A 115,343-nucleotide genomic window follows, 5' to 3' on the forward strand; every position below is an offset into this window, starting at 1 on the left:
GGTGAAAGCCCGGAATAAGCGAAGATATTGAAGATCACCCTTGAGTTCTGAGTTGAACCTGCTTTTGCAGTAAGTAAATGAAGCGTTTCATTCACGTTACGAATGCTCGAGAGGTTGGATTCACTTTGTGGATCTTTCTAGCCAGGGTGGTACCGCGGGAAGCTAAGCTTTCTCGTCCCTTTTTTTAGGGATGAGAAGGCTTTTTATTTTGGCCGGATATCAAGTCATTGGTTCGAATGAATTTTTGTAAAGACGGATGGAGGATTTTATGATGGAATACAAAGATACCTTATTGATGCCTAAAACTGAATTTCCAATGCGGGGGAATTTGCCGAAACGTGAGCCGGAAATTCAAGAAAAATGGAAAGAAATGAACATCTATAAAAAAGTGCAGGAACAAACGGAAGGACGCCCTTTATTCATTTTGCATGATGGACCTCCATATGCTAACGGCGATATCCATATGGGCCATGCAATGAATAAGGTTTTAAAGGATTTCATTGTCCGATTTAAATCGATGAGCGGTTTTCAAGCACCGTATGTACCTGGCTGGGATACGCATGGGCTTCCAATCGAAACGGCATTGACAAAAAAAGGCGTGAAACGGAAAGAAATGAGCGTTGCCGAGTTCAGGAAGCTTTGTGAAGAGTATGCTTATGTTCAGATTGACAATCAACGTGAGCAGTTTAAGAGAATAGGGGTCCGTGGTGATTGGGATAATCCTTATATCACATTAAAGCCTGAATATGAAGCACAGCAAATCAAGGTCTTCGGTGAAATGGCGAAAAAAGGCTATATCTATAAAGGGAAAAAACCTGTTTACTGGTCTCCATCAAGTGAATCAGCCCTAGCCGAAGCTGAAATTGAATATCAAGACAAACGTTCTGCGTCAATCTATGTTGCTTTTGAAGTCACGGATGGCAAAGGTGTAATCGAAGAAGGCGTAAAAATCATCATCTGGACGACAACTCCATGGACGATTCCTGCTAACCTTGGTATCTCATTACATCCGCAATTAAATTACGTAGTAGTGGCTGTCGAAAATGACAAATTCTTAATTGCTGAAGCACTCCTTGAATCGGTTACAGAAACTTTAGGCTGGGATAACCCGTCTATCCTGAAAACGGTAAAAGGGAGCGAGTTGGACCGTGCTGTTGCCAAACACCCTCTTTATGACCGCGAATCTTTAATCATGTTGGGTGAGCACGTAACAACTGAAGCAGGTACGGGGTGTGTTCATACTGCACCTGGACATGGTGAAGATGACTTTATCATTGGGCAAAAATACGGCTTGGACGTACTTTGTCCTGTAGATGAAAAAGGAGTCATGACGGAAGAGGCAGGGGAATTTGCTGGGTTATTTTATGATCAAGCGAATAAACCAATTACTGAAAAATTAACAGAAGCAGGCGCGTTATTGAACTTGACGTTCATTACACACTCTTACCCACATGACTGGCGGACTAAGAAACCAACGATTTTCCGTGCAACAGCACAATGGTTTGCGTCAATCAAAGACTTCCGAAGTGAACTTCTGGAAGCGATTGAAGAAACCAAATGGGTACCCGCTTGGGGCGAAACTCGCTTATTCAATATGGTCCGTGACCGCGGGGATTGGTGTATTTCCCGCCAACGTGCATGGGGCGTGCCAATTCCAGTCATTTATGCAGAAAATGGCGAGCCGATCATTACAGATGAAACCATCAACCATATTTCAAATCTATTCCGCGAACACGGTTCGAACATCTGGTTTGAGCGTGAAGCGAAAGACATTCTGCCTGAAGGCTATACACATGAAGGCAGCCCGAATGGCATCTTCACGAAAGAAACGGATATCATGGACGTATGGTTTGACTCAGGTTCTTCTCATCAAGCGGTACTTGAAGAAAGAGACGACCTGCAGCGCCCTGCTGACCTTTATTTAGAAGGTTCCGATCAGTACCGCGGCTGGTTTAACTCGTCACTTTCAACAAGTGTTGCGGTTACGGGCAAAGCACCATATAAAGGTGTGTTGAGCCACGGGTTCGCATTGGATGGCGAAGGCCGTAAAATGAGTAAGTCAATTGGGAACGTTGTCCTGCCATCCAAGGTCATGAACCAACTTGGTGCAGATATTTTACGCCTTTGGGTTGCTTCGGTGGATTACCAATCGGATGTCAGGGTTTCCGATCCTATTTTAAAACAAGTTTCGGAAGTGTACCGTAAAATCCGTAATACATTCCGCTTCCTGTTAGGGAACTTGGATGGATTTAATCCAGAAACCGATAAAGTGGCAGTCCAGGAGTTACCTGAAGTCGATCGGTACATGCTAGTTAAATTGAATAAGCTGATCACCCAGTCGAAGCTAAGTTATGAAAATTATGAGTTTGCTACAATTTATAATATGGTCAATAATTTCTGCACTCAGGATTTAAGTTCGTTCTACCTGGATTATGCAAAAGACATTCTTTATTGTGAAGCACCAATTGGTAAAGAGCGGTTAGCCATTCAGACTGTCCTTTACGAATCATTGATCAGCTTAACGAAATTGGTGTCACCGATCCTTTCGCATACAGCTGATGAAGTATGGGCGTTCATTCCGGGTGTAACGGAAGAAAGTGTACAGTTGACATTGATGCCTGAAGCAATTTCCATTGATGGTGCTGACGTCATTGAAGAAAAATGGACGGCGTTCATGAACGTCCGTGATAATGTACTAAAAGCATTAGAAGAAGCCCGTAACCAGAAGGTCATCGGAAAATCACTGAACGCAAAAGTGATGGTATATGTTAATGAAGAAACGAAGAATCTGCTGGATAGCATCAAGGAAAGCTTTGAACAGTTATTCATTGTATCCGAATTTGAAATCGCTGGCGATGTGGCAAGTGCCCCAACAGAAGCGGTGAAGCTTGAGGATATAGCGATTCTTGTTACCAAAGCAGAAGGTGAAACGTGTGAACGTTGCTGGAATGTTTCGAAAGAAGTAGGTCACGTGGAAGAGCATCCAACACTTTGCCCGCGTTGTGCAACAGTCGTTAAAGAGCATTATGTGAATCAATAATTCCAAAAGGTAAGCCGGTCCCTTTATGAAGGGACCGGCTTTTTGGTGGAAATGATAGAAGCAAAGGCTAAAAACTTTTTTGATAGTATAACAACCTCCATAAGGAATGTTGCCTTTTTTCAATCGGCCCTTTATTCTTCAGGTACAGATAACTGACTTCTGTTTTTCGGATTAGTCATTATTTCTAGTTTATGCTACAATTCAAAAGTGAAGATTTGATTAGTTTGGGGGAAAAAATGTGTTTTATTATTTGATTGCCCTTTTGGTCATAGCTCTCGATCAGCTGACAAAATGGATGATTGTGAAAAAAATGGAGTACGGAGAAAGCATTGAAATTATTGAAAACCTTCTATATATCACCTCGCATCGTAATCGTGGGGCAGCATGGGGAATTCTACAAGGTCAAATGTGGTTTTTCTACATCATCACCATCGCTGTCATTATTGGACTTGTCTATTATATTCAGAAAATGGCGAAGGACAGCCGTTTGCTTGGAGTTGCACTTGCTCTCATGCTAGGCGGTGCGATTGGTAATTTCATCGATCGTGTTGCTCGTCAGGAAGTAGTGGATTTCGTTCATACCTATATTTTCAGCTACAGTTTCCCGGTATTTAATGTTGCTGATGCTGCGCTTTCAATTGGTGTCGGTCTGCTCGTGATTCATATGTTTTTAGAAGAAAAAAACGCTAAGGAGAAAGATAATGGATAAAAGGTTATACAGCATCGATGAAACACTAAAAGGAGTCAGGATTGATAAAGCTCTTTCCACTTTGAATGAGGAATGGTCACGTACTCAAGTCCAGCAATGGATTAAGGATGACCATGTTTTAGTAAATGGCTCGGCTATAAAGACGAATTACAAAGCTATCCCTGGCGATACAATCGAAGTAACCATTCCTGAACTTGAGGAATTGGATGCGGTAGCAGAGGAAATGGATTTGGATATCTATTATGAAGATGCAGATGTACTCGTTGTTAATAAACCAAGCGGTATGGTCGTCCACCCGGCACCGGGACATGTATCTGGCACGCTTGTAAATGGATTGATGGCTCACTGCAAGGATCTTTCTGGAATCAACGGAGTCATGCGGCCTGGAATCGTCCATCGAATCGACAAAGATACATCAGGTCTACTGATGGTTGCAAAAAATGATATGGCACATGAAAAACTTGTACAGCAGCTGGTTGACAAAACGGTTACACGTAAGTATCAAGCTGTAGTTCATGGTGTGATCCCTCATGACTTCGGAACGATTGATGCACCGATCGGCCGGGATAAAAAAGATCGCCAAAGCATGACTGTCACAGATTCAAATTCCAAAAATGCTGTCACACATTTCCGGGTCATCGAACGTTTCAATGGTTTCACTTTGGTGGAATGCCAGCTTGAAACAGGCAGAACACATCAAATCCGTGTTCACATGAAATACATTGGCTTCCCACTAGCGGGAGATCCGAAATATGGTCCGAAAAAGACCCTGAAATTAGATGGACAAGCATTGCACGCGGGACTTCTTGGTTTCATTCATCCGCGTACGAATGAGTATATGGAATTCGAAGCTCCGATTCCGGAAGAGTTTGAAAATCTAATTAATCAATTACGTAGAAGTAAGGATTGACAAATACGTTTTTCTGATATATTATAATAACAACTTAATAAGAACCTTTAACACAGTTCAGAGAGACTGAGAAGGAAACGGATACGCAATGTGGGATAATTATACCCATGGCGATAAAATCCTCATGCCTTCTTGGCATGAGGATTTTTTGTTGAAACAGACCTATCAGAAAAAAGGAATCGGGGTGGCCGACATGTTGAATGAGAAAGCCATAGTACTTGATGAGCAGGCCATTAGCAGAGCCTTGACGAGAATTGCCCATGAAATTATTGAGAAGAATAAGGGGATTGAAGATTGCGTCTTAATCGGGATACGCACACGCGGGATTTTCCTTGCTGACCGACTCGCAAAGCGCATCAATCAAATAGAAGGTAAGGAAATAGAGCTGGGTGAACTGGATATTACACTTTATCGCGATGACCTCTCAAAAAAGACCAATGATGGGGAACCCATCGTAAAAGGTTCAGACATCCCGGTCAATATCAGCGACAAGAAAGTGATTTTAGTGGATGATGTCCTTTTCACCGGCAGGACCGTTAGAGCGGCAATGGATGCTCTGGTGGATTTGGGAAGACCTTCGCAAATCCAGCTTGCCGTATTAGTGGATAGGGGACATAGGGAACTGCCTATACGTGCAGATTTCGTCGGGAAAAACGTTCCGACTTCCCAATCTGAAAAAATTACCGTTACTTTAACAGAAGTAGATGAAGTAGATCAAGTTACTATATTAGAAAACTAAACAACATGAAAATTTCATATCACCCTTTTAAAGACAGTCCAGAGAGGCTGGCAAAGGGGAGTCAATCGGGAGAGTTGTGCCATGCATAGGCATTCACCTTCTGAGAAACCCTCTTTGTATATACTGCAAAGAGGGTTTTTGCAGTTTTGATGCAATTTTCATGAGGGGGATACGAAAATGGAAGAAACAAAAAGGGACATCGTACTGGATGTCGAGGACGTGCCAAAGGTTGGCCAGTGGATTACGTTAAGCATCCAGCATTTGTTCGCCATGTTCGGTGCAACGGTGCTAGTGCCATTCCTGGTAGGGTTAAGTCCGGCGGTAGCACTGGTTTCAAGCGGATTAGGCACACTTTCTTACTTATTGATTACCAAAGGGCAGATACCTGCTTATCTCGGTTCATCTTTCGCCTTCATTACGCCAATCATCGCGGCAAAGGCTTTAGGAGGTCCGGAGGCGGCCATGATCGGCTGTTTTGCAGCAGGATTCATATATGGGATAGTAGCTTTGATCATCCAAAAAGTCGGGTTGCGCTGGTTAATGAATTTACTTCCTCCGGTTGTGGTGGGTCCGGTCATTATCGTAATCGGATTAAGCCTTGCCGGAACGGCCGTGGAAATGGCAATGTATGATCCACAAGATAAATACAGCGTCACATATATAGTTATAGCGCTGATCACTTTAGCGGTAACCATTATCTGCAACGTGTTCTTTAAGGGATTCATCAACTTGATTCCCATCTTAATGGGAATCATAGTGGGCTACAGCTGTTCGGCAGTTGCAGGAATAATAGATTATGAACCAATCAAGTCAGCACAATGGTGGGAAATGCCTGACTTCATGTTTCCATATGTAACCTATACACCGACCTTCTCATGGGAGGTCATTGCCATCATGGTACCCGTTGCCATCGTGACTTTATCAGAACATATCGGGCACCAGATGGTACTGAGCAAAGTAGTTGGCAGAAACTTTTTGGAAAAGCCCGGTTTGCATCGTTCGATTTTAGGAGATGGAGCAGGAATCATGATTGGTTCGTTCATCGGTGGTCCACCGCTGACATCATATGGTGAAAATATTGGGGTCCTTACGATGACAAAGGCATTTAGTGTGTATATCATCGGAGGGGCAGCGTTAACTGCGATCATCTTTGGCTTTAACGGTAAGATATCAGCAGTCATCAGCTCGATACCTACAGCTGTAATGGGCGGCATTTCCATCTTACTCTTCGGTATCATCGCATCAAGTGGATTAAGGATGCTGATTGATAATAAGGTTGATTTTGACAAGAAAAGAAACCTGATGATAGCTTCAGTCATCCTGGTGTTAGGAATCGGGGGAGCGTTCGTACAACTATCGGACACGGTATCGCTTTCCGGAATGGCACTTTCAGCCATCGTCGGAATCCTTCTTAACTTGATTCTTCCTGACAGGGAAAAAATATCAGGAGACATCTTTGAAAAATAAGTGAAACTGCATTAAACAATAGATCACCTTTTAAAAGAAGTCCAGAGAGGCTTAAAAGGGTGTTGCTGTAAAGATGAATGAGAACGGGATAGGTTGTTATAACCATTCCGTGACCTCACGCTTCTTTATGACCTACACCCTGTCCTTAATGGCGGGGTGTTTTTTTATGCCCCGCATCACAAATGTGAAAGGAGCAGGATCGATGAAAAAATTATTGACGATGAATGAATTGACTATACCTGAAATTGAAAGAATTCTAGACGAGGCTGAGGGATTTGCCAATGGCTCGGGATGGAATCCTAAACAGCAGACCACAGTTGCCAATCTCTTCTTTGAACCAAGCACACGTACAAAATCAAGCTTTGAAATGGCTGAAAGAAAACTGGGCCTTGAGGTCATTCCTTTTGATGCGGGTACATCATCCGTGTTAAAAGGCGAAACCTTATATGACACTGTTAAAACGTTAGAAGCGATAGGCATCAATGCCTTGATCATCCGTCATGAGCAGGATAATTATTTTGACGAATTGAAAGGGAGGATAAGGATCCCGATAATCAATGCAGGGGATGGATGCGGGAATCATCCAACCCAGTCATTACTGGACTTATTGACGATAAAACAAGAGTTTAAAAGTTTCGAAGGTCTGAAAATTGCGATAATCGGGGATGTCAGGCATAGTCGGGTTGCGAAATCGAATGCAGAAGCATTAACTCGATTAGGAGCGAATGTCGTATTTTCAGGTCCGCCTGAATGGTTTGACAGAACAAACAGTTTAGGAAGGTATGAAGACATCGATCAAGCGGTAGCTACTTCGGATGTGGTCATGCTGCTCAGAATCCAGCATGAAAGGCATAATGAAAAATACGATCAGGCAAACGGAAATTATCTCGAAAGTTTCGGCCTGACCAAACAACGTGAAAAAAATATGAAACCGGATGCGATCATCATGCATCCTGCACCAATAAACCGCGGTGTTGAAATAGACAGTGATTTAGTCGAATGCAGCCGCTCAAGAATTTTCAAACAAATGGAAAATGGTGTGTTCATCAGAATGGCCGTATTAAAAAATGTGCTTGAACAATCTGAAGGGGGAATCATCCATGAAAACCGTAATCAAAAATGGAGTATTGCTAGATAATCAAAACTCATTCAAAAAAGCGGACATCGAAATAGAAGGAAAGGTCATCACAAAAATCGGCGAGAACCTGGCTACGGAAAATTGTAAGGTAGTTGACGCTGAAGGGTTACTCATTACATCGGGATTTATTGACCTGCATGTCCATTTACGCGAACCGGGCGGTGAACACAAGGAAACAATCGCAAGTGGAACGCTTGCAGCGGCAAGAGGCGGTTTCACTACTGTAGCGGCGATGCCTAATACTCGGCCCGTTCCTGATACAGTGGAAAACCTTGAAGCGCTTAACCGGAAAATTGAAGAAACGGCGCATGTCCGGGTACTCCCTTATGCATCCATAACGATTAGGGAAGCTGGCAAGGAATTGACCGACTTTTCTTCATTAAAACAAACGGGTGCTTTCGCCTTTACGGACGATGGCGTAGGAATTCAAGAAGCTGGGATGATGCTGGAGGCCATGAAGCGGGCAGCCGCTCAGGATATGGCCATAGTTGCTCATTGTGAAGATAATAGCTTAATCAATAAAGGCTCCGTCCATGAAGGAAGATTCTCAAAGGAACAGGGGATCAATGGAATTCCGTCGGTATGTGAAGCTGTACATATTGCCCGGGATATCCTCCTTGCGGAAGCGGCGGATTGCCATTATCACGTTTGTCATATATCCACGAAGGAATCGGTTAGAACGGTAAGGGATGCCAAACGCGCCGGTATCCGGGTCACAGCCGAAGTTACACCGCATCACTTATTATTGTGTGAAGATGATATACCGGGACTTGATACGAATTATAAAATGAACCCGCCTTTAAGGGGCCGTGAAGATCGGGACGCGTTGATAGAAGGACTGCTTGACGGAACCATCGATTTTATAGCAACAGACCATGCCCCGCATGCGGCTGAGGAAAAGGCGCAGGGAATGCAGCTAGCACCTTTCGGAATAGTAGGATTGGAAACGGCCTTCCCGCTGCTTTATACCGAATTGGTCAAAAAGGGCGTCTTAACATTAAAGCAATTAGTCGATTTCCTGACAATCAAACCGTCTGAATGTTTCTCCCTTCCATATGGAGAGCTTAAAGAAGGTGCTACTGCCGATATCGTGCTCATCGATTTGGAAACGGAAAAAGAAATCAATAATGAAGAGTTTGCTTCAAAAGGGAAAAATACACCTTTTAATGAAAAGAAATGTTATGGATGGCCAGTCATGACGATTGCAGAAGGAAAAACAGCTTGGGAAAAAGGACGTGTTCAAGGATGAAAAGACAGCTTATTTTAGAAGATGGAACGGTTTTCCTTGGGGAAGCATTCGGAGGGGACGTAGAAAAAATAGGTGAAGTCGTTTTTAACACAGGAATGACAGGATACCAGGAGATTCTATCCGATCCATCTTATTGCGGTCAAATCGTTACACTTACGTATCCATTGATCGGGAACTACGGGATAAACCGGGATGACTTTGAATCCATCAATCCAGCGATAGCAGGATTCGTCGTTAAGGAAACAGCAGAACTTCCTTCTAACTGGCGAAGCCAAACATCCCTAGATGAATATCTGAAAATGAAGAACATACCTGGAATAAGCGGAATCGATACGAGAAAGCTGACAAGGATCATCAGGAAATCAGGTGCACTTAAAGGAGCGCTCTGCAATATCAATAAAGATGCAAAAGAGGTTGTTTCCCAGTTGAAAGCAACGGTGATTCCTTCTAATCAAGTGAAACAGGTTTCAACAAAATCACCTTATTCTAGCCCGGGCAGAGGCCCGCGGGTAGTTCTTGTAGACTATGGCATGAAGCATGGGATTTTACGTGAGTTGACGAAGCGCGGCTGTGATGTCGTGGTTGTGCCTTATAACGTCACTGCCGAGGAAGTGATGCAATATCATCCAGATGGTGTGATGCTTTCAAACGGTCCTGGGGATCCGAAAAGTGTTCATGAGACACTTGAAATGATCCGTACAATCCAAACGGAAGTGCCATTATTCGGAATCTGTTTAGGACATCAATTATTCGCACTTGCAAACGGGGCGGATACGGAAAAATTAAAATTCGGCCATCGAGGTTCAAATCATCCGGTTAAAGACCTTCGCACCGGGAAGATATCCATCACATCTCAAAATCATGGATATACAGTAGAAGAGTTTTCAATTGAAAAGACTGATCTTATTGTGACACATACAGCATTGAATGACGATACGATTGAAGGACTGCGCCATAAAAAATATCCAGCTTTCACCGTACAATATCACCCGGAAGCATCACCAGGGCCGGAAGACGCAAACTACTTATTCAATGAATTCTTACAAATGATTGAAGCTGCAAACACCAAGGGGGAAACAACATGCCAAAACGCACTGATATAAAAAGCATCCTAGTAATTGGTTCCGGTCCGATCGTCATCGGACAGGCCGCCGAGTTCGATTATGCAGGAACCCAAGCATGTATAGCCTTAAAAGAAGAAGGTTATCGAGTGATCCTGATTAACTCCAACCCTGCCACAATCATGACTGACAGTGAAATGGCTGATGCGGTCTATATCGAACCGATCACATTGGAATTTGTCAGCAAAATCATTCGTAAAGAGCGCCCGGATGCACTGTTACCTACCTTGGGCGGACAGACTGGCCTGAACATGGCCGTCGAACTTGCCGAAGCGGGAATTCTTGAAGAATGCAATGTACAGATCCTTGGGACGAAACTTTCCGCCATCCAACAAGCGGAAGATCGTGACCTGTTCCGTACCCTCATGAACGATCTTGGAGAACCAGTACCAGACAGCGACATCATTCATAACTTGGAAGAGGCTTATACATTCGTGGAACGAGTCGGCTATCCGGTCATTGTTCGTCCGGCCTTCACGCTTGGCGGAACAGGCGGTGGGATTTGTGATGACGAAGAGCAACTGATTGAGATTGTTGAGGGTGGCCTGAAAAGCAGTCCAGTTCACCAATGTCTGCTAGAGAAGAGCATTGCCGGGTTCAAAGAAGTTGAATATGAAGTGATGCGTGATTCCAATGATAATGCAATAGTTGTATGTAATATGGAAAACTTCGACCCTGTCGGTGTCCATACTGGCGATTCGATAGTTGCCGCACCTAGCCAAACTTTAAGTGACAGAGAATATCAAATGCTCAGAAATACGTCTTTGAAGATTATCCGTGCCTTGAAAATTGAAGGTGGATGCAATGTTCAGCTTGCGCTAGATCCAAACAGCTATCAATATTATGTCATTGAAGTGAACCCAAGGGTCAGCCGTTCGTCGGCACTTGCTTCAAAAGCAACAGGTTATCCAATTGCAAAGCTTGCAGCAAAGATAGCAGTTGGTTTGACGCTTGATGAAATGATGAACCCGGTCACAGGTAAAACCTATGCGAGCTTTGAACCGGCCCTGGACTATGTCGTTACAAAGATTCCGCGCTGGCCTTTTGATAAGTTCGAAAGCGCCAACCGCAGGCTCGGGACACAAATGAAAGCGACCGGAGAAGTCATGGCAATCGGCCGTACATTCGAAGAATCCATCTTAAAAGCTGTTCGTTCCCTTGAAGCGGGTGTATACCATCTTGAATTGAATGACGAGTTTGAGGATGAAAAAATAGAGAAACGGATCCGAAAAGCTGGAGATGAACGGTTATTCTATATCGGCGAAGCATTAAGAAGAGGGAAGACGATCGAAACCATTCACGAATGGAGCGAGATCGATTTATTCTTCTTGCATAAGTTGAAAAAGATAATCGACTTTGAAAAGGAACTTAAAGAACATTCCTTTGATAGTGAAGTATTGCAAAAGGCTAAAGAACTAGGGTTTTCTGACAAAACGATTGCAGAAATCTGGGAAGTTCCCGAAATTGACGTCTATGAGTACCGGAAAAAGCAAGGGATCATCCCTGTTTACAAAATGGTCGATACATGTGCTGCCGAGTTCGAATCGGAAACACCGTATTTTTATGGAACTTACGAAGATGAAAATGAATCCATCGTTACTGACAAGAAAAGTGTCATTGTTCTGGGGTCTGGCCCAATTCGGATAGGGCAAGGAGTAGAGTTTGATTATGCGACCGTACATTCGGTATGGGCAATTAAAGAAGCGGGATATGAAGCGATCATCATTAACAACAATCCCGAAACAGTTTCAACGGACTTCAGTATCTCCGACAAACTTTATTTCGAACCATTGACTCTTGAAGATGTCATGCATGTCATCGATTTGGAAAAACCAGAAGGGGTCATCGTCCAGTTTGGCGGACAGACAGCGATTAACCTTGCAGATGGTCTTGTTGAAAGAGGAGTGAAGATCCTTGGTACTTCACTTGAAGACCTGGATAGGGCGGAAAATCGTAATAAATTCGAAAAGGCACTTAAGGATTTAGGCATTCCGCAGCCAAAAGGTAAAACCGCAACATCGGTTGATGAAGCGATCGTCATTGCCGAAGACATTGGTTACCCGGTATTAGTAAGGCCATCGTACGTACTCGGAGGAAGAGCGATGGAAATCGTCTATAAACAAGAGGAATTGCTGCATTACATGAAAAATGCCGTGAAAATAAATCCAGATCATCCTGTCCTGATAGACCGCTACTTGACGGGTAAGGAAGTCGAAGTCGATGGCATTTCCGATGGCGAAACGGTCGTTATCCCAGGGATCATGGAGCATATCGAACGTGCCGGCGTCCATTCCGGTGATTCGATTGCAGTCTATCCGCCTCAAAATTTAACGGAAAAACAAAAAGAAGTAATCATCGACTATACGACCCGATTGGCAAAAGGCTTGAATATAATTGGTCTCTTGAACATTCAATATGTCATCAGCAATGAAGAAGTGTATGTCATTGAAGTAAATCCACGTTCTAGCCGAACCGTTCCATTCTTAAGTAAAATTACGAATGTGCCGATGGCTAACTTAGCAACGAAGGTCATCTTGGGCCACTCGCTTGAAAGCCAAGGTTACCAATCAGGATTAGTGCCAGAACAATCTGGGGTCTATGTGAAAGTGCCGGTCTTCTCTTTTGCGAAATTAAGAGGTGTGGACATTTCGCTTGGACCTGAAATGAAATCGACTGGTGAAGTAATGGGGAAAGATAGCACACTTGAAAAGGCTTTATATAAAGGCCTGGTCGCTTCCGGCTTCAAAATTGAAGGGCATGGTTCGGTCTTATTGACGATATCCGATAAAGATAAGCAAGAGGCGCTGCTTTTAGCAAGACGTTTCCATAATATCGGTTTCAAGCTGATAGCCACCAGCGGAACTGCTGCCCTATTGGAGCAATCCGGCATCCCGACTGCAATTGTCGGTAAAATTGGCGAAGAAGGTACAAACCTACTGGATGTTATCCGAAACGGGGATGCACAATTTGTCATTAACACTTTGACCAAAGGAAAGCAGCCGGAACGCGATGGTTTTAGAATCCGACGTGAATCGGTTGAAAATGGAGTGACATGCCTAACATCACTCGATACGGCAGAAGCCATTTTAAGAGTGATAGAATCCATGACCTTCTCGGCAGAAGCGATGGGAAAAACGGAAATAAGTCGTGAGGTGAGCTATATATGATCAAGAAGGAAAGAATGAAGGTGTTAACTCATAAAGAACTGGCCCCATCCATCTTTGAACTTACTCTGCAAGGTGAATTGGTTTCAGAGATGAAGCAACCAGGCCAGTTTGTCCAAGTCAAGACAACAGATGGTACTGAGCCATTGTTAAGACGCCCGATTTCAATTTCTTCTTATAATGGCAGTGAAAAACAGTTCACGATGATTTATAGGGCTGAAGGTAAAGGAACAACGTTGTTATCACAGCGTAAACAAGCAGAAGCGGTCGATATCCTTGGTCCCCTTGGCAATGGATTTCCCGTTCATGAAGCGAAGAAGGGCGAAACAGCGTTATTGGTTGGTGGTGGGATTGGTGTCCCGCCCCTGTATCAATTATCACAGATGTTGGTTGCGAATGGTGTCAGGGTAATCCATGTATTGGGCTTCCAGACCAAGTCAGCCATCTTTTATGAAAAAGAGTTTAGTGAATTAGGTGATACCCATATTGCCACAGTGGATGGTTCATATGGGACAAAAGGATTTGTTACGACTGTGATTGACAACCTGGAGCAGGAGTTTGCAACGATCTTTTCATGCGGCCCTACACCAATGTTAAAAGCATTGGAAGCGGGCTATCGTGAGAAAAAACTTTTCTTGTCCCTCGAGGAAAGGATGGGTTGCGGCATCGGTGCATGCTTTGCCTGCGTATGTCATACAGGGGATGATCCAACTGGTTTCAGTTATAAAAAGGTATGCAGTGATGGACCCGTATTCCGGGCAGGAGAGGTGCTATTATGAACAGGCTTTCAGTTGAGTTACCAGGATTACACTTGAAAAACCCGGTCATGCCAGCATCTGGATGCTTTGGTTTCGGCCGTGAATACAGTCAATTTTTCGACTTGGATATTCTTGGAGCGATCATGATCAAAGCGACCACTCCTGAACCGAGGTTCGGTAACCCGACTCCGCGTGTAGCGGAGACCTCTTCGGGAATGCTGAACGCCATCGGGCTGCAGAATCCAGGTTTAGAAAAGGTCATCAGTGAAGAACTGGCATGGCTAGGTGGGTATGATGTCCCAATCATCGCCAACGTTGCGGGTTCACAAATAGCTGACTATGTAAAGGTAGCCAGTGACATAAGTAAGGTCGGGAATGTAAAAGCACTCGAATTGAATATCTCTTGTCCGAATGTAAAAGAAGGAGGCATAGCTTTCGGGACGGTACCGGAAGTTGCCAAAGAGGTAACCAAGGCGGTCAAGGAAGTATCTTCGGTTCCTGTATATGTAAAGCTTTCACCGAATGTCAGTAACATTGTGGAAATGGCCAAAGCTGTAGAAGAAGGCGGAGCCGACGGGTTGACAATGATAAACACATTAGTCGGCATGCGATTGGATTTAAAAACTGGCAAGCCGATCCTTTCGAACAGAACGGGTGGGTTATCTGGTCCTGCAATAAAACCGGTTGCTCTCCGGATGATTTATGAGGTAAGCCAGCAAGTGTCGATTCCAATAATCGGAATGGGCGGAATCGCTACAGCAGAAGACGTCATTGAATTTTTCTATGCAGGTGCCAGTGCTGTGGCGGTGGGAACTGCCAACTTCGTGGATCCCTTCGTATGCCCGACCATCATAGAAGATTTACCGAAATTGTTGGATGAGCTGGGATTTGACCATATCTCAGAATGTACCGGAAGGAGCTGGAAGCAGAATGAAGCAGTCATTAATTATCGCTCTTGATTTCCCTGATCTCATTCAAACAGAGAGATTCCTTAAACAGTTCCCCTCGGAAAAACTTGCTGTAAAAGTGGGGATGGAATTATTTTATCAGAATGGACCATCAATTATTTCTTTCGTAAAAGAGCAAGGCCACGATGTGTTTTTGGACTTGAAGCTTCATGATATTCCGAATACTGTCAAAATGGCCATGACAGGTTTGGCAACTTTAGGAGCTGACATGGTCAATGTACATGCGGCGGGTGGCCAAAAGATGATGGAAGCAGCTATGGAGGGTCTTGATAAAGGAACGTCCGCTGGTAAAAAGCGTCCGTTATGCATAGGGGTTACCCAACTGACTAGCACGTCACAAGAACAAATGAATGATGAGCAAAACATTGCCGGATCTCTGGAGGATTCGGTCCTCCATTATGCAAAACTTACTCAACAGGCTGGATTGGATGGCGTCGTCTGTTCCACACATGAAGTAAAGAACATACATGAACGCATCGGACATGAATTCTTAACGGTCACACCTGGAATCCGAAGTGCAGGTGGACAGACGCATGATCAAAAGAGAATTGCCACGCCTGAACAGGCAAGGGATTTTGGAGCGGATGCCATCGTTGTAGGGAGAGCCATAACGGGGGCGAAAGATCCATTAAGGGCGTATTTGGATATGAAAGCAGCTTGGGAGGGAATATCATGATAAATCAAAAGATAGCTGAACATTTATTGGAAATAAAAGCAGTGTACCTACAGCCGAATGACCCCTTTACTTGGGCATCAGGAATTCAATCACCCATTTATTGCGACAACCGCTTAACCCTTTCATACCCAGAGGTTCGCAATGAAATAGCGGAAGGTTTGAAAGGATTGATTGAACAGCATTTCCCTGAGGTTGAACTGATCGCAGGCACTGCAACTGCTGGAATTCCGCATGCTGCTTGGGTGAGTGAAAAATTAAATGCACCGATGTGCTATGTCCGCTCGAAAGCTAAAGAGCACGGAAAGGGTAATCAAATCGAAGGCCGCGCTGTTCCAGGACAAAAAGTGGTTGTTGTGGAAGACTTGATTTCAACCGGCGGCAGTGTGATTACTGCTGTTAACGCGTTGAAAGAAGCTGGCTGTGATGTTCTTGGAGTCGTTTCGATCTTTACTTACGAATTGGAAAAGGGAAAAGAAAAATTCGATGCTGCGGGCATCACTAACCACTCGTTGAGTGACTACTCGACTTTGATAAAAGTCGCTAATGAAAAAGGGTATATCACAGAAGATGAATTGGAAAAGTTGAAAAAATGGCGGGAGAATCCGGCAGATACCGCTTGGATTTCAGCATGAAAATAGAGGTGACCCAATCACACAGGATTGGGCCACCTCTATTTATTTATATACCATTCAATCCTTTACCGCTTCCTTTAAGCGAATGACGATATCGGCATCTGGTGTAATATATACGGTCTGCTGTTGCTCGTAAATCACGAAACCGGGCTTTGAGCCATTCGGTTTCTTAACATGGCGAACTTGTGTGAAGTCAACGGGCACTGAGCTCGATTGCTTTGCTTTACTGAAGAAAGCTGCTAATACGGCTGCCTCTTTTATCGTTTTTTCACTTGGTGATTCATTTCGAATCACAACATGGGATCCAGGGATATCTTTGGTATGAAGCCATATTTCATCACGGCGTGCAAACTTATTCGTTAGATAATCATTTTGTTTATTATTTTTTCCGACAAAAATGAGATCTCCATCCGTAGCATAATATGTTTCAAGCTGCGGTTTTGCATTTGCAGGCTTTTTCATGCCTTTTTTCTTTTTTTGCCGAATGTACCCTTCTTCCTGAAGTTCTTCGCGAATCTCCTCTATATCTTTGGGTGAAGCTGATTGGAGCTGCTGATGCAAGGCTTCAAAGTAGGCCAATTCCAATTTTGTCTTTTCAATTTGTTCTTGAACGACACCGACTGCATTTTTGGACTTTTGGTACCTAGAGAAGTACTTTTGTGCATTATCGGATGGATTTTTTAAGGGGTCAAGCGGAATGGTGACCGTATTCTGTTCTTCATCATAATAATTGACGACTTCGATTTCCTTCATGCCTTTTTTCATTTGATATAGATTAGCTGTAAGCAGTTCACCGAATAATTGATACTGTTCTCCCCGTTCCGTATCTTTTAATGTACGTTCGAGCTTGCCGATTTTTTTTGAGTTCTTTTCGATTTCATTGGAAATGAAACGTTCTACATCCTGACTCTTTTGCTTAACTCGATCTCGTTCTGCCTTTCCGAAATAATAGCGGTCGAGCATCTCGCTTAATGAAGAAAACGTACGCTGTTTTCCTGTTAGATGCTCTAGTGAAAGCATATAAAAAACTTCTTTATTGCCATCTTGTTTGATCGACGCAGCATATTTATGTTCCGAGATTTCTTGGATAAGGCCTGAAAAAGCTAATGGAAGGGTGGTGCTGTTGGCTAATCCAGCCCGGTAAACGGCTTCCTTTGCAACCAATGGTGAAATTCCTGAAAAATGGGCAACAAGCTGTCGATCTAGTTTTCCTGCATTGAAGTCAATATTCTTCCTAATATCGTCTTCAGTAGCATTGAAGGGATTATCCTTTGCTTGTGCGGGTGGCACCTTATATTCCTGGCCTGGCAATATCGCCCGATAACTGTTCACGGCATGGGAAACATGCTTAATGCTGTCTAAAATCATATTCCGTTCTTTATCGACTAAAACAATGTTGCTGTGACGCCCCATAATTTCAATGATTAATTGCTTTTGAGAGACATCGCCAAGCTCATTGCGGCCCTTCACCTCAAAAATGATCATCCTATCAAGTTCATACTGATAAATATCTTCTATCGTATAGCCTTCGAGGTGCTTTCTAAGAAGCATGCAGAACATGGGTGCTTCTTTAGGATTTTCATAACTTTCCTCGGTCAATTGCACCCTTGAATAACTTGGGTGTGCCGATAATAAGAGCTTATGGTTCTTACCTCCAGCACGAACAACCAGTATTACTTCATTTTTATAAGGCTGATGTACTTTATTGATTCGTCCACCTTTTAATAAAGAAGCGATTTCTTCCGTCATCGCTTTCGTAAATAATCCATCAAATGACATTCTATTTTTACTTCCTTTACATAAGATTTTCTAAGATACTCATTTTGCTAGGCGTTATCAATGCATCAGGGCTGTCCATTATAGCTGTAGCGAACTGGGTGAAAAGCTGCAGTTCAGGTATATTGAATGGATGCTTTTTGTTAGGTTCCTGAGATTAATTGCAAATTTAGACCATTCATCATTAATGGCGGTCGTTCATTCATTATATTATCCGAATCGTTCTTCTTTCCGCAATTCTGTTTAATTATAGCATTATTTTGGACGAGTCTGAATAATCATGGAAGAAGAGCAGGTTGTTTTATGTATCGGTAAGCAGGCAGGTGTTGGATGAGTAAAGCAAAGAGCGCCTGTTGAGATGTATACAGGAGCCTATTTCATTCTATTCAAAGGGATGTGTGATACTTGATGGAGTTCAAGGAAATGAATAATCAAGAAATGGAGAAAGCGCTTCAAACAAACGTTACACACGGTTTGGACGATGATGAAGTAAAGGACAGGCTGCGTAAGCATGGCTTTAACGAATTGAAGGAAGGAGAAAAACAGTCTGCCATTCTTTTATTTTTCGCCCAATTCAAAGATTTCATGGTCATAGTTTTACTTGCCGCGACATTGGTCTCAGGGATATTAGGTGAATATATCGATGCGATTGCCATCATGGCGATTGTTTTTTTGAATGGATTACTTGGGTTTTTTCAAGAACGGAAGGCAGAAAAATCCCTGGATGCCCTAAAGGAAATGGCAGCGCCGCAAGTTAACGTTCTTCGGGATGGCCAATGGCTGAAAATCCCTTCAAGAGAAGTCGTTGTAGGGGATATCCTGAAGTTCTCGAGCGGTGACCGAATTGGTGCCGATTTACGGATCATCGACCATTCAAGCCTTGAAATAGAAGAGTCTGCACTTACCGGCGAGTCTCTTCCCGCCGTTAAATGTTCCGATCCGTTGATGAATGAGGTCGAAGGTATCGGTGATCAGGAAAATATGGCTTTTATGGGAACGATGGTTACAAGAGGAAATGGAGTCGGAATCGTAATCGCTACAGGTATGAACACGGCGATGGGCAAGATTGCGGACCTCCTGCAGACTGCAGAAACAAAAGAAACACCTCTTCAACGGAGGTTGGAGCAGCTAGGGAAAATTTTGATCGTCACGGCTTTAATATTAACCGTAATCGTGGTCCTGACTGGCGTCATTCAAGGGCATGACCTCTATACGATGTTTTTGGCCGGGGTATCCTTGGCTGTTGCAGCGATTCCCGAAGGCTTGCCAGCCATTGTGACCGTAGCCTTGTCTTTAGGCGTTCAGCGTATGATCAAACAAAAAGCGATAGTCCGCAAGCTTCCTGCCGTAGAAACGCTTGGCTGCGCAACGGTGATTTGCTCAGATAAGACAGGTACACTGACACAAAACAAAATGACAGTGACGAAGGTTTGGAGTGGAGGAAAAACTTGGAATGTCGGCGGGACTGGTTATAATCCTGTCGGAGAGTTTTCTTTAAATGGAGTTTCAGTTGCACCGAAAAACCATAATGCCTTGCTTCAAATGATTACTTTCGGCATGCTCTGTAACAAAGCTGAGTTAAACGAGAATGGTAAACAATTTATATTGGACGGTGATCCGACAGAAGGGGCGATGTTGGTCGCAGCCATGAAAGCGGGTTTGACGAGGGAACACTTGTCTAAGAAGTTTACGATAGTCAAGGAGTTTCCATTTGACTCGAGCCGCAAAATGATGAGTGTCATAGTGAAGGATGAAAAAGATAATCATTTCGTCATCGTAAAAGGGGCCCCTGACGTATTGATCGCCCAGTCCGACACGATTCTTTGGGAAGGAAAGTCGGAAATATTGAATCAGAGGAGTATGGAAAGGGTGCAACAGGACATGAATGAGCTTGCCTCACAGGCACTTCGAATGATTGCCGTTGGTTATAAACCCCTTTCAAAAGGAACGATTTTGCTTCATGAAACCGAAGCTGAGCACAATTTAACCTTCATGGGACTGCAGGGCATGATCGATCCCCCACGTCCGGAAGTGAAGCAGGCAGTTAAGGAATGCCGGGATGCCGGGATCAAAACTGTCATGATTACTGGCGACCATGTCATAACCGCAAAGGCAATAGCTAAAGAACTTGGTATTTTAAAAGGAAAAGATCGTGTACTTGAAGGACGGCAATTGGCGGACATGGAAGTCGGGGAACTTGAGGAAGTTGTTGAAAGTGTTTCGGTATTTGCCCGCGTTTCCCCGGAACATAAGTTAAAAATAGTAAAAGCCTTGCAAAATAAAGGACATGTCGTTGCAATGACAGGGGATGGTGTCAATGATGCACCTGCGATAAAATCAGCGGATATCGGTATATCCATGGGTATCACGGGGACTGATGTCGCTAAGGAAGCTTCCTCCTTGATTTTGGTTGACGATAATTTTGCCACCATTAAATCGGCCATCAAAGAAGGCAGGAATATTTATGAAAACATAAGGAAGTTCATCCGTTATTTGCTTGCCTCCAATGTTGGGGAGATTTTGGTTATGTTTTTTGCGATGCTATGTGCCTTGCCACTGCCTTTGATACCAATCCAGATCTTATTCGTAAACCTTGTTACGGACGGACTGCCTGCGATGGCGTTGGGCTTGGATTCGGCAGAAGAAGATGTAATGAAAAGAAATCCACGAAATGCTAACGAAGGTGTTTTCGGAAGAGGGCTTGGCTGGAAAATCATCTCACGCGGTTTTCTGATTGGGATATCTACATTGATAGCATTTTATGTGGTATACCGTTCAAATCCGGATAACCTTGCTTATGCACAAACAATCGCATTCGCTACCCTGGTATTAGCTCAACTAATACATGTTTTCGATTGCCGAAGTGAACGTTCGATCTTCTCGAGAAACCCATTCGGTAACCTATATCTAGTCGGGGCGGTACTGTCCTCCCTATTATTAATGCTTGCCGTCATGTATGTGCAGCCCTTGCAAACAATCTTCCATACGGTACCGATTTCGGGAAGGGATTGGCTATTGGTAATAGGAATGGCATCGATCCCAACTTTTTTACTGGCTGGAACCTTTTTAGCAAGAAAAGCACAATGAAATATGATATAATCTTTAAGGTGGTAGAGTCTTGCTCTATTGCCTTTTTATTTTTTTGTAGTATTTTATTTGTAAGCTAAAGTTTTCGTGCTGTAGCTATTATATAAATGAATGTAAACGTCAAATTACTACATTATGTTTGATAGGATGTGGAACCATGGTTACCAGTATGACGGGCTATGGAAGAGAAGAAGCGGAAAACGAACAGGTCAAGATTTTTGCCGAAATTAAGACAGTGAACCATCGTTTTTGTGAATATACGATTCGAATGCCGCGCCAGCTTTTGGTTTTGGAAGAAAAGGTGAAGAAAAAGGCGAATCAATACATAAGAAGGGGACGGGTGGAAATCTTCATTACTGTGGAAGGTGAGAGCCTGGTTTCCAAAAAGGTGAAGATCGATTGGGATCTTGCTGATCAATATGTGGGTTTGATGGATGAAGTCAAGGGAAAATACAATCTGGAAAGTTCCATTACATTACAGGATATGCTGCAACTTGAGTCGATTTTCGTGACGGAAGAAGTACCTGCGGTTCCTGTAGTTTTGGAATCCCTGTTATTGAAGGCTGTTACGGGGGCATTGGAAAATCTGAAAAAAATGCGGACTCTGGAAGGTCAGGAACTGGCCTTGGACATGAAACACCAGCTTGAAAAGTTTGGTGAGATTGTTGCAGGAGTCAAAAACTATGCACCTTCAGTCGTCGGGAAATATAAAGCCCGTTTGGAAATCAAGCTAGCCGAGTTGACGGAGGGATTGATTGAAGATAGCCGTATTGTGACGGAAGCGGCCATTTTTGCTGATAAATGTGATATAAATGAAGAACTGACCAGACTCGAAAGCCATATACAGCAATTTTCAAGGACGCTTACCCATAGTGAACCAATTGGAAGAAAACTCGACTTCCTTGTTCAGGAAATGAACAGGGAAGTCAATACGATTGGATCAAAGGCAAATGATTCGGCCATTACCAAAGAAGTGGTGGAAATGAAAAGTCTGCTTGAAAAATTAAAGGAACAGGTTCAAAATATCGAGTAGTCGGTTTATGATGAACCTAACAAGGTGACAATAGAATATGAATGGGGGACAAAAATGTCAATTAAGCTCATTAATATTGGTTTTGGGAATATCGTTTCCGCAAACCGGATCGTATCCATCGTGAGCCCTGAATCGGCTCCGATTAAAAGGATTATCCAAGACGCCCGAGACCGCGGATCCTTAATAGATGCTACATATGGTAGAAGAACTAGGGCCGTTATAATTACAGACAGCGACCATGTCATCTTATCTGCCGTTCAACCGGAAACGGTTGCCGCACGGCTTCAAGATAGAGATGACAGCGTAGAAGAGGGGTAACTGAAACAATATGAGAGAAAAAGGTTTATTAATCGTTTTGTCCGGTCCATCCGGTGTTGGTAAAGGAACAGTAAGGAAGGCGATTTTTTCCCAGCCTGGAACGGCATTTGAATATTCAATTTCGATGACGACACGGCTGCCTCGCCATGGAGAAGTGGACGGAGTGGATTATTTCTTCAAAAAACGCGAGGAATTCGAAGCACTGATCGAAGAAGGAAAATTGCTGGAATATGCTGAGTTCGTCGGTAATTATTATGGAACACCGGTGGATTATGTCCGTGAAACAATTGATTCCGGAAAAGATGTATTTCTGGAAATTGAAGTTCAAGGAGCTAAACAGGTCAGGGAGAAATTCCCTGAAGGACTTTTCATTTTCCTTGCTCCTCCAAGCTTGACTGAGCTTGAAAGCCGCATCGTTACTCGCGGAACCGAGACGGAGGAAGCGATAAAAGGTCGGATGAAAGTGGCCAAGGAAGAAATAGAACTTATGGATCTTTATGATTATGTTGTAGAAAATGATCATGTGGATGCCGCATGTGCTAGAATTAATGCAATTGTGATTGCCGAGCATTGCCGTCGGGAAAGAGTTGCTGTTTTATATAAAAAAATGTTGGAGGCGGAATAAACTATGTTATATCCATCAATTGATTCACTATTACTTAAAATCGATTCAAAATACTCGCTTGTATCAGTGGCAGCTAAACGTGCCAGGGAAATGCAAATTAAAGATAATTGCCTTATAACCAAACCGGTCTCCCATAAATCCGTAGGTCGTGCCCTTGAAGAAATTCATTCAGGTAAATTGACTTACGATAATTCTTACGAAGAAAACTAAGAGAACACATAAGCTTGACCTATCGGGCCTGACACCCTAAAGCAAACAGGATGCGTTACATTTGGAAAGTTGCTTCCTTCCTGCGGCCAAGGTGTCAGGCCTGTTTGTTTTGATTTTTCAAAAGTAACGGAAGAATTGATCTAGCGGGGAAAGAGATGGATTGTTTACGGAAATCCATATATTTATTGCGCATTTCAAATGAAATTTCTTCTGTTATGCTTCATAATTGATAAAAATAGAATGTATAGTTAGGGGAAATTTGCATGCTTATCGATAAAAAAGTACTTCTTTGTGTCACCGGCGGGATTGCTGTATATAAGGCTGCTGCCCTGACAAGTAAATTAACTCAGGAAGGAGCGCATGTTAAAGTGATCATGAGTGAATCGGCACGTAAGTTCGTGACGCCGCTCACTTTTCAAGCACTTTCGAGAAATGATGTGTACACAGATACATTTGATGAGAAGGATTCTTCAGTCATTGCCCACATCGACTTGGCTGATTGGGCTGACATCATACTTTTGGCTCCAGCTACAGCGAATGTCATTGGCAAGGTAGCCAATGGCATCGCGGATGATATGATCACGACCACACTTCTGGCAACGGAGGCACCAGTTTGGGTAGCGCCGGCAATGAACGTCCATATGTACGCCCACCCAGCGGTTCAGAAAAACATGGAGACACTTCGTACGTTCGGATATCAATTCATTGAACCGGGTGAAGGGTATTTGGCTTGCGGTTATGTAGGGAAGGGACGATTGGAGGAACCGGAAACAATTGTCGAACAGCTCAATCTTTATTTCGGTGAACGGAAATCACAGCCTCAGCCACTAAAGGGAAAGAAATATTTGATAACGGCAGGACCGACTCGTGAAGCAATTGATCCGGTGCGTTACGTGACGAATCATTCCAGTGGGAAAATGGGCTATGCCCTAGCTGAGCAGGCAATTGAAATGGGCGCTGAGGTGACATTGATTACTGGCCCAGTGAATTTGATGCCACCTTCCAAGGCTAGAGTAATACCTGTGGAATCGGCAGCAGATATGTACGATGAGGTATTCGATCAGTTCGATACCAGTGACGTCGTAATCATGACGGCTGCGGTGGCGGATTATAAACCGAAGATTTTTCATGCTCAAAAGATGAAAAAGCAGCCAGGGGAAAATGTGATTGAATTTGAACGGACAAAGGATATCCTTAAGGAACTCGGTGAGAATAAAACCCATCAGATCTTGGTGGGATTTGCGGCGGAAACCAACAACGTTGAAGAATACGCAAGAGGGAAATTAGTGAAAAAGAATGCAGATATGATCGTTGCCAATAATGTTACCATCGCAGGGGCAGGGTTTGGAACGGATACGAACATCGTGACCATTTACGATAAAGATGGAAGTGCTACCGAACTTCCAAAAATGAGTAAAGCGGATATAGCTAAAAGCATCCTGGCAGAAGTATCTCGCATGCAAAAGGAATGATGTCTTATGGATATTGCATCCGTCATCGTGGATGTACCTGCTAAACAAACGGATCGAGAATTTGACTATCGCATACCTGAAAAGTGGAACCAAGTCATTAAGCCCGGCATGCGAGTCATCGTGCCATTCGGTCCAAGAATGGTGCAGGGATTCATCACCGGTTTAAAAGCTGAAAGCGACTTTGCGAAATTACGCTATATAAAAGAACCAATGGATTTGGAGCCCATCCTTAATGATGAATTGCTCAAGCTTGGTGACTGGTTGACCAAAGAGGCCATGTGTTTTAAAATTTCAGCGCTTCAGGCCATGCTTCCGGCAGCGATGAAAGCGAAATATGAAAAAGTGATCAATGTCATAGAAGATAAAAAGAATCAGCTCCCGCCCTTCATTCAAAATCTTTTCGGAAAGAACGATTCAATATCTTGGAAAGAAGTGATAGAAGGGGAGAATGCCTCCCTTTTTCAAAAGGAAATACAAAATGGCAATCTAGAGCTCGTGTATAATGTGAAAAACCGTCTTAACAAGAAGACCGTCCGTGTCATTAAATCTTTGCTTTCCTCTAAGGAACTGACAGAAATGGCGTCGTCCATTTCCAGTCATGCAAAAAAACAGCAGGAACTCCTTCAATACTTTATAGAACATCAAGAGCCCGTTCCGTTAAAAGAATTGCTTGAATTGATCAATACATCAAGCGGTACGGTCAAAGCCCTAGTGTCAAAAGGGGCCTTGGCGGAAATGGATCAGGAAATATACCGTGACCCTTATGAGAACCGTGTGTTCGAAAAATCCAATCCCTTTACTTTAACGGATGAACAAGCGGCTGCCTTGAAGCCCATCCATGAGAAAATACATCATGATGAACATGATGTTTTCCTTTTATATGGTGTAACCGGCAGCGGGAAGACGGAAGTGTATCTGCAGGCAATTGCCTCTGTCATTGAAAAAGGGAAGGAAGCCATCATGCTGGTACCTGAAATCTCCTTGACGCCACAAACGGTGAAGAGGTTCAAGGAACGATTCGGGGAGCAGGTTGCTGTCATGCATAGCGGTTTATCCGTAGGTGAAAAATATGATGAATGGCGGAAAATTCACCGTAAAGAGGTAAAAGTGGTGGTGGGCGCACGTTCAGCCGTATTCGCTCCGTTTGAAAACCTGGGACTGGTCATCATTGATGAAGAGCACGAATCCAGTTATAAGCAAGAAGAAACGCCAAGGTACCATGCCAGGGACGTTGCAATTGAAAGAGCAAAATCATATAAGTGTCCGGTTATACTTGGTAGCGCCACTCCGACACTTGAATCTTTTGCTCGAGCCAAGAAAAACGTTTATAAATTACTGACCCTTAGCCAGAGGATGAATAAAAATGCATTGCCAGCAGTCGATATTGTAGATATGAGGGAAGAACTAAGGACCGGGAATCGTTCCATGTTTTCGGAGCTGCTCTTCACCAAGCTGAAAGACCGGCTTGAGAAGGGGGAGCAAACCGTCTTGATGCTAAATAAACGGGGACATTCTTCCTTTGTGATGTGTCGAAGCTGTGGATTGGTCATCAACTGCCCTAATTGTGACATTTCACTCACCTATCATCGCTTTAATGATATAATGAAATGCCATTATTGTGGATTTGAAGAGGGAATGCCTTCCGTTTGCCCAGAATGCGAAAGTGAACATATAAGGTTCTTCGGTACAGGCACTCAAAAGGTTGAAGAAGAGCTTGCGAAAATCCTCCCTGATGCACGGGTAATAAGAATGGATGTCGACACGACGAGTAAGAAGGGTTCACATGAGCGGTTGCTGAATGCCTTTGGTGAAGGGAAGGCCGATATATTGCTAGGCACTCAAATGATTGCCAAGGGCCTTGATTTTCCTAATATCACACTTGTTGGAGTCCTTTCAGCGGATACGATGCTCCATCTGCCTGATTTCCGTTCTTCGGAAAAGACATTCCAGCTGCTGACACAGGTCAGCGGAAGGGCAGGACGTCATCAGCTTCCGGGAGAAGTGGTCATCCAAACCTATACGCCTGAGCACTACAGCATCGAGCTTTCTGCCTTGCAGGATTATGATGCTTTTTATGAACGGGAGATGCATCTGCGCAGGCAAAGTCATTACCCTCCATATTATTACGTTGTCCTTATAACCGTTTCACATGAAGACTTAATGAAGACGGTGAGTGTCACTGAAAAAATCACCAATTATTTAGGCTCACGATTGAATCGGGATTCTATCGTTCTCGGTCCCGTTGCTTCACCCATTAGTCGAATCAACAATAGATATCGTTATCAATGTCTGATAAAATACAGACGAGAGCCGGACCTTAATCAGCATTTACGTACACTTTTAGAGCATTATCAAAAAGAAACGGCTCAAAATCATCTGCAGATTTCAATAGATTTAAATCCACAGATCATGATGTAATTGTTTAGGCGATGGATGATTACCGCGAGCTGTTCAAGCTTGCGTTTTTATATAATGAAGTGTTGTTTTTCATATCTAGGAGGTTACCTTTAATTTTGGCTATTTTACCGATTGTCTTGTTTCCTGAAAAAATTTTACAACAAAAATGCGATAAAATAACAAGTTTTGATAAGAAATTGGCAAAGCTGTTAAATAACATGTACGAAACGATGGTGGAGGCGGATGGCGTTGGGCTTGCAGCACCTCAGGTTGGCGTGAAAAAGCAAGTGGCCGTCGTCGAAATAGAGGAAGGATCAGGTGCAATCGAACTGATTAATCCAGAAGTGCTGGAAGTGGAAGGCGAACAGACGGGTGTTGAAGGATGCTTGAGCTTCCCGAGTTTATATGGTGAAGTATCGCGACCATACCGCGTCAAAGTCCGTGCGCAAGACCGAAAAGGATCTTTTTTCGAGATAGAAGCGGAAGATTTCCTCGCAAGGGCCCTACAGCACGAAATCGATCATTTGCAAGGAGTTTTATTTACAAGTAAGGTTTCCCGCTATATTTCGGAAGAAGAGTTAGAAAGGTTTGAAGAAGAATGACAAAAATCATCTTTATGGGAACACCGGACTTTTCAGTGCCGGTATTGAAAAGAATCATTGATGAAGGGTATGACGTGATTGCTGTCGTCACACAGCCCGATCGTCCAGTTGGCCGTAAAAAGGTGCTAACGCCGCCGCCAGTTAAGGTCGAAGCCGAAAAGCAGGGGATTCCCGTTTATCAGCCCGAAAAAATCCGTGAAAAAGAAGAACTTGAAAAGATCATTGCATTGAATCCTGATTTAGTGGTGACGGCGGCTTTCGGACAAATCCTTCCGAATGAATTGTTGGATGCACCTAAGTACGGATGCATTAATGTACATGCCTCCCTTCTTCCTGAACTGCGTGGAGGGGCGCCCATCCATTATTCCATTTTACAGGGGAAAGAAAAAACTGGAATAACCATCATGTATATGGCGGAGAAATTGGATGCCGGGGATATATTGACTCAGGCCGAAGTAGCCATAGGGGAAGAAGATAATGTCGGTACACTGCATGATAAATTAAGCAAGATAGGGTCCGACTTACTAGCAGAGACATTGCCGAAACTTTTAAATCAGGAGTTACAGGCGATCAAGCAAGAGGAGGATCAAGCGACTTTTGCGCCTAACATTAAACGGTCGGAGGAAAAAATCGACTGGTCGAAATCAGGAGAAGACATCTATAACCATATACGTGGCCTGAATCCTTGGCCTGTTGCGTATACAACCTTGGACGGATCCATTTTAAAAATTTGGCAGGCAAAGAAACTGGAAGATAGCAATCTGGCCGTACCGGGCACGATAATTGATGTGCAAAATGATGGTTTCATCGTTTCGACAGGTAATGAGACGGCAATACTAGTTACTGAACTGCAGCCTTCGGGAAAGAAAAAAATGCCGGCGAAAGATTACTTGCGCGGAGCCGGGTCGTTCATTAAAGCAGGCATGAAGTTAGGAGAACAGAATGAAGCAAACTAAAAAGGGAGTACGTGAAATCGCTCTCGATATTTTGGAATCTGTAGAGAAAAACCAATCCTACAGTAACCTATTACTGAACAACTTGATTAACAAGCACCAGTTATCCGGTGTGGACAGCGGTTTACTTACAGAAATAAGCTACGGTACCATACAGCGGAAGATGACTTTGGATTACTATTTGAAACCGTATATTAAACAACCTAAAAAAACGCAAAGCTGGGTAATCAATTTACTTAGACTTTCCATTTATCAAATGGTCTATTTAGATAAAGTGCCAGATCATGCAATCATTTTCGAGGCTGTTGAAATTTCCAAAAAGCGTGGACATAAGGGTACATCTTCAATGGTCAATGGCGTGCTTCGTAATATTCAAAGAAATGGTGTTCCTTCCGTTGATGATATCAAAGATGATCTGGAGCGGCTTTCCATCGAAGTAAGTCATCCAATTTGGTTGGTAAAGCGTTGGGTAGAGCAATTTGGTTATGAAAAAACCAAGGAAATGTGTGAAATCAACTTAACTGCACCATTACAGACGGGACGGGTAAATTTAAAGAAGATTTCACGCAGTGAAATAATCAGCATATTAACGGAAGAAGGATATGATGTTGAAGCGAGTGAAGTCGTTCCCGAAGCAATCGTCAGCTATAAAGGTAATCTTGCTCATTCAGAAAGTTATAAATTGGGATATTTATCGATTCAGGATGAAAGTTCGATGCTTGTCGCCCATGCATTAGGTGCAAATGAAAATGATGCTGTACTCGATTGCTGTGCTGCACCCGGAGGGAAAACGACACATATCGCAGAAGGCTTGACCACTGGACAAGTATATGCACTTGACCTTCATGAACATAAGGTCAAGCTCATTAAAGAGCAGGCGGAGCGCCTGAAACTCAGAAACAATATTAAGACAATGGCCCTCGATAGCAGAAAAGTGCAAGAACACTTTAATAAGGAAGGGTTTGACAGGGTCCTGATCGATGCACCATGTTCCGGATTGGGAGTCATGCGCCGGAAGCCTGATGTTAAGTATACAAAAACAAAAGATGATATAATGAAACTCTCAAGCATACAAAAACAATTATTGGAAGCGGCTGCCCCGCTCGTAAAGCAAGGCGGACGGTTAGTATATAGTACCTGTACGGTGGATAAAGAAGAAAATGACCAAGTCGCTGCAGCATTTTTGGAAAGCCATCCTGATTTTGAAAGCGATGCAACCTTGTCTACAAGAATGCCTGAAAGCGTTCAGCCATTTATCGAGGGTCATACGCTGCAAGTTTTTCCGCAATATTTTAGCAGTGACGGATTCTTTATTGCGAGTTTTAGAAAGAAGGTGCTGTAATGGCAGAAATCACTAAATCATCAAGAGTAAGAAAAGACACAACACCAGAAAAACCATCAATCTATTCATTGGAGCTACACCAAATTAAAGAATGGCTCATTGAAAATGGTGAGAAGGCATTCCGGGCCGATCAAGTATATGACTGGCTTTATAAAAAGCGTGTTTCCAGTTTTGAAGATATGTCCAACCTTTCGAAATCTTTACGGGATAAGCTGGAATCACAATTCACCTTCACTACATTGAAAACTTTGATTCAGCAAACGTCCAATGACGGAACCATGAAGTTTTTATTTGAACTCCATGATGGGTATTCGATTGAAACGGTGCTGATGCGCCATGAATACGGAAACTCCATTTGTGTGACGACACAGGTAGGCTGCAGAATTGGCTGTACATTCTGTGCGTCAACACTTGGCGGATTAAAGCGAAATCTTGAATCGGGGGAAATTGTTGCCCAGGTCGTTAAAGTTCAGCAAGCACTTGACGAAGTGGAAGAACGTGTTAGTTCTGTCGTTATCATGGGAATCGGTGAACCGTTCGATAACTACGATAATATGATGTCATTCTTAAAGAATATAAATCATGAAAAGGGCTTGAACATCGGGGCACGTCATATTACGGTTTCCACAAGTGGAATCATTCCTAAAATCTATAAGTTTGCAGAAGAAAGCATGCAAATCAACTTTGCTGTTTCCCTTCATGCACCGAACACGGAATTGAGAAGTAAATTGATGCCGATCAACAAGGCCTACAAACTGCCAGACCTGATTGAAGCCATCAAATACTATACAGAAAAAACAGGGCGCCGTGTAAGTTTTGAATATGGTCTATTCGGCGGCGAAAATGATACAGTGGAACACGCCGAAGAATTAGCGGATTTGATAACCGGGATAAAATGCCATGTCAACTTAATACCGGTTAACTATGTACCTGAACGCAACTATGTACGTACACCTCGGGACCAAATTTTTGAGTTTGAAAAAACATTGAAAAAGCGCGGCATTAATGTAACGATCCGTAGGGAACAAGGCAGTGATATTGACGCAGCCTGCGGCCAGCTTCGGGCCAAGGAGCGCAAAGAAGAGACGAGGTGATCCTATGAGGGCAATATTTAAAACAGACCGTGGAAAAGTCCGCCAGCATAATGAAGATAATGGCGGAATTTTTAAGAACTCGGAAGGCGTTCGCCTTGCCATCGTTGCAGATGGCATGGGCGGCCACCGTGCCGGGGATGTAGCCAGTGCAATGACGATAGACCTTTTGAAAAAGAGCTGGGAAGTGTCCCGCGGGATCGATACGGCAAATGATGCCGAGGATTGGCTGAAACAGCAAATCTTCTTGGTCAATCAGTTGCTTTTTGAACATGCCGAAGCGAATACGGAATGTAAGGGCATGGGGACCACGATTGTTGCTGCCATTTGCACCGATAAGTTTGCTACCATTGCCAACATCGGGGACAGCCGATGTTATTTGTATAATGAGAGCGGTTTTAAGCAGGTCACGGAAGATCATTCACTTGTTAACGAATTGGTCCGTTCTGGGCAGATTTCGAAGGAAGATGCTGAGAACCACCCACGAAAAAATGTTTTATTACGAGCCTTGGGGACAGAAATGCAAGTTGAAATGGACATTACGACGGTCATTTTCGAAGAAAATGATTTACTATTGCTTTGTTCGGATGGTTTGACGAATAAAGTGAATGAACAGGAACTTGAAGAAACTGTAACCAATGGGCAGCCACTTGAAGAAAAGGCAATTTCATTAATAGATAAGGCCAATCACTACGGTGGGGAAGATAATATCACCCTTGTGCTTGTTCAATTTACTGAAGAAAGTGAAAGCAGGTGAATTGAATGTTGATTGGTAGAAGAATCAACGGCCGTTATAAACTGATCCAGATGGTCGGTGGCGGCGGTATGGCAAATGTTTACCTTGCAAGGGATATGATTTTAGATAGGGATGTTGCATTGAAAATCCTTCGCATGGACTTTAATAATGACGAAGAGTTCATCAAGCGCTTCAATCGGGAAGCTCAATCGGCAACCAGTTTGGCCCATCCCAATATCGTAAGTATTTATGATGTTGGTGAAGAAGATTCCATCTATTATATTGTAATGGAATACGTGGACGGTTTTACACTTAAGCAATACATACAAAAATATTTTCCAATTCCAGTTGATGAAGCATTGGATATCATGAAGCAAATCACGGCAGCAATTTCTCATGCCCATCATAATGGGATCATCCATCGTGACATCAAGCCACAGAACATTCTGATTGATAAAGAAGGAACCGTCAAGATTACGGACTTTGGAATTGCACTGGCCCTAAGTGCAACGAACATAACTCAGACTAATGCAGTCCTAGGGTCAGTTCATTATTTATCTCCGGAACAGGCCAGAGGCGGGATGGCCAATAAGAAATCGGACATTTATTCACTTGGCATCGTCATGTTTGAATTGCTGACGGGGAGATTGCCTTTTTCGGGTGAATCAGCCGTTTCGATAGCTCTTAAACATTTACAATCGGAAACTCCTTCGCCAAAACGCTGGAACCCTGAAATACCTCAGAGTGTGGAAAATATTATCTTGAAAGCGACAGCCAAAGATTCATATTACCGCTATGAGAGCGTAGACTCAATGGAAGATGACATGCGGACGTCACTTAATCCTGAGCGTTCGAATGAACTTCCTTTTGCGATTCCTGAAGATCATGATGCAACAAAAGCCATCCCCGTCATCACGGATGATCAGCTTTCAAGCATCGATGAGACAATCATTAGGGGGCCTGAAAAAAATACTTTAGTCTATTCGGATGATGGGGAAAGTGAATCAGAAGTAGAGAGTAAATCGAAAAAGAAACAGAAGAAACAGAAGAAACAGAAAAAACAAAAAACGAAGTCGAAACAAAAAGATAAAAAACGAAAGAAAATGCCTGCCATTTTGGTGACCACCTTTTTAGTTCTGGCCCTGATTGCTGGTACATCTCTTTTATTACCTTCTTTGTTTGTTTCCAAGGAAGTGACGATCCCTGACCTAAAAGGGAAAGAATTGGATGATGCCATTACTGAATTACTTGAATTGGATTTGGTCATCGGAGACACGATTGAGATTGAAGATGAAGAGGTTGAAGCGAGTCTTGTGATCAAAACCAATCCTAAAGAAGGTAAGACGGTCAAGGCCGGAGCAGAAATCGATATTTATCAAAGTATTGGTAAAGAAACGATTTCATTGTCCAGCTATGAAGGACGGGATTACTCAGATGTAAAATCCCTGCTTGATAAAATGGGTTTTAAAAACATAAGCGTGACCGAAAAATATGATGACAGTGCTGCCGGTACGATCATAGAACAAACGCCTTCTGGTGCCACTGAAATCGTACCATCTGAAACGGAGCTTGAGCTAACGGTAAGTAAAGGGGAAGACCTATTGAGCTTGAAGAACTTAACAGGGTTCAATGAAGCTGGCCTTAATGATTATTCCAGTGAAAGTGGAATAAAGATCGATGTGGAAGAAGAAGTTTATGACGATTCCGTTGCAGAGGGGCTTGTCATTTCCCAGTCTCCAGAACCTACTACGAAGGTGGAAAAGGGCAGTACGGTGAAAGTGGTCATTTCGAAAGGGAAAGAAGAGATTCCTCCTAAGAATGTGACGGAGGAAATCAAAATCGAGTATGACCCGGTTGAACCAGGCAAAGCGCAAAAGATCCAAATCTTCATAGAGGATATCAACAATAGCATGACGGAGCCTAAAGAATCATTCTTTATCGTGGAGGATGCCAAGCGAACGATCGAATTAACGGTTTCCCCAGATAAGAAAGCAGGATATAAAGTCATGCGTGATAATCAGGTCATCATCGACCAAGCCGTCTCTTATCCAGAATAAATTTAATAATTAGGAGTGTGGTTATGCCCGAAGGAAAAATTATCAAAGCATTAAGTGGATTTTATTATGTCCTTGAAGGTGAAGAAGTCTATCAATGCCGCGGACGGGGAGTATTCAGGAAAAATAAGGTGACGCCACTTGTAGGTGATTATGTTGTTTTTCAAGCGGAAAATAAAACGGATGGGACCGTGACCGAAATAAAACCGCGAAAGAATGAATTGATCCGGCCACAAATTTCAAATGTAGACCAAGCCATCCTAGTCTTTTCGGCAGTGGAACCTGATTTCAGTCCAGCATTGCTTGATCGATTTCTCGTACTTATCGAAGATAACGAAATCGAACCCATTATCGTCGTGACTAAACTTGACTTGGTTACTTCTGAAAACCAAAAGAAACTGTCTCAGTATATCAAGGACTATCAGAAACTTGGCTATACTGTACTGGAGACATCTTCAGTTACCGCTGGGGGCATTGAAGAACTAGTGCCGTATTTAGAAGGGAAAACGAGTGTATTTGCTGGTCAGTCAGGTGTTGGGAAATCGTCCTTGCTGAATGCGATCAATCCTGAATTGGCTTTAAAGACGGATGATATTTCGTCACACCTAGGACGTGGGAAGCATACGACACGCCACGTTGAATTGATTCATATTGGCTCTGGGCTTGTCGCGGATACACCAGGATTCAGTTCACTTGAATTCATGGAAATGGAAGCTGAACGGTTATCCTATTGCTTCCCGGAAATGCATAAGCATGGGGAAGACTGTAAATTCCGGGCTTGCCTGCATGATAAAGAACCGAAGTGTGCTGTGAAGGAAGCGGTTGAGACAGGGGAAATTCCACATTATCGATATGAACACTATATGCAATTCTTAGAAGAAATTAGAGATAGAAAGCCGAGGTATTAAAATGGTTAAAATCGCACCATCCATTTTATCAGCTAACTTTGCAAAATTGGGAGAAGAAATCATTGATGTTGAAAGGGGCGGAGCGGATTTAATCCATGTAGATGTCATGGATGGGCATTTCGTGCCGAATATTACGATAGGCTCCCTGATTGTAGACGCTATCCGGCCGGTGACAAAGCTTCCGCTGGATGTTCACTTAATGATCGAACAACCTGATCGTTATATCGAGGCGTTTGCGAAAGCTGGAGCCGATTATATAACTGTACATGTAGAGGCATGCACTCATTTGCATCGGACAATCCAATTGATTAAATCTTTTGGTGTAAGGGCTGGCGTGGTGCTTAACCCAGCCACTCCGGCTTCCTTGATCCAACCCATAATCGAAGATATTGACATGGTATTACTGATGACGGTTAACCCAGGTTTTGGCGGGCAAAAGTTCATTTCATCCGTACTGCCCAAAATTGCTGAAGTGAAGGCGATGGCAGAAATGCATAACCAAAATCTAGAAATAGAGATTGATGGTGGAGTAAATGAAGAAACGGCTAAACTATGTATTGAACAAGGGGCGACAATCCTAGTGGCCGGCTCGGCAATATATAATCAAGAAGATCGACACGCAGCGATTCAAAAGATTCGGGGAAAGTGATATAAAGCCGACACTATCGTATTCAAATGATAGTGATCGGCTTTTTTTATCAATTATACAAAACATCTTGTATATGAATATACATAGAAAAGGATGATTACGATGATTATTAGTATAATGGCTGGAGGTCCGGAATGTTTTTGGCCAGATTTAACAAGGTATATAGAGATGACTGATCTATGGGTCGGGGTTGACAGGGGAGTATGGGCATTGCTTGAAGAAGGTATCGAACCTAAGTGCGGATTTGGGGATTTTGATTCAGTTTCGGAAAGTGAATACAAGAAAATTGAGCAAAGGCTGGAACAAATCAATTTATATTCATCGGAAAAGGATGAAACCGATTTAGAAATCGCATTTAAATGGGCAATAGGGAAAAAACCAAGTGAAATTCACATATTGGGCGCTACAGGAGGAAGAATGGACCATTTTCTTGGTAATATCCAGCTGCTCCAAAAAGAAAGTGTCCTCCCTTATCATGGTGACATTGATATATACATAGTTGATAAGCAAAATATATTCACAGTAAAAACAGCGGGGGCATATGAAGTCACCGCTTTGCAAGATAAGAAATACCTGTCATTGCTCCCTGTAACGGCAGAAGTCACCGGCATTACACTTTCGGGTTTCAAATACCCTCTGAGTGATGCAAGCTTGGAAATAGGTTCGACGCTTTGCATCAGCAATGAACTAATTTCCGAATCTGGGAATGTTTCATTTGAGAAAGGCATATTAATGGTGATAAGAAGCAGTGATTAAAATTCATGCTTAGAGCAGATTCGGATATAATTACGATCATCCTATATCCGCTTAAAAGCTTATGTTGTAATAGAAAAATTCCACTTCATCTTTATTTGTGGGATGCAAAGAGGAGGGGCATGATGAAATTTTATACGATTAAATTGCCAAAAGTTCTGGGCAGTTTGGTAAGGGCTATGCTCGGAGCGTTTAAAAAAGGCTGATACTTATCTCCATGACACCTCTCAAATTCAGGGAGGTGTTATTTTTTTCGGGATTTCTGGGGGAATGATAGGGGGTTGGCCATCCATTAATGGGAGATGACTTCTTTTCCTGATGCAGACTGTACCTTATCAACGAAATTAAAACCATCCCCATTAAAATGCAGGCCATTACAAGTAAAAAGGCATCCTAAGAGGATGCCGTAACATTATACGCGTTCTACTTTGCCCGATTTAAGAGCTCTTGCAGAAACGTATACACGTTTAGGTTTACCGTCAACTAAAATACGTACTTTTTGAAGGTTAGCGCCCCATGTACGCTTGCTAGCGTTCATTGCGTGAGAGCGGCTGTTACCAGAACGAGTTCTTCTTCCAGTGATTACACATTTACGTGCCATGTTAAATTCCCTCCTAACTACAACAAGCTTAAGTTATTCGCAGTCGTCTTAAGTCTTTGTAAAATACTTTAATAATTTATCATACCTACCGATAGAATGCAATACTTCAGTTCATTACTTTCAAGAAAAAAACCTTGACATACCTACTTGAAAATTGAAATATATAAAGTGCCGTATGACATTTACTTTTAAAACCATGGACATTATAGTAAAATGTCTTTAGTTGACTTGATTTTTTGGGAGGGAAAAGAAAATGTCTATCGAATTACAAACGAAATATGGACAAATTGATATCTCTAATGATGTTGTCGCTACTGTAGCAGGCGGCGCAGCTGTGGATTGCTACGGAATTATAGGAATGGCTTCCAAAAAACAATTTAAAGACGGCATTGCCGAAATTTTAAGAAAAGAAAACTTTACTAAGGGTGTAATAGTCCGTCAAGAAGAGGAAGAAGTTCATATCGATATGTATATTATCGTAAGTTATGGAACAAAAATCTCGGAAGTTGCACATAATGTGCAATCAAAGGTAAAATACACTCTGGACAAAACTGTAGGATTAGCTGTTGATTCCGTTAACATTTTTGTACAGGGAGTTCGTGTGACGAACCCTTAAGTATAGGAGGAAAGTTTTGTGTCAATTACAAGTTTAAACGGAAAGCGCTTTGCAGAAATGATCATTCAAGGCGCCAACCATTTAGCGGCTAATGCCCAAATGGTTGATGCTTTGAATGTTTTCCCAGTTCCAGATGGAGATACTGGAACGAATATGAATTTATCGATGACTTCCGGAGCGAAGGAAGTGCAAAATAACGTCCAGGAGCATATCGGGAAAGTGGGTACATCCCTATCAAGAGGACTGCTAATGGGTGCACGCGGCAATTCAGGTGTTATCCTTTCGCAACTTTTCCGCGGTTTTGCTAAAGCGATTGAACATAAATCGGAAATCAATAGTGAGGAATTTGCCCAAGCATTTGAAGCAGGGGTTCAGACAGCTTATAAAGCGGTAATGAAACCTGTTGAAGGAACCATTTTAACGGTTGCAAAAGATGCAGCCAAGCAAGCGGTTTCATCAGCATCAAAGCACCAAGACTTTATTCAGGTAATGGAAGAAATCGTTACGGAAGCCAATGCTTCATTAAAACGCACTCCTGATCTACTTCCAGTCTTAAAAGAAGTGGGGGTCGTTGACAGTGGCGGGCAAGGGTTGGTGTTCGTTTATGAAGGTTTCCTTGCTGAGCTTAAAGGGGAAGCCCTTCCAGTCCGATCTGCAAATGGACCAAGCATGGATGACATGATCAGTGCCGAACATCACATGAACGTACAAGGGCATATGAACACGGAAGATATCGTATATGGTTACTGCACGGAATTCATGGTCCGATTGGAAAGTGAGAAACTTGCCAATAATTCGTTCGATGAAGAAAAATTCCGAAATGATTTAAGTGAATACGGAGATTCTTTATTAGTCATCTCAGATGATGAAGTCGTCAAAGTACATATTCACTCTGAACAGCCTGGCACGTGCCTGAATTATGGCCAGCAATACGGTAGTTTAATCAAACTGAAAATCGATAATATGCGTGAACAGCATACTGCGATCGTAGGTGAAACGAATACACCGCTTCAAACGAAACCGTCCACCAAAGAGAAGTATGGTGTAGTGTCCGTAGCGATGGGTGCTGGCATAAGCGAGTTATTCAAAAGCATCGGCGCTAAGTCCGTCATCGAAGGCGGACAAACGATGAATCCTAGCACAGAAGATATTGTTAAGGCTGTCGAAGAGGCATATGCGGATCATGTCATCATCTTGCCTAACAATAAAAATATCATCATGGCGGCCAATCAAGCTGCAGATGTACTTGGTGATCATGTGACTGTTATTCCAACGAAAACAGTACCACAGGGAATGGCGGCATTGTTGGCTTTCAACCCTTCACTTGATGCTGAAGAGAATAAAAAAGCGATGATCGAAGCCCTTTCACATGTGAAAACGGGCCAGATTACTTATGCTGTCAGGGATACCAACATTGACGGTCTTGCAATTGAGACCGGGGACTTCATGGGAATTGCTGAAGGAACCATCAAAGTGAAGGATAAAGACATGACTCAAGCGGCAAAAGACCTTCTCTCCGATATGATTGATGAAGATTCCGAAATCCTTACCATTTTATATGGAGAAGATGCAACAACAGAAGATGTAGAAGGTCTTGTTGCGTTTTGTAATGAGAATTTCGAGGACGTTGAAGTTGAAGTCCATAATGGGAAACAACCTTTATATTCTTTTATTTTTTCAATTGAATAAGTTGAGAATCATGAAGATAAGGGAGATTTAATCGTCTCTTTGAAGGATCCAGAAAAAAATAAAAGGCAATAAACTGCATATGTCATTAGGCTATGCAGTTTTATTTTTTATGAAATGAAGGATTAGGGACAGCACGCTTGGAATTACAATAAATATGGCGTTATTATTAAACTAACTCCCAGTGTTTCCTTTGGGTTCAGTTCTAAAGAAGGAGGAGCAATTCATGAAATTTAGAAGTGTATTCGATATAATTGGTCCTGTTATGATTGGTCCCTCTAGTTCCCATACAGCAGGAGCTGCGAGAATCGGAAGGGTTGCCAGGAATTTATTCGACCGGGAACCAAAATGGGCCCATATTTCTTTTTACGGATCGTTTGCCAAAACCTATAAAGGCCATGGAACGGATGTAGCCATTGTAGGAGGCTTACTTGATTTTGATACATTTGATGAGAGAATTAAAGAATCGCTGGAAATAGCCCGCAAAAAGAAAATGAAAATTACTTTTCGCGAAGAAGAAGCCGTACCGGAACATCCCAATACAGCAAAAATAACGGTGGGCGATGATGATGGCGAACTGGAACTTGTCGGAATATCGATTGGCGGGGGAAAGATTGAAATCATCGAATTGAATGGGTTTAAATTAAGGCTATCTGGCCACAACCCTGCCATACTCGTCGTTCATGATGACCGATTTGGTGCCATTGCCAATGTTTCAAACATTTTAGCTAAGCATCAAATCAATATTGGCCAGATGGAAGTCTCCCGTAAGGAGAAAGGGAAGATGGCCTTGATGACCATTGAAGTGGACCATAACTTGGAGGACCACGTCATCGATGAAATTACAGCACTCCCCAACATCACCCAAGTTGCGAGGATTGTTGATTGATAGGGCAATCGTTTCCACTTAGGAAGGAGAAGATATCATGTTTCGGAATGTAGCGGAATTAATAGAATTAGCTGACTCAAAGCAGAAAAAAATATCAGAACTGATGATAGAACAGGAAATGGAAGTAACGGGAAAAAGCCGTGAACAAATCATCCATCAAATGGGAGTCAACCTGGATGTGATGGAGCAGGCTGTGGAAAAGGGACTCCAAGGTGTGCGATCCGTTTCCGGGCTTACGGGCGGGGACGCAGTCCTTCTTCAGAATTACATTAAATCCGGAAATTCCTTATCCGGTGAAATGCTGCTGGATGCTGTCAGCAAAGCCGTGGCAACAAACGAAGTGAACGCAGCCATGGGAACGATTTGTGCGACACCCACTGCCGGATCAGCGGGTGTTGTGCCTGGAACCCTCTTTGCTTTGCAAAATAAATTAAAACCTAATCGGGAACAGAAAATTGAGTTCTTATTTACAGCAGGGGCATTTGGTTTCGTAGTAGCGAATAATGCTTCGATCTCTGGAGCTGCAGGGGGCTGTCAGGCGGAGGTCGGTTCTGCTTCGGGCATGGCAGCTGCAGCCATCGTTGAAATGGCAGGAGGAACACCAGCACAAAGTGCAGAAGCAATGGCCATCACATTAAAGAACATGCTTGGTCTTGTATGTGACCCTGTTGCTGGGCTTGTGGAAGTACCTTGTGTGAAGCGGAATGCCATGGGGGCAGCTAATGCTATGGTTGCCGCAGATATGGCTTTAGCGGGGATTACAAGCCGCATACCGTGTGATGAAGTAATTGATGCGATGTACAAAATCGGGCAAACGATGCCATCTGCTCTAAGGGAAACTGCACAAGGAGGTTTAGCGGCTACACCGACTGGACGGGAGTTGGAAGCGAAAATCTTTGGCTTGCCGCTGAATAAGAAGTGAACTCCACTTTACAGGAACCCATAACGGCAGTTAAAGGCATTGGGGGAGAAACGGCAGCAGCTTTGGAGGAAATGGAGATCCATACCGTCGCGGATCTCCTTGAGCACCTTCCCTATCGCTATGAAGATTACCGATTGAGGGATTTAGAAACGGTTGAGCATGATGAGAGGGTTACCGTAGAAGGAAAGATTCATACGGTGCCCACTTTAGGTTACTTTGGTAAGAAAAAATCCAGGCTTACTATTAAATTATTGACTGGGAGATATTTAATAAATGTCATTTTTTTTAACCAGCCATATCTGAAGCAAAAGCTTGCGATAGGCGAAACCGTAACGGTAACTGGAAAATGGGATCGGCATCGCCAAACCATTACAGGATCGGAATGCCATGTTGGTGATCATAGCCGGGAGAAAGAGTTCGAACCTGTGTATTCAGTGAAGGGCAGCATTACTGTTAAAGGGCTGCGCCGCTTTATCTCCAATGCATTTTCCCAGTATGGGACATTGATCGAAGAAAATCTGCCCATACAATTGTTGGCGACATACAAACTGATGCCGCGTAACGATGCTCTTCGTACCATGCATTTCCCTCTATCGGCCAATGATGTGAAAAAGGCACGACGCCGTTTTGTGTATGAAGAATTTTTATTGTTTCAACTTAAAATGCAGGCGCTTCGTAAAGTGCAGCGAGAGCAGTCAAAAGGAATTGGCCAGGAGTTTGACGAGAAGCAAGTGGAAAAATTCGTTGAAACTCTTCCTTTTCCTTTAACGAATGCTCAAAATAGGGTTGTCGAGGAAATATTGAATGACATGAAATCTCCCTATCGGATGAATCGTCTACTTCAAGGGGATGTCGGGTCAGGAAAAACGGTGGTGGCCGCCATATGCCTGAAGGCGACGATTACAGCAGGTTTCCAAGGTGCTCTTATGGTCCCGACGGAGATTCTGGCTGAGCAGCATACACAATCCCTGAAAGCCATGTTGGAACCCAGTGGAGTAAAGGTCGCATTGTTGACTAGTTCGGTAAAAGGCAAGAAGCGCAAGGAACTATTGCAAATGCTGGAATCCGGGGAGCTCGACCTTTTAATAGGAACTCATGCATTGATACAGGATGAAGTGAATTTTCGGAACCTCGGTCTTGTCATTACGGATGAACAACATCGTTTCGGAGTGGAACAGCGTCGGATCCTTCGTGAAAAAGGTGCAAATCCAGATGTCCTGTTCATGACGGCAACACCGATTCCACGAACGCTCGCAATTACAGTATTTGGAGAAATGGACGTCTCCACGATAGACGAAATGCCGGCTGGTCGTAAAGCGATCGAAACCTATTGGGCGAAACACCAAATGCTTGATCGGATCTTGACTTTTGTCGAAAAGGAACTAAAGCAAGGGAGACAGGCATACATCATCTGTCCATTGATTGAGGAGTCGGAGAAACTTGATTCTTTACAAAATGTTCTTGATGTTCATGCAATGCTTACACAGTACTTTGCGAACAGGTATAAAGTGGGACTCATGCATGGGCGTCTGCCAGCTGATGAAAAAGACGAAGTGATGCAGCAGTTTAGTGCAAATGAAGCACAAATCCTTGTCTCCACGACGGTTGTCGAAGTTGGGGTGAATGTTCCTAATGCAACGGTAATGGTCATTTATGATGCGGAGCGCTTTGGGCTTTCACAGTTGCATCAGTTACGGGGAAGGGTTGGACGGGGGAGTGATCAGTCCTTTTGCATCCTCCTGGCTGATCCGAAAACGGAAGTCGGCAAAGAACGGATGAAAATCATGACCGAGACAAACGATGGTTTTGCCCTTTCCGAGAAAGATTTGGAACTTCGGGGACCTGGGGACTTCTTCGGTAAAAAACAAAGCGGTCTTCCTGAGTTCAAAGTAGCGGACATGGTCCATGATTACAGGGCCCTGGAAGTGGCAAGGGTGGATGCAGCAAAATTAATTGCCTCACAAAGCTTTTGGCATTCCCCGGAGTATGCGCCGCTTCGGAACTATTTAGAGGGAACGGGCGTATTTACGGGAGAAAAACTGGACTGAACCGAGTGAAAATCAATAACAGATTGTGAGATTTTCCACAATATCTTGCAATCTGTTTTTAAAATATATATACTACTATTAGTACCTAGTCATAATACTACGGATGGTGACCTTCAAATGCGAAGAAATAAGAAGGAACGCCAGCAATTATTAATCGAAACGATTAAACAGAATCCTTTTGTAACGGATGAGGAGCTGGCTGAAAAATATTCGGTGAGCGTCCAGACTATTAGGCTTGACCGTCTTGAATTATCGATACCGGAACTGCGTGAACGTATTAAAAACGTGGCCGAGAAGAAATTCAGTGACGAAATCAGGGCATTGCCTTTGGATGAAATCATCGGGGAAGTAATTGATCTTAATTTAGATGACAATGCAATTTCGATTTTGGATATAAATAAAGAGCATGTCTTTAAGCGGAATGGGATTGCAAGGGGACATCACCTTTTTGCCCAAGCAAATTCATTAGCTGTAGCGGTCATAAATGATGAACTGGCATTAACTGCAAAAGCATCCATTTTATTTACTCGTTCTGTAAAGGAAAATGAAAGAGTGGTAGCTAAAGCGAAGGTTAAAAACGTGGACCACACCAACGATCGCTCCGTGGTGGAGGTTAGAAGCTACGTGGGTAATGAACTGGTTTTTAAAGGCGAGTTCGAAATGTATCGCTCTTAACTTTCTAGTAAAGGATGAAAGAAAATGAAAATAACAATAGATGCAATGGGTGGCGATAATGCTCCCAAAGCACAGGTTTTGGGAGCAATGAAAGCTGTCGAGACTTTTTCCGATGTGGAAATTACCTTGGTGGGAAATGAAGCCGAGATTAACCAATACTTAGCGAAACACGGTCGAATAAAGGTTGTACATACTGATGAAAAAATATTAAGTACCGATGAACCGGTTCGTGCGGTTCGCCGCAAGAAAAGCGCCTCGATGGTATTGGCGGCACAACAAGTAGCTGACGGAGAAGCCGATGCGTGCATTTCTTCAGGCAATACCGGTGCGCTAATGGCTGCAGGCCTGTTTGTTGTTGGAAGGATAGAAGGCATTGAACGTCCGGCTTTAGCTCCCACCCTTCCGACAATCGATGGTAAAGGTTTTGTACTTCTGGATGTAGGTGCGAACTCCGATGCGAAACCGGAGCATCTGCTTCAATTTGCCATAATGGGTTCTGTTTATGCCCAAAAAGTGCGGGGAATTGAAAAGCCCCGTGTCGGATTACTTAATATTGGAACGGAAGAAAAAAAGGGGAATGAACTGACTAAGCATGCCTTTACATTATTACAGCAATCACCGGAGATATCCTTTATAGGTAACGTAGAGGCCAGGGACCTCCTAAATGGGCCTGCAGATGTTGTCGTAACGGACGGATTCACGGGAAATATGGTGTTGAAGACACTAGAAGGTACTGCTATGGGTGTATTTAAAATGGTGAAAACGGCCTTGATGAGCAACATCAAGAGTAAGTTGGCTGCAGCAATGGTAAAGCCTGAACTAAAAGGCATTAAAAATAAAATGGATTATTCGGAGTATGGCGGTGCTGGCCTATTCGGTTTGAAGGCCCCTGTCATTAAGGCGCATGGTTCTTCAGATGCGAACGCAGTCTATAATGCAATACGCCAGACTCGCGATATGGTTGGCAATGACGTCATATCGACCATTGCAAAGACGATAGAAAAACAATAATAAATCTTAGTAGAGGCAGGGGAGTAACAAATGGGTAAAATTGCTTTTGTCTTTCCAGGACAAGGTTCACAGTCAATAGGAATGGGCCATGGCTTATTTCAGGAAAACGAGCGTGCTCAGCAAATTTTTCGAACAGCTGATGAAAAACTTGATTTTCCACTTTCCGAACTGATCTTTAACGGCACACAACAAGAATTAACAGTAACCTATAATGCGCAGCCAGCTCTATTGACCACGAGTTATGCCTTTGTCAAGGAGTTGCAAGAAGCGGGAATCAAACCCGATTATACAGCAGGGCATAGTTTAGGTGAATATACAGCTTTAGTGGCATCAGGTGCAATTTCTTTTGAAGATGCCGTTTATACTGTGCGTAAGCGTGGTGAATTCATGGAAGCTGCGGTACCGAATGGTCAAGGCTCAATGGCTGCGATACTGGGAATGGACCGTGAAGCTCTATCTGAAGTGACTTCTGAAATAACGGCCACAGGGGAATCCGTCCAATTAGCCAATATTAATTGTCCGGGGCAAATCGTCATTTCAGGTACTTCAGAAGGGGTTAAACTTGCAAGTGAAAAAGCTAAGGAGAACGGGGCTAAACGGGCTCTTCCTCTTGAAGTGAGTGGACCGTTCCATTCGGAGTTGATGAAACCGGCTGCAGAAAAGTTACAGGGGGTCCTAGATGAAGTTAGCTTCAAACAGGCAGAAATTCCTGTCATTTCAAATGTAACGGCCAAGCCGATTACTGCACCTGCTGAAATAAAAGAAAAATTAATCGAACAGTTGTATTCACCGGTACTTTGGGAGGACAGTGTAAAAAATCTCCTTGAATTGGGCGTGGATACGTTCATCGAGGTTGGCCCTGGGAAAGTATTGGGTGGATTAATTAAGAAAATTGATCGTTCCGTTCAAATTCACTCGGTTTCCGATATAGATACACTAACTAAAACTATTGAAACATTGAAGGGGGAACAAGCATGATCCTCGAAGGTAAAAAAGCACTTGTAACGGGAGCTTCACGAGGTATTGGCAGGGAAGTTGCTTTAGAACTTGCCCGTCAGGGAGCAGACGTTGCCATCAACTACTCTGGCAGTGAAGCTAAAGCGAATGAAGTGGTGGATGAAATCAAGGCATTGGGCCGTAAAGCATTTGCCGTCCAATGCGATGTTGCAAACAGTGAATCTGTGACAAGTATGATCAAGGAAGTTGTCGAACAGTTTGGCAGAGTCGATATTCTGGTTAATAATGCCGGTATCACACGTGACAACCTATTGATGCGCATGAAAGAAGAGGAATGGGATTCGGTGATCAATACGAATCTTAAAGGAGTATTCCTTTGCACAAAAGCAGTCACAAGACAAATGATGAAGCAGCGCAGCGGCAGGATCATCAATATGGCATCGATCGTCGGCGTCAGCGGAAATGCAGGGCAGGCTAATTATGTAGCGGCCAAAGCTGGTGTGATCGGCCTGACTAAAACTACGGCAAAGGAACTTGCTTCAAGAGGCATTACGGTCAATGCGATTGCCCCCGGTTTCATCTCGACGGATATGACAGGGGAATTGCCTGAAGACGTCCAAAAAGCCATGTTGGACCAAATTCCGCTTGCCCGGTTCGGTGACCCTAAAGATATCGCTGCAGTGGCGTCTTTCCTCGCTTCTGATGCCAGCAAATATATGACTGGGCAAACTCTTCATGTAGATGGCGGTATGGTCATGTAAGTTTCCTTTGATTTTTTTCAAAATTAATTTATAATGTTTTGAGGGGAGGTGAACACATTGGCAGATGTATTAGAAAGAGTAACTAAAATCGTTGTAGATCGTTTGAACGTAGAAGAATCAGAGGTAAAACTTGAAGCTTCTTTCAAAGAAGATCTTGGTGCCGATTCCCTAGATGTAGTTGAACTAGTCATGGAATTCGAAGACGAGTTCGATATGGAAATTTCGGACGATGACGCTGAAAAAATCGCCACAGTAGGTGATGCTGTGAATTACATACAAAGCACTATGTAATGAATTGTCATTTGACTAGAAGCTCCGTTTTTTAACGGGGCTTTCTCTTATACTTAAAGAAGTTTGATGCAGAGGCGATCAGGCTCCGCCTGCATGGCAGTGGTCTTTTGCCATTAGTTTTCTTTAAGCGGATAATAATGTATGATGGTACATAGGAAAGCTTGACAGGAATTCCTGCCAGGTTTCTTTTTATATATAGGAAAAATATGTTTTTTGAACCGTTGTGGAGGGTTTTGTGTGATGCGTAGGAACGGAAATAATCGTAAACCATCAATCAAGGATAATAAATTCAAACAGTTGCAAGAAAGTCTTGGTTTTCATTTTAAAGATGAAAATTTATTGAAACAAGCTTTTACACATTCATCTTATGTGAATGAGCATCGCCGTAAGCCTTATGAAGATAATGAAAGGCTTGAATTCTTGGGAGACGCTGTACTTGAACTGACCATCTCTAAATACTTATATCAAAAATATCCGATGATGAGCGAAGGTGAACTTACCAAATTAAGGGCAGCCATTGTGTGTGAGCCTTCACTTGTTGCTTTTGCCAATAGCCTTTCTTACGGGGAATATGTATTGCTCGGCAAAGGGGAAGAAATGACAGGTGGAAGAGAACGCCCTGCCATGCTTGCGGATGTATTCGAAGCCTATATTGGGGCTTTGTACCTTGATCAAGGATTAGAGCCAGTTGTACAGTTTTTAAAAAATGTTGTGTTTCCGAAGATAGACGAGGGTGCTTTTTCTCATGTGATGGATTATAAGAGCCAGCTTCAAGAGCTGATCCAGCGTGATGCTATCGGTGTCCTGCAATATAAGATCTTGCAGGAAAAAGGACCAGCCCATAATCGTGAGTTTGTTTCGACCGTCTCTCTGAATGGGGAAGAGCTGGGATCTGGTATAGGAAAGTCCAAAAAAGAAGCGGAGCAGCATGCTGCCGAGCATGCATTGATCGTTTTAAAAGAAAAAAACCAACAAGATAGTTGAACAGTAGAGGGGGAAAGGTCATGTTCCTCAAACGCTTGGACGTTGTAGGATTTAAATCTTTCGCAGAAAAAATTTCGATTGATTTTGTACCTGGTGTCACGGCAGTGGTTGGACCGAACGGAAGCGGTAAAAGTAATGTGACCGATGCAGTCCGATGGGTGCTTGGAGAACAGTCTGCAAAATCGCTGCGTGGAGCAAAAATGGAAGATATCATCTTTTCGGGAAGTGACACGAGGAAAGCGTTGAATTTTGCAGAAGTATCATTGACCCTAGATAACGAGACCAATTCCCTACCAATTGACTTTCATGAAGTCAGTGTGACAAGAAGGGTTTATCGATCGGGAGAAAGTGAATTCTTCATTAATAATCAAGGTTGCCGTCTGAAAGACATCATAGACCTGTTCATGGATTCTGGTCTTGGGCGTGAAGCATTTTCCATCATCAGCCAAGGGAAAGTCGAAGAAATCCTGAGCAGTAAGGCAGAAGAAAGAAGAGTGATCTTTGAAGAAGCCGCCGGTGTCCTGAAATATAAAACAAGGAAACGAAAAGCGGAATCGAAGCTGACGGAAACGCAGGATAACTTAAACCGTGTCCATGATATCCTCCATGAATTGGAGGCACAGGTGGAACCGTTGAAAATTCAGTCTTCCCTCGCCAAGGAATTTTTGGAGAAGAAAGAAGAGCTTGAGCAAATAGAAGTAGCTTTAACCGTTTTTGAAATAGAAGAACTTTATGAAAAATGGGAAAACCTGTCCCAGGAACTTGAAAAACATAATGAAATGGAACAGCAAATGGCAGGGCAGCTTCATGATAGGGAAGCGCATCTCAAAAAGCTTCGGGATAATCTTGCGACGCTTGAGACATCGATCAATGGACTTCAGGAAATTCTTCTGAATGCCAGCGAAGAACTTGAAAAGCTTGAAGGCCGTAAAGAGGTTTTGAAAGAACGGAAAAAAAATGCTGCCCAAAACAAGTCACAGCTTGAAAAAGCGATTGTGGAAGGTGAGGCTGCTGTCGAGCGTTTATCATTGCAAAAGGAAAGAGAAACGGAAATCCTGAATGCATTGAACTTGGAAGTAAAAGGGATACAGGAAAGCCTGCATGAAAAACAAAAAAGCTTAGGCCTATTCAATAGTGATATCGAAGCCATGATTGAAGTGAAAAAGAGTGACTATATCGAGTGGTTGAACAAGCAGGCCACGGCTAAAAACGAAAAACAGTACCTGCTTCAGCAGCTAACACAGCAGGAACATAAAAATGCTAAACTTGATATGGAAAATGAAAAGTTCTTAACCGAAAGAATGGATATCACTGCGAAAAAAGTGGAATATTCACAGCTGATGGCCAATGTGACCAAGCAGCTTGATGAGCATGTCACTTATTTCCGAAATCAGCAGAATAAATTGAATGCGGCAAAAGATACGTATCAAAAACAAGAAACCACCCTATATAAGGCCTATCAATTCCTTCAACAGGCAAAATCACGTAAGGAACTTCTTGAAGAAATGGAAGAGGATTATGCAGGCTTTTTTCAGGGTGTTAAAGAAGTTTTGAAAGCGAAAGAAACCCTTCAAGGCATTGAAGGGGCAGTTGCGGAATTGATAAAGGTTCCAAAGGAATATGAAACGGCCATAGAAACGGCTCTAGGCGGAGCGATGCAGCATGTGGTCGTGGAACGCGAAGAGCATGCACGAGAAGCCATTTCCTTCTTGAAGAAAAATAGGTATGGACGTGCAACGTTCTTGCCTTTGTCAGTCATAAAGGCAAGAGAGATTTCAGTGAACCAATTATCGATGCTGAAGAGCCATTCAGCTTTTGTGGGGACAGGTTCCTCATTGATCCAATATGATGATAGACATGCAGCAATTGCGGAAAACCTGTTAGGAACCGTCATAATCACCACAGATTTAAAGGGTGCAAATGATTTGGCGAAAATGATGCAGCACCGTTTCCGCTTCGTAACACTTGAAGGGGATATCGTCAATCCAGGTGGTTCGATGACTGGTGGAGCCTTAAAGCAAAAAACGACTTCCTTGCTTTCGAGGAAAACGGAATTGGAAGAGCTCAATCAAAAACTTGCCGCCATGGAAGCGAAAACGAACCAGCTAGAAAAGCAGGTTAAACAGCTCAAAGTGGATGTGGGTGTTCAAGAGCAAACGCTTGAACAAACGAGAAAAACAGGAGAGAGCCTTCGGTTACAAGAACAAACCCTCAAGGGCGAACTTCGTGAAGTGGAGCTACAGGAAAGAAATGTGAATGACCGGCTCCACCTATATGATTTGGATAAAAATTCATATTTAGAAGAACAACAGCAAAAAACAGCAAGACTTGAAGAGCTGGAAGAACTTTTGGAATCATGTAAAACGGAAATTGAAGGGCTTGACCGGTTAATTTCCGACATGACGGAACAAAAGCAATCTCAACAATCCTCAAAAGAGAGCCTTGCTGAAGAAACGAATGAACTGAGGGTAACACTGGCCTCTAAGCGCGGGCAGTTACAAAACCAAAAAGAGAAGATGGAACGCATTGAAGCGGATCTTTCAAAGGAAACAAGCAGGCTTGCCGAAAATAAAGATGATTTGGGGCTCCTGACCAATGAAATGACAGACAGTTCAAGCGGGGAAGAGTCCCTGGAAGATATGGCGCAGAAGAAATTGCTCGATAAAAATGGAGCAATTGAAGGAATCACGATAAAAAAACAGGAAAAAAATGAACTTTTAAAACAAGTTGAAACGCTTGAACTGGCCTTGAAGGAAGAAAATCGAGTTTATAGAGGCATTGTTGAAGTGATAAAGGATGAAGAAGTAAAATTAACTCGTCTGGATGTGGAACTGGAAAATCGCCTCGACCACTTGAGAGAAGAATATACGCTTTCCTTTGAAGGTGCTAAAGAACAGTATCCATTGATGATGCCTATAGAAGAAGCTCAAAAAAGGGTGAAGCTCATCAAGCTTGCAATCGAGGAATTAGGAACGGTAAATATAGGTGCGATTGATGAATATGCCCGTGTAGCTGAACGCTATGAATTCCTTCTAAGCCAAAAGGAAGACCTTCAACAGGCAAAAGATACACTATTCCAAGTCATCGATGAAATGGATGATGAAATGAAGCGACGCTTTGCGGATACCTTTTATTCGATCCGTGAAGAATTCGAACAAGTCTTCAAAGCTTTATTTGGAGGAGGCAGAGCTGAGCTGAAACTGACTAATCCGGATGATTTACTAAATACAGGGGTAGATATCATTGCACAGCCGCCTGGAAAAAAACTTCAGAATTTGAGCCTCTTATCCGGGGGAGAACGGGCATTGACAGCCATAGCCCTTTTATTCTCCATTCTAAAAGTGCGGCCGGTGCCTTTCTGTATCCTTGATGAAGTCGAGGCAGCCCTTGATGAGGCGAATGTCGTCCGGTTCAGCCAATTTTTAAGGAAGTTCAGCAGGGAAACGCAGTTTATCGTGATTACCCACCGTAAAGGTACGATGGAAGAGGCTGATGTCCTATATGGCATTACGATGCAGGAGTCAGGTGTTTCCAAACTTGTTTCCGTCAGGATGGAAGAATCGGAAAACTTTATTGAAGTTTAAATTCATTAAATAGAGGAAGTGGGACAATGAGTTTTTTCAAAAAGCTAAAAGAGAAATTTACGACCCAGGAACAAAAAGAAAAAGAAGTTGAAGCAGAAGTATCCATTGGGGAAAAATTCAAGCAAGGTTTGACAAAGACGAGGAATTCCTTTACTGGAAGGGTTAATGAACTTGTTGCCCGTTATCGGAAGGTGGATGAGGACTTTTTTGAAGAACTTGAAGAAATCCTAATACAGGCTGATGTAGGCTTTGATACTGTGATGGAACTAATTGATCAATTGAAAATGGAAGTCAAACTCCGCAATATCTCTGATACGAGGGAAGTGCAATCCGTCATTTCCGAAAAGCTTGTTGAAATCTACCAAGGCGATGAAGAGGCAACTTCAAGCTTGAATATACAAGAAGAAGGTTTGACGGTCATCTTGTTTGTAGGGGTTAATGGGGTAGGCAAAACGACGACAATCGGAAAACTTGCCCATAAATTCAAGGAAGAAGGAAAATCTGTCGTATTGGCTGCCGGGGATACTTTCCGTGCCGGTGCGATTGAACAGCTAGAGGTTTGGGGAGAGCGTGTGGGTGTCAGTGTAATCAAACAGGGTGAAGGCTCTGACCCTGCAGCGGTCATGTTCGATGCGATTCAGGCCGCCAAGGCACGAAAAGCTGATATCCTGATCTGTGACACTGCCGGTCGCTTACAGAATAAAGTGAATTTAATGAAGGAATTGGAAAAGGTGAAACGTGTAATTGAACGTGAAGTACCCGGCGCACCACACGAGGTGTTGCTTGCCCTTGATGCAACAACTGGACAAAATGCCCTCATTCAAGCCAAGACATTCAAGGAAGCGACCAATGTTTCCGGTATTGTTTTAACAAAGCTTGATGGCACGGCAAAAGGTGGAATTGTCTTGGCAATTCGCAATGAATTGGCCATTCCGGTTAAATTTGTCGGGCTTGGTGAAAAAATGGACGATCTGCAGGAATTCGATGCTGAGAAATATGTTTATGGCCTTTTTGCAGATATCATCGATAAAGAAGAGGTTTAAGAAAAAAAGTGTAAACCGGAAGAGATTTTCTCTTCTGGGTTTTTTTTGACCATTTTTCCAAGAGGACTCAAGATCATTATGGGACTCACTGTGATCTAGCGGAAGAACTACCTAAAAAAGAGGAGGGGAAATCCTCCTTGAAGCGGGAAAAAGAAAAAAATAATGATTTGCAAACAAGTGGTAAGGAGTTTAACTTGACATCAAATAAACAAGGCTATACAATATAAACTTGTAAAGGGTTTTCACTTAACAGCAGGGAGGCTTGCTAAGATGCTTGAAAAGACAACGCGGATTAATTATTTGTATGACTTTTACCAATCGTTGTTAACAGAGAAGCAGCAGAGCTACATGTCCCTCTACTATCTGGATGATTACTCTCTTGGCGAGATTGCCGATGAATACGAAGTCAGTAGGCAGGCAGTCTATGATAATATAAAAAGAACAGAAGCGATGCTTGAGGAATATGAAGCTAAGCTATTGTTATTTCAAAAATTTCAAGAGCGTAACCAGTGGATTGCGAATATGAAGGGACTCATAGAAAAGGATTCCTTTTCAAAAGAGAAGCTGCTAGACGCAATCACAACGCTTGAGAAGTTGGATTAGGAGGCGGCAATATGGCATTTGAAGGATTGGCCGACCGACTGCAGAGCACGATGCAAAAGATCCGTGGAAAAGGGAAGGTCAACGAAGCGGACGTTAAAGAAATGATGCGTGAAGTTCGATTGGCACTGCTTGAAGCGGATGTTAACTTTAAAGTCGTGAAGGATTTTGTAAAACGTGTCAGTGAACGTTCGGTAGGTCAGGAAGTGCTGAAAAGCTTAACCCCCGGTCAGCAGGTAATTAAAGTAGTAAAGGAAGAATTGACGGATCTGATGGGCGGCGAACAGAGCAAGATTGCTGTTGCCTCGAAACCACCGACCGTCATTATGATGGTAGGGCTTCAAGGTGCAGGTAAAACGACGACCACCGGAAAGCTAGCCAATCTTCTTAGAAAAAAATACAACCGCAAGCCATTGCTCGTTGCGGCTGATATTTACCGTCCGGCGGCGATTAAGCAGCTTGAAACACTTGGCAAACAATTAAGCATGCCTGTTTTCTCCCTTGGGGACCAGGTTAGTCCTGTTGAAATTGCCAAACAGGCGATTGAAAAAGCTAAGGAAGAACATCATGATTATGTGTTGATTGATACCGCAGGCCGCCTTCATGTTGATGAAAACTTGATGGGTGAACTGAAGGATATCAAAGAATTGACAAAACCTGATGAAATCTTCCTGGTTGTCGATGCGATGACCGGTCAAGATGCGGTCAATGTAGCCCAAAGCTTTAATGAACAGCTAGGCCTGACTGGTGTCGTATTAACGAAACTTGATGGGGACACACGTGGTGGTGCGGCACTTTCGATTCGTTCAGTCACCAACACGCCGATTAAATTCGTCGGTATGGGAGAAAAATTGGATGCACTCGAAGCATTCCATCCAGAACGGATGGCTTCGCGGATCCTTGGCATGGGTGATGTATTGACCCTTATCGAAAAAGCACAGGCCAATGTAGATGAAGAAAAAGCGAAAGAATTAGAGAAAAAGATGCGTACAGCCACTTTTACCTTTGATGATTTCCTTGAGCAACTTGGTCAGGTGCGGAATATGGGACCGCTTGATGATATTCTGAAAATGATTCCCGGTGCGAATAAAATGAAAGGGATGGACAACCTTCAGATCGATGAGAAACAGATCGGTCATGTCGAAGCTATCATCCGTTCAATGACAACGCAGGAAAAGGAACATCCAGAAACCATGAATGCATCCCGCAAGAAACGGATTGCCAAAGGAAGCGGCAGATCGATTCAGGAAGTGAACCGTCTACTGAAGCAATTCGAAGAAATGAAAAAGATGATGAAACAGGTTACGAACATGCAAAAAGGTAAGAAAAAGGGATTCAAATTCCCGTTCATGTAAGGTTTTTTTTAGGTCGAAACTGGCGGAAATACGGGTCAAAGCCATGTATTTCAACACTTTTTTTACCTGTTAAGAAAAAAACCTTTACAAACATACAAGACATTTGATATTATACTATCTTGTGTGAAACTATTCGGAGGTGCTTATTTAAAATGGCAGTAAAAATTCGCTTAAAACGTATGGGAGCTAAAAAATCTCCTTTCTATCGTATTGTAGTTGCAGATTCTCGTTCACCACGTGACGGACGTTACATTGAAGTGGTTGGAACTTATAACCCGGTGACTCAACCAGCTAAAGTTGAAATCAACGAAGAGCTTGCTCTTAAATGGTTACAAGATGGAGCTAAACCATCTGATACAGTTCGTAACTTATTCTCAACACAAGGCATCATGGAAAAATTCCATGTTGCAAAAAACAGCAAGTAATCGACGTAGTTGATGAAAGCACTAATTGAAACGATTGTTTCAGCACTTGTGGATTATCCGGAAGAGGTCATCGTGGCTTCCAAGGAAGAGTCCGACCGGATTGTTTATACCCTCTCCGTTCATAAGGAGGACATGGGTAAAGTCATCGGTAAACAAGGGCGTGTTGCTAAGGCGATTCGTACTGTGGTATATGCAGCAGGATCTTCACAGCAGAAGAAAATCTATTTGGAGATTTCCGAATAAGGAGGGCTAATACCCCTCCTTTTTTTGTACTTCAAGAAAGTGAAATTCCGCCTTGGATCCTATTTGATTATGACCTTGAGTTTAAACTTTACGCCTTTTTAAGACGCATCTTTTACCGATTTACGTTATACTTAGGAGAATGATCCCCCTTTTTCAAAAAGATTACCCAATCATACATATTTTTTGAAGGAAATAAGAAATCATAGATAATAGGAGGTGCTGGAATGAAAATTCTCCAAAATGTAATCGTTAACCAAGTATTAACGGAATCCAGCAAGAATCAGCTCCTCGAGAAGTACAAGTCAAAACGCCTTCAGCTTCAAAAAGAGAGTGAACAGCTTCGCTTTGAACTGAAAAAGCTTGAAAAAACAAGAAATCTCCAGCCTGCCAGTCTCCGTGCTCATTTCGAAAAAGAAATAAACCAGAGGCAAGAAAAAATTAAACTGCTTGAATTCCAAATGGAGCAGTTGGAGATCCTTCCCACCGGAAGCGAATTGAAGGAACGGGAAGTTCAAAGTATCATTGATGTGGAAATTGGGGCAGATTGGGACGAAATCATGGCAACGAAGACCATTGTCATTAAAGATGGAATCGTCTCGGAAATTCGTTAGAGGTGAAAGAATGGAAAATTGGTTTAATGTAGGTAAAATTGTCAACACACATGGTCTTTTAGGAGAAGTCCGTGTTATTTCTTCAACAGACTTTCCTGAAAAACGATACAAAGTGGGAAATACACTGTATTTATTTAGGGACACGGAGAAAAAGCCTTTGCCGCTTGTCATCAGGTCGCACCGCACCCATAAAAACTTTAACCTATTGACGTTCGAGAACTATTATAACGTCGGACAGGTCGAGGCTTTTAGAAACGGGGTCCTGAAAGTCAAGGAAGCACAACTTGGTAAATTGGACGAAGGTGAGTTCTACTTCCATGAAATCATCGGCTGTTCGGTATTTACGGATGAAGGTATGGAAATTGGGGAAATCATTGAGGTTCTTACGCCTGGTGCCAATGATGTTTGGGTCATTAAGAAAGCTGGCAGTAAGGATATTTTGATCCCGTATATTGAACAAATTGTAAAAGAAGTAGATATTTCCGCTAAAAAGGTCATCATTACACCGATGGAAGGACTTTTAGACTGATGAAAATCGATGTGCTTTCGCTTTTTCCAGAAATGTTCGAAGGGGTATTCGGTTCGTCAATTTTAAAAAAAGCTGCAGAAAAGCAAGCTGTCAGCTATAAGGTGACCAATTTCCGAGATTATGCAGATAATAAGCATTCGACGGTAGACGATTATCCGTATGGCGGCGGTGCCGGAATGGTATTGAAGGCACAACCGATTTTTGATGCTGTGGAGGCTCTTAAAGGGCAAGCGGAGCTAACCCCAAGGGTGGTCCTGCTTTGCCCTCAGGGAGAGCGTTACACGCAGAAAAAAGCTGAAGAGTTTGCAAAAGAAGAACATCTCATTTTCATTTGCGGGCATTATGAAGGGTATGATGAGCGCATCCGGGAGCATGTCGTCACGGATGAAATATCGATTGGTGACTTTGTGCTTACAGGCGGGGAATTGGGTGCAATGGTCATTATTGACAGTGTTGTTCGCTTGCTTCCTGGCGTTCTGGGAAATGTTGACTCCCCGATTCTTGATTCCTATTCTTCTGGATTATTAGAGCATCCCCATTATACTAGACCTGCAGATTTCCGGGGAATGAAAGTTCCCGATCCGCTAATATCCGGAAATCATAAAAAAATCGATGAATGGCGGATGAAGGAATCTCTGCGTAGAACCTGGATGCGACGTCCGGATTTGCTCGATAGCTATGAACTATCGGAAGTTGAAAAAAAATTATTGTCCGAGATTAAAAAAGAAGACTGATGTCTATTGCATCGACGTTTATAGTATGATAGGATATACCTTGTGACTTGGGCAAAATGCTCAGTCTTATAACGATGTTCCGCTGCAAACAATAAGTATTTGCAAGAGCGTCCAGGAGGAGTTGAAATCGATGCAAAATCTTATTAACGAAATCACAAAAGAACAACTTCGCTCAGATCTTCCATCATTCAGACCTGGTGACACAGTACGTGTACACGTAAAGGTTATTGAAGGAACTCGCGAACGTATCCAGTTGTTTGAAGGCGTTGTAATCAAACGTCGTGGCGGCGGAGTTAGTGAAACTTTCACAGTACGTAAGATCTCTTACGGCGTTGGAGTAGAACGTGCTTTCCCTGTTCACACACCAAAAATTGCGAAACTAGAAGTTATCCGTCACGGTAAAGTACGTCGTGCGAAACTTTATTACCTACGCGAACTTCGTGGTAAAAAAGCACGTATTAAAGAAATTCGTCGTTAATTCTTCGAATATCTTCATGCGGGTTTACCATGATCCACATAAGGTGAATAACCAAACAGTATCATGCAAAAAGGGAGCTTGTTTATCAGGCTCCCTTTTTTGCACTTTAAGAAACCATCAATGCACAGATAAGGTAAAAACCATATAGAATCTTGCTCGCTATAGCGTCCGCAACATGTTAAAATAATTGTTGATATGCTTTCTAAAAGGGTGGGTAAGGATGGCGAAAAAGAAAAATGAATTGTGGGAATGGACAAAGGCGGTCATAATAGCGGTTATAGCTGCGACACTGATTCGTTATTTCCTCCTGGCTCCTATTGTTGTGGACGGTAATTCCATGATGCCGACATTAAAGGATACGGACCGCATGATCGTTAATAAAATCTCCTATTCGATTGGTGAACCGAAAAGATTCGACATTATCGTTTTCGAAGCTCCAGAAGGCAAGGATTACATAAAGCGGGTCATCGGATTGCCAGGGGAAAAAGTGGAATATAAAGATGATACTCTTTACGTGAATGGAAAAGCTTATTCTGAGCCATACTTGGATGAATATAAAAAACAATTGATTGATGGCGGGGCTTTGACGGAACCTTTTACATTAAGTGATGTCATAGAACAAGGAACGGTGCCTGAAGACCACCTATTCGTCTTAGGGGATAATCGTCGTTTCAGTAAGGACAGCCGCCATATTGGCGTTGGTGTTGTTCCTTACGATAAAGTGTTAGGAAAAACTAAATTAGTTTATTGGCCGATCGAAGACCTTCGATTGGCGGAATAGTAGGAAGGTGGATTCCATTGACAATACAGTGGTTCCCTGGCCATATGGCCAAAGCAAGACGGGAAGTAACAGAGAAATTAAAACTGATCGACATCATCTTTGAACTTGTGGATGCCCGGATTCCGGCATCTTCACGAAATCCGATGATCGATGAAATCATACAGCATAAACCGAGGGTTATCCTTTTGAATAAAGCTGATATGGCCGATCCTGTAAAAACGAATAAGTGGCTTGAATATTATAAATCGCAGGGAAAAACGGCAATAGCCATTAACTCACAGGCAGGAAACGGTTTAAACCAGATTACAACTGCTTCTAAAAAACTTTTAAAAGAGAAGTATGACCGGATGGAATCAAGAGGAATAAAACCGAGAGCGATCCGCGCCATGATAGTAGGTATTCCGAACGTAGGGAAATCAACTTTAATAAATCGACTTGCCAAAAAGAACATTGCCAAAACAGGGAATACACCTGGTGTCACGAAAGCACAGCAATGGATAAAAGTTGGTAAGGAATTGGAATTGCTGGACACGCCGGGGATTCTTTGGCCTAAATTCGAGGATCAGCAAGTAGGCTTGAAGCTTGCTTTGACAGGAGCGATCAAGGATACGATTTTAAACTTGCACGAAGTTTCGTTATACGGTCTTCGCTTTTTGGAAAAAGAATATCCGGATAGATTGAAATCCCGTTATAACTTGGATGCAATTCCTCAGGAAACGCTCGAACTATTCGATGCGGTCGGAAAGTTCAGGGGCTGTTTAGCATCTGGAGGCTTCATTGATTATGACAAAACCGCAGAGTTGGTCGTACGTGAAATCCGTTCAGAAAAGATGGGTCCGCTTACGTTTGAGGTCCCTAAGGATTATGAAGAAGATAATATCCCCGAATAACATTAAGTAGAATTTACAAGACATTGACCTGATTTTTGAAGACAGTCAGTGAAAAGGTTGATACGGAGCTGGAGTTGGATGTCGAAAAGGTTATTTCTTTTTGATGTCTCTTTTCCACTCCGTATTTTTGTTTGAACTGTAGAAGGAAAGCAAGACTGCCGATAATTAATATGATGGGTGATAGATGATGAAAACTGCAATGAGCATTAAGGAAATCTCCTCAAAGTTAAAGACAATAAGTGAGCCTGGAGATTTATTTTTACAGGAATGCCGGGAGGACAGCCGAAAGGGTGTAACCGACTTAGTGAGCAAATGGCAAAGAGCCTATGAAAAAGAACAACAGGTAAAGGATGCTTTCACGGAAATGACGGAGTTTGAGCGGCAATTGCGAAAACAGGGGTTTTCCATTCTTGCTGGTATCGATGAAGTAGGGAGAGGGCCGCTGGCAGGACCAGTTGTGACGAGTGCAGTCATCTTGCCGGAATCTTTTTATTTGCCAGGGCTGAATGATTCTAAAAAGATTCCAGAGTCAAAAAGGGAACTGTTTTATGAAATGATTTTTAAGGAAGCACTATCCATAGGTATAGGTGTTGTACATAGCGAAGTAATTGATGAAATCAATATATACCAAGCTACGAAAAAAGCGATGGTGGCCGCAGTGAACGATCTTTCAGAACTTCCTGATCATTTGTTGGTCGATGCGATGGAACTGGATGTGCCGATTCCGCAGCTTTCACTCATAAAGGGGGACGCAAGAAGCATTACCATCTCTGCGGCCTCCATTATCGCGAAAGTGACTCGTGATAGGATGATGAAGGAATATGGTGAAAAATATCCGGAATATGGTTTCGACAAGCACATGGGTTATGGGACAAGCCAACATTTAGAAGCGCTCGACAAGCACGGGCTTACACCTTGGCATAGAAGAAGTTTTGCACCAGTAAAGGAAATCGCTGCACGAACGAAGGACTAAGGGAGGATGAGTGATGCAATCCATAACAAGCGGTCAAACCGTATCTTCACCCGTTGAAATGCATGGAACTGCAAGTTTGAAAAACGGGCAAATCCTTTTCGGCAAAGTGAATAAGGTTTCTCCTAACCAGACGGCCGAGGTACAGATTGGCCATCAAAAAATGATTGCCACTCTCGATATCCCGCTTCGGACAGGTGAAAGGTATTGGTTTCAAGTACAGCAGCCAAATGAGGGGAAGGTCGTGTTAAAAGCGTTAGATCCCCTGAATTTGAACTATTCCAGCTTAAAGGGAACAGCTTGCACAATTAACCGCTCATCTCGGCATGACGCACGAACCGGCCGCAGCGAAGCTTGCCGAATATCTCCTGAAAAATCGTCTCCCGATAACCAAGGAAACTTTTCAGTCCGCTTTGCAATGGCTAAAAGCTGCTGATGCTGAAGAAGTTGGTCTGCCAGTCATAAAAACAATGTTCGTTCAGCAATTGCCTTTTGTAAAAGAAGTATTTTATGCATTATTTGCACAGGCTAAAGGCGAACCTTTCCACAAACTGCTCAGTGGCCTTAAACAGCTACTGCAGGGTTGGGGTTCGGAAACGAGGACGGCTGTCAAGCTTATGGAGGTATTGGATTCCTTGCATGTTGCCAGAAAGAACCAGCTACAACAAATCGGTTTGCAAAAGCTAGTTACCGCTTGGCTGGATTCCGATTCAACACCCGTAATGAAATCCGGCGCATTTTCCCTGCTTCAAAAAACGGGTTTTGTTCCAAAGGGAATAACGGAATCTGTTTTTCTGGAGGATTTAATTTATGGAGCTGAGGCGAGGTCCAGTATTCCGGAAAATTCAGCGATTGAAAAATTACACCAAGGATTGCAATTGCTTTCCAAGGTGAAAATCGGAGCATTTGGTAAAGTTGAAGATATAGAATTGAATATAAATCGCATATTGAACGGACTTGATCATGAAGGGGCAAAAATGAGACCTGATATCCAATCGATTCAGAAAATAAACATTTCTGGAGAAAAACTTTCTCTTCTTGCCTTTCGTTTGCTTGAGAGTACTTTTACAGAAGCAACGGCAGAAATAAAGGGAGTAGGCGGAAAAATAGTAGTGGATGACCTTTTAGGCTATTTGAATAAGGATACAGAGCAGGTGGTTAAGTCGAAGGGTATGGTGGCTGAATTGCTTTTTCAGTCGCTTAAACAGCTTCCTGAGGCTCTATCCGTCATGGGTAATGAGAAACTGGCCCTTGCACATGTATTGGATGCTGAGTTTCAAACAATCGATTTCACAAATGGGCCATCAGTTGCACACCAACTTAAAGAATGGACCAAGATCCTTGGTCTTCAGCTGGAACATGCACTCATTAATCGTTCTGGAGATGATATGTCGGAGTTCTCGAAGGATTTAGAGACACTTAAACCACTGCTGCTTAAATTACTGAATGAGCAAATTCCGGGAGCCATAAAGGAGATGGCAGAACAAATCCTTAATCGGATTACTGCTCAACAGATCCTTTCACAGGAAAATGGGCCGATTCAGAATTTGCTCCTTACACTTCCGCTTAATCTGGGATCTACACAAACGGACCTAACATTACAATGGAGCGGAAGGAAAACAAAAGATGGCAAGATAGACCCGAATTACTGCCGAGTCCTATTTTATTTAGAACTAGAACGCCTTAAAGAGGTGGTCATCGACATGCAGGTTCAAAATCGAATCATAAAAGTGACTGTCATTAATGGGTATGGTGCAGTCCTTGAAAAGGCAGCTGATCAATATCTAGACCTCCTGAGAGAGAATCTGGAAAAAATGGATTACAAATTATCAGGGGTTTCCTTTGTAAACCCCGTGAATGGAAAAGAGAGGGACAAGGGTTTGAAATCCGTTCCTTTTTCAGAAACAGGTCCATATAGTGGAGTGGATATTCGAATATGAAAAATGATAGACGAAAAGAAGCGATTGCTTTAAAGTATGATCAAACGACAACAAAGGCTCCCGTCATATTGGCGAAGGGGAAAGGTAAAACGGCTGAAAATATTCTGGAAAAGGCTATGAAACTGGATATACCGGTCCAAAAGGACGGAGCGCTTGCTGCACTTTTAGGTCAATTAGATATAAATCAAACAATTCCCGAAGAATTGTACGGAGCTGTTGCTGAGGTATTTGCATTCATTTATAAAGTTGACAAGGACATGAATCGGTAGGAGACTGATTATTTAATTTCACTAAAGAGATTCATGTTGGTTCATGTAGAATTTTAGGGAAAACAATAACGAATTTTCATTATATTAAAAAAATACTAAACTATCAGCAAAAGGACAAAGCCACAGCTTTGTCCTTTTGCTTTTCCTATGAATCAACACAATGGAAACCCAAATTTTTCATGAAAGGATGTCTGGATTAAAATGGCGATAAAGGCTTTGATAGGAGGTGTTTTTACTAGTCTTATAACTGGAATGGCTTTTGTTGTAATAGAAGTTCAGAAACAAAATAGATGATTTTTCATAAGAAAAAACACAACGGCGAAGAAAGTTTTTTCCACTTTATACAAGGTTGTGGAAGTATATTATAATAATATTTTAAAAATTATGTGAAAGAAAATTATGCACGAAGGAGAATTTTGTTGTAATATAGTAGAGAAATCGCGCATTAAATTTCAAAGTTGTTTTTTAGTAGATAAGGAGGATGGGAAATGAATATCCATGAGTATCAGGGGAAAGAGATATTGCGACAATACGGGGTATCCGTTCCAAATGGCCGGGTTGCCTTTACTGTTGATGAAGCAGTGGAAGCAGCGAAGGAGTTAGGTACGGAAGTTGTTGTCGTCAAAGCTCAAATTCATGCGGGCGGCCGCGGGAAAGCCGGCGGAGTTAAGGTAGCGAAGAACCTTGATGAAGCGCGTACATATGCAGAAGAGATTCTTGGTAAGACGCTGGTGACCCATCAAACAGGACCTGCAGGCAAGGAAGTTAAGCGTTTACTTATTGAAGAAGGCTGCGACATTACGAAGGAATATTATATCGGGCTGGTCCTTGACCGTGCTACGAACAGTGTCGTATTGATGGCTTCTGAAGAAGGCGGAACGGAAATTGAGGAAGTGGCTGAAAAGACACCAGAGAAAATTTTCAAAGAAGTAATCGATCCGGTTGTCGGCCTGACTGGCTTCCAGGCACGTAGGATTGCATTCAATATCAATATTCCGGTTTCACTTATAAATAAAGCTTCCAAGCTTATGGTTAACTTATATACAGCTTTCGTTGAAAAAGATTGCTCAATCGCTGAAATCAACCCATTAGTGGTAACGGGCGATGGTAATGTAATGGCGCTGGATGCTAAATTGAATTTCGATGATAATGCCATTTACCGCCATAAAGACATCGCGGAGTACCGTGATTTGGATGAAGAGGATGCGAAAGAGATTGAAGCATCAAAACATGGCCTAAGTTACATATCGCTTGACGGAAATATCGGATGCATGGTTAATGGTGCAGGACTTGCTATGGCAACGATGGACATCATTAAACATTATATGGGAGACCCGGCTAACTTCCTTGACGTTGGTGGCGGCGCTACTGAGGAAAAAGTAAAAGAGGCTTTCAAAATCATCCTATCCGATCAAAATGTTAAAGGCATCTTCGTTAACATCTTCGGAGGAATCATGAAATGTGACATCATCGCTGCAGGCGTAGTATCTGCTGCTAAAGAGCTTGGCCTGGATGTCCCTCTTGTTGTTCGTCTTGAAGGAACGAATGTGGACCTTGGTAAAAAGATTCTAAAAGAGTCAGGTTTAAATATTACGGCTGCTGAATCAATGGCAGATGGAGCACAAAAAATAGTATCACTTGTAGGATAATAGGCAGGGGGGAACATTATGAGCGTTTATATTAATAAAGATACGAAAGTGATCGTTCAGGGAATCACTGGTTCAACAGCATTATTTCATACAAAACAAATGTTGGAATACGGCACGAAAATCGTTGGAGGCGTCACTCCGGGTAAAGGCGGAACAGAAGCGGAAGGGGTACCTGTATTCAATACAGTTTCCGAAGCTGTCAATGAAACCGGAGCGAATGCATCGGTTATCTATGTACCGGCTCCATTTGCTGCCGATGCGATTCTAGAAGCCGTTGACGCAGAACTTGATCTTGTTATTTGTATAACTGAACATATTCCTGTCCTGGATATGGTCAAGGTGAAGCGATACATGGAAGGTAAAAAAACTCGCTTGATCGGACCTAACTGCCCGGGTGTCATTAGTCCGGAAGAGTGTAAGATTGGTATCATGCCAGGATATATCCACAAAAAAGGCCATGTAGGTGTAGTTTCACGTTCTGGAACTTTAACGTACGAAGCCGTTCACCAATTATCGCAAGCAGGAATTGGGCAATCATCGGCTGTCGGTATCGGTGGGGATCCCGTTAATGGAACCGACTTCATCGATGTACTGAAAGCGTTCAATGAAGATCCGGAAACACATGCGGTGATCATGATCGGGGAAATCGGCGGAACGGCAGAAGAAGAAGCAGCTATCTGGGTGAAAGAAAATATGACTAAGCCAGTTGTTGGTTTCATTGGTGGCCGTACGGCTCCAGCCGGTAAACGCATGGGACATGCTGGTGCCATTATCTCTGGAGGAAAAGGGACAGCTGACGAGAAAATCCGCGTAATGAACGAATGTGGAATTAAAGTTGCTGAGACTCCATCCGTAATGGGTGAAACTTTGATTTCCGTTCTAAAAGAAAAAGATATTTACGAACCTTGTAAAACCCATTGATTTAAGTTGGGCCGACCTGTTTTTTTGGGTCGGTCTTTATTTCCCTCCAATATCCTCGGTAAACACATTTCGTTTACCCAGTCCATCACAATCAACCTACTTTTAAAAATATCCGATTAGGGGCGTTTCCAATTGAATAAAATTGAAAAGTTAATCCATCTCCATCATTGTCGCGGAGCAGGATGGAAAACAATCCAAAAAATCATGTTCAATGACCCATCACTATCTTCCCTCTTTACAACAAACCACATTGAATGGGTGAAAATGCTTCCTATCCCTTCAAATAAGCTCAACCTTTTTCTCAAAGATTTATATTCACTCAATGTCATCGATAAACTTAAACTTTACGAAGATAGTCAAATTCATTGTTTGACCATCTTCGATGATGATTACCCATTTTTGCTGAAGCAAATATTCGATCCTCCGTGGGTTCTTTATTTTAAGGGCGATAAGAAGCTTCTAGCGAGGAGGAATACCTTAGGTGTTGTTGGGACACGTAAGCCAACCTCGTATGGACTGGGGGCCTTAAAAACGATTCTGTTACCCCTTGTAAAGAAAGAATTCGTGATCATAAGTGGGGTGGCGGCAGGAATCGACGCAGAGTCACATAAGATAACTTTGGAGGAAGGCGGAGATACGATTGGGGTTTTAGGAGGAGGGCTTTTGCAAATATATCCTAAATCCAATATTTCCCTTGCTGAGGAAATCAGCGATAGAGGGTTACTTATATCTGAGACTCCACCGGAAATGATAGCGAAACCCTGGATGTTTCCGCTTAGGAATCGAATCATCAGTGGATTATCACAGGGCGTATTCGTAGTCGAGGCAAAAGAAAAAAGCGGTTCCCTCATTACGGCACAAGCTGCTTTGGAACACGGCAGGGAGGTATTTGCGCTTCCTGGTAACGTAACGAGTCCCGAATCACTAGGGACCAATCAATTGATTCAGGATGGTGCAAAACTTGTTTTGAGTTCTAAGCAGATTGAAGAAGAATTTTGAACGATATAATATAGAAGATAGACGGAGAATCAAATGAAAAAAATAGAAAAATAAGGTATTCTTTTAGTGAGATGGGTTGAAATATTAGACAAAAAGGTTGAAAATATTGTAAAACTGTTATAAGTTTTGCAAATGCACCTCTTGTCAAATTCCCTATAAATAAATAAATCAGCATGCTTTGAAAAGTAAAGAGGTGTTGACAAATGATTTTTGAATGATTAATAATAGTGAAGATTTATATTACCTCTTTGAGGAGGATTTATTGGATGTCAGAATACTTAGTGATTGTGGAATCGCCCGCAAAGGCGAAAACAATAGAACGTTACTTGGGAAAAAAATATAAAGTAAAGGCTTCCATGGGGCATGTGCGCGATTTGCCTAAAAGTCAAATGGGTGTCGATGTTGAACATGAATATGAACCTAAATATATAACTATCCGCGGCAAAGGCCCGGTTTTAAAAGAATTGAAAACCGCTGCAAAAAAAGCGAAAAAAATCTATCTCGCGGCTGACCCCGACAGAGAAGGGGAAGCCATTGCCTGGCATTTGGCTCACAGTCTCGATGTTGACATTAATTCAGATTGCCGCGTGGTATTCAACGAGATCACGAAAGAGGCAATCAAAGAATCATTTAAATCACCGAGGCCAATAAATATGAAATTGGTTGATGCCCAGCAGGCAAGAAGGGTCTTGGATCGTTTGGTCGGATACAATATCAGCCCGCTTTTATGGAAAAAAGTGAAAAAAGGCTTAAGTGCAGGCCGGGTCCAATCGGTCGCTGTACGGATGATCATAGACCGGGAGAAAGAGATCAAAGATTTTATCCCAGAGGAGTATTGGACAATCAAGGCGGATTTTGTAAAAGGAAAAGAACAGTTTGAAGGTTCCTTTTTCAGCCTGGGTGGCGAGCGGAAGGAATTAAATACAGAAGAGGATGTAAAAAAAGTACTCGCTTCTTTAAATGGTGGCGAATTTACGATAGGGGCTGTGGCTAAAAAGGAAAGAAGACGTAATCCGGCTGCACCTTTTACAACTTCTTCCCTGCAACAAGAAGCGGCTCGTAAATTAAATTTCCGTGCAAAGAAAACCATGATGCTCGCTCAGCAGCTTTATGAGGGAATCGAGCTTGGAAAGGAAGGTACAGTCGGGTTAATCACTTATATGAGAACCGATTCGACCCGGATTTCCGATGTTGCGAAACAGGAAGCCCATACCTTCATTCAAAATAGTTACGGAGAAGAATATGTTCAGGTTGAACAGCGCAAGGAGAAAAAACAGACTAATGCTCAGGACGCCCATGAAGCGGTTAGACCAACAAGCACATTGCGTGAACCGGGTATAGTCAAGGAGTTCTTATCCAGAGATCAATTCCGTCTTTATAAATTGATTTGGGAACGATTCGTTTCTAGTCAAATGTCTTCGGCGGTCATGGATACAATGAGCATCGACCTGCATAACGGGGATGTCATCTTCAGGGCCAATGGTTCAAAAATTAAATTTCCGGGCTTCATGAAGGTATATGTTGAAGGGTCCGATGACTCAGTGGAAGAAAAGGAAAATGCTTTACCTGATGTGAAAAAAGGAGATGAATTCTTTTCAAAAGATGTCGAGCCGAAGCAGCATTTCACTCAGCCTCCGCCCCGATATACTGAAGCCCGTCTTGTCAAAACGCTAGAGGAACTGGGAATAGGCCGTCCTTCTACATATGCTCCTACCTTGGATACGATTCAAAAACGGGGCTATGTTACCTTGGATAATAAACGGTTCATCCCTACTGAGCTTGGTGAGATCGTTCTTGAATTAATACGTGAGTTCTTCCCGGATATTCTTGATGCAGAGTTCACTGCCAAGATGGAACAGGAGTTTGATAGCGTCGAAGAGGGCAGTATCGAATGGATAAAGGTCATCGATGAATTTTATAAAGAATTTGCCGTTCATTTGGCTAAAGCCGAAGTCGAAATGGAGAAAATAGAAATTAAAGATGAGCCTGCTGGTGAAGATTGCTTGGAATGCGGACATGAGATGGTCTATAAGATGGGGCGTTATGGAAAGTTCATGGCATGCAGTAATTTCCCGGATTGCCGTAACACAAAACCAATCGTTAAAGAAATCGGTGTCAAATGCCCGAAATGTAAAGAAGGAAACATCATTGAAAGGAAAAGTAAAAAACGCCGCATATTTTACGGGTGTGATACCTACCCTGGATGTGACTTCATTTCTTGGGATAAGCCGCTTCCGCGGAGTTGTCCAAAATGTGAAGGTACACTTGTTGAGAAAAAACTCAAAAAAGGCGTCCAGGTTCAGTGCATGGATTGTGATTTCAAAGAAACGCCTCAAGCATAGAAAAGACCGTGAATTCGTTTACTTTCCTTATTTACAAGTGAGAAATCCTAATATAAAGAAACTCGGCATCTGCCGAGTTTCTTTATGTTCGGGGAAGTGTGATATCATGATAATGAGTGGAATTACTTCTAAGAAGAAAATGGATAAAGCTTGAAACTTTTTTATTTGGGCCATGTGATGTAAAATTCAGTGGACAAGTATATTCTTTTAAAGATATAATTCCTATTTGCGTCCGTTATCCTTTTTAGAAAAGATGGATTGCAGGAAGAATGCCGGATTGCGGCATATGCTTTAAATTAATAACAGGAATGGGTATTTTGGGTATAAATACATAGATATCGTTAAAAATGAAACTTTTATGAAAGCAATTTTAATGATAAATGATCCTGTCTTATCATATCTATACATGGAGGTTCGAAAAATGAAAGAAACAAAAGTAAGTGTAATCGGTGCTGGGCTTGCTGGAAGTGAAGCGGCGTGGCAGTTAGCTAAAAGAGGAATTAAAGTCGATCTATACGAAATGCGCCCGGTAAAACAAACGCCAGCCCATCATACCGATAAATTCGCTGAACTTGTTTGTTCCAATTCACTTCGGGCAAATACGTTAACAAATGCAGTTGGTGTATTAAAAGAAGAAATGCGTATACTTGATTCGGTCATCATGTCCGCAGCAGATGCTTGCGCTGTGCCGGCTGGGGGTGCTTTAGCTGTTGATCGCCATGAATTTGCCGGACTAGTGACGGAAAAGGTCAAAAATCACCCAAATGTAACGGTCATTAATGAGGAAGTGACGGAAATTCCGGATGGTCCTACGGTCATTGCAACCGGTCCGCTTACAAGCCAGTCACTTTCGGACAGCTTAAAGCAAATCATGGATGAAGAATACTTGTATTTCTACGATGCTGCCGCTCCAATTCTTGAAAAAGACAGCATCAACATGGATAAAGTATATTTGAAATCCCGCTATGATAAAGGGGAAGCCGCTTATTTGAACTGTCCGATGACGGAAGAGGAGTTTGACCGCTTTTATGAAGCATTGATTGCCGCTGAAACAGTCCCACTTAAAGAATTTGAAAAAGAAATCTTTTTTGAAGGTTGCATGCCGATTGAAGTGATGGCCTCACGTGGGAAGAAAACGATGTTATTTGGTCCATTGAAGCCTGTTGGATTGGAAGATCCGAAAACAGGAAAACGCCCTTTTGCTGTAGTTCAATTGCGCCAAGATGATGCGGCAGGAACTCTCTACAACATTGTTGGTTTTCAGACACATTTGAAATGGGGGCCGCAAAAAGAAGTATTGCAGCTCATACCTGGATTGGAAAATGCGGAAATTGTACGTTATGGAGTTATGCATCGCAACACTTTCATAAACTCACCTAATGTTCTGAAGCCTACGTACCAATTCAAAAATCGGGATGATTTATTCTTTGCAGGTCAGATGACTGGCGTCGAAGGGTATGTAGAATCGGCAGCATCGGGACTAGTTGCAGGTATCAATGCTGCAAGGATCGTCCAGGGATTGGAGCCTACCATTTTCCCTGCTGAGACGACAATGGGCAGCATGGCAAGGTACATAACGTCGACAAATGGAAAGAGTTTTCAGCCGATGAATGCCAACTTTGGATTGCTTCCAGACCTTGAAGTGAGAATCAAATCCAAAAAAGAGCGTAACGAAACACATGCTAAACGCGCTTTGGACACAATTCAGAACTTTGTGAAAAATTTGTAAAATATTTGCCTGCTGTTTTAAAGTATGATACTATTTATTAGCCTTTGCGAGGTGTTTCCATGATTAATCAAAAAAAGGCATTATCATCCTTCATCGAATATTTACAAATTGAAAAAAACAGTTCACATTACACCATTGAAAATTACAAACGTGATATTCAAGAATTTTTCCTGTTCCTTAACGAACAGGGCATTGCCGATATCACGTCTGTTGAATATTTTGATGTCCGGTTGTTTTTAACGAATTTATATGAGAAAAAACTTTCTAAGCGCACTGTAGCCAGAAAGACTTCTTGCTTACGGAGCTTTTATAAATTTTTACTACGTGAAGGTGATGTGAAGGATAATCCTTTTTCTCTTGTTTCTTTACCTAAAAAGGATCAAAGACTGCCACGTTTTCTTTATGAGAAGGAAATGAAACTGTTGTTTTCTTCTTTAAAGAAAGATTCACCGATAGGAATAAGGAACAATGCATTATTGGAATTACTTTATGCGACAGGCATTCGCGTTAGTGAATGCTGTGAGATTAAACTGCAGGATATCGATCTTTCCTTAGGTACAGTACTGGTCCATGGAAAAGGAAAAAAAGATCGCTACGTTCCGGTTGGTAGATATGCTCAAGAAGCGATAGATTTATACATACGTACAGCCAGGATGGAAATGACTTCGTCTGACGCCAAGGCGCATGTTTATTTATTTGTTAATTTTCGTGGAGACCCTCTTACACCTAGGGGAGTTCGCTATATATTGAATGAATTGATTAAAAAGTCAGCCGCAGATGGAAGTCTTCATCCCCATATGCTAAGGCATTCCTTTGCTACACACCTATTGAATAATGGGGCGGACATTCGGACGGTACAGGAATTGCTTGGTCATTCTAAAATTTCATCAACGCAAGTGTATACGCATGTTACAAAAGACCAATTAAAAAAAGTCTACAATGCATCACATCCGCGGCCTTAAATGTTGAAAGGGGACACTTTATGACAACGATATTTGCAGTGCATCATAAAGGTGAATGTGCCATGTCCGGTGATGGGCAGGTTACTTTAGGAAATTCAGTAGTGATGAAGCATACCGCAAGGAAAGTAAGAAAAATCTTTAATGGTAATGTACTTGCAGGTTTTGCAGGTTCTGTTGCAGATGCATTCACTTTATTTGAGATGTTCGAAGCTAAACTTGAAGAGTATAATGGCAACCTTCAGCGTGCTGCCGTCGAAATGGCAAAACAATGGAGAAGTGACAATGTATTGAGAAAGCTCGAAGCCATGCTGGTCGTGATGGATAAGAACCATTTGCTGCTCGTTTCTGGTACCGGGGAAGTAATTGAACCGGATGACGGAATTCTCGCCATAGGATCGGGAGGGAATTATGCACTGGCTGCCGGCAGGGCATTAATGCGATTTTCCAGTGACCATTTATCGGCAAAGGAAATCGCAGAATCATCTTTACAAATTGCAGCGGAAATTTGTGTATTTACCAATACGAATATAATCGTGGAAGAGTTGTAAGGAGGAGCGCAAATGTCAAAAAAAGCTAATTTAACACCGAGGCAAATCGTTGAAAAACTGGATCAGTATATCGTAGGTCAGCGTGAAGCAAAACGGGCAGTGGCAGTGGCTCTTCGGAATCGCTACCGACGTTCCCTTCTCTCGGATCAACTTCGTGATGAAGTCGTTCCGAAGAACATATTAATGATTGGACCGACTGGCGTTGGGAAAACAGAAATAGCTCGGAGAATGGCTAAATTGGTAGGTGCTCCTTTTGTAAAAGTCGAAGCAACGAAATTTACGGAAGTCGGATATGTCGGCCGGGATGTAGAGTCCATGGTTCGTGATTTGGTGGAGACTTCCGTCCGCCTCGTGAAGGAAGAAAAGATGGCCAGCGTAAAGGAACGGGCTGAAGAAAATGCAAATAGACGTTTAATAGAGCTATTAGTGCCATCAACCAAAAAACAGAGTAATTTCAAGAATCCTCTTGAAGTCTTTTTTGGAGGCAATAACAATCAAGATGAACAGGATTCGGAAGAAAATTCCGAAGATTTAAGTTTGCAGGAAAAAAGAAAAATCGTCGCTGAAAAACTGACAAATGGTGAGTTAGAAAGTGAAATGATAACAGTCGAAGTGGAAGAACAGGCTGCTTCGATGTTTGATATGCTCCAAGGTTCGGGAATGGAACAAATGGGGATGAACATGCAGGACGCTTTAGGAAGCTTGATGCCAAAGAAAAGCAAGAAGCGCAAATTGAAGGTAAGTGAAGCGAGAATCGTTTTAACAAATGAAGAAGCGGCAAAATTGATTGATATGGATGAAGTAACGTCCGATGCAGTATACGGTGCTGAGCAAAATGGAATTATCTTCATTGATGAAATCGACAAAATTGCCAGTAAGAAGTCTGGAAGTTCATCCGCGGATGTATCAAGAGAAGGTGTCCAAAGGGATATCCTGCCAATTGTTGAGGGTTCGACAGTCGTGACTAAATATGGTTCAGTTAAAACGGATCATGTCTTATTCATTGCAGCAGGAGCCTTTCATATGGCTAAACCATCCGACCTTATCCCTGAATTACAAGGTAGATTTCCAATCCGTGTAGAATTGAACAAACTGACTGTAGACGACTTTGTACGGATTCTTCATGAACCGGATAATGCCTTGTTAAAACAATATGTTGCTTTATTAGAAACTGAAGGTATAGAAATTGAATTTTCTGACGATGCTGTTCGTAAGATAGCTGAAGTGGCCTTCGAAGTGAATCAAAACACAGACAATATTGGTGCAAGAAGACTTCATACCATTTTAGAACGGCTGCTGGAAGACTTATCGTTTGAAGCACCGGAAATTACGATGGAGAAGATTACAATTACGCCCCAATATGTCGAAGGTAAGCTTGGTTCTATCGCCCGGAACAAAGATTTAAGCCAGTTTATCCTTTAATTTAGAAACAATTGGCAATAATTTGCCTATGCAATGAACATAAAATTACGGAAATACAACTTCATAGTTATTGTGAACCATGGTATTTTTAGGAGGAACAAATCAAATGAACTTATTAGCAAAAACAAGAAAAATCAATGCAATGCTCCAAAAAGCAGCAGGTAAAGCAGTTAACTTCAAAGAAATGGCCGAAAGTTTAAGTGAAGTTATCGAAGCAAATGTTTTTGTCGTCAGCCGCCGCGGGAAATTACTAGGCATAGCGGTAAGTCAGCAAATCGAAAATGAACGCATGTACAAAATGTTGGAAGATAAACAATTCCCTGAAGTGTACACAAAAAACCTATTCAATATTCCCGAAACATCTTCCAATCTTGATATCGAAAGTGAATACACTGCTTTCCCAGTGGAAAACAAAGAGCTTTTCGCAACTGGTTTAACAACGATCGTACCGATTATGGGTGGGGGAGAGCGTTTAGGAACTCTGGTTCTTGCTCGATTACAAGAAAAATTTCACGATGACGATTTAATTTTGGCTGAGTATGGTGCGACTGTAGTAGGTATGGAAATCCTTCGTGAAAAATCAGAAGAGATAGAAGAAGAAGCTCGTAGTAAAGCTGTGGTTCAAATGGCAATTTCCTCGTTATCGTACAGCGAATTGGAAGCTATTGAGCACATTTTTGAAGAGCTTAAAGGTAATGAAGGTCTGCTTGTAGCATCAAAAATCGCAGACCGTGTAGGCATCACTCGTTCCGTAATCGTAAATGCGCTTAGGAAACTAGAGAGTGCAGGAGTCATTGAATCACGCTCCCTTGGGATGAAAGGTACTTATATCAAAGTATTGAATGATAAATTCCTTCTTGAATTAGAGAAGCTTAAAAATAATTAACATACAGAAAGGCAGCCCTTGAAAAAGGGCTGCCTTTTTTTGTGAGTTTTTTCCATGTGAAGCTGGCTAGGACAAGACAAACAAGCAAAAAGAGGTAATTCGAATTAAAGATCTTAAATGGAAATGCGAATAAAGCGTGTTTTTTACGAGGAGCTATAAATATAGTTAAATTTTTCTTTAAAAGGGTAATTATATTATTATAACTATTGAAATGATGAAAACTAAAAGTTGCTGGGGGTAATTAATTTTATGTAATCAATGACTTTTAGGTAAAGAGTTTCAGTCCTTCTTATTGTAAAAGGGAAATTTGTCGAATGGGTAATAACTTTGAAATGATTCGTTTTTTAAAAAAACGAAATAGTGCATTTGTCATATGTTTTTTAATAAACCCTTTATTTAAAAGGATGAAATTAACTAAATGGAAATAATTACTTGAAAGTAAATGTAAAAATTAGTTCTAAAGTATCAGGTATATAGATCGGTTTTTCGATATGATAAATAAGCTAATAGAAGTAAAATTTGGTTAAAATGTAGAATATCATAATAAAATGTAATATACGTAATATTAATCCTAGAATAATACTAAAAATTACGCCAAATTTGAGCAATTTGTGACAAATTTCGACGATAATAGGTCTAAAGTCTTTGTGTTGTTTATGGACATACTTATTATGTTTCTTTAAAATTAAACCATAAATGCATTGGGTTAATTTATTGGTAAAGTAATTATCTGTTAAATAAAGAAAGAGGTGATCGATATGGAATTATTTTCGAATACTTTTCAATCACTAGAAAATGCTCTTAATTATTCTAATACAAAACAAAAAGTCATTTCACAGAACATAGCCAATTCGGATACGCCTAACTATAAAGCTAAAGAGGTCGACAAAACACAATCCTTTAAAGCAGAGCTGGAAGATTCCCTGGAGTCATATCGAACCGATGAACGACATTTCACCTTCAAATCAGAGGGCAGTCATGTTTCTCCCATCGTGACGCAGAAAAACGTCCAATATAACAATAACGGAAATAGTGTGGACGTTGATAAGGAAATGACGGATCTTGCTGCCAATCAGATTTATTATAATGCAGTCACAGAAAGGCTTTCAGGTAAGTTTCAATCATTGGAGAATGTAATTAGAGGAGGTAAGTGATGGGAATCTTCCAAAGTATAAATATGACTGGGTCTAGTCTGACCAGTCAAAGGTTAAGGATGGATGTAATATCTGCGAATATGGCTAATGCCGATACGACCAGGGGAGAATATGACGCGGAATCGAAAACATGGAAACCATACACAAGAAAAGCGGTTGTGATGCAAAGTAAGGAAGAAGGTTTTTCAAGTTTTTTAAACGCAGCATCCGGAAAAACAAGCGAGGTCGGGAATGGAGTAAAGGTGACTGGAATTGTTAAAGACAAAACACCTTTTGAACTGGATTACAATCCCGAACACCCAGATGCCAATGAAGACGGTTATGTTGAAATGCCAAATGTCGACCCGCTTAGGGAAATGGTCGATTTAATGAATGTAACACGTTCATACGAAGCAAATGTGACAGTTTTAAATGCATCAAAGGGAATGATGATGAAAGCGTTGGAAATCGGAAAATAAAATTTGAATGGAGAGTGTTGATATGGAGGGGATTTCTCTTTCGCCAATGGACCATCCAGGTAATGTGCTGAAAAAAAATCAGAACAATACTAATACACCATACGAAGCACACCGGAATTTTGCGTCGGTATTAAAAGAATCAATGAATAAAGTCAACGAAACACAAGCGACATCTGATGACCTTACAACCAAACTGGTTAATGGAGATGATGTTGAGCTTCATTCGGTGATGATAGCTTCACAAAAAGCCAGCGTTACCATGCAGGCTACATTAGAGGTTCGGAATAAGGTTGTTGAAGCCTACCAAGAAATGATGAGAATGAGTATATAGCATTCATTTTTAAGACCTCATTAATATTGAGAAAAATGACCAGGGGGAAAATGAATCCCCCACTCATAAATTCATAGACTGACCGGGGGATTTAAATGAATGAAGTATTAGTGAATGTTAAGAACAAATTAACTACTTACTGGAAGAGCCGCAGTAAAAAACAAAAAATGATGATGATTGGTTCAGCAGCATTGATTATCATCATCATTACGGCTGTTTCAATTTTAACCACTCGTACGACGCTGGTGCCCTTATATTCCAATTTAACTCCATCGGAGACGGGGAGTATCAAAGAAAATTTAGACAGTCAAGGGATTAAGAACGAAGTATCTGAAAATGGTACGACCATAATGGTTCCTGAAGAAAGCCTGGATTCACTGAAAGTGGAACTGGCAGCTGAAGGAATTCCGGAATCCGGCAGTATCGACTATTCTTTTTTTAGTCAAAGTGCTGGTATCGGGATGACTGAAAATGAATTCAATGTCATTAAACTGGACTCGATGCAAACGGAATTGGCCAGTTTAATAAAAAAAATTGATGGAGTAGAAGATGCCAGTGTAATGATCACTCTTCCTGATAAAGGAGTTTTCGTCAGTGATTCAGCTGGGGAATCGTCAGCATCCATTGTATTGAATACAAAACCCGGTTATAAATTTGAAGAAAGTCAAATCAATTCCCTTTATCATCTGGTCTCAAAAAGTGTCCCTAATCTTCCTACAAATAATATCGTCATTATGAACCAAGACTTTGAGTACTTCGATCTTGAAAATAAAAATTCTTCTTTTGCGTCGGCTTTTGCTACCCAAAACGAAATTAAAAAAGAAATAGAACGCGATATTCAAAGACAGGTACAAAATATGCTTGGAACGATAATGGGGAGAGACAAAGTGGTTGTTTCTGTCACGACAGACGTTGATTTCACTCAAGAAAACCGGGAAGAGAATTTAGTTGAACCGGTCGATGAAGAAAATATGGCTGGAATTGAGATTTCTGCGCAAAGGATCAATGAATCGTATAGTGGGGACGCAGCAGGTGCAGGAGGCGTTCCGCAAAGTGAGGATTCCTCTGATTCATTGGGATCCAGTTACGTTGAAGGCACAACCGGATCCGGTGATTATGAAAAAGTGGATGAAAAGATAAATAGTGAAGTGAACCGAATCAAGAAGGAAATAGTCGGAAGCCCATATAAAGTTAAGGATTTAGGCATTCAGGTCATGGTTGAACCGCCCACTGCTGACGATCCAAATTCTTTATCTCAACAGAGTGTGGATGATATTTCCCAAATCCTTGGTACGATAATACGCACGACAATCGAGAAAAAAGTTGAAGGGGAAGAACTGACGGAAGAGGAGCTTAATAATAAAATTGCGATTTCCGTTCAACCTTTTAACGGAAAAATGAAGTTGCCAAAAGATGAAACGAGTCCATCGTTACCAATATGGGCATACATCGTCGGTGGAGTGCTTTTACTAGTCATTATCATTCTCTTAATCTTATTCTTCCGTTCCCGAAAGCAAGCTGAAATGGAAGAGGAGTACGAGGTTGAAGAGGAAGAAGTTGTATTTGATGTTCCGGATTTAAACAAAGAGAAGGAAACGGAAGCATCTTTAAAACGAAAACAGCTTGAGAAACTTGCAAAAGAAAAACCAGATGAATTTGCAAAATTATTAAGAAGCTGGATAGCAGAAGACTAGGAGGCAGGGAAAGTGACAGAAAGAAAAAAAAAGACTGGATTGACTGGCAAACAGAAAGCTGCCATCCTCCTTATTTCCTTAGGCCCGGATGTTTCTGCATCCGTATATAAGCATCTCTCTGAAGAGGAAATTGAAAGATTGACTCTAGAAATTTCGGGAGTGAGGAAAGTGGACTCCCATGATAAAGAAGAAATCCTGGAAGAATTCCATAATATTGCTTTAGCACAGGATTACATCTCACAGGGCGGGATAGGATACGCGAAGCAGGTACTTGAAAAGGCATTAGGTACTGATCAGGCAGCCGCCATCATTAACCGTTTAACATCTTCCTTACAAGTTCGTCCATTCGACTTTGCCCGAAAGGCAGATCCTGGACAGATCTTGAATTTCATCCAGAACGAGCATCCGCAGACTATTGCATTAATTTTGTCCTATCTTGATCCCACACAGGCTGGACAAATATTGTCTGAACTTCCGCAAGAGGTGCAGGCCGATATTGCAAGAAGGATAGCTTTAATGGACAGCACGTCGCCGGAAATCATCAATGAAGTCGAGCAAATACTCGAAAGGAAACTTTCTGCGACCGTGACCCAAGATTATACACAGACTGGTGGAGTAGAAGCGGTTGTGGATGTGTTGAATGGTGTTGACCGTTCCACGGAAAGAACGATCTTGGATGCACTCGAAATTCAAGATCCAGAGCTTGCTGAGGAAATCAAGAAACGAATGTTTGTTTTTGAAGATATCGTGACCCTTGATGGCAGGGCGATTCAGCGTGTAGTAAGGGATTCTGATAATGAAGACCTTAAACTTTCTCTTAAAGTGGCAAGTGATGAAGTGAAAGAAATCGTTTTCCGAAACATGTCAAAACGCATGGTCGAAACGTTCCAGGAAGAAATGGAATATATGGGGCCTGTACGTTTGCGTGATGTAGAAGAAGCACAATCCAGAATAGTTGCTGTCATTCGTAACCTGGAAGAAAATGGAGATATTGTGATTGCCCGCGGTGGAGGGGATGATATCATTGTCTAGGATTATCAAATCCCAGCAGGCCCATCAGGAGAAAAGCAAAAAGATAGCGATAAAAGTTCGACCTTTTTACTTTCTTCAAAATGATGATGCAGATGAACGGAGAAACGTTCAACATTTTCAATCTGATGAATTTCTGAATGATGCTAAGCAGGAAGCCGAAATGTTATTACTGGATGCTAAACAAAAAGCCCAAACGATAGCTGCAGAAATCCAGTTAGAACGAGAACATTGGGAAAATCAAGAAAAAGTGATGTTTATCGAACAAGCTCAAAAAGAAGGGTATCAGCAAGGAGTCGAAGATGGAATCCAAAAGGGTTATAACGAGATTGCAGGGGAAATAGCTTTCGCAAAAGAAGTGGTAGAGTCCTCTAAAAAAGATTATCGGCAGCATATCGAATCATCTGAAACCGTTATTTTGAATCTTGCCGTGAAGGTGGCGGAGAAAATTATCGGGCACCAGCTTGAAAACGATGAAGTGTCTTTTCTATCCATAGTCAAGAGAGCCATCAAAGAGGTGAGGGATTACCGTGAAGTACAATTGCATATCCACCCGGTCCAATATCAATCGATTCTCTCTCATAAGGAAGAGTTGATGGCAATCTTTCCAAAGGATACCGAGTTATATATCTTTCCGGATGATGAACTTGAAGAAAACAGCTGTATTATCGAATCCGAAAATGGAAGAATGGATGCAAGTGTCGACAGTCAGTTGCAGGAAATAAAAGTGAAACTAACTGAATTGCTGGAAGGGGAGTAAAGATGAAAACTAGAGACCTATTGCCCTTAGTCGATGAAGTTGATCCATTCAAACATTATGGACGGGTCAAGCGTGTCGTAGGGTTAATGATAGAATCTCAAGGCCCTGAAAGCTCTGTAGGCGATGTTTGTTATATCTATACGGGTATACAAAAAAAGAAAAACAGAATATTAGCTGAAGTTGTCGGTTTCCGTGATGAAATGGTTATTTTAATGCCATTTACAGCAGTTAGCGATATTGCACCGGGTTGTATCGTGGAAGGAAGCGGGCGGAGTCTTGAGATAAAGGTGGGAAGTGGACTTATTGGGAAGGTAGTCGATCCATTGGGACATCCGATTGATGATTCACGGCTTCCAAAAGGTCTAGCTACAGTTCCTGTGGATCAAGATCCGCCAAATCCGATGAAACGACCTCCCATTGATGAACAGATAGATGTAGGAGTGCGAGTGATTGATAGTTTATTAACAGTTGGAAAAGGTCAACGTGTTGGTATCTTTGCAGGGAGCGGAGTAGGGAAAAGTACGCTACTTGGAATGGTAGCAAGGAATACGACGGCTGACTTAAACGTAATCGGTCTTGTTGGAGAACGTGGCCGGGAAGTTCGTGAATTCATTGAGAAAGATCTTGGACCTGAAGGGCTGGCACGATCAATCGTTGTAGTGGCAACATCTGATCAACCAGCGTTGATGAGGATAAAAGGTGCTTTAACGGCAACGGCCATCGCCGAACATTTTCGTGATAAGGGATTGAACGTGATGCTGATGATGGATTCAGTCACGAGGGTTGCGATGGCCCAGAGGGAAATCGGACTTGCTATCGGAGAACCGCCGACGACCAAAGGGTATACGCCATCCGTTTTTGCCATCCTTCCAAGATTACTCGAGAGAACTGGAACAAATCAGCTAGGTACCATTACAGCGTTTTATACGGTTCTAGTCGACGGTGATGATATGAATGAGCCGATTGCTGATGCTGTCAGGGGGATTTTGGATGGTCACTTCATACTAGACCGTAACTTAGCCAATAAAGGTCAGTTTCCAGCCCTCAATGTATTAAAGAGCATAAGTCGTGTCATGAATAATATTGTTGGGGACAAGCATAAAAACTCCGCAGAAAGATTAAGGGCAAGTTTATCAACCTATATGGAATCGGAAGATTTGATTAATATAGGAGCTTATAAGAAAGGGTCTTCCAAACAAATTGATAACTCCATTACCCGCTATCCGGAAATCATTTCATTTTTAAAGCAAGGCACCCATGAAAAAGCTCCCAAAGATAATAGTATTAACGCCCTTGTCGAATTGATGGAGAAAGGTGATTAGTTATGATTTATCAATACAAATTCGAGAAGATCCTGACCATCAAAGAAAAAGAAAAAACCGATGCACTAGCTAAATATAATACTGCTTTAAAAAAATTTGAAGAAGTGGCAGAAAAGTTATATAAGCTTTTAAGGAAAAAAGAAGAGTTGCTCGAGTTTCAACAGGAAAAGCTGCGAAATGGATTATCCGTTCAGGAAATTCGTCACCATCAGTTATTTATGGACAACTTGGAGAAACTCTTAAGCCACTGTCAACAGGAGGTCATTGAAGCGCGATACAAGATGAATGTTCAACGGGGTATATTGATGGCAAGGAATATTGAGGTTAAAAAGTACGAGAAAATGAAAGAAAATGATTTTCATAAATTTCTGGATGTCATTAAGGAAGCTGAGAATAAACAAATGGATGAAATATCAATCCGGCAATTCTTAAGCAAAGGCGTTAGGTGATAAAATGCGTAAAAAAAGTAATGAATCTACTGGATTGGAAGAATTGGAAGAAAACAAAATAAGTAAGTTTCAATGGTTTCTTGTCATCTTCATTCCTTTAATCTTTGCGGTAACTGTAGCGTTGATCGTTTTTACAGTTGCGGGGGTCGATGTTGTGGAAAAGGCAAAGGAAATGTCAGGGGAAATACCATTCATTGAATCGAATCAAAATGGTGAAGAGAAAGGTAATCCATCCAAGAATGATGAGAAAGTTTTGATGAAGCTCGAAAAATTAGAAACCGAGATTGAAAACAAGGAAAAAGAGATAGACAAGCTTGAGGGCATCATTGATACACGTGACAAGGCCATTGAAAAGGCAGAAGCTGAAAAACAGCAGCTTCAAACAGAAATGAATCTACTTAAGGATAGTCAGAATGGTAGTAAACAGGCATTCAAAGATATAATCCGCACTTATGAAACCATGGCTCCCAAGAAGTCTGCACCCATCATTACAGAAATGAATGATGAAGACGCGGTGGAGATTCTCTCAAGTATGAAGGCAGCCACTTTAGCTAAGGTATTGGAGCAAATGACAACCGCTGATGCTGCAAGGTTAACGAAGAAACTAACGGAACAAAGTTCTTAAGAGAAAAGAGTACGGAGGTGAATAATATATGAATTCAGCCATCAATTCTTTACTTACCTTGGCATCATTAGATCAAAAGATACCAATTAAGCAAAATCAGCAAACTTATACCGGGTTTGGTTTCGTCCTTCAGTCTGTCGTAGAGGTGGAACCATCCCTTCCATCGGAATCAGGTGGCATTACTGAAGAACGATTGTCCGTTTTAAAGGATTTGCTTGTTTTTTTGAAACTTGAAAGGTTAAGTGATCCAGGCGAAGAGAGTGTTGTTGAAAGTCATTCAGTAAACAACCAAGAAGAATTTAGCAACCTTCTTTTACTGGTATTAAAAAAAGTAACCGGAAATGATGAGGGTGCCCTTACTGATTTCTTTGCGAGCATCGAGGAAATGGATTTAGAACAAGAACAGGATGACTTGAGCCTGAATCCACACAGTTTGTTATCAGCCAATGTCATGGAACTTTATTCAATCCTAAAAAAAGTTACAGTCTTGAGTGATGAAGAATCGAATGGTCTCCCTTTACCTGGTGTGGTGAATCTTTTGAAATTGGTGAAAATTCAAGATCTTCTCTCGGAGAATAAGGATATGACACAAGATGAAGCAGCTATCCAGAAACAATTGAAAAACCTGCTTGAAGGTATGACGGGAAAACTGGAGAAAATGCTGTCCAATCAGTCAAAACAAAAGTCAGAACCTGAACATTCCGATATTGTGGAAAAAGGGCAAAATAAAACAATGGAAACATTGAAAAGCGCATTCTCACAATTATCGGGGAGTGACAAGGTAAGTAAAGAAGGGACAATCCGAAGCGGTGTGACATTGCAGAATGGGGATAGCGGTAACCATCAAGGTTCCATGCCTTTTCTCATGACAAAGTTGGAGCAATTTGTCTTGACAGCTTCCAAAGGTGATCAAACTGTAAGTCAAGAAGAGTTTATCAAACAATTTGAAAATATTTTGAGTAAAACGAACTTTAGCGGAACTAACGGAGTAAATAAACTGTTGATCAGATTGAATCCCGAACATTTGGGCTCCCTTAGGATCGAGTTGATTCAAAAGGATGGTATGCTGTCAGCCAAGATTATGGCTACTACTGCTCAGGCCAAAGATATACTTGAAAAACAGATTCATGGCTTAAAACAAGCATTTAGCGGCCAAAACATTCAGATAGAAAAAATTGAAATATCACAGTCCTTCAATGCTTTTAACTCCGAGAAATTCAGCCAGAAAGACACGGATGAACATAATGAGCAACAAGAGAGTAAGGAAGAAAGCAATGATGAGACGGAAAGCGAGTTTACGGGATCCCTTGCCGATGCTCTGTTAAATCTGGAAGTGTAGGTGGAAAAATGACGACCATCGATAAGTCACTATTATTATCAAAATCCCAAACTGAAAACAGAAAAACCGGGGATGCATTGGGAAAAGATGATTTCTTGAAATTGCTGCTTACCCAGCTTCAAAACCAAGATCCGTCAAGTCCGATGGACAATACGGAATTCATCGCCCAAATGGCCACTTTTTCTTCTCTGGAACAAATGATGAATATGGGATCCCAAATGGAAGAAATAATTGGGATCAATCAACAAAATAGTTTAATGAACTATAACTCTTTTGTCGGTAAGGAAGTCACTTGGCACAAATTGGATGAAGGTGATGATGACCTTGCGATAGAAGAAGGGACAGGCATCGTTAAGTCGATCCAATATAAAGGTGATGGTGTTCATTTCCTTCTGGAAGATGGCACAAAGCTTGAACCCGCAAATATTTCAGCGATGAAACAATCTAGTTCCACGACGAATAGCTTGACGGCGGCAAGTGAATTAATAGGCAAGCGTGTTTCCTGGATGGATGAAAAAAATGGAGAGTCGTCTGCTGTCGTAATCTCGGTATCCCTGAATAAAGGCAAGCTGCAAATTGAAGTGGATGATGAAAACAACACCAAGCTATCATCAGAGCAATTGATTAAAATCGCTAAAGCTTAAGGAGCGGGAATATGAATGAACTTGGTTTTCAAGCAAATTCCGCTCAGATGATGTCACAAAAAAAGTACCTTTGCCGCAAAGGTAGATCGTCCGACAAGGTTTTCAACAGCATTTTCAAGCAGCTGTTTCCACTTATGAAAAGTTGACCATTAGTAAACATGCTCAAATGCGGATGTATGAAAGAAATATAGAAATAGCACCGCAAACCAAATAGCCGATAAAGCTAATGAGGCCAAAAAGATGGGCGTGACCGAATCTCTTATAATTACAGATAATAGGCACTCATAGTAAGTACGAAAAACAACAAAGTCATCACAGTCATGGACAGGGATGAAGCATCATCTCGAATTTTCACGAACATCAATGGAACCATAATTTTGGATTAATGGGCTTGACCTAGAAAAGGAAGCCTGGACTGTGGAATGACAGAAGCAGTCGCTATATGAAAGGGGAGCTTTTACATGCTTCGTTCAATGTATTCGGGAATAAGCGGATTAAAAAACCTACAAACAAAATTGGATGTTATCGGTAATAACGTCGCCAATGTCAATACTTACGGTTTCAAAAAAAGCCGCGTGACATTCAGCGATGCGATGAACCAAACGGTATCTGGTGCAAGTGCAGCAACAGCCAATAAAGGTGGAACCAATTCTAAACAAATTGGGTTGGGCTCAACGATTGCTACAATCGATACCATACATACACAGTCAAGCTTGCAAACCACTGGCCGTGATCTTGACTTAGGTATATCTGGGGATGGCTATTTCATCGTCAAACAAGGCGATGCACTTTCGTATACACGTGCAGGAAACTTTTATCTGGATGATAATGGTACGCTTGTCAACTCGAATGGTTTGAAGGTACAGGCTTATAAGGTTGATGAAAACGGAAAACGATCAAAAACAATAGGTGACGTTGCTGTTAACGTCAATGCGATTTTACCTGCTGTAACCTCTACTAAAATATCAGTAAGTGAAAATCTAGCTGCTGACGCAATTGATGGTACCGTATTTAGCCAACAAATGAAAGTTGTGGATGAAAAGGGTAAAGAACAAACGGCAACTATCTATTTCCAAAAGACCGGTGATGATAAATGGGAGCTTTTTGATGAAGAACCTGCTACTTTTGGGGATACTTCAGCTACTAAACCAAAATCGTTCACTTCGTCGAACTTCGATGCTAATGGTCAGTTAGTGGTAGCTGATAAAACCCTGGCTGGTCAAACCATTAACATTTCAAGCGGCAAAGAGGATGACTCGAATACAGCAGTTGACGAAAGCGTTCAGAAGATTAAATTGGATTTTGATTTCTCGAACCTTACTCAAGTTAAAGGTTCTACGACTGCTCTTGTCAATCCGAATGGTAATAAAGAAGGGAAACTGGAGAGCTTTAATATTGGTTCATCAGGGGAAATAAATGGCGTATATTCCAACGGTCTGATCACAACATTAGGCCAATTGGCCGTTGCCAAGTTTTCCAATTCATCAGGCTTGACGAAAACCGGTGGTAATACTTTTCAGGAATCGATCAATTCAGGTACTGCAAACATCAATATTGCAGGTGAGGGCCGCGGGGTGATTGCATCAGGTTCTTTGGAAATGTCCAATGTGGATTTATCCGAAGAGTTTACTGAAATGATCGTTGCGCAACGTGGGTTCCAGTCGAATTCCCGGATTATCACGACATCGGATGAAATTTTACAAGAATTGGTCAACTTAAAACGATAGGTTAAGGGAGGGAGGAGCCAGGGGCTTATTGCTTTGGCTCCTAAATATCATTATCAAAGTTACAAGGCTCAATGGAAAATGCTTTCATATTAATGCATTGTACATAAATACAGTCGAGTCATTGCCAGATACGACCATTACTTTTACAAATGGTAAGAAAATCGTTGTGCTTGAGAAGGAAGAGGAAATGGTTGAAGCCATTATACAATTTTATCGTACCGTGAAAATTCTCGGTTTTCGTAATGATGTGGAGGAAAGATCATGAAAAAAAATCTATGGACTATTATGTTGATTATACTCGTAGCCATCACGCTTGTTGGTGTCATAGCGGTCGTGGTTGTGACAAAGTTATCTGATCCCACATCTGCCGAAGAAAAACCCAGCATTGACGAAATAGTCGAATCATCAGTTGAAATTCCCGAAATTACAACGAATCTTGCCGGCAATGATTATATTAAAATCTCATTTATGGTCCAAACAGAAAATAAAAAGGCAAAAGAAGAGTTGGAAAAAAGAAGTTTTCAAGTGAAAAATATCATCATTACCGAACTTTCCGAAATGAAAGCGGAAGAGTTGACCGGTAAAAAAGGTAAGGAAAAGCTTCAGGAAGCGCTAAAGACTAGAATGAATGAATTAATGGAAGAAGGAAACGTTGAAAAGGTTTATATAACCTCCTCGATTCTTCAATAAGGACATCCTTGCGACTTTAAATAAGAAGGAGAAGCTTTGGAGGTGAGTGTTAATGTCCGGGGAAATATTATCGCAAAATGAAATCGATGCTTTGTTATCGGCCATTTCCACAGGTGAAATGGATGCAGATGATTTAAAGAAAGAAGAAGTAGAAAAAAGAGTGAAAGTTTACGACTTTAAAAGGGCCCTTCGGTTTTCAAAGGATCAAATCCGGAGTTTGACCAGGATACACGAGAACTTTGCAAGGTTGCTGACCACATACTTTTCGGCTCAACTTAGGACATATGTTCAAATATCCGTTGCTTCGGCAGATCAAATACCATACGAAGAGTTTATTCGATCAATCCCGAAAATGACCATCCTGAATGTGTTTGAGGTGCCACCCTTGGATGGACGTATCATTCTTGAGGTCAACCCGAATATCGCCTATTCCATGATGGATCGAGTTTTGGGCGGGCGGGGCATAAGTGTGAATAAGGTAGATAGTTTAACGGAAATAGAAACGAAAATCATGTCGAATTTATTCGAGAAGGCTTTTGAAAATTTACAGGAGGCTTGGAGTACGATTGTTGAAATCGAACCGGTGATGACAGAGTTCGAGGTGAACCCACAATTTCTTCAACTGGTTTCGCCAAACGATACTGTTGTTGTCATTTCCTTGAATACACAAATCGGCGAAACGAGCGGAATGATTAATATTTGCATTCCACACGTCGTATTAGAACCAATCATACCAAAGTTATCTGCTCATTATTGGATGGAAAATTCCCAAAAGGAAAAAATCCCAGAGGAAATCATGATTTTGGAAAAGCGTATCAGAAACGCAGACCTTCCCATAATATCGGAACTTGGTTCTACGGATATCACCATCCAGGATTTTTTGCTGCTTGATGTTGGTGATGTCATTGATTTAAATAAGACAATAGATGAACCTTTGACGATTAAAATTGGAGGGGTCCCCAAATACAGTGGGCAGCCAGGAAAAGTGGGAAAAAAACACGCCATCCAGATTCTTGAAATTTTGAAAGGGGGAGACGAAGATGGTAAGTGATGAAATGCTTTCACAAGACGAGATAGATGCCCTTTTAAAAGGTACAAGTGATATAGAAGGTGAGGTGAACTCTCTTTCGATTGACGATTATTTATCAATGATGGAACTCGACGCCCTTGGTGAAATTGGTAATATCTCCTTCGGAAGTTCGGCCACTGCCCTATCCACTTTGTTGAATCAGAAAGTGGATATCACCACCCCGACGGTTACCTTAATTGAAAGGGGACAGATCACGGAAGAATTTCCGCATCCGTATGTAGCGATTCAAGTGCAATATACAGAAGGTTTCTCAGGTATTAATATGCTGGTCATCAAGCAGAGCGATGCTGCTATCATTGCAGATTTGATGCTTGGCGGTGATGGGGAGAATCCTTCTGACCTGCTGGGAGAAATTCAATTGAGTGCGGTCCAGGAAGCCATGAACCAGATGATGGGTTCTGCTGCGACATCGATGTCGACCATTTTTGGTAAAAAGGTGGATATTTCTCCTCCTAGCATAGATTTACTTAACTTTATAAAAGGACAAGGTGAAAATGCGATACCGGACGAGGATTTATTTGCGAAAATCTCGTTCCGTCTTCGTGTCGGTAACTTAATTGATTCCAGTATTATGCAATTGTTGCCAGTGGAATTTGCTAAAGGGTTAGTTTCTGAATTATTAAAGGGAACAAGCGATAGCGAACCTACCCATATGAAAACGCAAAAGGCACTAAGTGATCCAGTAACAAACATTCCATCTCAGGAGCCGGCGGCAGTCCAGAACTCCCGGCCTACTCAATCGTCTAATGAATTTTATGGACAAGGGGGTTACCAACCCCAACCTACGAACCAAATACCGAATGTGCCGCAGCATTTTGGGGCTTCATCCGTACCAACAGGGCAGCCGGTAAATGTTCAGCCTGCCAGTTTCACTAGTTTTCAGCCTTATCAGCTTCAAGAGTCTGAATCGAAAAATCTCAGTATGCTGATGGATATCCCTTTGCAAGTAACTGTGGAGCTTGGGAGAACGAAGCGCTCAGTCAAGGATATTTTGGAGCTGTCATCCGGATCTATCATCGAATTGGATAAATTAGCAGGCGAGCCAGTGGATATCCTGGTAAACAGCCGCTTGATAGCAAAAGGTGAGGTAGTGGTGATTGATGAAAATTTTGGAGTGCGTGTTACGGATATCATGAGTCAAAGTGAAAGATTAAATAAAATCAGGTAATTTGGGGGACGAAAATAATGGCTAATAGAATTTTAATTGTGGACGATGCAGCATTTATGAGAATGATGATAAAGGATATCCTTTCTAAAAATGGTTTTGAAATAGTAGGGGAAGCAGCGGATGGTGCCCAAGCAGTGGAAAAATATAAAGAAACGCATCCGGATCTTGTAACGATGGATATTACTATGCCTGAAATGGATGGAATTACAGCATTAAAGGAAATTAAAAAGGTAAATCCTCAAGCGAAGGTCATTATGTGTTCAGCAATGGGGCAACAAGCCATGGTCATTGATGCAATCCAGGCGGGCGCAAAAGACTTTATCGTGAAGCCATTCCAGGCAGACCGGGTGTTGGAAGCCATAAATAAAGCATTAAGTTAAGAGGGTGTCTTCATATTGTTTTTTATTAAAAAATGGCTTCAGGCCACACTGCTGATAGCAGTAATCTTTTCAGGGGCCATACAGGCCCATGCAGAAGATCTTGAAAAAACGGTGAAGGATGTTTATGAACAGCCAGATGATTTAAAAGTGGATAAGGATGAATCAAAAGACTCGCAATCTACCAACCAGGCTACGAATCCAAATAAAGTGGGGATAACCGTTTGGGAGTTTCTGAGGATGATTTTTGCTACCATTTTTGTAGTTGCGCTTCTATATATCCTATTAAAGTTCATCAATAAAAAAAGTAAATCGTATCAAAAGGCAAATTCAGTGGAGAATTTAGGCGGTACGAGCCTTGGCGCAAATCGTTCTGTCCAGCTTGTTAAAGTCGGCGGGCGAATATTGGTGATCGGGGTTGGCGAAAATATTCAACTCTTGAAAGAAATAGATAATCCTAAGGAATATGAGCAGCTTTTGAAAGATTACAACGATAAGATGGATCAAATGATCCAGCCTGGAGAATTTGCAATTAAGGTGAAACATAAGTTGTTGAAGAAAAGAGAACCCGAAACCGCAAGTTTCTCTACAGAGTTCAAAAATCAACTCGATCAAATGTCTGATAGCAGGAAGAAGCTGTTAAATGAGCTTGAAAGGAAAGGGAGAGACAATGAATGAGTTCATGGAGTTTTTTAATAACAGTGATCCCACTAATGTCTCTACTTCCGTCAAACTTGTTCTTCTAATGACCGTTTTATCGCTGGCTCCAAGCATATTGATCTTGATGACCTGTTTTACAAGAATCATCATTGTCCTGAGTTTTGTGAGAACGTCGCTAGCTACACAGCAGATGCCGCCGAATCAGGTGTTGGTCGGCCTGGCTCTTTTCATGACATTCTTCATAATGGCACCGACTTTTCAGGAAGTGAATGAAAAGGCATTAACCCCGTTATTTAATGAAGAAATAGATTTAGAAGAGGCATATGTACAGGCCTCGATACCTTTTAAGCAATTCATGAGTGCCCATACTAGGCAAAAGGATTTGGAGTTATTCTTGGAGTATGCCAAGGTTGATAAGCCGGAAACGATACAGGACATTCCCTTGACTGCCTTTGTACCAGCTTTTGCAATCAGTGAAATCAAAACAGCTTTTCAAATAGGTTTTATGATTTTCATTCCATTTTTGGTTATTGATATGGTCGTTGCAAGTGTCTTGATGTCGATGGGTATGATGATGTTGCCGCCGGTCATGATTTCACTGCCATTTAAAATCCTCCTTTTCATTCTTGTTGACGGATGGTATTTAGTAGTGAAGTCATTATTACAGAGTTTTTAAGCAGGTGAGAAAAAATGAGTGCAGAGTTTGTTGTTGATGTAGCAGAAAAAGGAATTTATATGGTATTGATTATCGCAGGCCCATTGATGGTAATCGCTCTTATTGTAGGGCTATTAGTAAGCATCTTTCAGGCGACTACACAGATTCAGGAACAAACCTTGGCTTTTGTTCCAAAAATCGTGGCCGTCTTATTGGGTCTCATACTATTGGCTCCATGGATGCTGAGCCATCTATTATCATATGCAAATGAAATATTCGGTAATCTGAATCGATTTGTAGGGTAGGGCATGGAGGAATTATTTCCGCACTTTCCCGCCTTTTTATTAATTGTGGTCAGGGTCACTACGTTTTTTGTGGCTATGCCGATTTTTCGTACCGTTCAATACCGGTACAACATCGAGTGGGGCTTGGGGTCTTCCTTGCCTGGATCATGTACTTTACCATTGAAGCCCCGATTCTGGACTTGGATGTCACATTTTATTTATTAATCATAAAGGAAGCAGTTGTTGGGCTCTTCATTGGGTTTGCTGCCTATATGATTTTATCGGCCGTTCAAATCGCTGGAGGATTGATTGATTTTCAAATGGGTTTTTCAATTGCCAATGTCATCGATCCCCAAACTGGGGTACAAAGCCCGTTGATGGGACAATATCTTTATACAATCGCTTTATTATTCCTATTGAGTACTAACGGCCATCATTTGCTTTTGGACGGAATCTTTTATAGTTATCAGTTCATCCCGATTGACCAATTATTTGTACCATTCGGAAATAATACACTGATAGAATATTTGGCCAAAGCTTTCAGCAAAGCTTTCATGATTGCTTTTCAAATGTCCATACCTGTAGTGGGAAGTATTTTCTTAGTGGATGTCACTCTAGGGATCCTTGCTAGGACAGTCCCTCAATTAAATGTGTTCGTTGTCGGAATTCCAGTGAAAATCATAGCCGGCTTAGCGGTTATCATACTGGTGATGGGGATGATGATGACGGTTGTCACCCAACTCTTCAATTTCTTGCTTTTGACTATGCGTCAACTAATGCAGTTGATCGGAGGCGTTTAATATGGAGAGGTTCCAGCTGGATTTACAGTTTTTCGCTGGTGAGAAGACCGAAAAGGCGACTCCAAAAAAACGTCAGGATTCGAAGAAAAAAGGTCAGGTGGCAAAGAGTCAGGATGTAAATACCTCTGTTAATTTAATTGCCGTGCTTTCAGTGCTACTGCTTATGGGACCTTACATGTATAATCACCTGCTTGGTCTCATGAAAGAATATCTGCAGCATTTTACCTTGACTGGATTAAGCGAGGAGAATATACAAATTATCATGATTGATGTTTTAAAGGAGATGGGTCTTATTCTTGGACCGGTTTTTACGGCAGCGATAGTGGCTGGAGTATTGGCTAATGTCATGCAAATCGGTTTTTTGTTTTCGACTGAATCCATTCAGTTCAAACTTGAAAAATTGGATCCCATTAAAGGGTTCAAACGAATTTTTTCAATGAGGGCCATTGTTGAATTATTGAAATCCATTCTTAAAATATCATTTGTTGGTTTTGTTGCCTTTTATGTACTTTGGCAGCGCATGGACGAAATTATGATTTTATCACAGATTTCTGTGGAAGCAGCGATGGCAACATTGGCGGATATTACGATTAAAGTAGGATTTTATGCTGCCGTGGCTTTATTGTTCATTGCTCTTTTGGACTATTTGTATCAAAAATATGACTTTGAAAAAAACATCCGGATGTCCAAACAGGATATTAAGGATGAGTATAAAAATTCCGAAGGGGACCCTCTTATCAAATCCAAGATTAAGCAAAAGCAAAGGCAGATGGCCGCTCAAAGAATGATGCAGGAAATTCCCAATGCGGATGTCGTAATCACTAACCCGACGCATTTTGCAATTGCTTTAAAATACGATGAAGATAAGGCAGAGGCTCCGTACGTAGTGGCAAAAGGCGTTGATTTTGTTGCTCAGAAAATTAAATTCATTGCTAAAGAAAACGATGTGATCATGGTGGAAAATCGGCCTTTGGCCAGGTCTTTATATGATCAAGCTGAATTAGGCCAGGCAATACCTGAGGAGTTCTTTAAGGCGGTCGCTGAAATACTGGCCTTTGTATATAAAACCAAAGGTAAACTGTAAAGAAGTATTAGGGTAACCCGTTAGTTAGGAGAGAAAAAACATGCGAGCAAGAGATTTGGTTGTTATATCGAGCGTCATCATGATCGTTGCCATGTTGGTCATTCCATTGCCAACATGGTTGTTAAGTATTTTACTCCTTTTAAATATCTCTCTTGCGCTGCTGGTTCTATTGACTACGATGAATATGAAAGAACCTCTCGAATTTTCAATCTTTCCTTCCTTGCTCCTTTTACTGACATTGTTCAGGCTGGGGTTGAATGTTTCGACGACTCGTGCCATTTTGACCTATGGTGATGCTGGAGGAGTTGTAGAAACCTTTGGATCGTTTGTAGTCGGAGGTAACGTGCTTGTGGGATTAGTTGTATTCATCATTTTGGTCATCATCAATTTCATCGTCATCACGAAAGGATCCGAACGGGTCTCGGAGGTAGCGGCAAGGTTTACACTGGATGCGATGCCAGGGAAACAGATGGCCATTGATGCAGATTTAAATGCTGGGATGATCTCCGAAAACGAAGCACGTGCCAGAAGGGAAAAAATTAGTAACGAAGCAGACTTTTATGGATCCATGGATGGAGCGAGTAAGTTTGTTAAAGGGGATGCCATAGCGGGCATCATCATAGTCATCATTAACTTGATTTTCGGTATGATCATTGGCGTCATGCAATTGGACATGAGTTTTGGAGAGTCCGCCGTACATTTTTCCATGTTATCGGTTGGTGACGGAATCGTGAGTCAGGTGCCTGCCTTATTGATTTCCACAGCTACGGGAATAGTCGTAACCCGGGCAGCCTCGAATGGAAACCTCGGTGCGGATATTGTTGAACAGTTATTTCAATTTCCTAAAATGCTTTACCTGACAGCAGCGACCATTTTCCTTTTAGGGTTATTCACGCCCATTTCCGACTTATTCACCTTACCGATTGCTGCTTTATTAGTCGTTGGCGGGTATACGATTTCAAGGATACCGCAGCAGGATGAAAGGGAAATACTGGAAATGGAAGAAGTGCTGGAAACCGATGAAATGAAAAGTCCAGAAAGCGTCGTTAACCTTTTAAATGTCGACCCGATCGAATTTGAGTTTGGATATGGATTGATTCCGCTTGCGGATGCCAATCAAGGTGGAGACCTACTGGACCGAGTCGTCATGATTCGCAGGCAGCTTGCAATTGAATTGGGGCTCGTGATCCCTGTCGTCAGAATACGTGATAACATTCAGTTGAATCCTAATGAGTATCGGCTGAAAATTAAGGGAAGTGTCATGGCAAAGGGGGAATTGCTCCTTAATCATTTCTTGGCCATGAGTCCAGGGATTGAGGATGATTCAATAGAAGGAATCGATACGATAGAGCCGTCCTTCGGTTTACCCGCCAAATGGATCACGGATGATATGAAAGAACATGCCGAGATGATGGGATATACAGTTGTAGACCCGCCAAGTGTAGTATCCACACACTTGACGGAAGTCATAAAGGCCAATGCACAGGAACTACTGGGCAGGCAGGAAACGAAACAATTAATCGATCATCTCCATGAATCCTCACCTATCCTAGTAGAGGAAGTCACTCCGAATCCGTTGTCTATAGGAGATGTACAAAAGGTATTGGCAAAATTATTGAAGGAAAAAGTTTCTATAAGGAACTTACCGATCATTTTCGAAACACTTGCTGATTATGGCAAGTTATCGACTGACACAGACTTGCTTACTGAGTATGTAAGACAGAATTTAGCTAGACAGATTACGAATTCTTTTATTACGGATGAAAATAGAATTAAAGTCATAACATTATCGGGCAAAGTGGAAAAGACCATCGCGGATGGTGTACAGCAAACCGAACATGGTAACTTTTTATCATTGGATCCAACTATATCGCAATCCATATTGGAGGCAATTGCAGCCAAATTGGAAGAGTTGACGTTAATGGATCACCAACCGATCTTACTCTGCTCTCCAGCAGTAAGGATGTATGTACGGCAATTAACTGAACGTTATTTTCCCGATGTACCGATTCTTTCATACAATGAACTCGAATCGAATGTAGAAGTACAAAGTGTAGGGGTGGTGAATGTCGATTGAAGGTAAAGAAATATTTGGCACCATCTATGAACGAGGCGATGAAGCGAATAAGGGGTGAACTAGGCAGTGATGCGGTCATCTTAAGTGCAAAGGCTGTATATAATGGTGGTTTCCTAGGTTTATTCAAAAAGAGGAATATTGAAGTGATTGCAGCCATAGACCCGGTTTCCCAGCCTATCCAAATGAAAATCAAACAGAAATCGAAAAAGTTGCCAGCGAAACCGGAAGTGGCAAGTCATGCCACTGATACGAATGAAGGTAATAGGGAAAGTGCTGATTTATTAACAGAAATCGAAGGTTTGAAAGATATGATCAAGAGTTTACAAATCTATTCACCTGATAGAAAATATCCAGGGAAACTGCAAAAAATCCACGATTACCTAACAGAGCAGGAAGTGGATATATCACTTCGGTCTCAAATCATGGATGAACTATTTGAGAAATGGTTCGTTTTCAAACAACAATCAACAGATGAAGAGGTTCAAGTTTGGTTGGAAGAAGCCATGTTCGGGATTTTGGAAAAGGTTGAAAACGGAAAACCTGGGCTGCAAAAAAAGTATATTAATATTGTTGGTCCAACAGGTGTGGGAAAGACGACAACCCTTGCAAAAGTAGCTGCGGAAACCATGTTGAAGCATGATAAAAAGGTGGCTTTCATTACGACGGATACGTACAGGATTGCTGCAATAGATCAGCTTAAGACATATGCAAAGATTTTAAACGTTCCAATTGAAGTCGCTTATAATTTGGAAGATTTCAAAAGGGCAACTGAACGTTTCTCCCATTATGATTATGTTTTTATTGATACGGCCGGGAGAAATTTCCGTAACCCTCAATACGTTAAGGATCTTAATGAAATCATCCATTTTACAGCTGAGATGGAAACCTATTTAGTTTTGTCATTAACCTCTAAACAAAAGGATATGGAAGATATTTATCGACAGTTTGCTACGATACCGATTAAACAGGTCATTTTTACAAAAGCGGACGAAACCTCCACTTTCGGGGCTATATTCAATTTTATACACACTCATGAAGTAGGAGCAGCTTTTATAACAGATGGACAGAATGTGCCAGACGATATTGAAATAGCTACATCATCACAGTTATTGAAAATGACTTTTGGGGCTAAAAAATATGAAAGATCAAGCTGAGAACTTACGAAGACGATTGGAAGCCCGCCAAAATCAATCAATGGCCAGGACGATTTCCGTTTTAAGCGGTAAAGGTGGGGTGGGAAAATCAAACTTTTCTTTGAACTTTTCCATTGCTTTATCCCAAAGGGGGAAAAGGGTCCTGTTGTTCGACATGGATATCGGTATGGGGAATATTGATATTTTGATTGGGGGACAATCTCCTTGCAGTATTATTGATTTCTTTGAAAATGATTATAGTTTGAATGATATCATTACGACCGGACCGGGGAATATTTCAATCATTACAGGTGGAACAGGATTGAAGAATCTCTTTGCGTTTGATGAAGATTCGTATACCCGTTTTAATGAAGAATTCAGTTTGTTGTTGGCTAACTACGATTATATTTTATTTGATATGGGTGCAGGTATCACACAGGATTCTATGAAATTCCTTTTATGTGTGGATGAATGGGTCGTTATCACGACGCCTGAACCTACTTCTATCATGGATGCATACTCCACGATTAAATATATTCATTCCGTAAATAAAGAGATTCCACTGTTCCTTGTTTGCAATAGGGTTTTCACTAGCAAGGATGGCAAAAAAACGATTAATCGTCTCCAAAATGCACTGATGAAATTTTTGGGTCTGGAAACGGTTGCTCTAGGGTTCTTACCAGACGATAGAACAGTATCAAAATCTGTTTCCAAACAAATGCCCTTTATCCTTTTCGATTCTGAAGCCGATGTATCCAAAGCTATTTTGGACATTGCATCGAGATATGCGAATCATTCATTTGGGGAAGAATTGACTTTACAAAAAAGCGGTTTTCTCCGAAATATGAAGAGATATTTTCTAGGAAAGTAGGTCTCCTTACATGGGTAAAGTAAAAGTGCTGATAGTGGATGATTCTGCGTTTATGAGAAAGTTAATTTCAGAGTTTTTAGCAGAAGATAGCAGGGTTGAGGTCATCGGGACTGCCAGGAATGGGAGAGATGCCTTAGATAAAATAAAGTCTTTAAAACCCGATGTCGTGACTTTGGATGTGGAAATGCCGGTTATGGACGGATTGGAAGCATTAAACCGGATCATGAATGAATGTCCAACAGCTGTAGTCATGTTGTCAAGCACAACGAAAGAAGGAACGGAAAATACATTTGCTGCCATGAACAATGGGGCCTTTGACTTTGTGGCTAAACCCTCAGGTGCCATTTCATTGGATTTACATAAGATCAAGAAAGAACTCCATGAAAAAGTTATGGCAGCCAGCAGGGCAAATGTTCACAAACTACAAAAAAATGCAATAAATATGGAAATAAGTCCATTAGTCTGGGGAAAATATAGTAAAATAGATTCAAAAGAATTGATTAAAATTGAAAAAAATGAAAAAACAGGGTCCTATGGAAACAGGAAGGTAATAGTCATTGGTACATCTACAGGAGGTCCAAGAGCTCTGCAGACCGTCTTGCCGGAACTTCCAGAAGAAATTGATGCGCCCATACTCATTGTTCAGCATATGCCCCCCGGTTTTACAAAAACCTTGGCAACACGCCTGAATTCATTATGCAAGATTAAAGTGAAGGAAGCTGAAGAGGGTGAACTGATCCAAAAAGGTGTCGCCTACATCGCACCTGGAGGTTTTCACTTGAAAGTGAGGAAAGTCGGAATGAGCTGGGCAGTCCTTTTGGATCAATCCGAATTGCGTAATGGACATCGCCCGTCAGTTGATGTGCTATTTGAGTCGGTAAGTGAAATGAATGATCTTGCGAAAATAGCCGTTATCATGACCGGAATGGGAATGGATGGGTCGCTGGGGCTTACTAAGCTGAAACAAGAGGGTCCTTTAATAGCGATAGCCGAATCTCAGGAGACATCAATCGTTTTTGGTATGCCGAAAGCTGCAATCAATACCAATTTAATAGATAGCATAGAGGATGTAGAAAAAATAGCTAAAGCGATAATAAGCTATTTTTAACACATGGAGGTGGGATTGTATGGATATGAACCAGTATTTAGAGGTATTTATAGAAGAAAGTAAAGAACATTTACAAATGTGCAGCGAACAGATGCTGGTACTCGAAAAGAACCCGGAAGACCTCTCGATTGTCAACGAAATCTTTCGTTCCGCCCATACCCTAAAAGGGATGTCGGCAACAATGGGGTATGAGGACTTAGCCAATTTAACCCATAAGATGGAGAATGTTTTGGATGCGATCCGAAACAGTCAAATCATTCTTACGCCTGAATTGTTCGATGTGTTATTTTTAGCTGTTGATGATTTAGAGGCGATGGTCATGTCCATTGCTGAAGGTGGAGATGGAAAAAGAAATGTGAAGAGTGTTGTCCGCCAGCTGGAATTGATTGAAAATGGGGAGTCACCCGTGTCTACCTCCATTGCAGAAGTTGCAGCTTCTGTCGCTCTTGAAAAGGAGGAAATGATTGCGGGAGAGTACGATGAATTTGAATGGACAGTACTTCAGCAGTCCAATGATCAAGGCTTCAACAGCTTTGAAATTTCGATAGGTTTGCGTGAGGACTGTCTTTTAAAAGCTGCCCGGGTTTTTATGGTATTCGAGGTGCTTGAAAAATCAGGTGAAGTAATCAAGTCACACCCACCCGTAGAGCTTTTGGAAGAAGAACAGTTCGATCAGCAATTTACTGTCACCATGGTAACAACAGAATCGAGTGAAGTGATAAAGAAAAAAATCATGAAGGTTTCTGAAGTGGATCACGTTGTTATAAATACCCTTGACCTTGAAGGCTTGCGACATGCTGCCAATGTTAAAGTGGATAAAGTTGCTGAAGTTCAGGAACAAGAGACTAATCATGCAGTGCTTCCAACTGATATTAATGAGAAGAAAAAACAGTCACCCGCTAAGCCGGCATCAAGCAAGACCATTCGGGTGAACATTGAGCGGCTTGATATACTAATGAACTTATTCGAGGAACTTGTAATCGATAGAGGCAGACTTGATCAAATTTCAAGTGATTTGGATAATCAGGAATTGCATGAAACAGTCGAAAGAATGTCCCGTATAACAAGTGATTTACAAACAATCGTATTGAATATGCGGATGGTGCCAGTGGAAACGGTATTCAATCGTTTTCCTAAAATGGTTCGTCAATTAGCAAGGGATTTAAACAAGAAAGTCGATTTGGAAATCATCGGAGCTGAAACGGAACTTGATCGTACAGTCATTGATGAAATCGGTGATCCTCTCGTCCATTTATTAAGGAACGCCATGGATCATGGGATTGAAACACCTGAAGAACGTCTGGCAAAAGGAAAGGTTGAAGAAGGTAAAATCCTTTTAAAAGCATATCACAGCGGCAATCATGTTTTCATTGAAATCGATGATGACGGTGCAGGCATCAATAAAGAGCGGGTCTTGAACAAGGCGCTATCCAATGGGATATTAACTAAGGAAACTGCCGCCACCCTCTCGGATAAGCAAATCTATGAATTGATATTCGCTTCAGGTTTCTCAACAGCGGAAACCATATCGGATGTTTCAGGGCGCGGTGTAGGGCTGGATGTAGTTAAAAATACTATTGAGTCTCTCGGTGGAACTGTCACGATCGATTCCAAGGAGAATGAAGGTTCCATCTTCCTTATTCAGCTTCCGCTTACATTGTCCATTATTTCTGTCATGCTGGTTGCAATCCAAAATGAAAAATATGCGATACCGCTTTCTTCTATTATAGAAACGGCAATCATAAAAAAAGAAGATATCATGAATGCCCATAATCAACAAGTTATTGACTTCAGGGGGAAAGTTCTACCACTGCTGTTCCTGAAAGATATATTTGAAGTGCCTTTCAGCCAGGAAGATGAAGAGTTCCTCTCCGTGGTCATTGTAAGAAAAGGCGATAAATTAGCGGGATTGGTCGTTGATTCATTTATCGGGCAGCTGGAAATCGTATTGAAATCACTAGGTAATTATTTAACAACTGCATTTGCAATATCGGGGGCAACGATTCTTGGTGATGGCCAAGTTGCCTTAATCATAGATTGCAACACATTGATTCATTGAATAATAGATAACTAGGGCAGGGTGATGGGAAGTTGGTTCATAATTTCGTATATAGTTTTGCTTTAAGAGTAACCTGTCATCATGAGTTTTTTTAGAGGAGGGGAATGAGATGTCGCAGGATATGAAAGTAATCGTATTTCAAATTAAGGATAAAGAATATGCCATTCCAGTGGATAAGGTAAGCGGTATCGAAAAGCTTCTTCATATTACCAGAGTTCCAAAGGCTGCACTGTTTGTTAAGGGAGTCATAAATTTAAGGGGTGTAATCACTCCAATTATTGATTTACGGGTCCGTTTTGGTTTCGAAGAGGTGGAATACGATGGTTCAACACGGATCATCATTGTCATTCTGGATGATATGGAAGTGGGATTAATAGTGGACTCTGCCAATGATGTTTTGGATATTCCAGTGGATAGTATCGAGCCGCAGCCTGAAGTTGTGGGACATGTGGCTTCAGAATACATTAGCGGGGTTGCTAAAATTGAAAAGCGTCTGCTCGTCCTAATTAATTTGAAAAAGGCTTTGAGTCTAGAAATGACTGAAAATATATTAAGAGAAGGATAATCATATGTCGTTCATTGAGAAAATCAATCCTCTTCAACTCGATATTTTGAAGGAAATTGGCAATATAGGTGCAGGGAACGCAGCAACGGCGCTTTCTGCCATCCTAAATAGGAAAATTGATATGAATGTTCCTAATGTCCAAATCGTTTCCTTTGATGAAATGATGGTAATGGCCGGCGGGGCCGATCACGTCGTTGCCAGTGTTTTCCTTAGAATAGAAGGGGATGCTTCCGGGAGTATGTTTTTTGTCCTATCGCTTCCAGTAGCTGAATACATGATTCGTCAGCTGACTGGTGTTGAAACCTTTTTGATAGATTCCACACCTTATAATGAATTGGCACTCTCCTGCCTTCAGGAATTAGGGAATATTTTATCGGGATCCTATCTCTCATCACTCTCTGATTTCACCCGATTGAATATCTATCCATCCGTTCCGTCATTGAGTATCGATATGGTAGGGGCATCGATCAGTTATGGATTATTGGGATTATCTCAAGTAAGTGACGCAGCCATTGTCATTGATACTGTACTTGAAAAAGACCAGCTATTTGCTGAATCCATTAATGGTCATTTCTTTCTCTTACCCGATCCCGATTTTTTTGATATCATTTTTTCCGCTTTAGGAGTGTCACCTAATGACTGAACTGTTAAAGGTCAAGGTTATTAAGGTTGGAATAGCGGATATGAATATTATAAAAACTCCCTATTCGATTCGTACTTCTGGGTTGGGGTCGTGTGTTGGTGTTGTGATTTATGATGAAAAAAAAGAAATTGCAGGTTTGGCCCACATCATGCTGCCTGACTCTTCACTTGCTAAATCGGGACAGATAAACGTTGCCAAATTTGCAGATACGGCGATAAAGGAATTAGTGCAGCTCTTAGTACAAGAAGGCGCGAGAATGCGATTCCTAAAAGCGAAGTTGGCTGGAGGTGCGCAAATGTTTCAATTTGCCTCCGGAGGGGATTTATTGAGAATAGGACCCCGGAATGTTGAAGCTGTCCGGAAAGAGTTATCTGACTTGCACATTCGAGTCGTTGCCGAAGATGTAGGCGGGAATTTCGGGAGAACGATCGAATTCAATTTGAAAGATTGTTTGCTAAATATACGGACCGTTACTAAAGGGACAAAAAACATATAGGAACGTATCAGGCTTTTCTTAAAAAAAGAACAGCCAAAACTTTGAAAGTTACACTGCAATCGAATTATTGTTTCTTTTATGGCCTTTAAGGGCCGTTTTGATTACAAAACGTATACAATGTTAGGAGGATGTCCAATGTCTCATCTTACCACCGAAGAAGAGCAGTTATGTTGGAAAAATTGGGTTGGTTGCAGAGATCCGCTGGCCGGGGACATTTTGGTTAAGAAATACATCCCACTCGTATCGTATCATGTTCAACGCATTTCAGTGAGTCTTCCTAAAAATGTGAGTCGAGATGATATAAGGAGTTTAGGGATGATGGGGTTATTCGATGCCCTGGAACGTTTTGATACGAAGCGTGACCTGAAGTTTGATACATATGCCTCATTTAGAATTCGTGGTGCTATTTTAGATGGATTAAGAAAAGAGGATTGGCTTCCACGGAGTGCAAGAGATAAAGCCAAGAAAATTGAATCTGCAATAGAAAAGCTAGAGCAGCAATACATGAGGAACCTTTCTCCAAACGAGATTGCAGCTGAATTGAATATCCCGGAAGAGGAAGTATATGCTGCATTAAATGAGAATTTCTTTGCCAATGTACTATCAATGGATGAAAATCCCCAAGAACAAGACGATAAAGAAAGCACGAATTTTCATATTAAAGATGAAAAAGCGGATTTACCTGAGGAACATGTGTTAAGGGAAGAACTGTATGTGGAATTAGCCCAAGTCATAGAAACCCTTAATGAAAAGGAACAGTTGGTTTTACAGCTTTTTTATAAAGAGGAACTAACATTGACCGAAATTGGACAAGTGATGAGTCTATCTACGTCCCGGATTTCCCAGATTCACTCGAAAGCGATATATAAATTAAGAAACGCGATGAATGATCAAAAGTTGAACTAGAAGTACAGTTCAAATTCATCCTCATATGGAAATCCAATGAAAACACACTTTCGCTCGGTTTTGTTCGATTATTGGAAATGAAAAAGGGTTTTCAAAGGAAGTTGGGTAGCCTATGAGCTTAAAACCGATTGAGATGTACTTCCACGAATCCAGGGTGCGAAAGCATCCACGCCCATTTTCATAAAAAAAAAGGAAATGCAGACAGGCGCCAGTCTCCAAAAAAATATAAACAAAAAGTAATCAAGAAAAAAACAACAGTGAAAAAAGATCCCCAACCGAGGGTTGAATATTCCGGTTAATTAGGAGGCAACATGTCAGTATTTTTTATGTTTCTGTTGTTTGTATTAAATATATTCACCATTTTTGCCATCATCGTTTTATATCTTCGACAAAATCGTTTAAGTCAGCTGGAAAAAGATCAAAAGGCAATCATTGGTGAAATGGAACAACTTATGTCTGGTTATTTGATGGAAATGAAAGAGGACAACGAGACAATGGTAAAGGCATTCACCAATTCGGTTGCAATGAATCACGAGTATGGACAAAAAAGTCAAGAACATGGGTCAATAAAAGAAACCATGGAAGATAAAGAAGTAAAACAAGAGCAAAACATGCTGCAAGCGTTTAAAGAGGGAAGTCGTACCGCCTCTAAAAAGCAGGCGATCACCGCCTACAAAATAATGCCTGAAGAACAAGATGACAATTCTTTACCCGTAAAAGTTGAAGACAAATTAGAGCTTTCATCAGCAGCCACTTCCCTTCCAAACGAAGGGAAACGGACTGGTAAAGAATTTTCGGGCATGTTACAGGCCTCGGTAAATGCGCGAACATTAAATGAACAAGTGGATATGTTAGCGGATCAAGGTCATTCAATTGAAGAAATCGCCAAAAAGTTAGGTCGCGGTCAAACGGAAATAGAGCTATTACTAAAGTTTCGCATGAATAGATAAAAATTTCTTGATTGAGCAGAATCATTATGGTATATTATGAAATGGTGTTAATACACACGCCCCGTGATTCTTGCAGATGGTGCTGTTTCGACAGTTTCTGTATGAAAATGATCGGTGCGGAGGAAAAACAAAACCATTTAGGAGGAAATAAAATGTCAGTCATTTCTATGAAACAATTGCTTGAAGCTGGTGTGCATTTCGGACACCAAACACGTCGCTGGAACCCGAAAATGAAGAAATATATCTTCACTGAGCGTAACGGCATCTACATCATCGACCTTCAAAAAACAGTTAAAAAGGTTGAAGAAGCTTATAACTTCGTGAAAGAACTAGCTGCTAACGGTGGAACTGTTCTTTTCGTTGGTACTAAAAAACAAGCTCAAGAATCTGTTAAAGAAGAAGCTATCCGTTCTGGTATGTACTATGTAAACCAACGCTGGTTAGGTGGAACTTTAACAAACTTTGAAACAATCCAAAAACGTATTACTCGTCTTAAAGATATCGAAAAAATGGAAGCAAACGGAACTTTCGAAGTCCTTCCTAAAAAAGAAGTTATCCAACTTAAAAAAGAATGGGATCGCTTAGAGAAATTCTTAGGCGGAATTAAAGATATGAAGACTCTTCCAGATGCGATCTTCGTTATCGACCCTCGCAAAGAGCGTATTGCTGTTGCGGAAGCACACAAATTACACATTCCACTTGTTGGTATCGTTGATACAAACTGTGATCCGGATGAAATCGATGTAGTCATTCCTGCGAATGACGATGCAATCCGTGCTGTTAAATTATTAACAGGTAAAATGGCAGATGCTATCTTAGAAGCTAAACAAGGCGAAGAAACAGCAACTGAAACAACTACTGCTTAATAAGTAAAAAAGGTTGCTTATTCAGTAAGAAAAAAAGGTGATAAGAGGATAATGCCTTTTATCCCTTTTTTTTGCACTAAATAAGCATACATAAATCACTGTACGGAATGTTCTTTTTAAAGGTATGGTCGATTTTCAAGGTTAGAAAGTCATCAGGTATTGAGTTCAGTCAAATTGACTGAATAAGTGGATGGTTTTTCTGGAATATTGCCAAGGCTAGTAATTATTCTTTGATGATAACAAGTATTTTTTGGCAATAATGGGTAAAGATTGAATAAACTGCATTTAATTTGAGGAGGATATATATTATGGCAATCACTGCACAATTAGTTAAAGAATTGCGTGAAAAAACTGGTGCTGGTATGATGGACTGTAAAAAGGCTCTTGTACAAACAGAAGGCGATATGGAAAAAGCAATCGATTTCCTACGTGAAAAAGGAATTGCAAAAGCTGCTAATAAAGGCGACCGTATTGCTGCTGAAGGTTTAACTTCTATCGTTGTAGAAGGAAACCAAGCGGTTATTCTTGAAGTGAACTCAGAAACTGATTTCGTTGCTAAAAACGAAGGCTTCCAAGCACTTGTTAAAGAATTGGCTGCATTCCTTCTTGCTAACAAACCTGAAAGCGTTGAAGTTGCTCTTGAGCAAACAATGGAAAATGGTGCAAAAGTTGCAGATCATATTAATGCTGCAGTTGCTAAAATCGGGGAAAAATTAACTCTTCGCCGCTTCCAAGTCGTTACTAAAACAGATAACGACGCATTTGGTGCATACCTTCACATGGGTGGACGTATCAGCGTACTATCAGTTCTTGAAGGTACAACTGACGAAGATGCAGCTAAAGGCGTTTCAATGCATATCGCTGCAATTAACCCAAAATATATCTCTCGCGACCAAGTCGATGCTAGCGAATTAGATCGCGAACGCGAAGTTCTTACTCAACAAGCGCTTAACGAAGGCAAGCCGGAAAAAATCGTTGCAAAAATGGTTGAAGGCCGTATCAATAAATTCTACGAAGAAATCTGTGTAAACGAACAAGCTTTCGTTAAAAACCCAGATCAAAAAGTGGGACAATTCGTAGAATCAAAAGGCGGAAAAATCCAATCATTCGTTCGTTATGAAGTAGGGGAAGGTCTTGAAAAACGTCAAGAAAACTTTGCTGAAGAAGTAATGAACCAAGTTAAAAAAGACTAATTGTCAGATAATTAATAATAGGGAACACTCTGGTGTTCCCTATTTTTTGAAATGTCATGAATTTTTGGTAGTATTGCAAGAAAGCATGATGAACGAACGAAAAGATTACATAGTTGGAGGTTCTCATGAGTAACGCTAAATATAAACGTGTCGTTCTAAAACTAAGTGGCGAAGCATTAGCCGGTGAAGAAGGATTTGGAATTAACCCTGCAGTAATTAAATCTATTGCTGAACAAGTCAAGGAAGTGGCTGAGCTTGATGTGGAAGTGGCTGTCGTTGTCGGCGGCGGAAACATTTGGCGCGGGAAAATAGGCAGTGAAATGGGTATGGATCGTGCTAATGCCGATTATATGGGTATGCTTGCTACAGTCATGAACTCATTGGCATTACAAGACAGCCTTGATCAGCTTGGAATTGAAACGCGCGTTCAAACTTCCATTGAGATGAGACAAGTTGCAGAACCATATATCAGACGCCGTGCAATCAGGCATCTAGAGAAAAAAAGAGTGGTGATTTTTGCAGCTGGTACAGGTAATCCATACTTTTCGACGGATACCACTGCCGCCCTGCGCGCTGCTGAAATTGAAGCTGATGTCATCTTGATGGCGAAGAATAATGTGGATGGCGTTTACAATGCAGATCCGGTTAAGGACAAAAATGCAGTGAAGTATGATGAACTTTCCTATCTTGATGTGATTAAAGAAGGATTGGAAGTAATGGATTCGACTGCGTCCTCATTATGCATGGACAATGATATACCATTGATTGTCTTCTCGATTATGGAAAAAGGTAATATTAAACGAGCCGTTCTAGGCGAAACGCTTGGAACTATTGTAAGGGGGAAATAAAAGATGCCGAAACAAGTTATTTCGAATGCGAAAACGAAAATGGAAAAAGCCATTGGAGCGTACACACGTGAATTAGCCAGCATCCGTGCCGGAAGGGCAAATGCCTCATTGCTTGATAGAATCTCGATTGATTATTATGGTTCGCCGACACCAGTTAATCAGGTGGCTGGTATTTCTGTCCCGGAAGCAAGACTTTTGGTCATTCAACCATATGATAAGACAGTATTAGGTGAAATTGAAAAGGCGATTTTGAAATCGGATTTAGGCTTAAATCCTTCTAATGATGGATCGATCATCAGGATAGCCATCCCGGCTTTAACTGAAGAACGCAGAAAAGAGCTTGTGAAAGTTGTCAAAAAAGAAGCGGAAGAAGCAAAAATAGCTGTCCGTAATGTGCGTCGCGATGCTAATGATGATTTGAAAAAGCTTGAAAAAAATGGTGAAATCACTGAAGATGATTTACGTGGCTATGCTGATGACATCCAAAAGATGACAGATGGCAATATCACGAAAATCGATGAGATTACAAAAGATAAAGAAAAAGAAATTTTGGAAGTATAATTTCCATTTAAGAATTTTTTAAATAAAGAGGGCCGAATCCATACAGGGTCATGTCTTGGTTCTAACATATAGGTGTGCTTAAAAGAGAAAACTGTTATAATAAGGTTTCTCCGATAATGATTACTCCTTGAGTTAGTATGTTGCATGCAAACGTTGGAGGTGGTCCTTTTTTTGCATTTTTCATTGTAATCATAACCGGTTTTAGAATAAAAGAAGTAATGATTTCTCCCTTTCTAGCTTCTAATGAAGAAATAATTTTCATAATAATAATATGAGAACGAGTTTTTTTTTGATATTATAATATAGATTCTTTTTAAGCGGCAGAAAGCTTGATATACATAGTGCACGAAAACTTTGCCTTTGTAGAGAGATAAGTACAACCTGATGGGGGACTAACATATGTATTCACTTTGGAAGCGTTTCGTTAATAAAGATGCTTCTTCCGATGTAACAAATAGGATTCAGCATATTAAACAGTTTGATGTTCCTCAGCATATCGCCATCATAATGGATGGAAACGGCCGTTGGGCCAAAAAGCGTGCATTGCCACGTGTGGCGGGTCATCATGAAGGAATGAAAACCGTTCGTAAAATTACGAAAGTTGCCAATAAATTAGGGGTCAAAACTTTGACAGTCTATGCGTTTTCCACTGAAAACTGGAAACGTCCGAAAAGTGAAGTCGACTTTTTGATGAAGCTTCCCCAGGAATTTCTTGGGACATTTTTACCTGAGCTCATTTCCGAAAATGTAAGAGTTGAAACGATCGGGGACATATCACTCATTCCTGCACATACTCAAAATGCCGTTAAACGGGCAATGGAAGATACGAAGGATAATGATGGGATGATTCTGAATTTTGCCCTTAACTATGGAAGCCGTGGGGAGATTGTATCTGCAGTGAATAGCATCATTCAAGATGCTAAGAATGGTATAGTAAAGGAAAATGTAACTGAGGAAATGCTATCCAGTTATCTGATGACCAAACATTTGTCGGATCCGGATTTACTGATCCGTACAAGCGGTGAAATCCGTTTGAGTAATTTCATGCTTTGGCAGGCGGCTTATACTGAGCTTTGGTTTACAGAGGTGCTATGGCCGGATTTTAGTGAAGAGCATTTATTGCAGGCAGTTGAGGAGTATCAAAAACGTTCACGAAGATTCGGTGGCGTTTAATGTAGAAGGCGAGGAAAATGGAATAATGAAACAACGAATTATTACGGCGGTCGTAGTTGCCGCTATCTTCATTCCACTAGTCATTTTAGGGGGCATTCCCTTTTTACTGACGGTTTATCTGTTGGGGTCCATTGGTTTGTATGAACTGATGAAAATGAAAAATTTACGTGTACTATCTTTTGAAGCATTTCTTTCTCACATATTATTGTGGGTACTTTTATTGCCTAATGAACATACCGCTTTTTTAGCGGAAATAAATTACGATAAAGTGCAAGTCTTCTTAATCGGGGTATTGCTGCTATTACTTTATACAGTCGTTTCAAAAAACCGTTTTACTTTTGATGATGCAGGATTTTTAGTGATTTCGGTCCTATACCTGGGAATGGGTTTCTACTACCTATTCGAAACACGTGACTCTTTAGGGTTGGGTCTTATCTATATCTTGCTTACATTATTTACGATCTGGGCAACCGATTCCGGAGCATACTTCATAGGTAAATCACTTGGTAAAAGAAAGCTATGGCCAGAAATAAGTCCAAACAAGACGGTTGAAGGATTTATCGGCGGGTTATGTTCCGCGATGGTAGTGGGTGTGCTATTTTACGCCTTCTCCAGTCTTGACTACACATTATTACAATTATTATTGATTTCATTGATCATTGGGGTATTCGGCCAATTGGGCGACCTCGTCCAATCGGCGTATAAACGTCATTATGGGGTTAAGGATTCCGGGAAGCTTCTCCCGGGACACGGTGGAATTTTGGACAGGCTTGATAGCGTGATATTCATTTTACCGATTTTGCATTTATTGCATGTTTTATAATATAAATATAGGCAAGTGTTTAATGAATTAGGAGATGAGCAATTTGAAAAATATCAGCCTTTTGGGCGCGACAGGTTCGATTGGTCAACAAACAGCGGATGTGGTAAGGTCCCATCCCGATCAATTCAAGATAGTGGCGCTTTCTGCTGGAAAGAATATAGAATTGGTCAGGGCCTATATACAAGAGTTTGAACCGAAACTAGTTTCAGTCCAGACGGAAGAAGATTATCATGTTTTGAAAAGTGAATTCTTCAGCCGCAAGGATATCGAGTTCATGTATGGCGATGAGGGATTGACTGCTGTTGCTGTGTTTGATCAAGCGACGATATTGGTCAATGCCGTCATCGGAAGCGTGGGCCTTTATCCGACACTTCAAGCAATAAAGGCTAAAAAGGATATTGCTATCGCCAACAAGGAAACTTTGGTAACGGCAGGTCATTTGGTTATAAGTGAAGCTAAAAAGGCGGGGGTTAGATTGCTGCCGGTTGATAGTGAGCATTCCGCTATTTTTCAGGCATTGCAGGGTGAAAGGGAAAAAAATATAGAACGTCTTGTCATCACTGCTTCAGGAGGCAGTTTTCGCGATCGGACCAGGGAAGAATTGAAGGGTGTAACGGTGGAAGAGGCGCTGAACCATCCGAACTGGTCAATGGGAGCGAAAATCACGATCGATTCAGCTTCAATGATGAATAAGGGTTTGGAAGTGATTGAGGCCCACTGGCTATTCGATCTTCCATACGATAAAATTGATGTATTGCTACATAAGGAGAGCGTCATCCATTCCATGGTTGAGTTTCATGACTCCAGCGTGATAGCGCAACTGGGTTCACCGGATATGCGAGTGCCGATACAATATGCACTTACTTATCCAGACCGTATGCCGCTAGAAGGGCGTAAACGCCTGAACCTTGCTGAAGCGGGCAAACTGCATTTTAGCGATATGGATTTCAACAGATATCCTTGTTTGCAATTCGCCTATAAAGCGGGTAAAATGGGCGGAACGATGACTACAGTATTGAATGCCGCCAATGAAGCGGCAGTTTCTGCGTTCTTATCTGGAAAGGTATCCTTCCTTGAAATTGAAACGTTAATTGAAAAAGCGCTGAATCAGCATTCTGTCATAGCCCTTCCTGATTTAGAAACGATTCAGGAAGTGGATAATATGACTAGGCAGTTTATAGAATCTTTAGTGAAAGATAGGTGACCGGAACATGCAGACTTTAGAAACGATTATAGCGTTCATCATCATTTTTGGCGCTCTTGTATTTTTCCATGAGCTTGGACACTTAGTATTCGCAAAGCGTGCCGGAATTTTATGCCGTGAGTTCGCAATAGGTTTCGGGCCAAAAGTATTCACATATAAAAAGAAGGAAACCGTTTATACCATTCGATTGCTTCCATTGGGCGGATATGTGCGTATGGCTGGTGAAGACGCAGAAAATATCGAATTGAAGCCCGGCTATCGAGTAGGATTAATGTTTGATAATGAAGAGAATGTTACAAAAATCATTTTGAACAACAAAGATAAATATCCTGATATTCGTATTGTGGAAGTTGAAGTGATCGACCTTGATCATAAACTTATCCTTACTGGTTATGAAGAGGGTGAGGAAGCTACATTAAAAACGTTTACCATTCATAAAGAAGCGGTAATCGTTGAAAATGGTGTGGAGAACCAGATTGCTCCATTTGACCGGCAATTTGCCTCAAAGTCGCTTGGGCATCGTTTTCTTACGATTATAGCTGGTCCGGCAATGAACTTCGTTTTGGCTTTTGTCATTTTTGTGTTGATCGGCTTGTTTCAAGGAGTCGTGGTGGATGAAGCGAAACTTGGTGAGTTGACTCCAGATGGTTCGGCTGTAAATGCCGGTTTAAAATCTGGGGATGTCATTCAATCCATAGAAGGGACGGAAGTGTCTTCTTGGGGGGATGTTCAGGAAAGCATTCAAAAGAACCCCGGACAAGAGATCGAGTTTGTCGTTGACAGGGACGGGAAAACATTAGAAGTGCCGGTTGTTCCACAAGAAGTGGAGAGGGAAGGTAAGAAAATCGGGATTATCGGTGTTTACCCTCCAGTTGAAAAAGCACCGATTAAAGCCATACAATATGGTTTTACAGAAACGTATTTCTGGACAAAACAAATCTTCATCATCCTTGGTGACCTCGTAACGGGTGGATTTACGATTGACAGTCTATCCGGTCCTGTAGGAATATATAAATCAACTGAAGAAGTAGCGAAACAAGGTTTATTCACTTTAATGAAATGGGCAGGGCTGCTCAGCATTAACCTGGGAATCATGAACCTGCTGCCGCTACCGGCATTGGATGGAGGAAGATTGTTATTCTTTGTGGTCGAATTCTTAAGAGGGAAACCGATCGATCGCCAAAAAGAAGGAATGGTTCACTTCATCGGCTTTGCATTGCTGATGTTATTGATGATTGTCGTTACATGGAATGACATTCAGCGATTCTTCTTATAAGACATGTTTGGGTAAGTAAACAGGCCAGCAGATTTTTCTGTTGGCTGTTTCTTTTCTGAAGAAAGAAAGTCATTTCCTAGTTTTTTAACGGTTTTGGGGAAATAGTTTGTTTTCTAGGGAAATCGTAAGTATAATCGAGAATGAGTATATTAAATTAGCTTTTCTGAATAACGCAGAAAGTCTTTTTTGTATGATATGACCGTAATCATGCTGCGGTATGAATCTTACCGTAGAAGAGTTAAATTAAAAGGAAATATTGAAGAGGTGCAGATATGAAACAAAGTATGACGTTGATCCCTACATTGAGAGAAGTGCCTGCGGATGCTGAAATCAAAAGTCATCAGCTTCTATTACGTGCAGGATTTATGAGACAAAACTCCAGCGGGGTTTATAGTTTTATGCCGCTTGGAAAAAGAGTGCTTCAAAAGGTTGAAGCGATTGTTCGGGAAGAGATGGAGAATGCTGGCGCAGTAGAACTATTGATGCCGGCTCTACAACAAGCCGAATTCTGGCAGGAATCTGGACGCTGGTATACCTATGGTCCAGAGTTGATGCGCCTTAGGGACCGCAACAACCGTGAATTTGCGCTTGGTGCCACACATGAAGAAGTGATTACCAGCTTAGTTCGTGATGAAGTGAAATCCTACAAGCGTCTTCCTTTAACGGTTTACCAAATCCAAACCAAATTCCGTGATGAAAAAAGACCACGTTTCGGATTGTTGCGTGGACGTGAGTTCATCATGAAGGATGCTTATTCCTTTCATGCCAATCAAGAAAGCTTGGATGCTGTTTATAAAAATTTATATGCGGCATATTCAAATATATTTAGCCGTTGTGGGTTGGACTTCCGTGCCGTCATTGCCGATTCAGGGGCGATGGGCGGAAAGGATACACATGAATTCATGGTCCTATCTGAAATAGGGGAAGATACCATTGCCTATTCTGATACTTCCGATTATGCAGCAAATATTGAAATGGCACCGGTGAGTGTAATATATGAAAAAAGCTCCGAAGCACAAATCGCACTTGAAAAAATTCATACACCTGGTCAAAAATCGATTGAAGAAGTGGCTTCATTCTTAAATACCGAAGCAGAGAAACTGATCAAATCGTTATTGTTCAAAGTGGATGAAAAGTATGTGCTTGTATTGGTACGAGGAGATCATGAAGTCAATGATATCAAGCTGAAGAATTTCTATAACGCTTCAATCGTTGAATTGGTCGATCCAAATGAGACGAAAGAAGTCCTAGGATGTACAATTGGATCTCTTGGACCAATCAACGTCACTTCTGAAGTGGAAGTGATTGCCGATGTTGCCGTCGAAGCAATGGTTAATGGTATCTGTGGTGCAAATGATGAAGACCATCATTATGTGAACGTAAATCCCGATCGTGATTTTAACGTGGCTAATTATATAGATCTTCGTTTCATTCAAGAGGGTGACCCATCACCGGACGGAAACGGAAAAATTAAATTTGCCAAAGGGATTGAGGTTGGCCATGTATTCAAACTGGGAACTAAATATTCCGAAGCTATGAATGCGACATTCCTGGATGAGAATGGACGGTCGCAGCCTATGATCATGGGCTGTTATGGTATTGGTGTTTCCCGTACACTTGCAGCTGTAGCTGAACAATTCAACGATGAAAAAGGATTGGTCTGGCCATCGAATTTAGCGCCATACCAAGTTCATTTGATTCCAATCAATATGAAGGATGAGGCTCAGGCTGCGCTGGCAGAAGATTTATATAATGACCTAAAGGCACAAGGCATGGATGTTCTTATGGATGATCGTCAAGAACGTGCTGGCGTAAAATTTGCTGACTCTGACCTGATCGGTCTTCCTGTAAGGGTGACGGTCGGTAAAAAGGCATCCGAGGGTATCGTCGAAGTGAAAATCCGTAAAACGGGTGAGGTTCTTGAAATTGAAAGAACTGAACTAACTCAAAAACTTCACGAAATACTAGGATAAATTATAAATTTAAAAATAGGTAGGCATCATTCAATTGGATGATGCCTTTCCTTTTCATGGATTTAGATACTAGTGAAACATTCGTGATATGTTATAATAGCCTCTGATATCGTAGTGAAAATGAAAGTGAATAATATCTTGAGAGATAGTAGATAGGGGAGAGAGGAAATGGATCAAAATCCAAATAGCGGTAGAGAGAGATTTCAACTCTTGCTCCAGCAAATGGACTTGACTGAGGATGCCTTTGTGAATTATTTCATAGGTGCCGAAATTGATAAACTCTCAATCGAGAGGGAATCCAAAACATGGCATTTTGCCTTTAATATACCTGCATTAATTCCTTGCAGTGTTCATACAAGACTTGCTACTCATTTAGCAAGTACGTTTTCCCATATTGCGAAGGTCACATTCAACTTGAATGTGGCGAACCCGCAAGTGACGGAACAATTGGTAAAAGAGTATTGGAAAAACTGCATTGGCGAGCTTGAGGGAATGTCTCCAGCACTGTTATCACTTCTGAATGAACAAGAGCCCACAGTGATTGGATATAAACTTATTGTAAGCGCACGGAATGATACGGAGGCTGGCCAGTTAAAACGAAAATACTCCGGCATCATTTCTAATATCTACCAAACATTCGGTTTTCCCCCGCTGTCTCTGGAAGCGGAAGTGAAAGAGACGGTTTCGAATCCTGATTACCAGAAGTTTCTAGAAGAGAAACAAAAGGAAGACGCTGAAAAGGGACTTGCTGCCCTAGTGGAAATGCAGAAGAAAGAATCGGAAAAAGGCGGGGACGATGGCGTCTACGAAGGACCTGTTAAAATTGGTTATACGATTAAAGAAGATGCGGATTTCCGCAGAATCGAACAGATTATAGATGAAGAGCGCAGGATTGCTATCGAAGGCTTCGTGTTTGATGCAGAAGTTCGTGAGTTACGAAGCGGACGGAGCCTGTTGACTTTTAAAGTCACCGATTATACGAGCTCGATATTGGTCAAAATGTTCTCGCGTGATAAAGAGGATGCTGCCATACTTGCCAGAGTGAAAAAAGGGATGTGGGTACGTGCCCAAGGCAGTATCCAAAATGATACTTTCGTACGTGACCTGGTAATGATCGCAAATGATATTAATGAAATATCTAAACAAGGACGGCAGGATAAGGCACCTGAAGGTGAAAAGCGTGTGGAACTGCATATGCATACCCCGATGAGTCAGATGGATGCAGTGACACCTACTTCTGCGCTTGTAGCCCAGGCTGCCAAGTGGGGGCATAAGGCAGTGGCGATTACGGATCATGCAGGTGCACAATCATTCCCTGAAGCTTATAGTGCCGGGAAAAAGAATGGTATCAAAATCCTTTATGGAGTCGAAGTGAACCTTGTGAATGATGGGGTGCCCATTGTTTATAATGAGGCACATATTCCTTTGGCAGATGCCACCTACGTTGTGTTTGATGTTGAGACGACAGGCCTGTCTGCCGTTTATGATACGATCATTGAATTTGCTGCAGTGAAAATTCGTGACGGTGACATCATTGATCGATTCGAGTCATTTGCAAATCCGCATCACCCATTATCGAATACGACGATAGACTTGACTGGAATCACTGATGATCTTGTAGAAAATGCTCCAGAAGTCTCGGAAGTACTAGAAAAGTTCAAGAACTGGGCAGGCGATGCGATCTTGGTTGCCCACAACGCAGCCTTCGATATGGGCTTTTTGAATATAGGTTATAAAAACATGGGTTATCCTAAAGCTTCCAATCCTGTTCTTGATACATTGGAACTTGCCCGGTTCTTATATCCGGAGTTTAAAAATCACCGGTTAAATACATTATGTAAAAAGTTCGATATTGATTTGACTCAACATCATAGGGCCATTTATGATGCCGAAGCTACAGGTTACCTTATGCTGAAGATGCTGAAGGATGCAATGGAAAAAGAGATTACCCATCATGATCAGCTTAATGACAATATGGGTAAAGGAAATGCTTATCAGCGTTCCCGGCCGTCCCATTGTACGTTGATCGCGCAAACACAGGCAGGCTTAAAAAACCTTTTCAAATTAATTTCAATATCGCATATCGATTATTATTATCGTGTGCCCCGGATACCACGCTCACAACTTAAAAAGTATCGTGAAGGAATTTTGGTAGGGTCCGGATGCGATAAAGGGGAAGTTTTTGAAGGGATGATGCAGAAGGGTTTTGAGGAAGTCGTCGATATCGCCGAATTCTACGATTATCTTGAAATCCATCCGAAGGAAGTGTATCAACATTTGATTGAGCTTGAATATGTCCGGGATGATAAATCGTTAGAAACAATCATCTCCAATATCGTCAAGCTTGGTG

At 41.7% G+C, this 115,343-nt stretch carries 111 protein-coding genes and 1 pseudogene (1 of these 112 cut by a window edge); 109 read left to right on the forward strand and 3 right to left on the reverse strand.

Annotated features, from left to right (window positions below; genetic code table 11):
• The first annotated feature begins 271 nt into the window (after nt 1-271).
• The 13 genes from ileS to pyrE all read left to right on the forward strand — a co-directional run bounded on the left by ileS (nt 272) and on the right by pyrE (nt 16,571).
• On the forward strand, nt 272-3,040 hold the full coding sequence (ileS, locus tag ACDZ29_RS18575) for an isoleucine--tRNA ligase (protein ID WP_375088332.1): 2,769 nt from the start codon (nt 272-274) through the stop codon (nt 3,038-3,040).
• A gap of 238 nt (nt 3,041-3,278) precedes the next feature.
• Nucleotides 3,279-3,749 (forward strand): signal peptidase II, encoded by a 471-nt coding sequence (lspA, locus tag ACDZ29_RS18580; RefSeq protein ID WP_289324342.1) that lies wholly within the window; start codon nt 3,279-3,281, stop codon nt 3,747-3,749.
• Nucleotides 3,742-4,659: an RluA family pseudouridine synthase gene (locus tag ACDZ29_RS18585; protein ID WP_289324343.1), complete on the forward strand. Its 918-nt coding sequence runs from the start codon at nt 3,742-3,744 to the stop codon at nt 4,657-4,659. The genes lspA and ACDZ29_RS18585 overlap by 8 nt, the downstream gene beginning before the upstream one ends.
• Before the next feature lie 193 nt (nt 4,660-4,852).
• Nucleotides 4,853-5,398 carry a bifunctional pyr operon transcriptional regulator/uracil phosphoribosyltransferase PyrR gene (pyrR, locus tag ACDZ29_RS18590; RefSeq protein ID WP_289318440.1) on the forward strand — a complete coding sequence of 182 codons (546 nt, stop codon included), beginning with the start codon at nt 4,853-4,855 and terminating at the stop codon, nt 5,396-5,398.
• A gap of 177 nt (nt 5,399-5,575) precedes the next feature.
• Nucleotides 5,576-6,865, forward strand: coding sequence for a solute carrier family 23 protein (locus ACDZ29_RS18595; protein WP_370014371.1), 1,290 nt, complete (start codon nt 5,576-5,578; stop codon nt 6,863-6,865).
• Between the two features lie 202 nt (nt 6,866-7,067).
• The gene (locus ACDZ29_RS18600; RefSeq protein WP_289324345.1) at nt 7,068-8,003 is read left to right on the forward strand and encodes an aspartate carbamoyltransferase catalytic subunit; all 936 of its coding nucleotides are present in this window, start codon (nt 7,068-7,070) and stop codon (nt 8,001-8,003) included.
• The gene (locus tag ACDZ29_RS18605) at nt 7,966-9,252 is read left to right on the forward strand and encodes a dihydroorotase (protein WP_289317211.1); all 1,287 of its coding nucleotides are present in this window, start codon (nt 7,966-7,968) and stop codon (nt 9,250-9,252) included. The genes ACDZ29_RS18600 and ACDZ29_RS18605 overlap by 38 nt, the downstream gene beginning before the upstream one ends.
• Nucleotides 9,249-10,355 carry a carbamoyl phosphate synthase small subunit gene (locus ACDZ29_RS18610; RefSeq protein ID WP_370014374.1) on the forward strand — a complete coding sequence of 369 codons (1,107 nt, stop codon included), beginning with the start codon at nt 9,249-9,251 and terminating at the stop codon, nt 10,353-10,355. The genes ACDZ29_RS18605 and ACDZ29_RS18610 overlap by 4 nt, the downstream gene beginning before the upstream one ends.
• Entirely contained in the window at nt 10,334-13,540 is a 3,207-nt protein-coding gene (gene carB, locus ACDZ29_RS18615) for a carbamoyl-phosphate synthase large subunit (protein WP_375088333.1), read from the forward strand. Before ACDZ29_RS18610 ends, carB begins: the two co-directional genes overlap by 22 nt.
• Entirely contained in the window at nt 13,537-14,316 is a 780-nt protein-coding gene (locus ACDZ29_RS18620) for a dihydroorotate dehydrogenase electron transfer subunit (RefSeq protein ID WP_063231913.1), read from the forward strand. Before carB ends, ACDZ29_RS18620 begins: the two co-directional genes overlap by 4 nt.
• Complete coding sequence (locus tag ACDZ29_RS18625; RefSeq protein WP_370014375.1) at nt 14,313-15,254, forward strand: dihydroorotate dehydrogenase; 942 nt, start codon at nt 14,313-14,315, stop codon at nt 15,252-15,254. The genes ACDZ29_RS18620 and ACDZ29_RS18625 overlap by 4 nt, the downstream gene beginning before the upstream one ends.
• Nucleotides 15,226-15,939 (forward strand): orotidine-5'-phosphate decarboxylase, encoded by a 714-nt coding sequence (gene pyrF, locus ACDZ29_RS18630; RefSeq protein WP_289317207.1) that lies wholly within the window; start codon nt 15,226-15,228, stop codon nt 15,937-15,939. The genes ACDZ29_RS18625 and pyrF overlap by 29 nt, the downstream gene beginning before the upstream one ends.
• Nucleotides 15,936-16,571, forward strand: coding sequence for an orotate phosphoribosyltransferase (gene pyrE, locus ACDZ29_RS18635; RefSeq protein WP_370014377.1), 636 nt, complete (start codon nt 15,936-15,938; stop codon nt 16,569-16,571). The genes pyrF and pyrE overlap by 4 nt, the downstream gene beginning before the upstream one ends.
• A 57-nt stretch (nt 16,572-16,628) precedes the next feature.
• Here pyrE and ACDZ29_RS18640 read toward each other — a convergent pair whose 3' ends face one another.
• On the reverse strand, nt 16,629-18,350 hold the full coding sequence (locus ACDZ29_RS18640) for an NFACT family protein (RefSeq protein ID WP_375088334.1): 1,722 nt from the start codon (nt 18,348-18,350) through the stop codon (nt 16,629-16,631).
• A gap of 405 nt (nt 18,351-18,755) precedes the next feature.
• On the opposite strand from ACDZ29_RS18640, the gene ACDZ29_RS18645 reads away from it, so the two are divergent.
• The 17 genes from ACDZ29_RS18645 to spoVM all read left to right on the forward strand — a co-directional run bounded on the left by ACDZ29_RS18645 (nt 18,756) and on the right by spoVM (nt 36,783).
• The gene (locus tag ACDZ29_RS18645; RefSeq protein WP_375091168.1) at nt 18,756-21,434 is read left to right on the forward strand and encodes a calcium-translocating P-type ATPase, SERCA-type; all 2,679 of its coding nucleotides are present in this window, start codon (nt 18,756-18,758) and stop codon (nt 21,432-21,434) included.
• A 157-nt stretch (nt 21,435-21,591) separates the two neighbouring features.
• Nucleotides 21,592-22,467: a YicC/YloC family endoribonuclease gene (locus ACDZ29_RS18650; protein ID WP_289324350.1), complete on the forward strand. Its 876-nt coding sequence runs from the start codon at nt 21,592-21,594 to the stop codon at nt 22,465-22,467.
• A gap of 54 nt (nt 22,468-22,521) precedes the next feature.
• On the forward strand, nt 22,522-22,785 hold the full coding sequence (remA, locus tag ACDZ29_RS18655; protein WP_034313813.1) for an extracellular matrix/biofilm regulator RemA: 264 nt from the start codon (nt 22,522-22,524) through the stop codon (nt 22,783-22,785).
• 10 nt (nt 22,786-22,795) lie between these two features.
• Entirely contained in the window at nt 22,796-23,410 is a 615-nt protein-coding gene (gene gmk / locus ACDZ29_RS18660) for a guanylate kinase (RefSeq protein ID WP_034313809.1), read from the forward strand.
• 3 nt (nt 23,411-23,413) lie between these two features.
• Nucleotides 23,414-23,620 carry a DNA-directed RNA polymerase subunit omega gene (gene rpoZ, locus ACDZ29_RS18665; protein ID WP_101224607.1) on the forward strand — a complete coding sequence of 69 codons (207 nt, stop codon included), beginning with the start codon at nt 23,414-23,416 and terminating at the stop codon, nt 23,618-23,620.
• A 263-nt stretch (nt 23,621-23,883) separates the two neighbouring features.
• On the forward strand, nt 23,884-25,092 hold the full coding sequence (gene coaBC / locus ACDZ29_RS18670; protein ID WP_289324351.1) for a bifunctional phosphopantothenoylcysteine decarboxylase/phosphopantothenate--cysteine ligase CoaBC: 1,209 nt from the start codon (nt 23,884-23,886) through the stop codon (nt 25,090-25,092).
• Between the two features lie 6 nt (nt 25,093-25,098).
• Entirely contained in the window at nt 25,099-27,510 is a 2,412-nt protein-coding gene (priA, locus tag ACDZ29_RS18675) for a primosomal protein N' (protein WP_289324352.1), read from the forward strand.
• A 95-nt stretch (nt 27,511-27,605) separates the two neighbouring features.
• Nucleotides 27,606-28,091, forward strand: coding sequence for a peptide deformylase (gene def / locus ACDZ29_RS18680; protein ID WP_289317202.1), 486 nt, complete (start codon nt 27,606-27,608; stop codon nt 28,089-28,091).
• Nucleotides 28,088-29,047 (forward strand): methionyl-tRNA formyltransferase, encoded by a 960-nt coding sequence (gene fmt, locus ACDZ29_RS18685; protein ID WP_289324354.1) that lies wholly within the window; start codon nt 28,088-28,090, stop codon nt 29,045-29,047. Before def ends, fmt begins: the two co-directional genes overlap by 4 nt.
• Nucleotides 29,034-30,386, forward strand: coding sequence for a 16S rRNA (cytosine(967)-C(5))-methyltransferase RsmB (gene rsmB, locus ACDZ29_RS18690; protein ID WP_370014381.1), 1,353 nt, complete (start codon nt 29,034-29,036; stop codon nt 30,384-30,386). The genes fmt and rsmB overlap by 14 nt, the downstream gene beginning before the upstream one ends.
• Nucleotides 30,386-31,480, forward strand: a complete 1,095-nt coding sequence (gene rlmN, locus ACDZ29_RS18695) for a 23S rRNA (adenine(2503)-C(2))-methyltransferase RlmN (protein WP_289324356.1) — start codon at nt 30,386-30,388, stop codon at nt 31,478-31,480. Before rsmB ends, rlmN begins: the two co-directional genes overlap by 1 nt.
• A gap of 4 nt (nt 31,481-31,484) precedes the next feature.
• Complete coding sequence (locus tag ACDZ29_RS18700; protein ID WP_289317198.1) at nt 31,485-32,234, forward strand: Stp1/IreP family PP2C-type Ser/Thr phosphatase; 750 nt, start codon at nt 31,485-31,487, stop codon at nt 32,232-32,234.
• Between the two features lie 5 nt (nt 32,235-32,239).
• The gene (gene pknB / locus ACDZ29_RS18705) at nt 32,240-34,270 is read left to right on the forward strand and encodes a Stk1 family PASTA domain-containing Ser/Thr kinase (RefSeq protein ID WP_370014383.1); all 2,031 of its coding nucleotides are present in this window, start codon (nt 32,240-32,242) and stop codon (nt 34,268-34,270) included.
• A 23-nt stretch (nt 34,271-34,293) separates the two neighbouring features.
• A complete protein-coding gene (gene rsgA, locus ACDZ29_RS18710) occupies nt 34,294-35,175 on the forward strand; it encodes a ribosome small subunit-dependent GTPase A (protein ID WP_289317196.1) in 882 nt (293 codons plus the stop codon).
• 1 nt (nt 35,176) lies between these two features.
• Nucleotides 35,177-35,824 carry a ribulose-phosphate 3-epimerase gene (gene rpe, locus ACDZ29_RS18715; RefSeq protein ID WP_289317195.1) on the forward strand — a complete coding sequence of 216 codons (648 nt, stop codon included), beginning with the start codon at nt 35,177-35,179 and terminating at the stop codon, nt 35,822-35,824.
• Between the two features lie 102 nt (nt 35,825-35,926).
• Entirely contained in the window at nt 35,927-36,580 is a 654-nt protein-coding gene (locus tag ACDZ29_RS18720; protein WP_289324359.1) for a thiamine diphosphokinase, read from the forward strand.
• A 122-nt stretch (nt 36,581-36,702) separates the two neighbouring features.
• Nucleotides 36,703-36,783, forward strand: a complete 81-nt coding sequence (gene spoVM / locus ACDZ29_RS18725; protein WP_034313769.1) for a stage V sporulation protein SpoVM — start codon at nt 36,703-36,705, stop codon at nt 36,781-36,783.
• Nucleotides 36,784-36,989: 206 nt separating this feature from the next.
• Here the strand turns inward: spoVM and rpmB are convergent, their stop codons facing one another.
• Nucleotides 36,990-37,178, reverse strand: coding sequence for a 50S ribosomal protein L28 (rpmB, locus tag ACDZ29_RS18730; protein ID WP_034313767.1), 189 nt, complete (start codon nt 37,176-37,178; stop codon nt 36,990-36,992).
• 253 nt (nt 37,179-37,431) lie between these two features.
• Here rpmB and ACDZ29_RS18735 point away from each other — a divergent pair, with 253 nt between their 5' ends.
• The 73 genes and pseudogenes from ACDZ29_RS18735 (at nt 37,432) to frr (ending at nt 106,544) form a co-directional block, all read left to right on the forward strand.
• Nucleotides 37,432-37,794 carry an Asp23/Gls24 family envelope stress response protein gene (locus ACDZ29_RS18735; protein WP_289324360.1) on the forward strand — a complete coding sequence of 121 codons (363 nt, stop codon included), beginning with the start codon at nt 37,432-37,434 and terminating at the stop codon, nt 37,792-37,794.
• A gap of 18 nt (nt 37,795-37,812) precedes the next feature.
• A complete protein-coding gene (locus ACDZ29_RS18740; protein ID WP_375088335.1) occupies nt 37,813-39,483 on the forward strand; it encodes a DAK2 domain-containing protein in 1,671 nt (556 codons plus the stop codon).
• Between the two features lie 223 nt (nt 39,484-39,706).
• The gene (sdaAB, locus tag ACDZ29_RS18745) at nt 39,707-40,369 is read left to right on the forward strand and encodes an L-serine ammonia-lyase, iron-sulfur-dependent subunit beta (RefSeq protein ID WP_289317191.1); all 663 of its coding nucleotides are present in this window, start codon (nt 39,707-39,709) and stop codon (nt 40,367-40,369) included.
• 37 nt (nt 40,370-40,406) lie between these two features.
• On the forward strand, nt 40,407-41,291 hold the full coding sequence (sdaAA, locus tag ACDZ29_RS18750) for an L-serine ammonia-lyase, iron-sulfur-dependent, subunit alpha (RefSeq protein WP_289324362.1): 885 nt from the start codon (nt 40,407-40,409) through the stop codon (nt 41,289-41,291).
• A complete protein-coding gene (gene recG, locus ACDZ29_RS18755; RefSeq protein WP_375088336.1) occupies nt 41,288-43,339 on the forward strand; it encodes an ATP-dependent DNA helicase RecG in 2,052 nt (683 codons plus the stop codon). The genes sdaAA and recG overlap by 4 nt, the downstream gene beginning before the upstream one ends.
• 117 nt (nt 43,340-43,456) lie before the next feature.
• The gene (fapR, locus tag ACDZ29_RS18760; RefSeq protein WP_289317188.1) at nt 43,457-44,014 is read left to right on the forward strand and encodes a transcription factor FapR; all 558 of its coding nucleotides are present in this window, start codon (nt 43,457-43,459) and stop codon (nt 44,012-44,014) included.
• A gap of 24 nt (nt 44,015-44,038) precedes the next feature.
• On the forward strand, nt 44,039-45,025 hold the full coding sequence (plsX, locus tag ACDZ29_RS18765; RefSeq protein WP_289317187.1) for a phosphate acyltransferase PlsX: 987 nt from the start codon (nt 44,039-44,041) through the stop codon (nt 45,023-45,025).
• A 30-nt stretch (nt 45,026-45,055) separates the two neighbouring features.
• Complete coding sequence (gene fabD / locus ACDZ29_RS18770) at nt 45,056-46,003, forward strand: ACP S-malonyltransferase (RefSeq protein ID WP_289324364.1); 948 nt, start codon at nt 45,056-45,058, stop codon at nt 46,001-46,003.
• Nucleotides 46,000-46,743: a 3-oxoacyl-[acyl-carrier-protein] reductase gene (fabG, locus tag ACDZ29_RS18775; RefSeq protein WP_289317185.1), complete on the forward strand. Its 744-nt coding sequence runs from the start codon at nt 46,000-46,002 to the stop codon at nt 46,741-46,743. The genes fabD and fabG overlap by 4 nt, the downstream gene beginning before the upstream one ends.
• 57 nt (nt 46,744-46,800) lie before the next feature.
• Nucleotides 46,801-47,034, forward strand: a complete 234-nt coding sequence (locus ACDZ29_RS18780) for an acyl carrier protein (RefSeq protein ID WP_034313729.1) — start codon at nt 46,801-46,803, stop codon at nt 47,032-47,034.
• A gap of 240 nt (nt 47,035-47,274) precedes the next feature.
• The gene (gene rnc, locus ACDZ29_RS18785) at nt 47,275-48,018 is read left to right on the forward strand and encodes a ribonuclease III (RefSeq protein WP_289318437.1); all 744 of its coding nucleotides are present in this window, start codon (nt 47,275-47,277) and stop codon (nt 48,016-48,018) included.
• A 20-nt stretch (nt 48,019-48,038) separates the two neighbouring features.
• On the forward strand, nt 48,039-51,602 hold the full coding sequence (gene smc, locus ACDZ29_RS18790) for a chromosome segregation protein SMC (protein WP_375088337.1): 3,564 nt from the start codon (nt 48,039-48,041) through the stop codon (nt 51,600-51,602).
• A gap of 26 nt (nt 51,603-51,628) precedes the next feature.
• Complete coding sequence (gene ftsY / locus ACDZ29_RS18795; protein ID WP_289317183.1) at nt 51,629-52,645, forward strand: signal recognition particle-docking protein FtsY; 1,017 nt, start codon at nt 51,629-51,631, stop codon at nt 52,643-52,645.
• Between the two features lie 270 nt (nt 52,646-52,915).
• Nucleotides 52,916-53,248, forward strand: coding sequence for a putative DNA-binding protein (locus ACDZ29_RS18800; RefSeq protein WP_061462382.1), 333 nt, complete (start codon nt 52,916-52,918; stop codon nt 53,246-53,248).
• A gap of 11 nt (nt 53,249-53,259) precedes the next feature.
• A complete protein-coding gene (ffh, locus tag ACDZ29_RS18805) occupies nt 53,260-54,600 on the forward strand; it encodes a signal recognition particle protein (RefSeq protein WP_289317182.1) in 1,341 nt (446 codons plus the stop codon).
• A 152-nt stretch (nt 54,601-54,752) separates the two neighbouring features.
• The gene (rpsP, locus tag ACDZ29_RS18810; RefSeq protein WP_034313715.1) at nt 54,753-55,025 is read left to right on the forward strand and encodes a 30S ribosomal protein S16; all 273 of its coding nucleotides are present in this window, start codon (nt 54,753-54,755) and stop codon (nt 55,023-55,025) included.
• 12 nt (nt 55,026-55,037) lie between these two features.
• Nucleotides 55,038-55,268, forward strand: a complete 231-nt coding sequence (locus tag ACDZ29_RS18815) for a KH domain-containing protein (RefSeq protein WP_289317181.1) — start codon at nt 55,038-55,040, stop codon at nt 55,266-55,268.
• Nucleotides 55,269-55,492: 224 nt separating this feature from the next.
• Nucleotides 55,493-55,879: a YlqD family protein gene (locus ACDZ29_RS18820; protein ID WP_230158129.1), complete on the forward strand. Its 387-nt coding sequence runs from the start codon at nt 55,493-55,495 to the stop codon at nt 55,877-55,879.
• A gap of 10 nt (nt 55,880-55,889) precedes the next feature.
• Nucleotides 55,890-56,408 (forward strand): ribosome maturation factor RimM, encoded by a 519-nt coding sequence (gene rimM, locus ACDZ29_RS18825; RefSeq protein WP_289335946.1) that lies wholly within the window; start codon nt 55,890-55,892, stop codon nt 56,406-56,408.
• The gene (gene trmD / locus ACDZ29_RS18830) at nt 56,408-57,142 is read left to right on the forward strand and encodes a tRNA (guanosine(37)-N1)-methyltransferase TrmD (RefSeq protein ID WP_289324369.1); all 735 of its coding nucleotides are present in this window, start codon (nt 56,408-56,410) and stop codon (nt 57,140-57,142) included. Before rimM ends, trmD begins: the two co-directional genes overlap by 1 nt.
• Nucleotides 57,143-57,272: 130 nt before the next feature.
• Nucleotides 57,273-57,620 (forward strand): 50S ribosomal protein L19, encoded by a 348-nt coding sequence (gene rplS / locus ACDZ29_RS18835; protein WP_034313702.1) that lies wholly within the window; start codon nt 57,273-57,275, stop codon nt 57,618-57,620.
• Nucleotides 57,621-57,840: 220 nt separating this feature from the next.
• Nucleotides 57,841-58,401, forward strand: a complete 561-nt coding sequence (lepB, locus tag ACDZ29_RS18840; protein WP_289317178.1) for a signal peptidase I — start codon at nt 57,841-57,843, stop codon at nt 58,399-58,401.
• 17 nt (nt 58,402-58,418) lie between these two features.
• Nucleotides 58,419-59,291: a ribosome biogenesis GTPase YlqF gene (gene ylqF, locus ACDZ29_RS18845; protein ID WP_289317177.1), complete on the forward strand. Its 873-nt coding sequence runs from the start codon at nt 58,419-58,421 to the stop codon at nt 59,289-59,291.
• Nucleotides 59,292-59,478: 187 nt separating this feature from the next.
• On the forward strand, nt 59,479-60,264 hold the full coding sequence (locus ACDZ29_RS18850) for a ribonuclease HII (RefSeq protein WP_289324370.1): 786 nt from the start codon (nt 59,479-59,481) through the stop codon (nt 60,262-60,264).
• A 13-nt stretch (nt 60,265-60,277) separates the two neighbouring features.
• Entirely contained in the window at nt 60,278-60,697 is a 420-nt protein-coding gene (locus ACDZ29_RS18855) for a hypothetical protein (protein WP_375088338.1), read from the forward strand.
• Nucleotides 60,588-62,201 (forward strand): hypothetical protein, encoded by a 1,614-nt coding sequence (locus tag ACDZ29_RS18860; protein ID WP_375088339.1) that lies wholly within the window; start codon nt 60,588-60,590, stop codon nt 62,199-62,201. The genes ACDZ29_RS18855 and ACDZ29_RS18860 overlap by 110 nt, the downstream gene beginning before the upstream one ends.
• The gene (locus tag ACDZ29_RS18865) at nt 62,198-62,470 is read left to right on the forward strand and encodes an EscU/YscU/HrcU family type III secretion system export apparatus switch protein (protein ID WP_375088340.1); all 273 of its coding nucleotides are present in this window, start codon (nt 62,198-62,200) and stop codon (nt 62,468-62,470) included. Before ACDZ29_RS18860 ends, ACDZ29_RS18865 begins: the two co-directional genes overlap by 4 nt.
• 488 nt (nt 62,471-62,958) lie before the next feature.
• Complete coding sequence (gene sucC, locus ACDZ29_RS18870) at nt 62,959-64,119, forward strand: ADP-forming succinate--CoA ligase subunit beta (protein WP_375088341.1); 1,161 nt, start codon at nt 62,959-62,961, stop codon at nt 64,117-64,119.
• Between the two features lie 18 nt (nt 64,120-64,137).
• Entirely contained in the window at nt 64,138-65,040 is a 903-nt protein-coding gene (sucD, locus tag ACDZ29_RS18875; RefSeq protein ID WP_289324375.1) for a succinate--CoA ligase subunit alpha, read from the forward strand.
• A 132-nt stretch (nt 65,041-65,172) separates the two neighbouring features.
• Nucleotides 65,173-66,039 carry a DNA-processing protein DprA gene (dprA, locus tag ACDZ29_RS18880; protein ID WP_375088342.1) on the forward strand — a complete coding sequence of 289 codons (867 nt, stop codon included), beginning with the start codon at nt 65,173-65,175 and terminating at the stop codon, nt 66,037-66,039.
• Nucleotides 66,040-66,305: 266 nt separating this feature from the next.
• Nucleotides 66,306-68,381, forward strand: a complete 2,076-nt coding sequence (topA, locus tag ACDZ29_RS18885; protein ID WP_370014395.1) for a type I DNA topoisomerase — start codon at nt 66,306-66,308, stop codon at nt 68,379-68,381.
• Nucleotides 68,382-68,802: 421 nt separating this feature from the next.
• On the forward strand, nt 68,803-70,110 hold the full coding sequence (gene trmFO / locus ACDZ29_RS18890) for an FADH(2)-oxidizing methylenetetrahydrofolate--tRNA-(uracil(54)-C(5))-methyltransferase TrmFO (RefSeq protein ID WP_289317168.1): 1,308 nt from the start codon (nt 68,803-68,805) through the stop codon (nt 70,108-70,110).
• A gap of 59 nt (nt 70,111-70,169) precedes the next feature.
• Nucleotides 70,170-71,072, forward strand: coding sequence for a tyrosine recombinase XerC (gene xerC, locus ACDZ29_RS18895; protein ID WP_289324379.1), 903 nt, complete (start codon nt 70,170-70,172; stop codon nt 71,070-71,072).
• 20 nt (nt 71,073-71,092) lie between these two features.
• On the forward strand, nt 71,093-71,620 hold the full coding sequence (hslV, locus tag ACDZ29_RS18900) for an HslVU peptidase proteolytic subunit (RefSeq protein ID WP_289324380.1): 528 nt from the start codon (nt 71,093-71,095) through the stop codon (nt 71,618-71,620).
• A gap of 12 nt (nt 71,621-71,632) precedes the next feature.
• Entirely contained in the window at nt 71,633-73,042 is a 1,410-nt protein-coding gene (hslU, locus tag ACDZ29_RS18905; RefSeq protein ID WP_289324381.1) for an HslU--HslV peptidase ATPase subunit, read from the forward strand.
• A 106-nt stretch (nt 73,043-73,148) separates the two neighbouring features.
• A complete protein-coding gene (gene codY, locus ACDZ29_RS18910; RefSeq protein ID WP_053345318.1) occupies nt 73,149-73,928 on the forward strand; it encodes a GTP-sensing pleiotropic transcriptional regulator CodY in 780 nt (259 codons plus the stop codon).
• Nucleotides 73,929-74,686: 758 nt separating this feature from the next.
• Nucleotides 74,687-75,082 (forward strand): flagellar basal body rod protein FlgB, encoded by a 396-nt coding sequence (gene flgB / locus ACDZ29_RS18915; RefSeq protein ID WP_375088343.1) that lies wholly within the window; start codon nt 74,687-74,689, stop codon nt 75,080-75,082.
• On the forward strand, nt 75,082-75,540 hold the full coding sequence (gene flgC, locus ACDZ29_RS18920; protein WP_289324383.1) for a flagellar basal body rod protein FlgC: 459 nt from the start codon (nt 75,082-75,084) through the stop codon (nt 75,538-75,540). The genes flgB and flgC overlap by 1 nt, the downstream gene beginning before the upstream one ends.
• 46 nt (nt 75,541-75,586) lie before the next feature.
• Nucleotides 75,587-75,871 carry a flagellar hook-basal body complex protein FliE gene (fliE, locus tag ACDZ29_RS18925; protein ID WP_375091169.1) on the forward strand — a complete coding sequence of 95 codons (285 nt, stop codon included), beginning with the start codon at nt 75,587-75,589 and terminating at the stop codon, nt 75,869-75,871.
• A gap of 95 nt (nt 75,872-75,966) precedes the next feature.
• Complete coding sequence (fliF, locus tag ACDZ29_RS18930; protein ID WP_375088344.1) at nt 75,967-77,565, forward strand: flagellar basal-body MS-ring/collar protein FliF; 1,599 nt, start codon at nt 75,967-75,969, stop codon at nt 77,563-77,565.
• 12 nt (nt 77,566-77,577) lie between these two features.
• A complete protein-coding gene (gene fliG / locus ACDZ29_RS18935) occupies nt 77,578-78,597 on the forward strand; it encodes a flagellar motor switch protein FliG (RefSeq protein WP_375088345.1) in 1,020 nt (339 codons plus the stop codon).
• Nucleotides 78,590-79,354 carry a flagellar assembly protein FliH gene (fliH, locus tag ACDZ29_RS18940; protein ID WP_289324386.1) on the forward strand — a complete coding sequence of 255 codons (765 nt, stop codon included), beginning with the start codon at nt 78,590-78,592 and terminating at the stop codon, nt 79,352-79,354. The genes fliG and fliH overlap by 8 nt, the downstream gene beginning before the upstream one ends.
• Before the next feature lie 2 nt (nt 79,355-79,356).
• Complete coding sequence (fliI, locus tag ACDZ29_RS18945) at nt 79,357-80,676, forward strand: flagellar protein export ATPase FliI (RefSeq protein WP_289324387.1); 1,320 nt, start codon at nt 79,357-79,359, stop codon at nt 80,674-80,676.
• A gap of 2 nt (nt 80,677-80,678) precedes the next feature.
• Complete coding sequence (gene fliJ / locus ACDZ29_RS18950) at nt 80,679-81,125, forward strand: flagellar export protein FliJ (RefSeq protein ID WP_289324388.1); 447 nt, start codon at nt 80,679-80,681, stop codon at nt 81,123-81,125.
• A 4-nt stretch (nt 81,126-81,129) separates the two neighbouring features.
• Complete coding sequence (locus ACDZ29_RS18955) at nt 81,130-81,750, forward strand: MotE family protein (RefSeq protein WP_375088346.1); 621 nt, start codon at nt 81,130-81,132, stop codon at nt 81,748-81,750.
• Nucleotides 81,751-81,778: 28 nt separating this feature from the next.
• Nucleotides 81,779-83,089, forward strand: a complete 1,311-nt coding sequence (locus ACDZ29_RS18960) for a flagellar hook-length control protein FliK (protein ID WP_375088347.1) — start codon at nt 81,779-81,781, stop codon at nt 83,087-83,089.
• 8 nt (nt 83,090-83,097) lie between these two features.
• Nucleotides 83,098-83,733 carry a flagellar hook assembly protein FlgD gene (gene flgD, locus ACDZ29_RS18965; RefSeq protein WP_375088348.1) on the forward strand — a complete coding sequence of 212 codons (636 nt, stop codon included), beginning with the start codon at nt 83,098-83,100 and terminating at the stop codon, nt 83,731-83,733.
• A gap of 320 nt (nt 83,734-84,053) precedes the next feature.
• Entirely contained in the window at nt 84,054-84,119 is a 66-nt protein-coding gene (locus tag ACDZ29_RS18970; protein ID WP_289327273.1) for a hypothetical protein, read from the forward strand.
• 75 nt (nt 84,120-84,194) lie between these two features.
• Nucleotides 84,195-85,460 carry a flagellar hook protein FlgE gene (locus ACDZ29_RS18975; RefSeq protein WP_375088349.1) on the forward strand — a complete coding sequence of 422 codons (1,266 nt, stop codon included), beginning with the start codon at nt 84,195-84,197 and terminating at the stop codon, nt 85,458-85,460.
• Nucleotides 85,461-85,557: 97 nt separating this feature from the next.
• Nucleotides 85,558-85,725 carry a flagellar FlbD family protein gene (locus tag ACDZ29_RS18980; protein ID WP_375088350.1) on the forward strand — a complete coding sequence of 56 codons (168 nt, stop codon included), beginning with the start codon at nt 85,558-85,560 and terminating at the stop codon, nt 85,723-85,725.
• Nucleotides 85,722-86,150, forward strand: coding sequence for a flagellar basal body-associated protein FliL (gene fliL / locus ACDZ29_RS18985; RefSeq protein WP_289324393.1), 429 nt, complete (start codon nt 85,722-85,724; stop codon nt 86,148-86,150). The genes ACDZ29_RS18980 and fliL overlap by 4 nt, the downstream gene beginning before the upstream one ends.
• A 52-nt stretch (nt 86,151-86,202) precedes the next feature.
• Complete coding sequence (fliM, locus tag ACDZ29_RS18990; protein ID WP_289324394.1) at nt 86,203-87,201, forward strand: flagellar motor switch protein FliM; 999 nt, start codon at nt 86,203-86,205, stop codon at nt 87,199-87,201.
• Nucleotides 87,191-88,408, forward strand: a complete 1,218-nt coding sequence (fliY, locus tag ACDZ29_RS18995) for a flagellar motor switch phosphatase FliY (protein ID WP_375088351.1) — start codon at nt 87,191-87,193, stop codon at nt 88,406-88,408. The genes fliM and fliY overlap by 11 nt, the downstream gene beginning before the upstream one ends.
• 17 nt (nt 88,409-88,425) lie before the next feature.
• Complete coding sequence (locus ACDZ29_RS19000; RefSeq protein ID WP_063231856.1) at nt 88,426-88,788, forward strand: response regulator; 363 nt, start codon at nt 88,426-88,428, stop codon at nt 88,786-88,788.
• Between the two features lie 15 nt (nt 88,789-88,803).
• Nucleotides 88,804-89,463 carry a flagellar biosynthetic protein FliO gene (locus tag ACDZ29_RS19005; protein ID WP_375088352.1) on the forward strand — a complete coding sequence of 220 codons (660 nt, stop codon included), beginning with the start codon at nt 88,804-88,806 and terminating at the stop codon, nt 89,461-89,463.
• Nucleotides 89,456-90,121 (forward strand): flagellar type III secretion system pore protein FliP, encoded by a 666-nt coding sequence (gene fliP, locus ACDZ29_RS19010; protein ID WP_289324397.1) that lies wholly within the window; start codon nt 89,456-89,458, stop codon nt 90,119-90,121. The genes ACDZ29_RS19005 and fliP overlap by 8 nt, the downstream gene beginning before the upstream one ends.
• 14 nt (nt 90,122-90,135) lie before the next feature.
• Nucleotides 90,136-90,405 (forward strand): flagellar biosynthesis protein FliQ, encoded by a 270-nt coding sequence (gene fliQ, locus ACDZ29_RS19015; protein WP_289324398.1) that lies wholly within the window; start codon nt 90,136-90,138, stop codon nt 90,403-90,405.
• 3 nt (nt 90,406-90,408) lie between these two features.
• A pseudogene (gene fliR / locus ACDZ29_RS19020) lies at nt 90,409-91,184 on the forward strand (flagellar biosynthetic protein FliR).
• 1 nt (nt 91,185) lies between these two features.
• Nucleotides 91,186-92,268 carry a flagellar biosynthesis protein FlhB gene (flhB, locus tag ACDZ29_RS19025; RefSeq protein ID WP_375088353.1) on the forward strand — a complete coding sequence of 361 codons (1,083 nt, stop codon included), beginning with the start codon at nt 91,186-91,188 and terminating at the stop codon, nt 92,266-92,268.
• A gap of 40 nt (nt 92,269-92,308) precedes the next feature.
• On the forward strand, nt 92,309-94,345 hold the full coding sequence (gene flhA / locus ACDZ29_RS19030) for a flagellar biosynthesis protein FlhA (protein WP_375088354.1): 2,037 nt from the start codon (nt 92,309-92,311) through the stop codon (nt 94,343-94,345).
• Complete coding sequence (gene flhF, locus ACDZ29_RS19035) at nt 94,342-95,499, forward strand: flagellar biosynthesis protein FlhF (protein WP_375088355.1); 1,158 nt, start codon at nt 94,342-94,344, stop codon at nt 95,497-95,499. Before flhA ends, flhF begins: the two co-directional genes overlap by 4 nt.
• On the forward strand, nt 95,483-96,349 hold the full coding sequence (locus tag ACDZ29_RS19040) for a MinD/ParA family protein (protein ID WP_375088356.1): 867 nt from the start codon (nt 95,483-95,485) through the stop codon (nt 96,347-96,349). Before flhF ends, ACDZ29_RS19040 begins: the two co-directional genes overlap by 17 nt.
• A 10-nt stretch (nt 96,350-96,359) precedes the next feature.
• Nucleotides 96,360-97,457 carry a chemotaxis response regulator protein-glutamate methylesterase gene (locus tag ACDZ29_RS19045; RefSeq protein ID WP_375088357.1) on the forward strand — a complete coding sequence of 366 codons (1,098 nt, stop codon included), beginning with the start codon at nt 96,360-96,362 and terminating at the stop codon, nt 97,455-97,457.
• Nucleotides 97,458-97,476: 19 nt separating this feature from the next.
• Nucleotides 97,477-99,516, forward strand: a complete 2,040-nt coding sequence (locus ACDZ29_RS19050) for a chemotaxis protein CheA (RefSeq protein WP_289324405.1) — start codon at nt 97,477-97,479, stop codon at nt 99,514-99,516.
• Nucleotides 99,517-99,625: 109 nt separating this feature from the next.
• Nucleotides 99,626-100,081 (forward strand): chemotaxis protein CheW, encoded by a 456-nt coding sequence (locus ACDZ29_RS19055; protein ID WP_289324406.1) that lies wholly within the window; start codon nt 99,626-99,628, stop codon nt 100,079-100,081.
• A 4-nt stretch (nt 100,082-100,085) separates the two neighbouring features.
• Nucleotides 100,086-100,724: a chemotaxis protein CheC gene (locus ACDZ29_RS19060; protein WP_375088358.1), complete on the forward strand. Its 639-nt coding sequence runs from the start codon at nt 100,086-100,088 to the stop codon at nt 100,722-100,724.
• Complete coding sequence (locus ACDZ29_RS19065) at nt 100,717-101,220, forward strand: chemotaxis protein CheD (RefSeq protein WP_289324408.1); 504 nt, start codon at nt 100,717-100,719, stop codon at nt 101,218-101,220. The genes ACDZ29_RS19060 and ACDZ29_RS19065 overlap by 8 nt, the downstream gene beginning before the upstream one ends.
• A gap of 135 nt (nt 101,221-101,355) precedes the next feature.
• Entirely contained in the window at nt 101,356-102,126 is a 771-nt protein-coding gene (locus ACDZ29_RS19070; protein ID WP_370014412.1) for a FliA/WhiG family RNA polymerase sigma factor, read from the forward strand.
• A 311-nt stretch (nt 102,127-102,437) separates the two neighbouring features.
• Complete coding sequence (locus ACDZ29_RS19075; RefSeq protein ID WP_375088359.1) at nt 102,438-103,076, forward strand: hypothetical protein; 639 nt, start codon at nt 102,438-102,440, stop codon at nt 103,074-103,076.
• Between the two features lie 152 nt (nt 103,077-103,228).
• Nucleotides 103,229-103,942, forward strand: a complete 714-nt coding sequence (gene rpsB, locus ACDZ29_RS19080; RefSeq protein ID WP_056526825.1) for a 30S ribosomal protein S2 — start codon at nt 103,229-103,231, stop codon at nt 103,940-103,942.
• Between the two features lie 308 nt (nt 103,943-104,250).
• Entirely contained in the window at nt 104,251-105,135 is an 885-nt protein-coding gene (gene tsf, locus ACDZ29_RS19085) for a translation elongation factor Ts (RefSeq protein WP_289317137.1), read from the forward strand.
• 125 nt (nt 105,136-105,260) lie between these two features.
• Nucleotides 105,261-105,983, forward strand: coding sequence for a UMP kinase (pyrH, locus tag ACDZ29_RS19090; RefSeq protein ID WP_057913387.1), 723 nt, complete (start codon nt 105,261-105,263; stop codon nt 105,981-105,983).
• A 3-nt stretch (nt 105,984-105,986) separates the two neighbouring features.
• On the forward strand, nt 105,987-106,544 hold the full coding sequence (frr, locus tag ACDZ29_RS19095; RefSeq protein WP_289317136.1) for a ribosome recycling factor: 558 nt from the start codon (nt 105,987-105,989) through the stop codon (nt 106,542-106,544).
• Between the two features lie 94 nt (nt 106,545-106,638).
• Here frr and ACDZ29_RS19100 read toward each other — a convergent pair whose 3' ends face one another.
• Nucleotides 106,639-106,806 carry a hypothetical protein gene (locus ACDZ29_RS19100; protein ID WP_289317135.1) on the reverse strand — a complete coding sequence of 56 codons (168 nt, stop codon included), beginning with the start codon at nt 106,804-106,806 and terminating at the stop codon, nt 106,639-106,641.
• A gap of 137 nt (nt 106,807-106,943) precedes the next feature.
• On the opposite strand from ACDZ29_RS19100, the gene ACDZ29_RS19105 reads away from it, so the two are divergent.
• The 6 genes from ACDZ29_RS19105 to ACDZ29_RS19130 form a co-directional block, all read left to right on the forward strand.
• Nucleotides 106,944-107,717: an isoprenyl transferase gene (locus tag ACDZ29_RS19105; protein WP_289317134.1), complete on the forward strand. Its 774-nt coding sequence runs from the start codon at nt 106,944-106,946 to the stop codon at nt 107,715-107,717.
• Nucleotides 107,718-107,742: 25 nt separating this feature from the next.
• Nucleotides 107,743-108,540 carry a phosphatidate cytidylyltransferase gene (locus ACDZ29_RS19110; RefSeq protein WP_289317133.1) on the forward strand — a complete coding sequence of 266 codons (798 nt, stop codon included), beginning with the start codon at nt 107,743-107,745 and terminating at the stop codon, nt 108,538-108,540.
• A 43-nt stretch (nt 108,541-108,583) separates the two neighbouring features.
• Nucleotides 108,584-109,744: a 1-deoxy-D-xylulose-5-phosphate reductoisomerase gene (gene dxr / locus ACDZ29_RS19115; protein ID WP_370014415.1), complete on the forward strand. Its 1,161-nt coding sequence runs from the start codon at nt 108,584-108,586 to the stop codon at nt 109,742-109,744.
• Between the two features lie 7 nt (nt 109,745-109,751).
• Nucleotides 109,752-111,020 (forward strand): RIP metalloprotease RseP, encoded by a 1,269-nt coding sequence (rseP, locus tag ACDZ29_RS19120; protein ID WP_289324412.1) that lies wholly within the window; start codon nt 109,752-109,754, stop codon nt 111,018-111,020.
• Nucleotides 111,021-111,292: 272 nt separating this feature from the next.
• The gene (locus ACDZ29_RS19125) at nt 111,293-112,993 is read left to right on the forward strand and encodes a proline--tRNA ligase (protein WP_375088360.1); all 1,701 of its coding nucleotides are present in this window, start codon (nt 111,293-111,295) and stop codon (nt 112,991-112,993) included.
• A gap of 168 nt (nt 112,994-113,161) precedes the next feature.
• Nucleotides 113,162-115,343 carry the 5' portion of a PolC-type DNA polymerase III gene (locus ACDZ29_RS19130; protein WP_375088361.1) on the forward strand. It continues 2,141 nt past the right edge of the window, so 2,182 of the gene's 4,323 nt are visible here — the first part of the coding sequence; it begins with the start codon at nt 113,162-113,164; the stop codon falls past the right edge of the window.

Origin of the sequence: Peribacillus sp. RS7 (assembly GCF_041956845.1) — a bacterium.
GTDB lineage: Bacteria > Bacillota > Bacilli > Bacillales > DSM-1321 > Peribacillus.

What these genes read in the sequence shown, in the direction of transcription:
- ileS (WP_375088332.1), top strand. Translation starts at nt 272, where the DNA reads ATGGAATACAAAGATACCTTATTGATGCCTAAAACTGAATTTCCAATG.
- ACDZ29_RS18585 (WP_289324343.1), top strand. Translation starts at nt 3,742, where the DNA reads ATGGATAAAAGGTTATACAGCATCGATGAAACACTAAAAGGAGTCAGG.
- pyrR (WP_289318440.1), top strand. Translation starts at nt 4,853, where the DNA reads ATGTTGAATGAGAAAGCCATAGTACTTGATGAGCAGGCCATTAGCAGA.
- ACDZ29_RS18595 (WP_370014371.1), top strand. Translation starts at nt 5,576, where the DNA reads ATGGAAGAAACAAAAAGGGACATCGTACTGGATGTCGAGGACGTGCCA.
- ACDZ29_RS18600 (WP_289324345.1), top strand. Translation starts at nt 7,068, where the DNA reads ATGAAAAAATTATTGACGATGAATGAATTGACTATACCTGAAATTGAA.
- ACDZ29_RS18605 (WP_289317211.1), top strand. Translation starts at nt 7,966, where the DNA reads ATGAAAACCGTAATCAAAAATGGAGTATTGCTAGATAATCAAAACTCA.
- ACDZ29_RS18610 (WP_370014374.1), top strand. Translation starts at nt 9,249, where the DNA reads ATGAAAAGACAGCTTATTTTAGAAGATGGAACGGTTTTCCTTGGGGAA.
- carB (WP_375088333.1), top strand. Translation starts at nt 10,334, where the DNA reads ATGCCAAAACGCACTGATATAAAAAGCATCCTAGTAATTGGTTCCGGT.
- ACDZ29_RS18620 (WP_063231913.1), top strand. Translation starts at nt 13,537, where the DNA reads ATGATCAAGAAGGAAAGAATGAAGGTGTTAACTCATAAAGAACTGGCC.
- ACDZ29_RS18625 (WP_370014375.1), top strand. Translation starts at nt 14,313, where the DNA reads ATGAACAGGCTTTCAGTTGAGTTACCAGGATTACACTTGAAAAACCCG.
- pyrF (WP_289317207.1), top strand. Translation starts at nt 15,226, where the DNA reads ATGAAGCAGTCATTAATTATCGCTCTTGATTTCCCTGATCTCATTCAA.
- pyrE (WP_370014377.1), top strand. Translation starts at nt 15,936, where the DNA reads ATGATAAATCAAAAGATAGCTGAACATTTATTGGAAATAAAAGCAGTG.
- ACDZ29_RS18640 (WP_375088334.1), bottom strand. Translation starts at nt 18,350, where the DNA reads ATGTCATTTGATGGATTATTTACGAAAGCGATGACGGAAGAAATCGCT.
- ACDZ29_RS18645 (WP_375091168.1), top strand. Translation starts at nt 18,756, where the DNA reads ATGGAGTTCAAGGAAATGAATAATCAAGAAATGGAGAAAGCGCTTCAA.
- ACDZ29_RS18650 (WP_289324350.1), top strand. Translation starts at nt 21,592, where the DNA reads ATGGTTACCAGTATGACGGGCTATGGAAGAGAAGAAGCGGAAAACGAA.
- remA (WP_034313813.1), top strand. Translation starts at nt 22,522, where the DNA reads ATGTCAATTAAGCTCATTAATATTGGTTTTGGGAATATCGTTTCCGCA.
- gmk (WP_034313809.1), top strand. Translation starts at nt 22,796, where the DNA reads ATGAGAGAAAAAGGTTTATTAATCGTTTTGTCCGGTCCATCCGGTGTT.
- rpoZ (WP_101224607.1), top strand. Translation starts at nt 23,414, where the DNA reads ATGTTATATCCATCAATTGATTCACTATTACTTAAAATCGATTCAAAA.
- coaBC (WP_289324351.1), top strand. Translation starts at nt 23,884, where the DNA reads ATGCTTATCGATAAAAAAGTACTTCTTTGTGTCACCGGCGGGATTGCT.
- priA (WP_289324352.1), top strand. Translation starts at nt 25,099, where the DNA reads ATGGATATTGCATCCGTCATCGTGGATGTACCTGCTAAACAAACGGAT.
- fmt (WP_289324354.1), top strand. Translation starts at nt 28,088, where the DNA reads ATGACAAAAATCATCTTTATGGGAACACCGGACTTTTCAGTGCCGGTA.
- rsmB (WP_370014381.1), top strand. Translation starts at nt 29,034, where the DNA reads ATGAAGCAAACTAAAAAGGGAGTACGTGAAATCGCTCTCGATATTTTG.
- rlmN (WP_289324356.1), top strand. Translation starts at nt 30,386, where the DNA reads ATGGCAGAAATCACTAAATCATCAAGAGTAAGAAAAGACACAACACCA.
- ACDZ29_RS18700 (WP_289317198.1), top strand. Translation starts at nt 31,485, where the DNA reads ATGAGGGCAATATTTAAAACAGACCGTGGAAAAGTCCGCCAGCATAAT.
- pknB (WP_370014383.1), top strand. Translation starts at nt 32,240, where the DNA reads ATGTTGATTGGTAGAAGAATCAACGGCCGTTATAAACTGATCCAGATG.
- rsgA (WP_289317196.1), top strand. Translation starts at nt 34,294, where the DNA reads ATGCCCGAAGGAAAAATTATCAAAGCATTAAGTGGATTTTATTATGTC.
- rpe (WP_289317195.1), top strand. Translation starts at nt 35,177, where the DNA reads ATGGTTAAAATCGCACCATCCATTTTATCAGCTAACTTTGCAAAATTG.
- ACDZ29_RS18720 (WP_289324359.1), top strand. Translation starts at nt 35,927, where the DNA reads ATGATTATTAGTATAATGGCTGGAGGTCCGGAATGTTTTTGGCCAGAT.
- spoVM (WP_034313769.1), top strand. Translation starts at nt 36,703, where the DNA reads ATGAAATTTTATACGATTAAATTGCCAAAAGTTCTGGGCAGTTTGGTA.
- rpmB (WP_034313767.1), bottom strand. Translation starts at nt 37,178, where the DNA reads ATGGCACGTAAATGTGTAATCACTGGAAGAAGAACTCGTTCTGGTAAC.
- ACDZ29_RS18735 (WP_289324360.1), top strand. Translation starts at nt 37,432, where the DNA reads ATGTCTATCGAATTACAAACGAAATATGGACAAATTGATATCTCTAAT.
- sdaAB (WP_289317191.1), top strand. Translation starts at nt 39,707, where the DNA reads ATGAAATTTAGAAGTGTATTCGATATAATTGGTCCTGTTATGATTGGT.
- sdaAA (WP_289324362.1), top strand. Translation starts at nt 40,407, where the DNA reads ATGTTTCGGAATGTAGCGGAATTAATAGAATTAGCTGACTCAAAGCAG.
- fapR (WP_289317188.1), top strand. Translation starts at nt 43,457, where the DNA reads ATGCGAAGAAATAAGAAGGAACGCCAGCAATTATTAATCGAAACGATT.
- plsX (WP_289317187.1), top strand. Translation starts at nt 44,039, where the DNA reads ATGAAAATAACAATAGATGCAATGGGTGGCGATAATGCTCCCAAAGCA.
- fabD (WP_289324364.1), top strand. Translation starts at nt 45,056, where the DNA reads ATGGGTAAAATTGCTTTTGTCTTTCCAGGACAAGGTTCACAGTCAATA.
- fabG (WP_289317185.1), top strand. Translation starts at nt 46,000, where the DNA reads ATGATCCTCGAAGGTAAAAAAGCACTTGTAACGGGAGCTTCACGAGGT.
- rnc (WP_289318437.1), top strand. Translation starts at nt 47,275, where the DNA reads ATGCGTAGGAACGGAAATAATCGTAAACCATCAATCAAGGATAATAAA.
- smc (WP_375088337.1), top strand. Translation starts at nt 48,039, where the DNA reads ATGTTCCTCAAACGCTTGGACGTTGTAGGATTTAAATCTTTCGCAGAA.
- ftsY (WP_289317183.1), top strand. Translation starts at nt 51,629, where the DNA reads ATGAGTTTTTTCAAAAAGCTAAAAGAGAAATTTACGACCCAGGAACAA.
- ACDZ29_RS18800 (WP_061462382.1), top strand. Translation starts at nt 52,916, where the DNA reads ATGCTTGAAAAGACAACGCGGATTAATTATTTGTATGACTTTTACCAA.
- ffh (WP_289317182.1), top strand. Translation starts at nt 53,260, where the DNA reads ATGGCATTTGAAGGATTGGCCGACCGACTGCAGAGCACGATGCAAAAG.
- rpsP (WP_034313715.1), top strand. Translation starts at nt 54,753, where the DNA reads ATGGCAGTAAAAATTCGCTTAAAACGTATGGGAGCTAAAAAATCTCCT.
- ACDZ29_RS18815 (WP_289317181.1), top strand. Translation starts at nt 55,038, where the DNA reads ATGAAAGCACTAATTGAAACGATTGTTTCAGCACTTGTGGATTATCCG.
- ACDZ29_RS18820 (WP_230158129.1), top strand. Translation starts at nt 55,493, where the DNA reads ATGAAAATTCTCCAAAATGTAATCGTTAACCAAGTATTAACGGAATCC.
- rimM (WP_289335946.1), top strand. Translation starts at nt 55,890, where the DNA reads ATGGAAAATTGGTTTAATGTAGGTAAAATTGTCAACACACATGGTCTT.
- trmD (WP_289324369.1), top strand. Translation starts at nt 56,408, where the DNA reads ATGAAAATCGATGTGCTTTCGCTTTTTCCAGAAATGTTCGAAGGGGTA.
- rplS (WP_034313702.1), top strand. Translation starts at nt 57,273, where the DNA reads ATGCAAAATCTTATTAACGAAATCACAAAAGAACAACTTCGCTCAGAT.
- lepB (WP_289317178.1), top strand. Translation starts at nt 57,841, where the DNA reads ATGGCGAAAAAGAAAAATGAATTGTGGGAATGGACAAAGGCGGTCATA.
- ACDZ29_RS18850 (WP_289324370.1), top strand. Translation starts at nt 59,479, where the DNA reads ATGAAAACTGCAATGAGCATTAAGGAAATCTCCTCAAAGTTAAAGACA.
- ACDZ29_RS18855 (WP_375088338.1), top strand. Translation starts at nt 60,278, where the DNA reads ATGCAATCCATAACAAGCGGTCAAACCGTATCTTCACCCGTTGAAATG.
- ACDZ29_RS18860 (WP_375088339.1), top strand. Translation starts at nt 60,588, where the DNA reads ATGACGCACGAACCGGCCGCAGCGAAGCTTGCCGAATATCTCCTGAAA.
- ACDZ29_RS18865 (WP_375088340.1), top strand. Translation starts at nt 62,198, where the DNA reads ATGAAAAATGATAGACGAAAAGAAGCGATTGCTTTAAAGTATGATCAA.
- sucC (WP_375088341.1), top strand. Translation starts at nt 62,959, where the DNA reads ATGAATATCCATGAGTATCAGGGGAAAGAGATATTGCGACAATACGGG.
- sucD (WP_289324375.1), top strand. Translation starts at nt 64,138, where the DNA reads ATGAGCGTTTATATTAATAAAGATACGAAAGTGATCGTTCAGGGAATC.
- topA (WP_370014395.1), top strand. Translation starts at nt 66,306, where the DNA reads ATGTCAGAATACTTAGTGATTGTGGAATCGCCCGCAAAGGCGAAAACA.
- trmFO (WP_289317168.1), top strand. Translation starts at nt 68,803, where the DNA reads ATGAAAGAAACAAAAGTAAGTGTAATCGGTGCTGGGCTTGCTGGAAGT.
- xerC (WP_289324379.1), top strand. Translation starts at nt 70,170, where the DNA reads ATGATTAATCAAAAAAAGGCATTATCATCCTTCATCGAATATTTACAA.
- hslV (WP_289324380.1), top strand. Translation starts at nt 71,093, where the DNA reads ATGACAACGATATTTGCAGTGCATCATAAAGGTGAATGTGCCATGTCC.
- hslU (WP_289324381.1), top strand. Translation starts at nt 71,633, where the DNA reads ATGTCAAAAAAAGCTAATTTAACACCGAGGCAAATCGTTGAAAAACTG.
- codY (WP_053345318.1), top strand. Translation starts at nt 73,149, where the DNA reads ATGAACTTATTAGCAAAAACAAGAAAAATCAATGCAATGCTCCAAAAA.
- flgB (WP_375088343.1), top strand. Translation starts at nt 74,687, where the DNA reads ATGGAATTATTTTCGAATACTTTTCAATCACTAGAAAATGCTCTTAAT.
- flgC (WP_289324383.1), top strand. Translation starts at nt 75,082, where the DNA reads ATGGGAATCTTCCAAAGTATAAATATGACTGGGTCTAGTCTGACCAGT.
- fliE (WP_375091169.1), top strand. Translation starts at nt 75,587, where the DNA reads ATGGACCATCCAGGTAATGTGCTGAAAAAAAATCAGAACAATACTAAT.
- fliF (WP_375088344.1), top strand. Translation starts at nt 75,967, where the DNA reads ATGAATGAAGTATTAGTGAATGTTAAGAACAAATTAACTACTTACTGG.
- fliI (WP_289324387.1), top strand. Translation starts at nt 79,357, where the DNA reads ATGAAAACTAGAGACCTATTGCCCTTAGTCGATGAAGTTGATCCATTC.
- fliJ (WP_289324388.1), top strand. Translation starts at nt 80,679, where the DNA reads ATGATTTATCAATACAAATTCGAGAAGATCCTGACCATCAAAGAAAAA.
- ACDZ29_RS18955 (WP_375088346.1), top strand. Translation starts at nt 81,130, where the DNA reads ATGCGTAAAAAAAGTAATGAATCTACTGGATTGGAAGAATTGGAAGAA.
- ACDZ29_RS18960 (WP_375088347.1), top strand. Translation starts at nt 81,779, where the DNA reads ATGAATTCAGCCATCAATTCTTTACTTACCTTGGCATCATTAGATCAA.
- flgD (WP_375088348.1), top strand. Translation starts at nt 83,098, where the DNA reads ATGACGACCATCGATAAGTCACTATTATTATCAAAATCCCAAACTGAA.
- ACDZ29_RS18975 (WP_375088349.1), top strand. Translation starts at nt 84,195, where the DNA reads ATGCTTCGTTCAATGTATTCGGGAATAAGCGGATTAAAAAACCTACAA.
- fliL (WP_289324393.1), top strand. Translation starts at nt 85,722, where the DNA reads ATGAAAAAAAATCTATGGACTATTATGTTGATTATACTCGTAGCCATC.
- fliM (WP_289324394.1), top strand. Translation starts at nt 86,203, where the DNA reads ATGTCCGGGGAAATATTATCGCAAAATGAAATCGATGCTTTGTTATCG.
- fliY (WP_375088351.1), top strand. Translation starts at nt 87,191, where the DNA reads ATGGTAAGTGATGAAATGCTTTCACAAGACGAGATAGATGCCCTTTTA.
- ACDZ29_RS19000 (WP_063231856.1), top strand. Translation starts at nt 88,426, where the DNA reads ATGGCTAATAGAATTTTAATTGTGGACGATGCAGCATTTATGAGAATG.
- fliP (WP_289324397.1), top strand. Translation starts at nt 89,456, where the DNA reads ATGAATGAGTTCATGGAGTTTTTTAATAACAGTGATCCCACTAATGTC.
- fliQ (WP_289324398.1), top strand. Translation starts at nt 90,136, where the DNA reads ATGAGTGCAGAGTTTGTTGTTGATGTAGCAGAAAAAGGAATTTATATG.
- flhB (WP_375088353.1), top strand. Translation starts at nt 91,186, where the DNA reads ATGGAGAGGTTCCAGCTGGATTTACAGTTTTTCGCTGGTGAGAAGACC.
- flhA (WP_375088354.1), top strand. Translation starts at nt 92,309, where the DNA reads ATGCGAGCAAGAGATTTGGTTGTTATATCGAGCGTCATCATGATCGTT.
- ACDZ29_RS19040 (WP_375088356.1), top strand. Translation starts at nt 95,483, where the DNA reads ATGAAAGATCAAGCTGAGAACTTACGAAGACGATTGGAAGCCCGCCAA.
- ACDZ29_RS19045 (WP_375088357.1), top strand. Translation starts at nt 96,360, where the DNA reads ATGGGTAAAGTAAAAGTGCTGATAGTGGATGATTCTGCGTTTATGAGA.
- ACDZ29_RS19050 (WP_289324405.1), top strand. Translation starts at nt 97,477, where the DNA reads ATGGATATGAACCAGTATTTAGAGGTATTTATAGAAGAAAGTAAAGAA.
- ACDZ29_RS19055 (WP_289324406.1), top strand. Translation starts at nt 99,626, where the DNA reads ATGTCGCAGGATATGAAAGTAATCGTATTTCAAATTAAGGATAAAGAA.
- ACDZ29_RS19060 (WP_375088358.1), top strand. Translation starts at nt 100,086, where the DNA reads ATGTCGTTCATTGAGAAAATCAATCCTCTTCAACTCGATATTTTGAAG.
- ACDZ29_RS19065 (WP_289324408.1), top strand. Translation starts at nt 100,717, where the DNA reads ATGACTGAACTGTTAAAGGTCAAGGTTATTAAGGTTGGAATAGCGGAT.
- ACDZ29_RS19070 (WP_370014412.1), top strand. Translation starts at nt 101,356, where the DNA reads ATGTCTCATCTTACCACCGAAGAAGAGCAGTTATGTTGGAAAAATTGG.
- ACDZ29_RS19075 (WP_375088359.1), top strand. Translation starts at nt 102,438, where the DNA reads ATGTCAGTATTTTTTATGTTTCTGTTGTTTGTATTAAATATATTCACC.
- rpsB (WP_056526825.1), top strand. Translation starts at nt 103,229, where the DNA reads ATGTCAGTCATTTCTATGAAACAATTGCTTGAAGCTGGTGTGCATTTC.
- tsf (WP_289317137.1), top strand. Translation starts at nt 104,251, where the DNA reads ATGGCAATCACTGCACAATTAGTTAAAGAATTGCGTGAAAAAACTGGT.
- pyrH (WP_057913387.1), top strand. Translation starts at nt 105,261, where the DNA reads ATGAGTAACGCTAAATATAAACGTGTCGTTCTAAAACTAAGTGGCGAA.
- frr (WP_289317136.1), top strand. Translation starts at nt 105,987, where the DNA reads ATGCCGAAACAAGTTATTTCGAATGCGAAAACGAAAATGGAAAAAGCC.
- ACDZ29_RS19100 (WP_289317135.1), bottom strand. Translation starts at nt 106,806, where the DNA reads ATGAAAATTATTTCTTCATTAGAAGCTAGAAAGGGAGAAATCATTACT.
- ACDZ29_RS19105 (WP_289317134.1), top strand. Translation starts at nt 106,944, where the DNA reads ATGTATTCACTTTGGAAGCGTTTCGTTAATAAAGATGCTTCTTCCGAT.
- ACDZ29_RS19110 (WP_289317133.1), top strand. Translation starts at nt 107,743, where the DNA reads ATGAAACAACGAATTATTACGGCGGTCGTAGTTGCCGCTATCTTCATT.
- rseP (WP_289324412.1), top strand. Translation starts at nt 109,752, where the DNA reads ATGCAGACTTTAGAAACGATTATAGCGTTCATCATCATTTTTGGCGCT.
- ACDZ29_RS19125 (WP_375088360.1), top strand. Translation starts at nt 111,293, where the DNA reads ATGAAACAAAGTATGACGTTGATCCCTACATTGAGAGAAGTGCCTGCG.